This is a genomic window from Pseudoroseicyclus aestuarii (genome assembly GCF_003217255.1).
GTDB lineage: Bacteria > Pseudomonadota > Alphaproteobacteria > Rhodobacterales > Rhodobacteraceae > Pseudoroseicyclus > Pseudoroseicyclus aestuarii.
Map to the genome: position 1 here is coordinate 221,127 of NZ_QJTE01000001.1, position 112,693 is coordinate 333,819.

At 70.7% G+C, this 112,693-nt stretch carries 99 protein-coding genes and 1 riboswitch (2 of these 100 only partly in view); of the genes, 52 read left to right on the forward strand and 47 right to left on the reverse strand.

The features are described 5' to 3' along the window. Positions 1–1,023, reverse strand: the 5' portion of a protein-coding gene (locus DFP88_RS01080) for an ABC transporter substrate-binding protein (protein ID WP_110812599.1). 216 nt of this gene lie to the left of the window's left edge; only the first 1,023 of its 1,239 coding nucleotides appear in the window; its start codon is at positions 1,021–1,023; its stop codon lies beyond the left edge, outside the window. Between the two features lie 252 nt (positions 1,024–1,275). On the opposite strand from DFP88_RS01080, the gene hisD reads away from it, so the two are divergent. The 11 genes from hisD (at position 1,276) to DFP88_RS01135 (ending at position 12,705) form a co-directional block, all read left to right on the forward strand. Then, a complete protein-coding gene (gene hisD, locus DFP88_RS01085) occupies positions 1,276–2,610 on the forward strand; it encodes a histidinol dehydrogenase (RefSeq protein ID WP_110812600.1) in 1,335 nt (444 codons plus the stop codon). Beyond that, the gene (locus tag DFP88_RS01090; protein WP_110812601.1) at positions 2,607–3,368 is read left to right on the forward strand and encodes an SDR family NAD(P)-dependent oxidoreductase; all 762 of its coding nucleotides are present in this window, start codon (positions 2,607–2,609) and stop codon (positions 3,366–3,368) included. The genes hisD and DFP88_RS01090 overlap by 4 nt, the downstream gene beginning before the upstream one ends. A 52-nt stretch (positions 3,369–3,420) precedes the next feature. Beyond that, on the forward strand, positions 3,421–4,386 hold the full coding sequence (locus DFP88_RS01095; protein ID WP_181418558.1) for a cupin domain-containing protein: 966 nt from the start codon (positions 3,421–3,423) through the stop codon (positions 4,384–4,386). A 58-nt stretch (positions 4,387–4,444) separates the two neighbouring features. Further along, complete coding sequence (locus tag DFP88_RS01100) at positions 4,445–5,569, forward strand: cobalamin-independent methionine synthase II family protein (RefSeq protein WP_110812603.1); 1,125 nt, start codon at positions 4,445–4,447, stop codon at positions 5,567–5,569. Then, complete coding sequence (locus DFP88_RS01105; RefSeq protein WP_110812604.1) at positions 5,569–6,267, forward strand: alpha/beta fold hydrolase; 699 nt, start codon at positions 5,569–5,571, stop codon at positions 6,265–6,267. Before DFP88_RS01100 ends, DFP88_RS01105 begins: the two co-directional genes overlap by 1 nt. Further along, the gene (locus tag DFP88_RS01110; protein ID WP_110812605.1) at positions 6,267–6,959 is read left to right on the forward strand and encodes an RraA family protein; all 693 of its coding nucleotides are present in this window, start codon (positions 6,267–6,269) and stop codon (positions 6,957–6,959) included. The genes DFP88_RS01105 and DFP88_RS01110 overlap by 1 nt, the downstream gene beginning before the upstream one ends. A 116-nt stretch (positions 6,960–7,075) precedes the next feature. After that, the gene (locus DFP88_RS01115; RefSeq protein ID WP_110812606.1) at positions 7,076–8,056 is read left to right on the forward strand and encodes a cytochrome c oxidase subunit II; all 981 of its coding nucleotides are present in this window, start codon (positions 7,076–7,078) and stop codon (positions 8,054–8,056) included. Further along, positions 8,053–10,623, forward strand: a complete 2,571-nt coding sequence (locus tag DFP88_RS01120; protein WP_110812607.1) for a cbb3-type cytochrome c oxidase subunit I — start codon at positions 8,053–8,055, stop codon at positions 10,621–10,623. The genes DFP88_RS01115 and DFP88_RS01120 overlap by 4 nt, the downstream gene beginning before the upstream one ends. Before the next feature lie 14 nt (positions 10,624–10,637). After that, complete coding sequence (locus DFP88_RS01125) at positions 10,638–11,060, forward strand: hypothetical protein (protein ID WP_110812608.1); 423 nt, start codon at positions 10,638–10,640, stop codon at positions 11,058–11,060. Continuing rightward, positions 11,057–11,641: a cytochrome c oxidase assembly protein gene (locus DFP88_RS01130; RefSeq protein WP_110812609.1), complete on the forward strand. Its 585-nt coding sequence runs from the start codon at positions 11,057–11,059 to the stop codon at positions 11,639–11,641. The genes DFP88_RS01125 and DFP88_RS01130 overlap by 4 nt, the downstream gene beginning before the upstream one ends. Beyond that, positions 11,638–12,705 (forward strand): c-type cytochrome, encoded by a 1,068-nt coding sequence (locus tag DFP88_RS01135; protein ID WP_245904626.1) that lies wholly within the window; start codon positions 11,638–11,640, stop codon positions 12,703–12,705. The genes DFP88_RS01130 and DFP88_RS01135 overlap by 4 nt, the downstream gene beginning before the upstream one ends. 27 nt (positions 12,706–12,732) lie before the next feature. Here DFP88_RS01135 and DFP88_RS01140 read toward each other — a convergent pair whose 3' ends face one another. Further along, the gene (locus DFP88_RS01140; protein WP_110812610.1) at positions 12,733–15,870 is read right to left on the reverse strand and encodes an efflux RND transporter permease subunit; all 3,138 of its coding nucleotides are present in this window, start codon (positions 15,868–15,870) and stop codon (positions 12,733–12,735) included. Positions 15,871–15,872: 2 nt separating this feature from the next. Beyond that, complete coding sequence (locus tag DFP88_RS01145) at positions 15,873–17,075, reverse strand: efflux RND transporter periplasmic adaptor subunit (RefSeq protein WP_110812611.1); 1,203 nt, start codon at positions 17,073–17,075, stop codon at positions 15,873–15,875. Between the two features lie 148 nt (positions 17,076–17,223). Between DFP88_RS01145 and DFP88_RS01150 the strand changes: the two genes are divergently transcribed. From DFP88_RS01150 to DFP88_RS01160, 3 genes are read left to right on the forward strand one after another with little or no spacing between them, the layout of a single operon-like run. Continuing rightward, positions 17,224–17,871, forward strand: a complete 648-nt coding sequence (locus tag DFP88_RS01150) for a TetR/AcrR family transcriptional regulator (protein ID WP_181418531.1) — start codon at positions 17,224–17,226, stop codon at positions 17,869–17,871. 60 nt (positions 17,872–17,931) lie between these two features. After that, complete coding sequence (locus DFP88_RS01155) at positions 17,932–18,753, forward strand: DMT family transporter (RefSeq protein ID WP_110812612.1); 822 nt, start codon at positions 17,932–17,934, stop codon at positions 18,751–18,753. A 42-nt stretch (positions 18,754–18,795) separates the two neighbouring features. Beyond that, positions 18,796–19,905 (forward strand): zinc-binding metallopeptidase family protein, encoded by a 1,110-nt coding sequence (locus tag DFP88_RS01160; RefSeq protein WP_110812613.1) that lies wholly within the window; start codon positions 18,796–18,798, stop codon positions 19,903–19,905. Here the strand turns inward: DFP88_RS01160 and DFP88_RS01165 are convergent. Then, positions 19,875–20,336: an NUDIX domain-containing protein gene (locus DFP88_RS01165; RefSeq protein ID WP_110812614.1), complete on the reverse strand. Its 462-nt coding sequence runs from the start codon at positions 20,334–20,336 to the stop codon at positions 19,875–19,877. The genes DFP88_RS01160 and DFP88_RS01165 overlap by 31 nt on opposite strands. A gap of 86 nt (positions 20,337–20,422) precedes the next feature. Between DFP88_RS01165 and DFP88_RS01170 the strand changes: the two genes are divergently transcribed. Next, the gene (locus DFP88_RS01170) at positions 20,423–21,277 is read left to right on the forward strand and encodes an alpha/beta hydrolase (RefSeq protein ID WP_181418532.1); all 855 of its coding nucleotides are present in this window, start codon (positions 20,423–20,425) and stop codon (positions 21,275–21,277) included. Here DFP88_RS01170 and DFP88_RS01175 read toward each other — a convergent pair. From DFP88_RS01175 to xdhA, 11 genes are all read right to left on the reverse strand, one after another. Further along, positions 21,274–22,341, reverse strand: a complete 1,068-nt coding sequence (locus tag DFP88_RS01175) for a 5-(carboxyamino)imidazole ribonucleotide synthase (protein WP_110812615.1) — start codon at positions 22,339–22,341, stop codon at positions 21,274–21,276. The genes DFP88_RS01170 and DFP88_RS01175 overlap by 4 nt on opposite strands. Beyond that, positions 22,334–22,819 carry a 5-(carboxyamino)imidazole ribonucleotide mutase gene (gene purE / locus DFP88_RS01180; RefSeq protein ID WP_110812616.1) on the reverse strand — a complete coding sequence of 162 codons (486 nt, stop codon included), beginning with the start codon at positions 22,817–22,819 and terminating at the stop codon, positions 22,334–22,336. Before purE ends, DFP88_RS01175 begins: the two co-directional genes overlap by 8 nt. A 67-nt stretch (positions 22,820–22,886) precedes the next feature. Then, positions 22,887–23,690 carry a glycoside hydrolase family 25 protein gene (locus DFP88_RS01185; RefSeq protein ID WP_110812617.1) on the reverse strand — a complete coding sequence of 268 codons (804 nt, stop codon included), beginning with the start codon at positions 23,688–23,690 and terminating at the stop codon, positions 22,887–22,889. A 90-nt stretch (positions 23,691–23,780) separates the two neighbouring features. Further along, positions 23,781–24,725: an aldo/keto reductase gene (locus DFP88_RS01190; RefSeq protein ID WP_110812618.1), complete on the reverse strand. Its 945-nt coding sequence runs from the start codon at positions 24,723–24,725 to the stop codon at positions 23,781–23,783. Between the two features lie 73 nt (positions 24,726–24,798). Beyond that, entirely contained in the window at positions 24,799–25,884 is a 1,086-nt protein-coding gene (locus DFP88_RS01195) for a BMP family ABC transporter substrate-binding protein (RefSeq protein WP_110812619.1), read from the reverse strand. A 31-nt stretch (positions 25,885–25,915) separates the two neighbouring features. Further along, positions 25,916–26,824, reverse strand: coding sequence for an ABC transporter permease (locus tag DFP88_RS01200; protein WP_110812620.1), 909 nt, complete (start codon positions 26,822–26,824; stop codon positions 25,916–25,918). Further along, entirely contained in the window at positions 26,821–27,900 is a 1,080-nt protein-coding gene (locus DFP88_RS01205) for an ABC transporter permease (protein WP_110812621.1), read from the reverse strand. Before DFP88_RS01205 ends, DFP88_RS01200 begins: the two co-directional genes overlap by 4 nt. After that, positions 27,897–29,411: an ABC transporter ATP-binding protein gene (locus DFP88_RS01210; protein ID WP_110812622.1), complete on the reverse strand. Its 1,515-nt coding sequence runs from the start codon at positions 29,409–29,411 to the stop codon at positions 27,897–27,899. Before DFP88_RS01210 ends, DFP88_RS01205 begins: the two co-directional genes overlap by 4 nt. Then, positions 29,408–30,283 carry a xanthine dehydrogenase accessory protein XdhC gene (gene xdhC, locus DFP88_RS01215; protein ID WP_110812623.1) on the reverse strand — a complete coding sequence of 292 codons (876 nt, stop codon included), beginning with the start codon at positions 30,281–30,283 and terminating at the stop codon, positions 29,408–29,410. Before xdhC ends, DFP88_RS01210 begins: the two co-directional genes overlap by 4 nt. An 8-nt stretch (positions 30,284–30,291) precedes the next feature. Then, positions 30,292–32,700: a xanthine dehydrogenase molybdopterin binding subunit gene (gene xdhB / locus DFP88_RS01220; RefSeq protein ID WP_110812624.1), complete on the reverse strand. Its 2,409-nt coding sequence runs from the start codon at positions 32,698–32,700 to the stop codon at positions 30,292–30,294. Next, positions 32,697–34,181 (reverse strand): xanthine dehydrogenase small subunit, encoded by a 1,485-nt coding sequence (gene xdhA, locus DFP88_RS01225; protein WP_110812625.1) that lies wholly within the window; start codon positions 34,179–34,181, stop codon positions 32,697–32,699. The genes xdhB and xdhA overlap by 4 nt, the downstream gene beginning before the upstream one ends. Positions 34,182–34,365: 184 nt before the next feature. Between xdhA and DFP88_RS01230 the strand changes: the two genes are divergently transcribed. From DFP88_RS01230 to DFP88_RS01245, 4 genes are all read left to right on the forward strand, one after another. Next, positions 34,366–34,545 (forward strand): hypothetical protein, encoded by a 180-nt coding sequence (locus tag DFP88_RS01230; protein ID WP_110812626.1) that lies wholly within the window; start codon positions 34,366–34,368, stop codon positions 34,543–34,545. Positions 34,546–34,615: 70 nt separating this feature from the next. Continuing rightward, positions 34,616–38,140 (forward strand): DNA polymerase III subunit alpha, encoded by a 3,525-nt coding sequence (gene dnaE / locus DFP88_RS01235; RefSeq protein WP_110812627.1) that lies wholly within the window; start codon positions 34,616–34,618, stop codon positions 38,138–38,140. Positions 38,141–38,246: 106 nt separating this feature from the next. After that, a complete protein-coding gene (locus DFP88_RS01240; RefSeq protein WP_110812628.1) occupies positions 38,247–38,933 on the forward strand; it encodes a hypothetical protein in 687 nt (228 codons plus the stop codon). Positions 38,934–39,106: 173 nt separating this feature from the next. Further along, positions 39,107–39,562, forward strand: a complete 456-nt coding sequence (locus tag DFP88_RS01245) for a MarR family winged helix-turn-helix transcriptional regulator (RefSeq protein WP_110812629.1) — start codon at positions 39,107–39,109, stop codon at positions 39,560–39,562. 3 nt (positions 39,563–39,565) lie between these two features. On the opposite strand, the gene DFP88_RS01250 is transcribed toward DFP88_RS01245, so the two are convergent. Continuing rightward, the gene (locus tag DFP88_RS01250; RefSeq protein WP_110812630.1) at positions 39,566–39,766 is read right to left on the reverse strand and encodes a SlyX family protein; all 201 of its coding nucleotides are present in this window, start codon (positions 39,764–39,766) and stop codon (positions 39,566–39,568) included. Between the two features lie 153 nt (positions 39,767–39,919). On the opposite strand from DFP88_RS01250, the gene hisS reads away from it, so the two are divergent. From hisS to DFP88_RS01270, 4 genes are all read left to right on the forward strand, one after another. After that, positions 39,920–41,407 carry a histidine--tRNA ligase gene (gene hisS, locus DFP88_RS01255; protein ID WP_110812631.1) on the forward strand — a complete coding sequence of 496 codons (1,488 nt, stop codon included), beginning with the start codon at positions 39,920–39,922 and terminating at the stop codon, positions 41,405–41,407. Then, positions 41,404–42,510: an ATP phosphoribosyltransferase regulatory subunit gene (locus DFP88_RS01260; protein WP_110812632.1), complete on the forward strand. Its 1,107-nt coding sequence runs from the start codon at positions 41,404–41,406 to the stop codon at positions 42,508–42,510. The genes hisS and DFP88_RS01260 overlap by 4 nt, the downstream gene beginning before the upstream one ends. Further along, complete coding sequence (gene hisG, locus DFP88_RS01265) at positions 42,507–43,199, forward strand: ATP phosphoribosyltransferase (RefSeq protein ID WP_110812633.1); 693 nt, start codon at positions 42,507–42,509, stop codon at positions 43,197–43,199. The genes DFP88_RS01260 and hisG overlap by 4 nt, the downstream gene beginning before the upstream one ends. A gap of 134 nt (positions 43,200–43,333) precedes the next feature. Next, positions 43,334–43,702 (forward strand): hypothetical protein, encoded by a 369-nt coding sequence (locus tag DFP88_RS01270; RefSeq protein WP_110812634.1) that lies wholly within the window; start codon positions 43,334–43,336, stop codon positions 43,700–43,702. Positions 43,703–43,788: 86 nt separating this feature from the next. On the opposite strand, the gene DFP88_RS01275 is transcribed toward DFP88_RS01270, so the two are convergent. From DFP88_RS01275 to DFP88_RS01290, 4 genes are all read right to left on the reverse strand, one after another. Continuing rightward, on the reverse strand, positions 43,789–44,211 hold the full coding sequence (locus DFP88_RS01275) for a DUF1489 family protein (RefSeq protein WP_425450797.1): 423 nt from the start codon (positions 44,209–44,211) through the stop codon (positions 43,789–43,791). A gap of 104 nt (positions 44,212–44,315) precedes the next feature. Beyond that, entirely contained in the window at positions 44,316–47,465 is a 3,150-nt protein-coding gene (locus tag DFP88_RS01280; protein ID WP_110812636.1) for an efflux RND transporter permease subunit, read from the reverse strand. A gap of 4 nt (positions 47,466–47,469) precedes the next feature. Beyond that, entirely contained in the window at positions 47,470–48,750 is a 1,281-nt protein-coding gene (locus DFP88_RS01285) for an efflux RND transporter periplasmic adaptor subunit (RefSeq protein ID WP_110812637.1), read from the reverse strand. Then, complete coding sequence (locus DFP88_RS01290) at positions 48,747–49,223, reverse strand: GbsR/MarR family transcriptional regulator (RefSeq protein WP_110812638.1); 477 nt, start codon at positions 49,221–49,223, stop codon at positions 48,747–48,749. Before DFP88_RS01290 ends, DFP88_RS01285 begins: the two co-directional genes overlap by 4 nt. 171 nt (positions 49,224–49,394) lie before the next feature. Here DFP88_RS01290 and DFP88_RS01295 point away from each other — a divergent pair, with 171 nt between their 5' ends. The 6 genes from DFP88_RS01295 (at position 49,395) to DFP88_RS01320 (ending at position 54,252) form a co-directional block, all read left to right on the forward strand. After that, positions 49,395–50,348 (forward strand): DUF808 domain-containing protein, encoded by a 954-nt coding sequence (locus DFP88_RS01295; RefSeq protein WP_110812639.1) that lies wholly within the window; start codon positions 49,395–49,397, stop codon positions 50,346–50,348. A 147-nt stretch (positions 50,349–50,495) separates the two neighbouring features. After that, positions 50,496–51,374 (forward strand): STAS domain-containing protein, encoded by an 879-nt coding sequence (locus tag DFP88_RS01300; protein WP_110812640.1) that lies wholly within the window; start codon positions 50,496–50,498, stop codon positions 51,372–51,374. Further along, entirely contained in the window at positions 51,367–51,729 is a 363-nt protein-coding gene (locus DFP88_RS01305) for an STAS domain-containing protein (RefSeq protein ID WP_220032269.1), read from the forward strand. The genes DFP88_RS01300 and DFP88_RS01305 overlap by 8 nt, the downstream gene beginning before the upstream one ends. Further along, entirely contained in the window at positions 51,726–52,130 is a 405-nt protein-coding gene (locus DFP88_RS01310; RefSeq protein ID WP_110812642.1) for an ATP-binding protein, read from the forward strand. Before DFP88_RS01305 ends, DFP88_RS01310 begins: the two co-directional genes overlap by 4 nt. After that, positions 52,127–53,140: an ATP-binding SpoIIE family protein phosphatase gene (locus DFP88_RS01315; RefSeq protein WP_110812643.1), complete on the forward strand. Its 1,014-nt coding sequence runs from the start codon at positions 52,127–52,129 to the stop codon at positions 53,138–53,140. The genes DFP88_RS01310 and DFP88_RS01315 overlap by 4 nt, the downstream gene beginning before the upstream one ends. Next, the gene (locus tag DFP88_RS01320) at positions 53,137–54,252 is read left to right on the forward strand and encodes a sensor histidine kinase (protein WP_110812644.1); all 1,116 of its coding nucleotides are present in this window, start codon (positions 53,137–53,139) and stop codon (positions 54,250–54,252) included. The genes DFP88_RS01315 and DFP88_RS01320 overlap by 4 nt, the downstream gene beginning before the upstream one ends. Before the next feature lie 7 nt (positions 54,253–54,259). Here DFP88_RS01320 and DFP88_RS01325 read toward each other — a convergent pair whose 3' ends face one another. Then, positions 54,260–54,682 carry a GlcG/HbpS family heme-binding protein gene (locus tag DFP88_RS01325; protein WP_110812645.1) on the reverse strand — a complete coding sequence of 141 codons (423 nt, stop codon included), beginning with the start codon at positions 54,680–54,682 and terminating at the stop codon, positions 54,260–54,262. A 289-nt stretch (positions 54,683–54,971) separates the two neighbouring features. On the opposite strand from DFP88_RS01325, the gene DFP88_RS01330 reads away from it, so the two are divergent. Genes DFP88_RS01330 through DFP88_RS01340 form a run of 3 tightly spaced genes read left to right on the forward strand, consistent with a single transcriptional unit; the run spans position 54,972 to position 58,403 of the window. After that, entirely contained in the window at positions 54,972–55,928 is a 957-nt protein-coding gene (locus DFP88_RS01330) for a TAXI family TRAP transporter solute-binding subunit (protein WP_220032270.1), read from the forward strand. Beyond that, positions 55,925–56,374 (forward strand): DUF1850 domain-containing protein, encoded by a 450-nt coding sequence (locus tag DFP88_RS01335; protein WP_110812646.1) that lies wholly within the window; start codon positions 55,925–55,927, stop codon positions 56,372–56,374. The genes DFP88_RS01330 and DFP88_RS01335 overlap by 4 nt, the downstream gene beginning before the upstream one ends. Positions 56,375–56,381: 7 nt before the next feature. Further along, complete coding sequence (locus tag DFP88_RS01340; protein WP_110812647.1) at positions 56,382–58,403, forward strand: TRAP transporter permease; 2,022 nt, start codon at positions 56,382–56,384, stop codon at positions 58,401–58,403. On the opposite strand, the gene DFP88_RS01345 is transcribed toward DFP88_RS01340, so the two are convergent. Then, positions 58,400–59,419 (reverse strand): LLM class flavin-dependent oxidoreductase, encoded by a 1,020-nt coding sequence (locus DFP88_RS01345; RefSeq protein ID WP_110812648.1) that lies wholly within the window; start codon positions 59,417–59,419, stop codon positions 58,400–58,402. The genes DFP88_RS01340 and DFP88_RS01345 overlap by 4 nt on opposite strands. A gap of 114 nt (positions 59,420–59,533) precedes the next feature. Between DFP88_RS01345 and DFP88_RS01350 the strand changes: the two genes are divergently transcribed. Then, on the forward strand, positions 59,534–60,772 hold the full coding sequence (locus tag DFP88_RS01350; RefSeq protein ID WP_110812649.1) for an NAD(P)/FAD-dependent oxidoreductase: 1,239 nt from the start codon (positions 59,534–59,536) through the stop codon (positions 60,770–60,772). Positions 60,773–60,783: 11 nt separating this feature from the next. Here the strand turns inward: DFP88_RS01350 and DFP88_RS01355 are convergent, their stop codons facing one another. Genes DFP88_RS01355 through DFP88_RS01365 form a run of 3 tightly spaced genes read right to left on the reverse strand, consistent with a single transcriptional unit; the run spans position 60,784 to position 63,733 of the window. Continuing rightward, positions 60,784–61,893: an anhydro-N-acetylmuramic acid kinase gene (locus DFP88_RS01355; RefSeq protein ID WP_110812650.1), complete on the reverse strand. Its 1,110-nt coding sequence runs from the start codon at positions 61,891–61,893 to the stop codon at positions 60,784–60,786. A gap of 41 nt (positions 61,894–61,934) precedes the next feature. Further along, entirely contained in the window at positions 61,935–62,828 is an 894-nt protein-coding gene (locus DFP88_RS01360) for an N-acetylmuramic acid 6-phosphate etherase (protein ID WP_110812651.1), read from the reverse strand. Then, the gene (locus DFP88_RS01365) at positions 62,825–63,733 is read right to left on the reverse strand and encodes an N-acetylglucosamine kinase (protein WP_110813271.1); all 909 of its coding nucleotides are present in this window, start codon (positions 63,731–63,733) and stop codon (positions 62,825–62,827) included. Before DFP88_RS01365 ends, DFP88_RS01360 begins: the two co-directional genes overlap by 4 nt. A gap of 180 nt (positions 63,734–63,913) precedes the next feature. Between DFP88_RS01365 and DFP88_RS01370 the strand changes: the two genes are divergently transcribed. Then, entirely contained in the window at positions 63,914–64,501 is a 588-nt protein-coding gene (locus DFP88_RS01370; RefSeq protein WP_110812652.1) for a hypothetical protein, read from the forward strand. A gap of 9 nt (positions 64,502–64,510) precedes the next feature. On the opposite strand, the gene DFP88_RS01375 is transcribed toward DFP88_RS01370, so the two are convergent. Next, the gene (locus tag DFP88_RS01375) at positions 64,511–65,632 is read right to left on the reverse strand and encodes an aminotransferase (RefSeq protein ID WP_110812653.1); all 1,122 of its coding nucleotides are present in this window, start codon (positions 65,630–65,632) and stop codon (positions 64,511–64,513) included. A 135-nt stretch (positions 65,633–65,767) separates the two neighbouring features. On the opposite strand from DFP88_RS01375, the gene betI reads away from it, so the two are divergent. The 4 genes from betI (at position 65,768) to betA (ending at position 71,146) form a co-directional block, all read left to right on the forward strand. After that, on the forward strand, positions 65,768–66,367 hold the full coding sequence (betI, locus tag DFP88_RS01380; protein ID WP_110812654.1) for a choline-binding transcriptional repressor BetI: 600 nt from the start codon (positions 65,768–65,770) through the stop codon (positions 66,365–66,367). Further along, positions 66,364–67,914: a choline-sulfatase gene (gene betC / locus DFP88_RS01385; RefSeq protein ID WP_110812655.1), complete on the forward strand. Its 1,551-nt coding sequence runs from the start codon at positions 66,364–66,366 to the stop codon at positions 67,912–67,914. Before betI ends, betC begins: the two co-directional genes overlap by 4 nt. Before the next feature lie 11 nt (positions 67,915–67,925). Continuing rightward, positions 67,926–69,383, forward strand: a complete 1,458-nt coding sequence (gene betB, locus DFP88_RS01390; protein WP_110813272.1) for a betaine-aldehyde dehydrogenase — start codon at positions 67,926–67,928, stop codon at positions 69,381–69,383. Positions 69,384–69,493: 110 nt separating this feature from the next. After that, a complete protein-coding gene (betA, locus tag DFP88_RS01395; protein ID WP_110812656.1) occupies positions 69,494–71,146 on the forward strand; it encodes a choline dehydrogenase in 1,653 nt (550 codons plus the stop codon). A gap of 18 nt (positions 71,147–71,164) precedes the next feature. Here the strand turns inward: betA and DFP88_RS01400 are convergent, their stop codons facing one another. Next, a complete protein-coding gene (locus DFP88_RS01400; RefSeq protein WP_110812657.1) occupies positions 71,165–73,453 on the reverse strand; it encodes an NADP-dependent malic enzyme in 2,289 nt (762 codons plus the stop codon). Positions 73,454–73,615: 162 nt separating this feature from the next. Here DFP88_RS01400 and DFP88_RS01405 point away from each other — a divergent pair, with 162 nt between their 5' ends. From DFP88_RS01405 to DFP88_RS01415, 3 genes are all read left to right on the forward strand, one after another. Then, a complete protein-coding gene (locus DFP88_RS01405) occupies positions 73,616–74,035 on the forward strand; it encodes a cytidine deaminase (RefSeq protein WP_110812658.1) in 420 nt (139 codons plus the stop codon). A gap of 98 nt (positions 74,036–74,133) precedes the next feature. Next, on the forward strand, positions 74,134–75,450 hold the full coding sequence (locus tag DFP88_RS01410; protein WP_110813273.1) for a thymidine phosphorylase: 1,317 nt from the start codon (positions 74,134–74,136) through the stop codon (positions 75,448–75,450). Beyond that, on the forward strand, positions 75,447–76,658 hold the full coding sequence (locus DFP88_RS01415; protein ID WP_110812659.1) for a phosphopentomutase: 1,212 nt from the start codon (positions 75,447–75,449) through the stop codon (positions 76,656–76,658). The genes DFP88_RS01410 and DFP88_RS01415 overlap by 4 nt, the downstream gene beginning before the upstream one ends. Positions 76,659–76,740: 82 nt before the next feature. Here the strand turns inward: DFP88_RS01415 and DFP88_RS01420 are convergent, their stop codons facing one another. The 6 genes from DFP88_RS01420 to rpiA form a co-directional block, all read right to left on the reverse strand. Continuing rightward, on the reverse strand, positions 76,741–78,294 hold the full coding sequence (locus DFP88_RS01420; RefSeq protein WP_425450798.1) for a Do family serine endopeptidase: 1,554 nt from the start codon (positions 78,292–78,294) through the stop codon (positions 76,741–76,743). A 178-nt stretch (positions 78,295–78,472) separates the two neighbouring features. Then, positions 78,473–79,768 carry a methyl-accepting chemotaxis protein gene (locus tag DFP88_RS01425; protein WP_181418533.1) on the reverse strand — a complete coding sequence of 432 codons (1,296 nt, stop codon included), beginning with the start codon at positions 79,766–79,768 and terminating at the stop codon, positions 78,473–78,475. Between the two features lie 210 nt (positions 79,769–79,978). Beyond that, positions 79,979–81,229 carry a protease modulator HflC gene (gene hflC, locus DFP88_RS01430; protein WP_110812661.1) on the reverse strand — a complete coding sequence of 417 codons (1,251 nt, stop codon included), beginning with the start codon at positions 81,227–81,229 and terminating at the stop codon, positions 79,979–79,981. A 1-nt stretch (position 81,230) separates the two neighbouring features. Continuing rightward, positions 81,231–82,442, reverse strand: a complete 1,212-nt coding sequence (gene hflK / locus DFP88_RS01435; protein WP_110813275.1) for an FtsH protease activity modulator HflK — start codon at positions 82,440–82,442, stop codon at positions 81,231–81,233. 112 nt (positions 82,443–82,554) lie between these two features. Next, the gene (locus DFP88_RS01440; RefSeq protein ID WP_110812662.1) at positions 82,555–84,012 is read right to left on the reverse strand and encodes an FAD-dependent oxidoreductase; all 1,458 of its coding nucleotides are present in this window, start codon (positions 84,010–84,012) and stop codon (positions 82,555–82,557) included. 114 nt (positions 84,013–84,126) lie between these two features. Then, positions 84,127–84,915, reverse strand: a complete 789-nt coding sequence (gene rpiA / locus DFP88_RS01445; RefSeq protein ID WP_110812663.1) for a ribose-5-phosphate isomerase RpiA — start codon at positions 84,913–84,915, stop codon at positions 84,127–84,129. A gap of 161 nt (positions 84,916–85,076) precedes the next feature. Between rpiA and DFP88_RS01450 the strand changes: the two genes are divergently transcribed. Both DFP88_RS01450 and DFP88_RS01455 read left to right on the forward strand, forming a co-directional pair. Continuing rightward, the gene (locus tag DFP88_RS01450) at positions 85,077–85,430 is read left to right on the forward strand and encodes a YbaN family protein (RefSeq protein WP_110812664.1); all 354 of its coding nucleotides are present in this window, start codon (positions 85,077–85,079) and stop codon (positions 85,428–85,430) included. A 104-nt stretch (positions 85,431–85,534) separates the two neighbouring features. Beyond that, on the forward strand, positions 85,535–86,908 hold the full coding sequence (locus tag DFP88_RS01455) for an L-serine ammonia-lyase (protein WP_110812665.1): 1,374 nt from the start codon (positions 85,535–85,537) through the stop codon (positions 86,906–86,908). Positions 86,909–87,326: 418 nt separating this feature from the next. On the opposite strand, the gene DFP88_RS01460 is transcribed toward DFP88_RS01455, so the two are convergent. The 6 genes from DFP88_RS01460 to surE all read right to left on the reverse strand — a co-directional run bounded on the left by DFP88_RS01460 (position 87,327) and on the right by surE (position 93,490). After that, positions 87,327–88,475, reverse strand: a complete 1,149-nt coding sequence (locus DFP88_RS01460; RefSeq protein ID WP_181418534.1) for an SPOR domain-containing protein — start codon at positions 88,473–88,475, stop codon at positions 87,327–87,329. Positions 88,476–88,584: 109 nt separating this feature from the next. Continuing rightward, a complete protein-coding gene (upp, locus tag DFP88_RS01465; RefSeq protein ID WP_110812667.1) occupies positions 88,585–89,220 on the reverse strand; it encodes a uracil phosphoribosyltransferase in 636 nt (211 codons plus the stop codon). Between the two features lie 91 nt (positions 89,221–89,311). Continuing rightward, a complete protein-coding gene (locus DFP88_RS01470; protein ID WP_245904628.1) occupies positions 89,312–89,818 on the reverse strand; it encodes a peptidoglycan-binding domain-containing protein in 507 nt (168 codons plus the stop codon). Between the two features lie 897 nt (positions 89,819–90,715). Further along, positions 90,716–91,987 (reverse strand): M23 family metallopeptidase, encoded by a 1,272-nt coding sequence (locus DFP88_RS01475; RefSeq protein ID WP_245904630.1) that lies wholly within the window; start codon positions 91,985–91,987, stop codon positions 90,716–90,718. Between the two features lie 64 nt (positions 91,988–92,051). Beyond that, entirely contained in the window at positions 92,052–92,693 is a 642-nt protein-coding gene (locus DFP88_RS01480; RefSeq protein WP_110812668.1) for a protein-L-isoaspartate(D-aspartate) O-methyltransferase, read from the reverse strand. A 2-nt stretch (positions 92,694–92,695) separates the two neighbouring features. Continuing rightward, positions 92,696–93,490 carry a 5'/3'-nucleotidase SurE gene (surE, locus tag DFP88_RS01485; RefSeq protein ID WP_110812669.1) on the reverse strand — a complete coding sequence of 265 codons (795 nt, stop codon included), beginning with the start codon at positions 93,488–93,490 and terminating at the stop codon, positions 92,696–92,698. 180 nt (positions 93,491–93,670) lie between these two features. Between surE and DFP88_RS01490 the strand changes: the two genes are divergently transcribed. Genes DFP88_RS01490 through DFP88_RS01500 form a run of 3 tightly spaced genes read left to right on the forward strand, consistent with a single transcriptional unit; the run spans position 93,671 to position 97,199 of the window. Next, positions 93,671–95,224 (forward strand): sugar ABC transporter ATP-binding protein, encoded by a 1,554-nt coding sequence (locus DFP88_RS01490; RefSeq protein WP_110812670.1) that lies wholly within the window; start codon positions 93,671–93,673, stop codon positions 95,222–95,224. Further along, positions 95,221–96,222: an ABC transporter permease gene (locus DFP88_RS01495; RefSeq protein WP_110812671.1), complete on the forward strand. Its 1,002-nt coding sequence runs from the start codon at positions 95,221–95,223 to the stop codon at positions 96,220–96,222. The genes DFP88_RS01490 and DFP88_RS01495 overlap by 4 nt, the downstream gene beginning before the upstream one ends. Positions 96,223–96,251: 29 nt before the next feature. Next, the gene (locus DFP88_RS01500) at positions 96,252–97,199 is read left to right on the forward strand and encodes an ABC transporter substrate-binding protein (RefSeq protein ID WP_110812672.1); all 948 of its coding nucleotides are present in this window, start codon (positions 96,252–96,254) and stop codon (positions 97,197–97,199) included. A gap of 44 nt (positions 97,200–97,243) precedes the next feature. Here DFP88_RS01500 and DFP88_RS01505 read toward each other — a convergent pair whose 3' ends face one another. Then, positions 97,244–97,945 carry a glutathione S-transferase N-terminal domain-containing protein gene (locus DFP88_RS01505; protein WP_110812673.1) on the reverse strand — a complete coding sequence of 234 codons (702 nt, stop codon included), beginning with the start codon at positions 97,943–97,945 and terminating at the stop codon, positions 97,244–97,246. A gap of 97 nt (positions 97,946–98,042) precedes the next feature. Then, positions 98,043–98,120, forward strand: a riboswitch (SAM riboswitch). A gap of 64 nt (positions 98,121–98,184) precedes the next feature. Between DFP88_RS01505 and metZ the strand changes: the two genes are divergently transcribed. After that, positions 98,185–99,369: an O-succinylhomoserine sulfhydrylase gene (gene metZ / locus DFP88_RS01510; RefSeq protein WP_110812674.1), complete on the forward strand. Its 1,185-nt coding sequence runs from the start codon at positions 98,185–98,187 to the stop codon at positions 99,367–99,369. A gap of 147 nt (positions 99,370–99,516) precedes the next feature. Then, positions 99,517–100,608 carry a GTP cyclohydrolase FolE2 gene (folE2, locus tag DFP88_RS01515; protein WP_110812675.1) on the forward strand — a complete coding sequence of 364 codons (1,092 nt, stop codon included), beginning with the start codon at positions 99,517–99,519 and terminating at the stop codon, positions 100,606–100,608. A 66-nt stretch (positions 100,609–100,674) separates the two neighbouring features. On the opposite strand, the gene DFP88_RS01520 is transcribed toward folE2, so the two are convergent. From DFP88_RS01520 to DFP88_RS01530, 3 genes are all read right to left on the reverse strand, one after another. Continuing rightward, positions 100,675–101,535 (reverse strand): arginyltransferase, encoded by an 861-nt coding sequence (locus DFP88_RS01520; RefSeq protein ID WP_110812676.1) that lies wholly within the window; start codon positions 101,533–101,535, stop codon positions 100,675–100,677. Between the two features lie 89 nt (positions 101,536–101,624). Beyond that, a complete protein-coding gene (locus DFP88_RS01525; RefSeq protein WP_110812677.1) occupies positions 101,625–102,101 on the reverse strand; it encodes an RDD family protein in 477 nt (158 codons plus the stop codon). 72 nt (positions 102,102–102,173) lie between these two features. After that, entirely contained in the window at positions 102,174–102,740 is a 567-nt protein-coding gene (locus DFP88_RS01530) for a DUF2852 domain-containing protein (protein ID WP_110812678.1), read from the reverse strand. Positions 102,741–102,944: 204 nt separating this feature from the next. Here DFP88_RS01530 and DFP88_RS01535 point away from each other — a divergent pair, with 204 nt between their 5' ends. Continuing rightward, the gene (locus DFP88_RS01535; RefSeq protein ID WP_110812679.1) at positions 102,945–105,737 is read left to right on the forward strand and encodes a bifunctional [glutamate--ammonia ligase]-adenylyl-L-tyrosine phosphorylase/[glutamate--ammonia-ligase] adenylyltransferase; all 2,793 of its coding nucleotides are present in this window, start codon (positions 102,945–102,947) and stop codon (positions 105,735–105,737) included. On the opposite strand, the gene eda is transcribed toward DFP88_RS01535, so the two are convergent. After that, positions 105,734–106,375, reverse strand: a complete 642-nt coding sequence (gene eda, locus DFP88_RS01540) for a bifunctional 4-hydroxy-2-oxoglutarate aldolase/2-dehydro-3-deoxy-phosphogluconate aldolase (protein WP_110812680.1) — start codon at positions 106,373–106,375, stop codon at positions 105,734–105,736. The genes DFP88_RS01535 and eda overlap by 4 nt on opposite strands. 161 nt (positions 106,376–106,536) lie before the next feature. On the opposite strand from eda, the gene DFP88_RS01545 reads away from it, so the two are divergent. Next, positions 106,537–107,163 carry a hypothetical protein gene (locus tag DFP88_RS01545; RefSeq protein ID WP_110812681.1) on the forward strand — a complete coding sequence of 209 codons (627 nt, stop codon included), beginning with the start codon at positions 106,537–106,539 and terminating at the stop codon, positions 107,161–107,163. Between the two features lie 156 nt (positions 107,164–107,319). Beyond that, entirely contained in the window at positions 107,320–107,892 is a 573-nt protein-coding gene (locus tag DFP88_RS01550; RefSeq protein WP_110812682.1) for a hypothetical protein, read from the forward strand. Between the two features lie 18 nt (positions 107,893–107,910). Here DFP88_RS01550 and DFP88_RS01555 read toward each other — a convergent pair whose 3' ends face one another. Then, entirely contained in the window at positions 107,911–108,351 is a 441-nt protein-coding gene (locus tag DFP88_RS01555) for a DUF1178 family protein (protein WP_110812683.1), read from the reverse strand. 80 nt (positions 108,352–108,431) lie between these two features. Continuing rightward, complete coding sequence (locus DFP88_RS01560; protein ID WP_110812684.1) at positions 108,432–108,914, reverse strand: NUDIX hydrolase; 483 nt, start codon at positions 108,912–108,914, stop codon at positions 108,432–108,434. Positions 108,915–109,017: 103 nt separating this feature from the next. On the opposite strand from DFP88_RS01560, the gene DFP88_RS01565 reads away from it, so the two are divergent. Next, entirely contained in the window at positions 109,018–110,166 is a 1,149-nt protein-coding gene (locus tag DFP88_RS01565; RefSeq protein ID WP_245904631.1) for an acetoin utilization protein AcuC, read from the forward strand. A gap of 16 nt (positions 110,167–110,182) precedes the next feature. Here DFP88_RS01565 and pepN read toward each other — a convergent pair whose 3' ends face one another. After that, on the reverse strand, positions 110,183–112,693 hold the 3' portion of the coding sequence (gene pepN / locus DFP88_RS01570; protein ID WP_110812686.1) for an aminopeptidase N. 39 nt of this gene lie beyond the right edge of the window; only the last 2,511 of its 2,550 coding nucleotides appear in the window; its start codon lies beyond the right edge, outside the window; it ends in the stop codon at positions 110,183–110,185.

The following is a 112,693-nucleotide window of genomic DNA, read 5'->3' on the forward strand; positions in this document are numbered from 1 at the left end:
GATCATCCAGCTCGCGCCGGTGGGCTCTTCCTGCGCCAGCTCGGGCGCGATGCCGTACATCATCGCCTGGAAGCTGGCCGCCGCATCCTCGTCCGAGATGTTCTGCGCGATCGAGAAGCCGTCCCAGAACAGGGCGGCGCCGGGAATGCCCTTGTCCGCAACAGAGGGCGCGGCGATCAGCACGGTCTCGGCGGCGACCTCGGGGTAGTCGCCCTCGGTGTCGATCAGCGGCCCGGCCTGGCTGGCCCAGAGCTGGCCGATCGCGGCCTCTCCGGCGCCCCACATCTTCGATCCCTCGAGCGATCCGATGGTCAGGTAGTCGGGATCCATGAACTCGGTCATCGCCTTCATCATCTCGAGCGCGGCGATGCCCTCGGGGCTGTTCACCGCCGGCTCGGCAGAGCCGGGGGCGAAGAATTGCCCGCCCTCGGCCGAGTACATGTTGATGAATTCCTCGGCCAATTCCCAGCCGGGGGCGTAGGAGGAGACGAGCGGATATTCAATCAGCCCGGCGTCGCGGATGATCTGCGCATCCTCCAGGACCTCTTCCCAGGTCGCGGGCATCTCCTCGATCCCGGCCTCGTCGAAGATGTCTTGCCGGATGAAAAGGTGCTGGCCGTTCACCATGAAGGCCACGGCCATGATCTTCCCGTCGATGCGGATCAGCTGCTGGTCGGTCAGCTGGTCGCCATACTCGGCCACCAGATCGTCCAGCGGCCGCGCCAGCCCGGCGTTCAGCAGCGGCGGCAGGGAGTTGTTGGCGATGACCGCGACGGTATATTCCGCCGGGTTGATCGACAGCGCCGGAACCTGCAGGTTCTTGTGCTCTTCGGTCTGGTTGACCGAGACCGTGACGCCGTCTCCGGCGCAGCTGTTCACGCGCTCCATCACCAGGTCGAGCGCGTTGAAGTCATTGGCCAGCACCCGCACCGATCCATCGCCCTCGATGCCGCATTCGGCAAGGGCGGCGGCGGGAGCCAGGGCGAGAAGGGCGGCGGCGCTGATACGAGAAAGACGGGTCATCGTCTGTGATCCTTCCTGTCGGGGGTCGGTGCGGCCCTTCGGGCTTCTGACCGAAAATTTGCGACTCTGTCGGTTTGCAATCGTATGCACGCCTTAAATTTCAGAACAAGACTGTCATTTCATCTTTTCGTTTCGGCAAGCCGCCGCGGCCCCCTGCAACCCGGAAGATTTCTCTTGCAGCCCGAGGTGGCGCGGCTTTAGGCATATTGCATACGATTGCAAAATCGGGCGCGGCGAGGGGGGAGACGCGGCATGGCCATCCATCTCAAAGAGGGCAAGGCGGCGGCGGAGCGCATTTCGGACGACGCCAAGGTCCGCGATACCGTGGAACGCGCGCTTGCCCGGATCGAGGCGGAGGGCGACGCCGCGGTGCGCGCCTTCAGCCAGGATTTCGACCACTACGCGCCCGAGAGCTTTCGCCTGACCGAGGATCAGATCGCCGCGCTGATCGCCCGGCTCAGCCCGCAGGAGCTGGCCGATATCCGTTTCGCCCAGGCGCAGGTGCGCCGCTTCGCCGAGGCGCAGCGCGCCTCGATCACCGATATCGAGGTCGAGACGCTGCCCGGCGTGATCCTGGGCCACAAGACGATCCCGGTGCAGTCGGTCGGCTGCTACGTGCCGGGCGGCAAGTTCCCGATGGTCGCCTCGGCGCATATGTCGGTTCTGACCGCCAGCGTCGCCGGCGTGCCCCGCATCGTCGCCTGCACGCCCCCGTTCCGTGGGCAGCCGAACCCCGCCGTCATCGCCGCGATGCACATGGGCGGCGCGCATGAGATCTGGGTGCTGGGCGGTATTCAGGCCGTCGGCGCGATGGCGCTGGGCACCGAGACCATGGCCCCCGTCGACATGCTGGTCGGCCCCGGCAACGCCTATGTCGCCGAGGCCAAGCGCCAGCTTTATGGCCGTGTCGGCATCGACCTTTTCGCCGGACCGACCGAGACCCTGGTGATCGCCGACGAGACCGTGGATGCCGAGCTTTGCGCGACCGACCTGCTGGGACAGGCCGAGCATGGCTACAACTCGCCCGCCGTCCTGCTGACCACCTCGCGCGTCCTGGCCGAGGCCACGCTGGCCGAGGTGGCGCGCCTGCTGCAGATCCTGCCCACCGCCGAGACGGCTGGCAAAAGCTGGGAGGATTACGGCGAGGTCATCCTCTGCGAGGATCATGACGAGATGCTGAAACTTGCGAACGAGATCGCCTCCGAGCATGTGCAGGTGATGACCGACCGCGACGACTGGTACCTCGAGAAGATGACAAGCTACGGCGCCCTGTTCCTTGGCCCCCGCACCAATGTCGCCAATGGCGACAAGGTGATCGGCACCAACCACACGCTCCCGACGAAGAAGGCCGGCCGCTATACCGGCGGCCTCTGGGTCGGCAAGTTCCTCAAGACGCACAGCTACCAGCGCGTCACCACCGACGAAGCCGCCGCCGGGATCGGCGCCTATGGCAGCCGGCTCTGCATGCTCGAAGGCTTCGTCGGGCACGCCGAGCAGTGCAACCTGCGGGTCCGCCGCTACGGCGGGGCGAATGTCCCTTACGGCGAGGCCGCGCCGGTGCTGGCGGGGCAGGAGGCGTCGGAATGATCCTGCCGCGCACCCCCTCCTTCCGCCTGGGCGGGCGCCGCGCGCTCGTCACCGGCGCCTCGTCGGGCATCGGGCTCGGCTGCGCCGCGGCGCTGGCCGAGGCGGGGGCCCATGTCACCTGCGTCGCCCGCCGCGAAGGCCCGCTTGAGGAGGCCGTGCAGGCGATGCGGGCCGAGGGCTGGCAGGCCGAGGCGCGGGCGATGGACATCGCGGATCTCGAGGCGCAGGCCGGTCTCTTCGACGGGGCGCCCTTTGATGTCGTCGTGAATGCCGCCGGCACGGCGCGCCATTCCCCCGCGCTCGACACCGCGGCGCAGGATTTCGACGCGGTGATGGGGCTGAACCTGCGCGCCGCCTACTTCCTGTCGCAACAGGCCGCCCGCGCGTTGGTCGCGGCGGGGCGGGGCGGCAGCCTGATCCATATCTCCAGCCAGATGGCGCAGGTCGGCGGCATCGACCGCGCCGTTTATTGCGCCTCGAAGCACGCGCTCGAAGGCATGGTGAAGGCCATGGCGATCGAATGGGGGCCGCAGGGCATCCGCATCAACACCATCTGCCCGACCTTCGTGCGCACCCCGCTGACCGAACCGACCTTCGCCGACCCGCAAAAGCGCGCCTGGCTCGAGGGGCGGATCAAGCTGGGCCGCGCCGGAGAGGTCGAGGATATCATGGGCGCCGCCCTCTACCTCGCCTCGGATGCCGCGGCGCTGGTGACGGGCACGGCGCTGATGGTCGACGGCGGCTGGACCGCGGAATGACGGGCGCCGGGCCGGTCGCCCGCGCGCAGGAGAGGACTTGAGGGACATGAGCATGACACCCACGGAAATGGCCGGCCGCATCGTCCGCTACGGCGAATTGCAGCCCTGCCGCACCGCCTTCATCGACGCCCATACGCCGGGCTCGGACCAGAAGGAGAACTTCACCATCATCGGCGGCGGCGTCTCGGAAAGCGCCGATCAGCACGTGCACATCAACGAGGCGCATGGCTTCAACATCGGTGCCGCCGGGCAGCCGCCGAAATGCCGCAACTCGCTGCACAGCCACCGCACGGCGGAGGTCTTCTTCGTCCTCAAGGGGCGCTGGCGCTTCTTCTGGGGCCGCTGGGGCACGGCGGGCGAGGTCGTGCTGGAAGAGGGCGACATCATCAACATCCCCACCGGCATCTTCCGCGGCTTCGAGAACATCGGCACCGATTACGGGATGATCATGGCGGTGCTGGGCGGCGACGATGCCGGCGGCGGCGTGATCTGGGCGCCGCAGGTGATCGAGGACGCGCGGGACCACGGCCTCGTGCTGGGCGAGAACGGCAAGCTCTACGACAGCAAGAAGGGCCAGAGCTTGCCCGAGGGCGTCGGCCCCATGCCGCTGCTGACCGAGGCGGAGCTGACGCAGTTCCCCGAGCTTGCGGCGCTGGACGTCGTGCCGGGCCATGTCGCGCGCTACTGGGACCTCATGGCCCTCGCGCAGAAGGAGCCGGCGAAGGTCATCGGCGCCGAGGCCCGGCTCAAGGACCGCCCCGGCTTCGAGGTGGAGCTTCTGACCCGCGGCTCGATCCCCGGGGAGATGCACAGCCACGACCGCCACACCGTCCTGATGGGCATGCGCGGGCACTGGCGCTTTGCCTGGGACGGCGGCGAGACGACGCTCGCGCCCGGCGACACGCTCTCGGTCCCGCCGGGCCTCGCCCATTCCCTCGCCCCCGCGATGACCGGCGAGGCCAGCCTCTACCGCGTCAAGGCGACCGAGGATCCCGCCGGCCCGACCTGGCGCGGCTGAAAACCCCCTCCGGCGGCCCAGCCGCAGTGCCGCCGGACCCCATGACGACGGAGTGACGATGAGCAGGATACTCACCACCCATGTCGGCTCTCTCCCGCGCAGCCAGGAGGTGGTCGATTTCATCTTCTCGCGCGAGAGGGGGACGCCCTACGATCCCGCCGCCTTCGAGGCCGCGATGACCCGCGCGGTCTCCGAGACGGTGCGGCGGCAGGTCGTGGCCGGCGTCGATGTCGTTTCGGACGGCGAGACGTCGAAGATCAGCTACGCGACCTACGTGAAGGATCGCTACACCGGCTTCGAGGGCGACAGCCCGAGAAACGCGCCCGCCGACCTCAAGCTTTTCCCCGGCTTCCTCCAGCGCATCTCGGAGGCGGGCGGCACGCCGCACTATGCGCGCCCGATGTGCGTGGGCGAGGTGCGCTCCAAGGGGCAGGGCGAGCTCGAGACCGATATCGCGAACCTCAAGGCGGCGATAGCCGAGCATGGCGCGGCGCGCGGCTTCATGAACGCGGCCTCGCCGGGGGTGATCGCGCTCTTCCTGCAGAACGCGCATTACAAGACGCGCGAGGCCTATCTCGCCGCGCTCGCCGATGCGATGAAGGCGGAATACGAGACCATCGTGGCGGCGGGCCTCGACCTGCAGCTCGATTGCCCGGATCTCGCGCTGTCGCGGCACATGCTCTTCGCCGATCTGACCGATGCGGAGTTCGTGAAGATCGCCGCCTCCCATGTCGAGGCGCTGAACCACGCGCTGCAGGACATCCCCGAGGAGCGGGTGCGCATCCACATCTGCTGGGGCAACTACGAGGGGCCGCATGTCTGCGATATCGGCATGGATCAGGTCTTTGCTACGCTGATGGCCGCCAAGGCGCGCTACGTGCTGTTCGAGACCTCGAACCCCCGCCACGCCCATGAATGGGAGGTCTTCCGCGACCGCCGGGCCGAGATCCCTCAGGGCAAGGTGCTGGTGCCCGGCGTCGTCGACACCACGACGAACTTCGTCGAGCATCCGCGCCTCGTCGCGCAGCGGCTTGAGCGGTTCACGGGTCTCGTCGGGACCGGACGGGTCATGGCCGGCAGCGATTGCGGCTTCGGCACCTTTGCCGGCTTCGGCGCGGTCGATCCGGACATCGCCTATGCCAAGCTGGCCGCCATGGCCGAAGGGGCGGCGCTGGTCTCCTGATGCTGCCACTGGTCCTGCTTCCGGGGATGATGTGCGACGCGCGGCTCTTCGTGCCGCAGATCGCCGCCCTCTCGGGGGTGCGGGCGGTGCAGGTGGCCCCGCTTGGCGGGCAGGAGACGACGGCGGCGCTGGCCGCCGAGGTGCTGGCCCATGCGCCGCCGCGCTTCGCCCTTGCCGGCCTCTCGATGGGCGGCATCGTCGCGATGGAGGTACTGGCCCGGGCGCCCGGCCGCGTCGCGCGGGTCGCGCTCATGGACACCAACCCGCTGGCCGAGGCGCCGGAGATGCAGGCCCGGCGGGTCCCCCAGATGGAGCGTGTGGCGCGCGGCGGCCTTGCGCAGGTGATGCGGGACGAGATGAAGCCGAATTACCTCGCCCCCGGTCCGCGCCGGGCCGAGGTGCTTGATCTGTGCATGCAGATGGCGCTGGCACTGGGGCCCGAGGTGTTCCGCCGCCAGTCGCTGGCCTTGATGCACCGGCCCGACCGGCAGGCGGCGCTGCGCGGGCATGACGCCCCGGCGCTGGTCCTCTGCGGGCGGCACGATCGCCTCTGCCCGGTCGAGCGGCATGTCCTCATGGCGGATTTGCTGCCGCGGGCGCGGCTGGAGATCGTCGAGGGGGCAGGGCACCTGCCCACGCTCGAAGCGCCCGAAGAGACAACCGCCGCGCTGATGCGCTGGCTCGAGGAGGAGGATTGATGGACGAGACGCTTCTGGACCTGCTGCGGCAGGTCGATACCCCCACCGTCTGCAACGCCATCGAGGTGGCGCAGGGCCGGCGCGGCTTCGACGCCTTTACCCGCGGCACGGTCCTCGCCTCTGCCCCCGAAGCCGGGGCCATCGTCGGGCAGGCCCGCACCGCGCGCATCGCCGCGACCCGCCCGCCCGAGGAGCCGGCGGAGGTCATCCGCGCCCGCCGCATGGACTACTACCGCCACATGGCGGACGGCACCGGGCCGACCCTCGCCGTGGTCGAGGATGCGGACGACCGGCCCGTCGGCGCCTACTGGGGCGAGGTGAATACCACCATCCACAAGGGCTTCGGCATGGTGGGCGCCCTGACCAACGGGGTGATGCGCGATCTGGGCGACATGGCGCCCGGCTTTCCGGTTCTCGCCGGCTCCATCGGCCCCAGCCATGCCTTCGTGCATGTGCTGGAGGTGGCGCAGCCGGTCACCGTCTTCGGCCTGCGGGTCGCGCCGGAGGACTGGGTCCATGCCGACCGCCACGGCGCGCTGGTGATCCCGCCCGAGGTGATCCCGCACCTCGGCGAAGCGATCGGGCGGATGCAGGCCGCCGAGGCCATCGTGCTGGAGGCCGCCCGCGCCCCCGGCTTCGACTTCGCCGCCTTCGAGGAGGCCTGGGCCCGGTTCGAGGCCGCGCGGGTCTGAAGGCCGCAACCCCGGCAGGCCGGGCAGGGCGCGGCGAAGGGTGCGGTCACGCGCCCTTGATTTCGCCGGTGCCGCCGGGGTTTATGGGACGGAACCGATGTCTTCCGGGGGATCCCATGGCCCGCCTGACCGCCTTGCTCCTCCCCCTGCTGCTGCTGCTGGCCGGCTGCTCGGGGCGGCAGTCCGCGCTGGGGCCGGGCGGCGCCGATGCGCAGGTGCTGGCGGTGCTCTTCTTCGTGATGCTGGGCGGCGCGGTGGTGCTGTGGCTCTTCATGAACGGGCTCTTCTACTGGGCCACCCGCCGCAGCCCCTCCGCCCATTCCGAGAAGGGCTCCTTCCTGCTGATCGTGATCGGCGGCATCCTCTTTCCGACCGTGGTGCTGGCGGCGCTGCTGTCCTACGGACTGGCGATCCTGCCGGACCAGCGCGCCCCGGGCGACGGGCTGACCGTTGCCGTGCGGGGCGAGCAATGGTGGTGGCGGGTCGAATACTGGCCCGAGGGCGCCGAGGCCCCGATCCGCACCGCCAACGAGATCCGCCTGCCGGTCGGCGCGCGGACCGAGTTCCGCCTGGACAGCCACAGGGTGATCCACTCCTTCTGGGTGCCGGCGCTGGGCGGCAAGATGGACATGTTTCCCGGCCGCGAGACGCGCATGTCGCTGGAGCCGGTGCGCCCCGGCCTCTACCGCGGCCAATGCGCCGAGTTCTGCGGCGAGAGCCATGCCTGGATGGCCTTCGAGGTCGAGGCGATGGAGCCTGCCGCCTTCGACGCCTGGCTGGCGCACGAGGCCTCTGACGCCCGGCCGCCCGAGGGGGCGGAGGCGCAGCGCGGCGCGGCACTGTTTGCCGCGCAAGGCTGCGGCGCCTGCCACGCGGTGCGCGGCACCGAGGCGGTGGGGCAGGTCGGGCCGGACCTGACGCATGTCGGCAGCCGGCATTCGCTGGGCGCCGGGCGGCTGGGCATGGCGCAGGAGGATCTCATGCGCTGGATCCGCGATCCCGCCGCCTTCAAGCCCGGCGCCGAGATGCCGGCCTACGACCACCTGAGCGAGGCGCAGCTGTCGGACCTCGCCACCTACCTGCGGGGCCTGCAATGACCGACCGCCACCACAGCGATCCGGAGGTGCCGCGGCCCGAGGGGCCCTATCCGCCGACCGAGGCCATGCTGTCCGAGCCGGTGCCCGAAGCGCTTCAGGCCGAGCAGCGGCGCCAGCTTGCCGCCGCATGGGATGCCCCGAAGGGCTGGCGCTACTGGACGGCGGTCAACAACAGCGAGGTCGGCGTCTGGTACGCGCTGACCGCCTTCTTCTTCATGCTCTGCGCCGGGGTGATGGCGCTGATGATCCGGGTGCAGCTCGCGGTGCCCGAGAACGACCTGATCTCGGCCGATCTCTTCAACCAGCTTTTCACCATGCACGGCTCGGGGATGATGTTCCTCTTCGCCGTGCCGATGTTCGAGGCGATCTCGATCCTGATGCTGCCGGGGCTTCTGGGGGCGCGGGACATGCCCTTCCCGCGCCTCTCGGCCTATGGCTTCTGGTGCTTCGTGATCGGCGGGGTCTTCGTGCTGGGCGCGATCCTCTTCAACGCGGCGCCCAAGGCCGGCTGGTTCATGTACCCGCCCCTCGCGACGGAGGAAGAGGGCGTCGGCTCCGACATCTGGCTGCTGGGGCTGTCCTTCATCGAGGTCGCCTCGATCGCCGCCGCGGTCGAGCTGATCGTCGGCACGCTGAAATGCCGCCCGCCGGGGATGCGGGTGAACACCATGCCGCTCTATGCCTGGTACGTGATGGTCGTGGGCGGGATGATCCTGTTCGCTTTTCCGCCGCTGATCGCCGGGGATTTCCTCTTCGAGCTGCAGCGCAGCTTCGACTGGCCCTTCTTCGACCCCGCGCGCGGCGGCGATCCGATGCTCTGGCAGCACCTGTTCTGGATCTTCGGCCATCCGGAGGTCTACATCGTCTTCCTGCCCTCCATCGCCATCGCCGCGATGGTGGTGCCGACCGTCGCGCAGCGGCCGATCTTCGGCTATTCCTGGATCGTCCTTTCGGCGGTGGGCACCGGCTTTATCAGCTTCGGGCTCTGGGTGCACCACATGTTCACGACGGGCCTTCCGGCGCTGAGCCTGGGGTTCTTCTCGGCCGCCTCGGAGGCGGTGGTGATCCCGACCGGCATCCAGCTGTTCTGCTTCGTCGCCACGCTGATCGCGGGACGGGTGAAGATGACCCCGCCGATGCTGTGGATCGCGGGCGCGCTGGCGGTCTTTACCACGGGCGGCCTTACGGGCGTCATGGTCGCCGTCGCGCCCTTCGATTTCCAGGCGCACGACGGCTACTTCATCGTCGCGCATCTGCACTACGTGCTCTTCGGCGGGATGGTCTTCCCGGTGATCGGCGGGATCTACTACTTCTTCCCCTTCATTGCGAAGAAGCAGCTTTCGGCGCGGCTCAGCCGCTGGTCCTTCTGGCTGATCTTCTCGGGCACCAATATCTGCTACTTCCCGATGCATCTGACCGGGCTGACCGGCATGCCGCGCCGGATCTACACCTATCCCGATGGGCTGGGCTGGGGCTGGCTGAACATGATCTCGACCCTCGGCGCCTTTGCCATCGCGGCGGGGTTCCTCGTCTTTGCCTACGACCTGCTGCGGCCGAAGGGCGGGCAGGGGCAGGTGGCGCGGAACCCCTGGAACGCCGGCACGCTGGAATGGACGCATGACATCCCCGAGGCGAAATGGGGCGTCCGCTCGATCCCCTTCGTCCGCTCGCGCTATCCCCTCTGGGACGAGCCGAAGCTGGTCGAGAGGATGGACGCGGGCCGCTACTACCTGCCCGACAGCCCCGAGCAGAAGCGCGAGACGCTGATCACCAGCGTGATCGACGCCCGCCCGATCCAGGTGCAGGAGGTGACGGGCCCGACCTGGGTGACGCTCTGGGCGGCGGGCTTCACCGGCGGCGCCTTCATCTTTCCGACCTTTCACTGGTACGGGCCGGCCATGGTCTCGGCCGCCTTCGCGGTGGTGACGATCCTCTACTGGCTCTGGACCTCGACGGCGCGCCCGCCGCGGCACGAGATGCGCGAGGCCGGGCTGGGCCTGCGCCTGCCGACCTATGCCTCGGGGCCGGCGGCGGTGGGCTGGTGGGCGGTCTGGATCACCATGCTGGGCGATGCGACGGGCTTTGCCTCGGTCGTCTTCGGCTTCTTCTTCTACTGGACGGCCAGCGATTTCCCGCCCGCGGGCAGCCCGCTGGCCGCCGGCTGGCCCGCCGCCGGGGCCGCGCTCGCCTATCTCGCGAGCTGGGGCCTGACGCTGGGCGCGCGGATGCTGAACCGGGGGGAGCGTTCCGGCGCGGCCATGGCCTGCCTCGCCCTCGCGCCGCTTCTGGCGGTGCTCGGGGCCGGCGCGCTGATCCTGTCGGTGCTGCACCTCGAGCCGGCCAGCCATGTCTACCCGGCGATCCTCTGGGCGATCATGGTCTGGTGCGTGACCCATACGATCCCGGGCGTGATCATGCAGCTTTACTGCCTGGCCGGGATCCTCTTCGGCAAGCTGCGGCCCCGGCACGACGCCGACCTGTGGAACAGCACGCTGTTCTGGCACTTTCTGCTGCTGACGGCACTGGTGAGCGCGGCCGTGATCGGCCTTGCGCCCCGGCTTCTGTAGGAGGCTCCGCATCCATGACCGATGACGCCACCGATGACGCCCCCCGCCACCAGGAAGAGCAGAAGGCCTTCGCGGAGGAGGCCGACAGCCTGTTGGCGATCACCATCGCGCCGCTGATCTGGTGCGCGCATTTCCTCGTCTGTTACTGCGGCGTCGCGATCTACTGCGCCAAGTGGCAGCAGGCCTTCTCGCTGGGGGTGCTGCGCGCCGGGCTGATCGGCGCGACGGTGCTGGCGCTGGCGGGCATCGCCCTGATCGGCTGGTTCGCCTTCCGGCGCTGGGATGTGCGCACCTCGGGCGACTGGGTGCACGAGCGCGGCATCTCCGAGGACCGGCACCGCTTTCTCGGCCACGCGGCCTTCCTGCTGGCGCTGATCTCCTTCATCGCGGTCTGCTACGTCACGCTGCCGCTGATCTTCATCGGCAGCTGCGCATGACCGGGCTGCGCGCCCCCGCCGCCGCGCTGGGGCTGGCGCTTCTGGCGCTGGTCTGGACCGCGCCGCTGACCGCCTGGCTGGGGGAATTCGCGGGCTTCATGCTGCGGCACATGACCATCGTCGCGATCGCCGCGCCGCTTCTGGTGCTGGGCCTGCCGCGCCTCGCGCGCTGGCTGGCGATCCCCGCGCTCCTCGCCGCCGCGGCCGAATTCGCGCTGGTCTGGGCCTGGCACCTGCCGCAGGCGCATGGCCTCGCCTGGACCACGCCGCTGGGCCGTCTGGCCGAACAGGGAAGCTTCCTTCTGGCCGGCCTGCTGGTCTGGGCCGGCTGTCTTCGCGCCCCCAGCCCGCTGGCCGGGGCCGGGGGGCTGCTGCTGACATCGATGCACATGACGCTGCTGGGCACGCTTCTGGTGCTGGCGCCGCGCGATCTTTACGCCGCCTGGTGCGGCTACGCCCCCGACCTGACGGGACAGCAGCTAGGCGGCATTCTGATGCTGGCGATCGGCACGCCGGTCTACCTTGTCGCGGGCCTCATGCTGACCGCCCGCGCCCTGACCCCGGAGGAGGCCGCCCCATGAGCCAGCGCCTGCGCACCGTCCTTGCCACGCTGGGCACGCTGGCCGGCATCGGCCTTGTCGCCGCCGTCGCTGTGATCTTCCTCGGGGTCTTCAACACCTCCGCCCGCTGGACGGAGCCGCGGATCGTCGCGGAGGCGATCCACCAGGTCTTCGAAAGCTCGGTGCGCCGCCGCGCGCCGCCGCCGTCGGAGGTGCCGGACCTCGATCAGCCCGGGCTGGTCGAGCTTGGCGCGCGGCACTTCGACGCCGCCTGCCGCGGCTGTCATGCCGTCCCCGGAGAAGAGCGCACCGCGACGATCCGCGCGATGGAGCCGCCGCCGCCGCATATCACCGAGGCCGTGGCAGGCTGGACCCCGGCGGAGCTGCACCAGATCGTCTGGGCCGGCGTCCACTTCTCCGGCATGCCGGCCTGGCCGAGCGCGCGCGAGGACGGGATCTGGCCGGTCGTGGCCTATCTCTCGGCCGTCCAGCAGGGGCTGACGCCCGAGACGCAGGCCGGGCTGACCGCCACGCCGCAGGTCGAGGGGCCCGAGGGCGCGGGCTACTGTGCCGGCTGCCACGACGGCAGGCTTCCCCATGTGCCGCATCTGTCGATCCTGCCGGAGGCCTATCTCGCATCCGCCCTGCAGCAGTACCGCGACGGGCGGCGGCAAAGCGGGATCATGGCCCATGCGGCCAGCGCTGTGCCCGAAGACGCACTGCCCGCGCTGGCCACCTGGCTGGCCCGGCAACCCGCGCCGCAGCCCGCCGGGGATTTCGCGCTGGCGCAGGAGGGCGCGGCGCTGGCGCGCGCGGGCACCGGCGACGTGCCTGCCTGCACCGCCTGTCACGGGCCGGGGACCAGCGCCGGCGCGCGTGAGGGCGAGGATGCGGAGGAATTCCCGCCGCTCGCCGGGCAGGACCGCGCCTACCTGCAGGACCAGCTTCTTGCCTGGCGAGAGGGGGGTCGCGGCGGCGGCGCCCTCGCGCCGCTGATGCAGGCGGCGGCGCGGGACCTGACCGATGCGGATATCGCCGCGCTGGCGGATTACTACGCCGGGCTGGCGCCCGAGGCGGCGCGCTAGGCACCGCCCCGCGGCGGGGCCGGCGGGTTACTCCGCCGCCAGCCGCGTCTCTTCGGGCTGCGCCTCGGCCTTTTTCCGGCGGCCGAAGAGCCGCATCACGACCACGAAGAACAGCGGCACGAAGAGCACGCCCAGCACCGTGGCCGAAAGCGTGCCGCCCAGCACGCCCGAGCCGATGGCATTGCGCCCGCCCGCGCCCGCGCCGGTCGAAAGGACCAGCGGCAGCACGCCCAGCGAAAAGGCCATGGAGGTCATGACGATGGGCCGGAAGCGCTGCTGCGCGGCCTCTCGTGTCGCCACGAGGAGCGACTCTCCGCCCTCCAGCCTCTCGCGCGCGAACTCGACGATCAGGATCGCGTTCTTGCCGGTCAGGCCGACGACCGTCAGCAGGCCGACCTGGAAGAACACCCCGTTCTCGTAGCCGCCCAGCCAGGCCCCGACGAGGGCGCCGAAGATGCCGATCGGCATCGCCAGCATCACCGCGAAGGGGATCGTCCAGCTTTCGTACAGCGCCGCCAGCGACAGGAAGACCGCCGCGAGCGAGAGCGCGTAGAGCAGGGGGGCCTGGCTGCCCGATTCCCGCTCTTCCAGCGACAGGCCGGTGAAGGCGACCTGAAAGCCGGGGATCTGCCCCGCCAGCCGCTCGATCTCGGCCAGCGCCTCGCCCGAGGTCACGCCCTCTGCCGGGTCGCCCTGGATCTGCATCGCCGGGAAGCCATCGTAGCGATTGACCCCCTGCGCCCCCTGCTGCCAGCTTCCGGTGGCGAAGTTGGCGAAGGGCACCAGCCCGCCCGAGGCATTGCGCACCCGCCATTGTTCAAGGTCCGAGGGGGTGGAACGGCTGTCGGCCTGCCCCTGCACGTAGACCTTCTTGATCCGGCCCGCGTCGACGAAGTCGTTTACGTAGCGGCCCGCCCAGGCGATCGACAGGATATTGCTGACGTCGCTCGCCGAAAGGCCCATGGCCCCGGCCTTGCGCCAGTCGATGTCCATGTTGAACTGCGCCGCATCCTCCAGCCCGTTGGGCCGGGCCGAGGCGATCAGCGGGCTTTGTGCCAGAAGGCCCAGCATCTGGTTGCGCGCCTGCAGAAGCTCCTCATGCGTCTGCCCGCCGCGTGCCTGCAGGAAGAAGTCGAAGCCCGAGGCATTGCCAAGCTCGGGGATCGCCGGCGGCACGATGGGAAAGACCATCGCATCCTGGATCTGGCTGAAGGCGCCGAAGGCGCGGCCCGCGATGGCCTGCGCGCTTTGCGAGGGATCGGTCCGCTCCTCCCAGTCGGTCAGCCGCACGAAGGCGAGGGCCATGTTCTGCCCCTGTCCGCCGAAGCCGAAGCCGGCCACGTCGAAGACGGCGCGCACGTTCTCGGATTCGTTCTCGAGGAAATGCGTCTCGACCTGCTCGAGCACGTCCGTGGTGCGGTCCAGCGTGGCGCCGGTCGGCAGCTGGACCATGGTGAAGAGAACGCCCTGATCCTCTTCCGGCAGGAACCCGGTGGGGGTGCGCAGGAACATCCAGACCATCCCCCCCGCGAGCGAGAGGTAGAGGATGCCGACGATCACGGTGTGCCGCAGGATCCAGCCGACCGAGCGGCCGTAGCCGCCAAGGACCCGGTCGAAGCCCGCGTTGAACCAGCCGAAGGGGCCGCGCCGCTTGGCGTGGCCGTGCTTCTGCTTGAGCAGCGTCGCGCAGAGCGCCGGGGTCAGCGTCACGGCGACGATCACCGACAGCACCATGGCCGAGACGATGGTGATCGAGAACTGCTGGTAGATGACGCCTGTCGATCCGCCGAAGAAGGCCATCGGCACGAAGACCGCCGAGAGCACCATGGCGATGCCGATCAGCGCGCCGGTGATCTGCCCCATGGACTTGCGCGTCGCCTCGCGCGGCGAGAGGCCCTCTTCCTCCATCACCCGCTCGACGTTCTCGACCACCACGATGGCGTCGTCGACCAGCAGGCCGATGGCCAGCACCAGCGCCAGCATGGTCAGCGTGTTGATGGTATAGCCGAAGACCGCCAGCACCCCGAAGGTACCCAGGATCACGACCGGCACCGCCAGCGTCGGGATCAGCGTCGCGCGCAGGTTCTGCAGGAACAGAAGCATCACGAGGAAGACCAGAACGATGGCCTCGATCAGCGTGTGCACCACCTCCTCGATCGAGATCTCGACGAAGGGCGTGGTGTCGTAGGGGATCACGTAGTCCATCCCTTCGGGGAAGAACTCGGCGAATTCGGCCATCCGCTCCGTCACCGCCTCCGAGACGTTCAGCGCGTTCGCGCCGGGGGCAAGGCTGACGGCCATGCCGGCGGCGGCCTCGCCGTTGTAGCGGGATTCGAAGGCATAGCTGTCCGAACCGATCTCGACCTCGGCCACGTCGTCAAGCAGCACGAGCCCGCCGTCCACGTCCGAGCGCAGGACGATCTGCTCGAAATCCTCGGGCGTGCTCAGCAGCGACTGGGCCGTGATCGTGGCGTTCAGCATCTGCCCTTCGGGGGCGGGGCGGGTGCCGAAAGCGCCGGCCGAGATCTGCGCATTCTCGCTGCTGACGGCATTGACGACATCCGTCGGCGTCAGCTCGTATGCGGCGAGCCGCGAGGGATCGAGCCAGATGCGCATGGCATATTGCCCGCCGAAGACCTGCACGCTGCCCACGCCCTCGATCCGGCTGAGCTCGTCCACGAGGTTGCTCGAGAGGTAGTCGCCGAGGTCGGTCTGGTCGTACTCGCCGTTCTCGGCGATCAGCGAGATCACCATCAGGAAGCCGGCGGCGGATTTCTGCACCCTCACGCCCTGCCGCTGCACCGGCTCGGGCAGCAGCGGGGTGGCCTGGGCCAGCTTGTTCTGCACCTGCACCTGCGCGATGTCCGGGTCGGTCCCGGTCTCGAAGGTCAGGGTGACGCTGGCCGTCCCCGCCGAGGAGGAGGTCGAGGAGATGTAGCGCATCCCGTCGAGGCCGGTCATCTGCTGCTCGATGACCTGCGTGACGGTATTGGCCACGGTCTGCGCCGAGGCGCCGGGATAGCTGGCCGAGACGCTGACGCTGGGCGGTGCGATCTGCGGGTATTGCGCGATGGGCAGGCGCAGGATCGACAGGATGCCCACGCCCATGATCAGGATCGAGACGACCCAGGCGAAGACCGGGCGGTCGATGAAGAAGCGTGACATGTTTATTCGCCCTCTGCGCTGGCGGCTTCGGGCGCGCCGTCGGTCTCGGCCTGTTCGCCCTCGGCCTGTGCGGCCTCCTGCGGCGCGGCCCCCTCTGGCTCCTGCGGAGAGACCGGGGCGCCGGGCGCGGCGTTCTGCCCGCCGGTGACGATAAGGCGGTCACCCGCTTCGATGCCGCCCGTGACGACCCAGTCGGCGCCGCGATCCTGCCGGATCGTCAGCGCGCGTTGCTCGACGATGTTGTCCTCGCCCACGACGAGGGCGAGGGGGCTGCCGCGGCGGTCGCGCGTCACGGCCTGCTGCGGCACGAGGACGGCGTCCGGAACGGTGCCCGTCGGCATCTCGACCTGAACGTACATGCCCGGCAGCAGCAGCCCGTCGGAATTGCCGAAGGTGATGCGCAGCACGACCACGCCTGTCTGCTCGTCGACGAAGGGTTCGGCGGCGGACAGCGTGCCGGCATAGGGATAGCGGCTGCCATCGGCGAGGATCAGCGTCACCTCGGAGGGGGCATCGCCCTCCTGCGCCTGCTCCGCCGCGTCGCGGCGCCAGGCGATCAGCTCGGCCGCCGATTGCGTGACGTCGACGTCGACGGGATCGAGCTGGCGGATCGTCGTCAGGGCCGTCGCCTGTCCGGCGGTCACGAGCTCGCCCGCGCTAACCTCGGAAAAGCCGATCTCGCCCGTCAGCAGGGCGCGCACATCGGTGCGGTCGAGGTCGATCTGGGCGGTCTGAAGCTGCGCCTGCGCGACCTGAAGCTGCGCCTGCGCCGCGTCGCGGGTCGAGACGGCGGTATCCTCGGTCGACTGGCTGCTGATCCCGCGCTCCTGCAACTGCTGCACGCGCTCGGCCTCGCGCTCGGCGGCGCGAAGCTGCGCCTCGGCCTGCGCGACCGCCGCCTCGGCCGAGGCATAGGCGGCCTCGTAGCTGGCCCGGTCGATACGGTAGAGGACATCGCCCTCCTCGACATGGCTACCTTCGGTGAACAGCCGCTCGGTGATGATGCCGCTGACCTGCGGGCGCACCTCGGCCTGCGCCGAGGCGCGGACCCGGCCGGGCAGCGTCGCGGTCAGCGTGACGTCCTGCGGCTGCATGGTCTGCACCGTCACCGCGGCGGGCGGCTGCCCCTCCTGGGCAGAGGCCGCGCCGGCCAGGGCCAGGCACAGGGCGATCGCGGGTCGGATGAGGCGCAGCGCTGCGGGCATCGGGAAGCTCCTTGTGGTCACACGGCATGGAAGAGGGACTGCCGCGCCGCCGCGGGCTTTTACAAAACGCGCCGGTATTGTAAACAGTTGGTGCTGCACAATCATCGTGCGGGGGCTAGGTATGCCCCACCCGGGAGGAGGAACCGTCATGGCAGCCAAGCCGGAGGAGACGGCGCCGAAGCGGCGGGGGCGCCCCGTCGTTCTGAGCGCGGAGGAGCGGCGCGCGCTGATCCTCGATGCCGTGGGCGCGGTCTTTGCCGACGGCGGGATGGAGACGCTGACCATGACCGCCGTGGCCGAGAGGGCGGGCATGTCCAAGCGCACGCTCTACGACCTCTACACCGACCAGACGAGCCTGATCCTCGCCTTCATGGAGCGGCTGCGGAACGGCTTCTTCCGGCCCCTCGACCCCGCGGACGAGGCGCTGCCGCTGGAAGACCGGCTGCGGCAGATGCTCGAGCCGCGGCTCGACCTGCCGATCTCCGAGCTGCCGATCGAGGTGCTGCGCATCGGCGTCGCCTCCGGCGGGACCGATCCGCTTCTGGGGCGGGCCTGCCTTGAGCGGGGACCATGCGCCCTGCGCGAGATGATCCGCGCGGAGCTGGATCGCGGCGTCGCGCGGGGGGAACTGCCGCCGACGGATACCGCCCAGGCAGCCGCGCTGCTGAAGGACATGGTGCAGATCCCGGTCCTCGACCTGCTGCTCGATCCCGCGCGGCGCCCCTCGTTGGCAGAGATGCGGGCCCGCTTCGAGCTGGGCCTGACCGTCTTCCTGCGCGGCACGGACGCGCGCTAGCCGCGCCCCCACCGGGTCTGGCTCTGGCGCTGCGCCGCGCGCTGGGGCAGGGAAGGGGGCATGCGCCTTCTTCTTCTCACCGCCCTCGCGATGACGGCCTTCGCCGCGAATTCCGTCCTGACCCGCCTCGGCGTTGCGCAATACGGCACCGCGCCCGAGGCCTTTGCCGTGATCCGCGCCGCCTCGGGGGCGCTGGTGCTTTGTCTGCTGGCCTGGGCGCGCGGCGGCGGGCCGGCCTGGCGGCGGGCGGGGCTTTGGGATGCGGCGGCGCTGGCGCTTTACCTTGCGGGCTTCAGCCTCGCCTACCGCAGCCTCGACACCGGCACCGGCGCGCTGATCCTTTTCGGCGGGGTGCAGATCACCATGTTCGCCGGCGCCGTTCTGGGCGGAGAGCGGGTGCCGCTCTTGCGATGGATCGGCGCGGGCGTCGCGCTGCTGGGCCTTGCGGTGCTGCTGCGCCCCGGCGGGCAGATCGCGCCGCTGGGGGCGGGGCTGATGGCGGCCTCGGCGCTGGGCTGGGGCCTCTTCTCGCTGCGCGGGCGCGGCGTGCGCGATCCGCTGGCCGCCTCTGCCGCCGCCTTCGCGCTGGCCACGCCGATGCTGCTGCCGCTCCTCGCCCTGTCGGGGCCGGTGACGGCCGGCGGCGCGCTGACCGCCATGCTCGCCGGGGCGGTGACCTCGGGGCTGGGCTACTGGCTGTGGTACGGCCTTCTGCCGCGGCTGGGCGCGACGCGGGCCTCTGTGGCGCAGCTGTCGGTGCCCGTGCTCGCGGCGCTGGGCGGCTTGATGCTGGGCGAGGCGCTGACGGCCCGGCTGATCCTCTCTTCGGCCATCGTGATCGGCGGGCTCGCCCTGTCGCTTCTGCCGCAGCGGAACCCCTGAGGCAGCGGGGCGTTAAGCCGCGCCGTTGACCCCCGAGAGCCCATGAAACTGTTTCACTGCCCGCACTGCGGACAAACCCTCTATTTCGAGAACGAAAGCTGCCTCAATTGCAGCCGCACGGTCGGCTATTCGCCCGACCTCGGCACGATGACCAGCCTCAGGCCCGAGGGGCCGCGCTGGATCGCGGATGCCGATCCCGATCCTTCTGCCCGCTACCGCTTCTGCGCCAACTGGGAGCAGGGCGCCTGCAACTGGCTTATCCCGGCGCCCGAGACGGCGCCGGTCAAGGAAGGCGCGCTCTGCACCGCCTGCCGTCACAACCGGATGATCCCCGATCTGTCGGCGCCCGAGGCGAAGGCCCGCTGGATCCGGATCGAGACTGCCAAGCGCCGGCTGATCTACACGCTGCTGCGCCTCGGCCTGCCGCTGCCGCTTGCCGGCACGGGCCATCCAGAGCCGCTGATCTTCGATTTCCTCAGCCAGGAGGGCAGCGCCGAGCCGGTGATGACCGGCCATGCCTCGGGCGTGGTGACCATCGCCCTTGAAGAGGCCGACGATGCCGAGCGCGAGAAGCGCCGCATCGGCATGGGCGAGGACTATCGCACCCTGCTGGGCCACTTCCGCCACGAGATCGGCCATTACTACTGGGATCTGCTGGTGCGCGACGGTGGCCATCTCGAGGCCTGCCGCGCGCGTTTCGGCGACGACCGCGAGGATTACCAAGGGGCGCTGAACCGGCATTACGAGAACGGCCCGCCCGCGGACTGGGCCGAACGCCACGTCTCGCCCTATGCCAGCATGCACCCATGGGAGGATTGGGCCGAGACCTGGGCGCATTACCTGCACATCGTCGATACGCTGGAAATGGCCGGCTCGCTTGGCCTGACGATCTACAGCGCTGTCGGCGCCCCGGACGAGGCGGTGATCGCCGGCCAGGTCGATTTCGACCCCATGCGCCTGCAGGAGGTCGCGCCCCTGATGCGGGCCTGGGTGCCGGTCTCGACCGCGCTCAATGCGCTGAACCGGGCGATGGGGCAGGCGGATATCTATCCCTTCGTGCTGCCCGAACCGGCGGTCGAGAAGATCGGCTTCGTCCAGCGCCTCGTGCAGGAGGCGCGGGATCAGGGCAGCAGAGGCTCGAGCGGGTCGTAAAGCAGGGGCTCTGCTGCCCGGGCGGGCCAGGCCGCGGCCTTCAGCCCCTCGGGCTTGACCCGCAGCCCCTCCATCTGATCTCGCGTCACCCAGCGCCGGGCGCCGACGACGCCCTCCGTGTCGCGCCAGTCGCCCTCGGGGTCGCCGGCGAGCAGGCGGCAGCGAAAGAAGACCTCGACCTGATGAAAGCCCCGCTCGGGATCGTGGAACTCGTTCACCAGGCACGGCGCGTCGACGGCGATCTCCAGCCCCGTCTCTTCCTGCACCTCGCGCTGCAGGTTCTGCGGCAGAGAGTCATGCGCAAGGACGCCGCCACCGGGCGCGCACCACAGATCCGTCCGGCCTGCATAGGCATTGACCAGCAGCAGCCGGTCCTCGTGCAGCAGGACGGCGCGCACGGCGAGGCGGGGCAAGGGGGCAGGGGGCGTCATCGCGCGCAGCCTGCGTCCCGGCGCCGGTCCGCGCAAGGCCCCGCATCAGGGCTGGACATGGGCCGCGGCGCGCTATGATCGCTGTCATGCAAAGACGCAGAACGATCGCACGCACCACCGTGCTGGCCGCGGGGGCCGGCACCCTTGGGCTGTTGCTCGCCCGGCAGGCGCTGCGCCGCGCCACCCGGCCGAACCGGGGCGACTGCGTCGTGCTGCTGCACGGGCTGGGGCGCACGCGGCTGTCCTTTCTGGCGCTGGAGCGGGCGCTGCGCCGCGACGGCTACGACGTGGTCAATATCGGCTACCCCTCGACCCGCGCGCCGATAGACGCGCTGGCCGAGGCGGTGCTGCCGGTCGCGCTGGCGCGCTGCGGCGGGCGGCGGGTGCATTTCGTCACCCATTCGATGGGCGCCATCCTGCTGCGCTTCTGGCTGCAGAACCACCCCGAGGCGCTGGACGGGCGCAGGCAGCTTGGCCGGACGGTCATGCTGGCCCCGCCCAACCGCGGCTCGCAACTCGCCGAGGCGATGATGCGGCTGCGCGCCTTCGGCTGGCTGAACGGTCCGGCGGGCTACCAGCTGGGCACGGCGGCCGAGAGCGTGCCGAACCTTCTGCCGCAGCCCGACTATCCTGTCGGCATCATCGCCGGCTCGCTCTCGCTGAACCCGCTGTACTCGCGCTTCATCGTGGGGCCGGACGACGGCAAGGTTGCGGTCGAGGATACCCGGCTCGATGGGGCGGCGGATCACATCACCCTGCCGGTCAGCCACAGCTTCATGATGAATGACCCGCAGGTCATGGCGCAGGTGCGGCTGTTCCTCGAAGAGGGTTACTTCGATCACGCGAGGCCAGTGCGCTGGCCGCTGGCCTGGGCCGCGCCCCGCCCGCCGAAGGTGCCGGCGGGCCGGGTCGGGGACAGGGTCGGGGCGACGCGGCGCTAGGCCGGGCCGGTCACCCGGTTCACGTGCCCCATCTTGCGGCCGGGCCGCGCCTCGGCCTTGCCGTAAAGATGCAGCGCCGCACCCGAGGCGGCGATCCCCTCAAGCTCGGCCACGTCGTCGCCGATCAGGTTCTCCATCACCACGTCCGAATGGCGCGTCCCGTCGCCCAGCGGCCAGCCGGCGACGGCGCGGATGTGCTGCTCGAACTGGTCGATGGTGCAGCCGTTCTGCGTCCAGTGGCCGGAGTTGTGGACCCGCGGCGCGATCTCGTTCACCAGAAGGCCCTCGGGCGTGACGAAAAGCTCGACCCCCAGCACGCCGACGTAATCGAGTGCCGAGAGGATGCGCCCGGCGATCAGCACGGCATCGGCGGCCTGCCCCTCGCTGATCGCGGCGGGAACGGTGGTGCGGCGCAGGATGCCGCCCTCGTGCCGGTTCTCGCCCGGATCGAAGCAGGCCACGGGCCCCGAGGTGCCGCGCGCCCCGATCACCGAGACCTCGCGCTCGAACTCGACCAGCCCTTCGAGGATCGCGGGCGCATGGCCGATGGCCTCCAGCGCCGCCTCGATATCCTCGGGGCCGGAGATCCGCGCCTGTCCCTTGCCATCGTAGCCCAGCCGCCGCGTCTTCAGGATCGCCGGGGCGCCGATCTCCTCCAGCGCGCTGGCGAGGCTTTCGGCATCCTCGACCGGGGCATAGGGCGCGACCTTCAGCCCCAGCTCGGTGAGAAACTGCTTTTCCGTCAGCCGGTCCTGCGAGACGCTCAGCGCGCGGCGGTTCGGCCGGATCGGCGCATGGCGGGCGATCACCTCCAGCGCTTCGGCGGGGATGTTCTCGAACTCGTAGGTGACGACATCGACGGCGCGGGCAAAGGCTTCGAGCGCGGCCTCGTCCTCCCACGGCGCGCAGGTCGCCTCGCGCGCGACCTCGGCGGCGGGGCCGTCCGGGGCGGGGTCGAAGACATGGACATGCAGCCCCAGCCGGCTGGCCGCGACGGCCAGCATCCGGCCCAGCTGACCGCCGCCCAGGATGCCGATGGTGCTGTTCGCGGCCAGTTCAGTCATCTTCAGGCTCCTCCGGGATCGAGGCCGAGAGCGCGGCGCGCCACGCGGCCAGGCGCTGCGCCAGCGCGGGATCGGACAGGGCGAGGATCTGCGCCGCCATCAGCCCGGCATTGGCCGCGCCCGGCCCGCCGATGGCCATGGTGGCGACCGGGAAGCCGCGCGGCATCTGCACGATGGAATACAGCGAATCGACGCCCTGCAGGGCGCGGGTCTGCATCGGCACGCCGATCACCGGGACCAGCGTCTTGCTGGCCATCATGCCCGGCAGATGCGCCGCGCCGCCGGCGCCCGCCACGATGGCTTTCAGCCCGCGCTCGGCCGCCGTGCGCCCGTAATCCCAGAGCCTGTCCGGCGTGCGGTGGGCCGAGACGATGCGCGTCTCGTAGGGCACCTCGAGAGCGTCCAGCATCGCCGCCGCCTCCTTCAGCACCGGCCAGTCGGACTGGCTGCCCATGATGATGCCGACTTCCGCCCCCATGGCGCCCTCCTGCTGATGCAGGCGGCACTATACCGGGCAGGGCGGGCGCCGCAATCCGCCCGGGGCCTCAGATCCGCCGCGCGGCCAGCCAGCGCGCCCATTCCGCCCTGCTGCCGGCAAAGGCGTTCAGGTCGATCTCGCCGCGCGCGCCCGGCACCAGCCCGGTGGAGCTGTATTGCCAGAAGACCCAGCGCGCGTTGGCATAGCGCTCTGAGGGATCGGCGGCGACGGAGCGTAGCCAGAAGTCGTAATCCCCCAGCCGCCACAGCTCGTTCGTCTCCCAGAAATCGATGGCGGTGTAGATCACCGGGCTCTGCCCGAAGTGCCGCTCGACCATGTCGAGCCAGATCTGCACCTCGGACCGGACGGTGGCCGCGGGCGGGCGCCAGGTGCAGGTCGGCGAGAAGGGATTCCACTCCAGATCCAGCACGGGCGGCAGATCGCCGGGGATGCGCGGCACCATGCGGATGAAGTTGCGGGCCTGATCGGCCGCCGGGGCGCAGAAGTAGTAGAAGTGGTAGGCGCCGCGCGGCACCCCCGCCGCACCCGCGCCGTTCCAGTGCTCGCGGAAGGCCGCATCGACGTTGTCGGCCCCCTCGGTGGCCTTGATGAAGGCAAAGCTGACGCCGGCCTGCTGCGCCCTTCGCCAGTCCAGCGGGTCCTGATAGCGCGCGACGTCGATGCCATGGACCGGGTGGTCCGAGGGGCGGCGCCCGCTCCAGGGATGGGGGGCGGCGTCGCCGAAATCGGGCCGGGTCGAGACGACCTGGCCGGGGGCCTGCGCGCCGCCGGTGACGCCGCAGCTGGCCAATGTGCCCAACGCGGCGGCTGCGCCGCCCGCAAGCGCCGCGCGCCGTGTGAGTGTCTTCATCGCTCGGGTCCCTCGTGTCACGCCGATCCTTGCCGCCGGCTTTGCCCCAGCCTGTAACGGCTTCGTGGCGAGGGTGTGATCACAGTGACGTCAGCCCGCCTCCTCCAGCCGGTCGGTGGCCGGCGGCGGGCTCGGCACCAGCGCCGAGATGCGCGCCCGCAGCTCCGCGCTCATCTCGTAGTCCAGCGCCGCGAGCGAGGGGGCCAGCTGCCGCGTGTTGCGGGCCGAGATGATCGGCATCGGGCCGGCCGGATGCGACGCGACCCAGGCGACGGCCAGCGTCGCGGGATCGGTCCCCTCCTGCCGCGCGAGATCGGCAAGGCCGGTCGCGGCCTCGTGCATCCAGCCGGGGGCGTAGCGGCGGGCATACATGCTGTTCTCGTCCAGCCGCCCGCGCGCGGCTTCCTGCGCGGCATTGCCGGCGTATTTTCCCGTCAGCAACCCGCCGCCGAGCGGCGAATAGGGCAGCACCGCGATGTCCTGGTCGGCGGCCATGGGCAGCAGCTCCACCTCGGCCTGCCGCTTGACGAGGTTGTACATCGGCTGGATCGCGTCGATCCGCGTGCCCATGCTTTGGGCGATGGCCTGCGCCTTCATCACCTGCCAAGCGGCGAAGTTCGACAGGCCGATGTGCCGGATCAGCCCCTCGGACTGCATCTGGGCGAGGGTGTCGATGGTCTCGTCCAGCGGCGTCTCGGGGTGGTGGCGGTGGATATAAAGCAGGTCGACGCTGTCCATGTTCAGCTGCCTGCGGCAATCCTCGAACTGGGCGCGGATCTCGACGGCGCTGGCATCGCCGTGGAAGGCGACCTTGGTCGCGATATAGAGGCTGTCGCGGATCGGCGCGGCGAGGCGCCCCAGGATCTGCTCGGACCGCCCGTCGGAATAGCCGACGGCGGTGTCGAAGTGGGTGATGCCGGCCTCGCGGCAGGCGTCCAGCATCGCGCGGCTCTCGCCCTCGTCGGCACCGGAGCCGAACTGCATCGTGCCGAAGGCGAAGCGAGAGACGGGGGCAGAGGATTCGAGTGTCAGCATGGGGCGAGCGTGGCACGCCCCGCGCCCTGGGGGAAGGGGGTAGGGCCGCCCCGGGACGGGACGGCCCGGGACGTCAGTCGGGGATCGCGGCCTCGATGCCCTCGACGTAGAAGTCCATCGACAGCAGCTGCTCGTCGGTCGCGACCTCGCCCTCGGCCAGCCACTGGGTGCCGTCGGCCTTGTTGATCGGGCCGGTGAAGGGGTGGTACTCGCCCGAGGCGATGCGGTCGATCAGGTCCTGCGCCTCGTCGCGGACGTCCTGCGGGATCGCGTCGGTCATCTCGCCGATGCCGACCATGCCGCTGTCGATGCCGCCCCAGGTATCGCTCGTCTCCCAGGTGCCGTCGATCAGCGCCTGCGTCCGCTCGATGTAGTAGTCGCCCCATTCGTCGATGATCGAGGTGACGCGCGGCATCGGGGCATAATCGCTCATGTCCGAGGCCTGGCCGAAGGTATAGACGTCGCCCGCCGCCTGCGCCGCCGCCTGCGGGGCGGTGGAATCGGTGTGCTGCAGCACCACGTCGGCGCCCGCGTCGATCAGGGCCTGCGCGGCCTCGGCCTCGGCGGCCGGATCGAACCAGCTATAGGCCCAGACGATGCGCATCTCGACATCCGGGTTCACCTTCTGCGCGTGCAGGAAGGAGGAGTTGATGCCGCGGATCACCTCGGGGATCGGGTAGGACCCGATGTAGCCGATGATGTTGCTTTCCGTCAGCTCGCCCGCGATCAGCCCCTCGACCGCGCGCCCCTCGTAGAAGCGGGAGCCGTAGACCGACAGGTTGTCGGAGGTCATGTAGCCGGTCGCATGTTCGAACTTCACGTCCGGGAACTGCTGGGCGACGTTGTTGGTCGCCTCCATGAAGCCGAAGGAGGTGGCGAAGATCAGGTCGGCGCCCTGCAGCGCCAGCTGCGTGAGCACGCGCTCGGCATCGGGGCCCTCGGGGACGTTCTCGATGTAGACCGTCTCGATCTCGTCGCCGAAATGCTCCTGCAGCTGCTGGCGGCCCTGGTCGTGCTGGTAGGACCAGCCCAGATCGCCCACCGGGCCGACGTAGATGAAGCCGACCTTCGGCACGTCGTCCTGCGCCGCGGCGACAGTGGCGATCCCGGCAAGGACGGCCCCGGCCGCCGCGCTCTTCAGCATGGTCCTGCGTTGCATCGGTCTCATTCTCCTCGTGATGATCCTGCCGTCATTGTGCGGCGTGAAAGGTCTTGCCCAGCGATCCGGGCGCGCGACCGGCCCGCAGTAGCACCAGCACCAGAATGGTGGCGAGGTATGGCGACATCTGCAGGTATTCGACCGGCACGCGTACACCGGCTGCCTGCAGATTAAGCTGCAGCACGGTGATGCCGCCGAAGAGATAGGCGCCGATGACAAGGCGCCCGGGCCGCCAGCTGGCAAAGACGACGATCGCCAAAGCGATCCAGCCGGCGCCGGCGGTCATCCCTTCGGTCCATTGCGGCACCCGCGCGAGCGACAGGTAGGCCCCGCCGAGGCCCGCGCAGGCGCCGCCGAAGGCGATGGCCATCAGCCGCACCCGCACGACGTGGTAGCCCAGCGCATGGGCGGCATCGTGGTTCTCGCCTACCGCGCGCAGGATCAGCCCGGCGCGGGTCCGGGTCAGTAGCCACCAGACCGCGACCACGAGGCCGAGGCCGAGGTAGACCACCGCGTCATGGCGGAACAGCATCGGCCCCAGCACCGGGATGTCGCGCAGGAGCGGCAGGTAAAGATCCGGCACCACCGGCCCGCGCAGCCCGACGTAGCCCTGACCGATCAGCGCCGAGAGGCCGAGGCCGAAGAGGGTCAGCGCCAGCCCAGTCGCGACCTGGTTGGACAGCAGCACCTGCGTCAGCAGCCCGAAGATCATCGAGACCAGCGCCCCGCCCAGCGCGGCCCCGGCAAAGCCCAGCAGCGGCGATCCGGTCGCCACCCCCACGGCAAAGCCGCAGACGGCGCCGGTGATCATCATCCCCTCGACCCCGAGGTTCAGCACCCCCGCCCGCTCGACCACCAGCTCGCCGATGGCGGCCAGCAGGATCGGCGTGGCGACCACCATGAGCTGCGCCAGCAGGATGACGGGATCGATGCCGCTCATGCGCGCGCCTTTCCGATGCGAGGCCGATAGGCCGTGAGCACGTCGATCCCCAGAAGGAAGAACAGCAGCATGCCCTGGAAGATCTGGATCGCCGCCACCGGCAGCGCCAGCTGCATCTGCGCCAGCTCTCCGCCGATGTACGTCAGCGCCATCAGGAGGCCGGCGGCAAGGATGCCAAAGGGGTTCAGCCGGCCGAGGAAGGCGACGATGATCGCGGTGAAACCGTAGCCCGCGCCAAAGTCGATCGACAGCCGCCCCGCCGGGCCCGCGACCTCGAACATGCCGGCAAGGCCGGCCAGCGCGCCGGAAAAGCCCATGCAGACCAGCACCAGCAGTCCCGGCCGGACCCCGGCGAAGACGGCGGCCCGCGGCGCGGCGCCGGTCAGGCGGATGCGGTAGCCCAGCTGGTGGCGGGCGAAGATGACCTGTGCCGCGACAACCGCGATCAATGCCGCCACCACGCCCCAGTGCATGCCGCTGCCGGGCAGGATCTCGAGGTTGGCGGCAGAGGGATATTGCGCGAGGTTCCGGCTGCCCGGAAAGCCGCGCCCCTCGGGGTTGCGCAGCAGGCCCAGCGCCATGGCAGCCAGCAGCGCCTCGGCGACATAGACCAGCATCAGCGAGGTCAGCACCTCGTTCGCGCCGAAGCGCACCCGCAGCACCCCCGGGATCAGCCCCCAGAGCAGCCCGCCCAAGGCGCCCGCCAGCACCATGGCCGGGAACAGCAGCACGCTTTCGGCCGGGTAGGCGGCCAAGGCCACGGCGGCGGCGCAGATCGCGCCGACGATGTACTGCCCCTCGGCGCCGATGTTCCAGATGCCGGCGCGAAAGCCCAGCGACAGGCCGGTGGCGATCAGGATCAGCGGCGCCGCCTTCACCAGAAGCTGCGGGCGCGAGTAGCCGGCATAGGGCCCGAAGAGCGGATCCCAGAAGATCGTGCGGATCGCCTCGACCGGGTCCTTGCCCAGCGCGGCAAAAAGCAGCCCGCCGGCCAGCATCGTCAGCAGGACGGCGATGAAGGGGGTGGCGAGGGCCCAGCCGCGCGAGGGCTCTCGCCTGCGTTCAAGGCGGATCATCCGGCCTCCTTAAGGTCATGCGCGCCGCCCAGCATCAGGCCGATCTCCTCGAGCGTGAGGCCGCGCATCGGGCGCGGCGCCGAAAGGCGCCCTTCGTTCAGCGCGCAGAAGCGGTCCGCGATCTCCATCAGCTCGTCGAGGTCCTGGCTGATGACGACGACGGCGGCGCCCTCCTGCGCGAGGTCGATCAGCGCCTGCCGGATCACCGCGGCGGCGGCGGCATCGACGCCCCAGGTCGGCTGGTTCACGACAAGGCATTCGGGCGCCTGAAGGATCTCTCGCCCTATGACGAATTTCTGCAGGTTGCCGCCCGACAGCGCCCGCGCGGCGGTGCCGGGGCCGGGGGTGCGCACGTCGAAGCGGTCGATCACCGCGCTCGCAAAATCCCGCGCCGCGCCCCAGCGCAGGAAGCCGCGATGCACGAGGCCGCGCCGCTGCGCGCCGGTCAGCATGGCGTTTTCCGTCAGGCTCATGTCCGGCGCGGCGGCATGGCCCATGCGTTCCTCGGGCGCAGCGCAAAGGCCCAGCGCGCGGCGCGCGTTCGGCCCCATGCGCCCGATCTCGGTGCCCTTTAGCGAGACCATGTCCGGCGCCACCGTCATCTCGCCCGAAAGGGCGGCGGTCAGCTCGTCCTGGCCGTTGCCGGCAACGCCGCCGATCCCGAGGATCTCGCCCGCGTGGACCGTTACCTCGATCTCGCGCAGCGGCGTGCCGAAGGCCTGCGGGGCCGGGGCCGAGAGGCCGCGCAGCGCCAGCACCGGCGCGCCCGGCTCGCGCGCGGCGCCCGAGGGGGCGGCGAAGCTGGCGCCGACCATCTGTTCGGCCATGGCGCGCGGCTCGGTCTCACGCGGGTCGCAGGTGCCGACGACGCGGCCCTGCCGCAGGATCGTCGCCGCCTCGCAAAACGCGCGGATCTCGCCCAGCTTGTGGCTGATATAAAGGATGCTCACGCCTTCCTCGCGCAGCTGGCGCAGGGTGCGGAACAGCACCTCGACCTCCTGCGGGGTCAGGACCGAGGTCGGCTCATCCATGATCAGCAGCCGCGGCTCCTGCAGCAGGCAGCGCAGGATCTCGACCCGCTGCCGCTCTCCGGCCGACAGCCCGCCGACGGTGCGCGCGGGATCGAGCGGCAGGCCGTAGCTGCGGCTGACCTCGGCGATCCGGTCCGAGAGGGCGCGCAGGCCGGGTGGATTCTCCATCCCCAGCGCGACGTTCTCGGCCACGCTGAGCGCATCGAAAAGCGAGAAGTGCTGGAAGACCATCGCGACGCCGCGCGCCCGCGCCTCGCGCGGCTCCGCCGGGTTATAGGGCTGGCCGTCCAGCACCATGCTGCCGCTGTCGGGCTGCACGAGGCCGTAGATCGTCTTGACGAGGGTGGATTTGCCGGCGCCGTTCTCGCCCAGAAGGGCGTGGATCTCGCCGCGGCCCACGGAAAACGAGATGTCGTCGTTTGCACGGACGCCGGGATAGGCCTTGCTCAGCCCGCTCAGCGTCAACAGCGCATCCGTCATCCCGTCCGTCTCTCCTGTTTCACACCGCCGTGAGACAGTAGCGTTGCCACGACCCCGACCGCAATGGCCTGCGGGTGCCGTCCGAGAGATGGATCGCCGATCGGGCAGGCGATGCGGGCGATGGCCTCGGCCCCGTGCCCCAGCGCGGTCAGCCTTGCCCGGAATCGCGCCGCTTTGGTGGCCGACCCGATCAGCCCGCAGGAGGCGAAGCCATGCCCCAGCAGCGCGTGGCACAACTCGAGGTCGAGCGCATGGCTGCGCGTCAGGATCAGGTGATCGGCGTCCCGCGGCGCGCGCGCCACCAGCGCCTGCGGCGTGGCCGCCGGGATGGCGGTGACGCCATGGGGCAGGGGATCGGGGAAAAGCTCGGGCGCGAGATCGACCCATGTGATCGCGATATCCGGCAGCGGCGCCGTGACCTGAACGATCGCCCGTCCGACATGGCCCGCGCCCCAGACCCAGAGCGGGCGGCGGGGCGAGGCGGAGGGCTCGATGATCCAGCCGTTCTCAAGGCGCGGCGCCGCGCCCGCCGGTAGCGCCGCGGCGCGCGCGGCGAGGGCCGGGGGCACCGGGCCTTCGGCCATCAGCGGGCGCACCGGGGGCAGGGGATCGGGCAGCGCCTCGAACCGCTCCCAGACCAGCCGCACGGCGCCGCCGCAGCATTGCCCCAGCGCCGGGCCCAGCGGGATGCGCGCCTCCTGCGCCGAAGGCCAGCCCGCGAGCATCGCCTGCGCCCGCTCCACCGCCATGAGTTCGAGGGCACCGCCGCCGATGGTCCCCTCCTGACCCTCTGCCGTCACCAGCATGGCGGTCCCGGCCTCGCGCGGGGCGGAGCCCAGCGTCTCGAGTACGAGGATGCGGACGATGCCCATGCCCGCGCCTAGCCGCGCGCCCGGCGCACCGCCGCCAGCACCCGCTCGGGCGTGGCGGGGGCGTCGAGCGCCGGTTCCGCCGGGCCGCAGGCCGCGCAGGCATCCGACAGGGCCAGGAAGGCCGAGATGCCCAGCATGAAGGGCGGCTCTCCCACCGCCTTGGAGCGGTAGATGCTCGCCGCCGGGTTCGGCTGGTCCCAGAGGGCGACGCGGAAATCGCGCGGCCGGTCCGAGCAGGCGGGGATCTTGTAGGTCGAGGGGGCATGCGTCTTCAGCGCGCCGCGCTCGTCCCAGACCAGCTCCTCGGTGGTCAGCCAGCCGGCGCCCTGCACGTAGCCGCCCTCGATCTGGCCGATGTCCAGCGCCGGGTTCAGGCTGCGCCCCGCGTCATGCAGGATGTCGCAGCGCAAAATTCGGTTCTCGCCGGTCAGCGTGTCGATCGCCACCTCGGTCACCGCCGCGCCATGGGCGAAGTAGAAGAAGGGCCGGCCCTGTCCCTTGATCCGGTCCCAGCTGAGATCCGGCACCTTGTAAAAGCCGGTGGCCGAGAGGCTGACCCGCGCCTCGTAGGCAATCTGCGCCGCGCGGGCGAAGCTGATGCGATCCCCGCCCACCTCGACGTGATCCTCGGCAAAGCGCACGGCGCGCGCCTCGCATTGATGCAGGCTAGCCAGCGCCTCGGCCATGCGGCCGCGGATCGCCTCGCAGGCCGCCTTGGCCGCCATGCCGTTGAGGTCCGAGCCCGAGGAGGCTGCGGTGGCCGAGGTATTGGGCACCTTCTGCGTATCGGTGGCGGTGATCCGCACGCGGGCCGGATCGACGCCGAAGACCTCTGCCGCGACCTGGGAGACCTTGCGGAACAGGCCCTGTCCCATCTCGGTCCCCCCGTGGTTCAGGTGGATGGAGCCGTCCTGATAGACATGCACCAGGGCCCCGGCCTGGTTCAGATGCGTCAGGGTGAAGCTGATCCCGAACTTGACCGGCGAGAAGGCGATCCCGCGCTTCAGCACCGGGCTGCCCGCGTTCCACTCCGTGATCTCGGCCCGCCGGGCGGCGTAATCGCTGGTCTCCAGCAGCCGGTCGGTCATGCCGTGCAGGACGAAGTCGGTCACTTCCATGCCGTAGGGCGTCGCATTGCGCGTCGCGGGGGCCACGGGCTCTCGCGGCAGGTCCTCGCCTGACCCGCGCGAGGCGAGGTCGGAATCCTCCGGCGCCTCCTGCCAGGTCTCGCCGGGCGCGACCTCCAGATGCGGGTGGCCCTGCTCGCCTTCGGTCATCGGCGCGTAGTAGTTCCGCCGCCGCACCTCCACCGGGTCGAGGCCAAGGTGCCGCGCGATCCGGTCCAGCGCCGCCTCGATGCCCAGCACACCCTGCGGCCCGCCGAAGCCGCGGAAGGCGGTGGCCGATTGCATGTTGGTCTTCAGGCGGTGCGAGGTGATGCGCGCGCTCGGCAGCAGGTAGGCATTGTCGGCATGCAGCATCGCCCTGTCGGCGACCGCCAGCGACAGGTCCTGGCTCCAGCCGCAGCGCGCGTATTGCGTGACGTCGAGGCCCTCGATCCGCCCCTCACCGTCGAAGCCGACCTCCCAGTCGATGCGGAAGTCATGCCGCTTGCCGGTGACGATCATGTCGTCGTCCCGGTCATAGCGCATGCGGCAGCTGCGCCCCGTCAGATGCGCCGCGATGGCGCAGGAGACCGCCAGCGCATTGCCCTGGCTTTCCTTGCCGCCGAAGCCGCCGCCCAAGCGCCGCGTCTCCACACGCACGGCGGCCATCGGCAGGCCCAGCGCATCGGCGACCTTGTGCTGGATCTCGGTCGGATGCTGGGTGGAGGAGGCGACATGCATCCCGCCATCCTCCTGCGGGCTTGCGAGCGCGGCCTGCCCCTCGAGGTAGAAGTGCTCCTGTCCACCCATCTCGATCCGGCCCTGCAGCCGGTGCGGCGCGCCCATGATGGCGCCGGAGGCATCGCCCTTGGTCCAGACGCGCGGGCCATCCTCGAAGCGGCTGTCCGCCTCGAGCGCCTGCTCGATGGTCAGGATCGGCGGCTCCTCGGCGATCTCGACCCGGCCCAGCCGCGCGGCCTTGCGCGCCTCGAGGTGGCTTTCGGCCACCACAAGGAACAGCGGCTGGCCGATGAAATGCACGGCCTTGTCGGACAGCAGCGGCTCGTCATGGGCGCCGGGCGCGACATCGACCGGGCGCGGCAGGTCGGCGGCGGTCAGCACCATGACGACACCGGGTGCGGCGCGCACCGCGTCCAGGTCCATCTTCGTGATCCGGCCCCGCGCGACATGGCTCAGCCCGAAGGCGAGGTGCAGCGCGCCCGCCGGGGCGGGGATGTCATCGACGTAGCGGGCCTGCCCGCTGACATGCAGCGGCCCGCTGTCGTGCGGCAGTGCCTTGCCGACGCTCACGAGCCCAGCTCCAGCACCGAGACGGGCGCCCCGCCGGCCTGCGCGAGATAGCGTAGCAGCAGCCCCTGCGCCGCCTCCATCCGGTAGCCGGAGGAGGCGCGCATGTCCGTCAGCGGCGCAAAGTCACGCTCCAGCGCGGGCAGGGCCGCCTCCACAGTCTCGGCGTCGAAGCGCTGCCCCTCCAGCGCCGCCTCCAGCGCCGCCGCCCGCTTCGGGATGCCCGCCATGCCGCCGAAGGCGATGCGCGCGGAGCGCACGTGGCCGCCCTCGATCGCCAGGTTGAAGGCGCCGCAGACCGCCGAGATATCCGAATCGAAGCGCTTGGAGATCTTCCAGACCCGGAATCCCGGCGCCTCGGCGGGCAGCGAGACCGCCTCGACGAATTCCCCCGCTTCGCGGTCTTGCTTGCCGTAATCGATGAAGAAATCCTCCAGCGCGATCTCGCGCCGCGCCTCGCCCTGCCGCAGGTGCAGCCGCGCCCCCAGCGCGATCAGCGCCGGCGCGTTGTCCCCGATGGGCGAGGCATTGGCGAGGCTGCCGCCGATCGTCGCGGCGCTGCGCACCTGCAGGCTGCCGTAGCGGCGGATCATCTCGGCATAGCTGGGGTAGGGTCCCGCCAGCACGCCCAGCAGCCGTTCCATAGTCACGCCCGCACCGATGCGCAGCCAGCCCTCCGCTTCCTCGATCCCCTGCAGATCGGTGCAGCCGTTCAGAAAGGCGACCTGCGGCAGCTCCCGCAGCCCCTTGGTCACCCAAAGCCCGACATCCGTCGCCCCGGCGACAAGCGTGGCCTCGGGATGCGCGACGTACCACTCGGCCAGTTCCTCGGCACTGCGAGGCAGAAAGACAGCCTGCTTACCCACCCGCGCCCCGCTGCCGCCCGCCGCTTCCGGCTCGTAGGCAGGCCGCCCGGCCGGGCCTTCAGGTGCATCCACCTCTTCATGTTTCTCCAAATACTCAAATCCGCCGCCAGAGGCCCGCGACCCCTTCAGGCCCCGCAGCGCCTCGGCATCCGCCGCGACCCAGCCCGGCACCGGCGCGCCTTCCGCTGCCTCGGCGGCCCGGACGATCGGTGCATAGCCGGTGCAGCGGCACAGGTTGCCGGCCAGCACGTCGTCGTGATCCCGCCGCCCCTGCGCATGGGCCGCGGCCATCGACATCACGAAGCCCGGCGTGCAGAAGCCGCATTGGCTGCCGTGATGGGTGACCATGGCCTCCTGTACCGGGTGATCGCCGCCCAGCCCCTCGACGGTGCGCACCGCCCGCCCCTCCAACTGCGGCAGAAGCAGGATGCAGGCGTTCAGCGGGCGCGGGCCGTCCTCTCCGGTGACCATGACGGTGCAGGCACCGCAATCGCCCTCGTTGCAGCCCTCCTTGGTGCCGGTCAGGCCGCGCGTCTCGCGCAGCCAGTCCAGCAGGGTGCGGGTGGCCGGCCCCTCGGCCTCGACCGGCCGGCCGTTGAGCAGGAATGAAACGGTCATGATGCTGACCCGCCGCCTTACCGGTTGTCCTTGGGTCTCGCGCGCCCTCGATGCGGCGTAGAGGGCGGGCCCCGTTCCCGCGATCAAACGCGAGGGGGCGCCGCTTGGCAAGGGCGGGAACGCCGCGCCGGGGGAACCATCGGTCAGCACGCGACCCAACAGCATCGGCACGATCACCGATTTCGTGGCGATCCCCGGCGGCCGCCTCCTCTGCGTTCTGGTCGAGACAGAGGACCGGACCGTCGCACTGCCGTGGCAGCTGATGAAGGTCGCGGCAGGCGCGGTCTCTGCGACGCAGACGGTGGCGGTGCTCAGGGGCTCGGACCGCTTGGCCGATCTGGCCAAGACGCTGCAGGCCGGCTGACCCGCGGGGAAGCGCGCCCTGCGGCAGGTTGCCCGTTTCCCCGCCCGCCGGGCGGGATTAGACAGGGGCCATGGCCTCTCCCCGATTCATCCACCTGCGCGTCCATACCGAGCATTCGCTGCTCGAAGGGGCGATTCCCGTCAAGAAGCTGCCCGGTCTCGCCGCGGGCGCGGGCATGCCCGCCGTCGCCCTGACCGACAGCAACAACATGTTCGCCGCGCTGGAATTCTCGGAATACGCCTCCAAGGCCGGGCTTCAGCCGATCATCGGCTGCCAGGTGGACCTGCGCTACCTTGAGCCGGAGCCGGGCAAGCAGCCTGCGGCCCCCGCGCCCATCGTGCTGCTGGCGCAAAGCGAGACCGGCTACGAGAACCTGATGAAGCTGAACACCTGCCTCTATCTCGGGCAGGACCGCGACCGCCCGCAGGTGCTGCTGGACGAGCTTCAGGCCCATGCCGAGGGGCTGATCTGCCTGACCGGCGGACCGGATGGCCCCGTCGGGCGCCTCCTGCGTGCCGGTCAGGCCGCGCCGGCGGAGGCGCTGTTGCGGCGCCTCGCGGCGATCTTCCCCCAGCGCCTTTATGTCGAGCTGCAGCGCCATCCGGGCGAGGGCGGCGCGCCCGAGGCAGAGCGTCTGACCGAGCGCGGCCATGTCGAGATGGCCTACGAGATGGACCTGCCGCTGGTCGCGACCAACGACGTCTATTTCCCGAAATCCTCGATGTACGAGGCGCATGACGCGCTGATCTGCATCGCCGAGGGCGCCTATGTCGACCAGCAGGAACCCCGCCGCCGCCTGACGCCGCAGCACTACTTCAAGACCCCCGAGGAGATGGCGACCCTCTTCGCCGACCTGCCCGAGGCGCTGGAGAATACCGTCGAGATCGCCCGCCGCTGCGCCTTCAAGACCTACAAGCGCGCGCCGATCCTGCCGAAATTTGCCGATGACGAGGTCGAGGAGCTGCGCCGACAGGCCAAGGAAGGGCTGGCCGCACGCCTTGCCGTCATCCCCCATGCCGCCCCGGTAGAGGACTACGAGAAGAGGCTGGAATTCGAGCTTGGCATCATCGAGTCGATGGGCTTTCCCGGCTATTTCCTGATCGTTGCCGACTTCATCAAGTGGGGCAAGGAGCATGACATTCCGGTCGGGCCGGGCCGCGGCTCGGGCGCCGGCAGCCTCGTCGCCTATGCGCTGACGATCACCGACCTCGACCCGCTGCGCTACAGCCTCCTCTTCGAGCGGTTCCTGAACCCCGAGCGGGTCTCGATGCCGGACTTCGACATCGACTTCTGCATGGATCGCCGCGAGGAGGTGATCCAATACGTGCAGAAGAAGTACGGCCGCGAGAAGGTCGCGCAGATCATCACCTTCGGCGCGCTTCTGTCGAAGGCCGCCGTGCGCGACGTCGGCCGCGTGCTGCAGATGTCCTTCGGCCATGTCGACCGCTTGTCGAAGATGATCCCGGTCGAGGGCGTGAAGCCGGTCAGCATCGAAAAAGCTCTCGCCGACGAGCCGCGCCTGCGCGAGGAGACGAAGGAAACCGAGCAGGACCGCCGCGAGGGGCGGCGCAATCCCGCCGCGCGCCTGTTCGAATATGCCCAGCAGGTCGAGGGGCTGTACCGCAACGCCTCCACCCACGCCGCCGGCGTGGTGATCGGCGACCGGCCCATCGACGAGCTGGTGCCGCTTTACCGGGACCCGCGCTCTGACATGCCGGCGACCCAGTTCAACATGAAGTGGGTCGAGCAGGCGGGCCTCGTGAAGTTCGACTTCCTCGGCCTCAAGACGCTGACGGTGATCCAGAACGCGCTCGATCTGATCCTGAAATCGGGCCGCCCGCTGCATGTCGCCGCCGATGGCACGCAGCTTTACGAACCCGCCGCCGGCGCGGAAAATCAGATGAACCTGATCCCGCTGGACGACGAGAAGACTTACAAGCTTTACGCCCGCGCCAAGACGGTCGCCGTCTTCCAGGTGGAATCGACCGGCATGATGGACGCGCTGCGGCGCATGAAGCCGACCTGCATCGAGGATATCGTGGCCCTCGTCGCGCTCTACCGGCCCGGCCCGATGGAGAACATCCCGGTTTATTGCGAGGTGAAGAACGGCCAGCGCGAGATCGCCTCGATCCACCCGCTGATCGACCACATCCTCGAAGAGACGCAAGGGATCATCGTCTACCAGGAGCAGGTGATGCAGATCGCCCAGGTCATGGGCGGCTATTCGCTTGGCGGCGCCGACCTGCTGCGCCGGGCGATGGGCAAGAAGATCAAGGAGGCGATGGACGCCGAGCGGCCCAAGTTCGAGGCCGGCGCCGCCGAGAAGGGCGTCGACAAGAAGAAGGCCACCGAGGTCTTCGACCTGCTCGAGAAATTCGCGAACTACGGCTTCAACAAGTCGCACGCCGCCGCCTATGCCGTGGTCAGCTACCAGACCGCCTGGCTGAAGGCGAACCACCCGGTCGAGTTCATGGCCGGCGTGATGAACTGCGATATCCACCTGACCGACAAGCTGGGCGTCTATTTCCAGGAGGTCCGCAAGGGCCTTGGCCTTGGCTGGGTGCCGCCTTGCGTGAACCGGTCGCAGGCGACCTTCGACGTGCAGGACGGCAAGCTGGTCTATGCGCTGGGCGCGCTCAAGAACGTCGGCACCGACGCGATGCGGCTGGTGGTCGAGGGGCGGGGCGAGAAGCCCTTCGTCAATCTCTTCGACCTCGCGCGGCGGGTGGATCTGAAACGGATCGGCAAGCGCCCGCTCGAGATGCTGGCGCGCGCCGGGGGCTTCGACGTGCTGGACCGCAACCGGCGGCGGGTGCTGCAGGGCCTCGATCCGCTGATCGCCTATTCGGCGGCGGTGCACGAGCAGCGCGGATCGAACCAGGTCTCGCTTTTCGGCGAGGCGGGCGACGACCTGCCCGAGCCGCGCCTGCCGCGCGTCGACGACTGGCTGCCCGCCGAGCGGCTGGCCGAAGAATTCGCCGCCGTCGGCTTCTACCTCTCGGGCCATCCGCTGGATGATTACCGCAGCGCGCTCAAGCGGCAGAAGATCATGATGCTCGACGAGGTGATGGAGCGGGCGCAGAAAGGCCCCTTCGTCGCCAAGATGGCCGGCACCGTCGCCGGCCGGCAGGAGCGGAAGTCGGCGCGGGGCAACCGCTTTGCCTTCGTGCAGTTGTCCGATCCGACCGGACAGTACGAATGCATGGTCTTCTCCGACACGCTTGAGACCAGCCGCGAGCACCTCGAAAGCGGCACCCATGTCGTCGTCGGCGTCGAGGCGACGATGGAAAGCGAGCAGCTGAAACTGCTGGCCCGCTCCGTCGCGCCGATCGACAGCGTCGTCACGCAAGGAGAGGTCTCGGGCCTGCGCGTCTTCGTCGAAGAGCCCGAGGCCGCGCAGCTTGTCGCCAAGGTGCTGGGGCAGGCCAAAGCCGAGAAGACGCGCGGCGGGCGCGGGCCGATCACCCTGTGCCTGCTGTCCGAGGGGCTGCCCGGCGAGGTCGAGATCGACTGCGGCGCCGGCTGGCCCGTCAGCCCGCAGATTCGCGGCGCCCTGCGCAGCCTGCCGGGCGTGGCCATGGTCGAGGATCTCTAGCCCGGCTCGGCGCCGGGTCGCGCAGTCGCCGGCGCCGCGGGTGACTCTGCGGCGCATCCGGTCTAGATCGCTCGGCACCGCAGCAAGGATCTGCCGAGGACGCGTGATGAAATCCCTGACAGCCGGGTTCGCCGGCACTGCCCTCTGCCTCGCCCTGGCGGGCTGTGCGCAGGATCCGCTCCGCGACGTCGAGCGGCTGAGCGAGGTGCCGCTGGGCGAGGAGGGCACCGCCGCCGCTGCCATCCCCGCCGAGGACGAGCGGGGCGAGGCGCCGCTTCTGCTGAGCCGGATCTTCTCCGGCACCCTCGATGCCGGCAACGATTTCGCCCCCGCGACCGAAAGCGGTCCTGTCGCCTTCGGCGAGGCGCGGCCGGTCTGCGGGCTGGACGCGGCGCAGCTGGGCACCGCCGTGGCGCAGCAATCGGGCTACGTGCTGCACGATCCGACGCCCGGCGAGACCGGCCTGCACCGGCAGTACGTCACCGGCTTTGCCGACGGCTGCCCGCGCGAGGTCATGGCGGCGCTGGGCGTGTTCGGCGATGTCGGCACGCACGAGGTCATCCGCTACGGCGATGGCGCCACCGACGGCTGGAGCCCGGCCGATACCGCCTATGAAGAGCTCAAGGCCCGGGTCTGCCGCGTGAACAGCGGCCAGCCCTGCGGCGGGCGGATTGATCGCCTTGCGCGGGAAACCGCCTTTCTCACCCTTTATGCCGCATTCGGCGATACGGGCCAGCATGCCGAACTGCTGTTGCATGATGGCACCGTTCTCGCCGGAGGCGTAAGTCCCTGAGGGCGGCACGTATTTCGCCTTTTGTTTAAACGATGTGCCTTTTCTTGGCCTTTCGCCGGTGATTGCCGCACAGTGGGGCAGGTTCCGGGGACAGCTGGCGCTTGCGACCCGCCAGCGGTGTCTCTAACCCGCAAGATGTATCGCCCGAACAGTCCACCGATCGGAGTCGGCTCATGTTAGAGTACAAGGAAGAGGCGCATGGCGCGGCTCTTGAGGATTTCCTCTGTTTCGCCGTCTATTCGACCGAGCATGCGCTGACGCAGCTCTACCGGCCCCTTCTTAGCGGGGTCGGCCTGACCTACCCGCAATACCTCGTGATGACCCTGCTGTGGGACCACGACGCCCGCTCCGTGGGGGAGCTCGGCCGTGCGCTGCAGCTGGATACCAGCACGCTTACCCCGATGCTCAAGCGGCTGGAGACGATGGAGCTTGTGCGCCGGAGCCGCGACAGGCGCGACGAGCGCGTGGTGCGCGTCTCGCTGACGCCGGACGGCGCTGCACTGCGCGAGAAGGCGCGCGAGATCCCCTCGCGGGTGCGCACCGCGCTCGACATGACCGAGAGCGAGCTGCGCGCCCTCAACACCCAGCTGCTGACGCTGCGCGACCGGATCAGGGCCGCGACCGACTGATCCCTACCAATGCGGCGGGCGCTGGTCGGCGAGGGTGACGCTGCTCTCGTCCTCCTGCTGCTCGGCGGCGCGCTCGTAAAGCCAGCCGACGCGGCGGGTCAGGATCGCGATCTCGCGCTCCTGCCGGGCTGCGACATCCGACAGATCGTCAAGGGCGCGGGTCAGATGGGCGATGCGCTCTTCAAGGGCGAGGGTATCGGTCATGAGGTGGCCTTCCGTCGTCGATGCGCGCCCTAGATGCGCCCTCATCCCCGCGGCGGCAAGGGGCGGGCCGCCCTGCGGCGAAAGGCGGGCCGCGGTTGCCGCTGGGCGCAGCCCGCGCTAACAGCACGCGCGGCAGCGACGGAGACCCGAGACATGGCCAAGGACAAGGTGCGGCGCCCCCGGGCAGAGACGCCCAAGGGATTTCGCGACTACTTCGGCGCCGAGGTCACGGCGCGGACCGAGATGCTGCAGGCCATCGGCCGGGTCTACCGCGCCTGGGGCTTCGACGCGCTGGAAACCAGCGCCGTCGAGACGGTCGAGGCGCTGGGCAAGTTCCTTCCCGACGTGGATCGCCCGAACGAGGGCGTCTTCGCCTGGCAGGAGCACGAGGATACCGACTGGCTGGCCCTGCGCTATGACCTGACGGCGCCGCTGGCGCGCGTCTTCGCGCAGTACCGCAACGATCTGCCGACCCCCTACCGCCGCTACGCCATGGGCCCCGTCTGGCGCAACGAGAAGCCCGGTCCGGGCCGCTTCCGTCAGTTCTACCAATGCGATGCCGATACTGTCGGCGCGCCCTCGGTGGCCGCGGATGCCGAGATCTGCGCCATGCTGGCCTCTGCGCTCGAGGCCGTGGGGATCGACCGCGGCGACTACCTGATCCGCGTCAACAACCGCAAGGTCCTGAACGGCGTGATGGAGGCGGCGGGCGTGCTCGACCCCGCCGACCCCAGCCGCTTCGAGGCCGAGCGCGGCATCGTCCTGCGCGCCATCGACAAGCTCGACCGCCTGGGCGAGGCTGGCGTGCGTGCGCTGCTGGGGCAGGGGCGCGAGGATGAGAGCGGCGATTTCACCAAGGGCGCCGGGCTGGCGGAGGAGCAGGCCGAGCTTGTCATCGGCTTCACCCAGGCGCGCCGCGACACGGCAGAGGCCACGCTTGCCCGCCTGCGCGAGCTTGTCGGCACCTCTGCCACCGGCGCCGAGGGCGTCGACGAGCTTGAGACCATCGCCGGGCTGCTGGCGGCGCAGGGCCTCGGGGACCGGGCGCTGATCGACCCGTCGGTCGTGCGCGGCCTCGGCTACTACACCGGCCCCGTCTTCGAGGCAGAGCTGACGTTTCAGACGCTGGACGAAAAGGGCCGCCCGCGGCAGTTCGGCTCCGTCGCCGGGGGCGGGCGCTACGACGACCTCGTGAAGCGCTTCACCGGGCAGGCGGTGCCGGCGACCGGCATCTCGATCGGCGTCGACCGTCTTCTCGCAGCACTACAGGCGCGGCGCGCGCAGGCCGCGGCGCCCGCCGGGCCGGTGGTGGTGACGGTGATGGATCGCGAGCGGATGGCCGATTACTTCGCCATGGCCGAGGAACTGCGCGCCGCCGGCATCCGGGCCGAGGTCTATCTCGGCAATCCGAAGAACTTCGGCAACCAGATGAAATACGCCGACCGGCGCGGCAGCCCCGTCGCGGTGATCGAGGGCGGCGATGAAAAGGCGCGCGGCGTGGTGCAGATCAAGGACCTCGTGCTGGGGGCCGAGATCGCCAAGAATGCTTCGCTGGAAGAGTGGAAGGACCGCCCCTCCCAGGTCGAGGCGCCGCGCGATCAGCTGGTGGCGCAGGTCCGCGCCATGCTGGAGGGATCATGATCCCCGCCGTGCCCGCCAGCGCCCGCGCCGAGGCGGCGCGGCTTACGGCCCTGTTCCGGGCCGCGGGGGCAGAGCCGGTCGAGACGCCGATCCTGCAGCCGGCCGAGACGCTGCTCGATCTTTATGGCGAGGATATCCGCGCTCGCGCCTATGTCACCGCCGACCCGCTGCGCGGCGAGATGATGCTGCGCCCCGATTTCACCGTGCCGGTGGTGCGGATGCACATGGCCGAGGGCGGCGATCCCGCGCGCTACACCTATGCCGGCGAGGTCTTTCGCCGGCAGGAGACCGATCCCGAAAGGCCGGTGGAGTTCCTGCAGGTCGGCTTCGAGCTCTTCGGCGGGGACGATCCCGCCGCCGCCGATGCCGAGGTCTTCAGCGCCATCGCCTCTGCGCTCGAGGGGCTGGCCCTGCGGCCCTCGACCGGCGACATTGGCCTGCTGCGGGCCGCGGTCGAGGGGCTTGAGACGACGGCGCCGCGCAAGGCGGCCCTGATGCGGCACCTCTGGCGTCCGCGCCGCTTCCGCACCCTGCTGACCCGCTTCGGCGGGCAGGCCGCGCCCGATGCCGCGCGCGCCGCGCTTCTGGCCTCTGCCGATCCGCTGGGCGGCAAGGGGCCGGGCGCCGGCCCCGAGATCGGGCTTCGCAGCGCCGAGGAGATCGCCGCCCGGATCGAGGCCCTGCGCGAGGATGCCGCCGCCCCGCCGATCCCGGCGGAGCAGATCGCCCTGATCGACGCCATCCTCGATCTGTCCGAGACCGCGCCCAATGTCCTGAGCGCGCTGCGCGACATCGCCGTCGACCTGCCGGCCATCGGCCCGGCGGTGCAGGGGCTGTCCGCGCGGATGGAGGCGCTGGCGGCGCGCGGCATCGACGTCGATGCCCTGCCGTTCGAGGGCAGCTTCGGCCGCACCTCGCTGGAATACTACGACGGTTTCGTCTTCGGCTTCTCGGCGCCGGATCGCCCCGACCTGCCGCCCCTCTCCACCGGCGGGCGCTACGACGCGCTGACCCGTGTGCTGGGCGGCGGCAAGGGCGTGCGCGCGGTCGGCGGGGTGATCCGCCCCGAACTGGTGGCCCGGGTTCAGGAGGGCAGGGCATGAGCATCCGCCTCGGCGTGCCGTCCAAGGGGCGGCTGATGGACAAGACCTTCGACTGGTTCGGCGCGCGCGGCGTGACGCTGAAGAAGGCCGGGCACGACCGCGGCTATGCCGGCGCCGTCGAGGGGATCGAGGGGGTCGAGCTGGTCCTCCTCTCCGCCTCGGAGATCCCGCGCGAGCTGGCGCAGGGCCGGCTGCACCTTGGCGTCACCGGCTCCGACCTCGTGCAGGAGGGGATCGCGGGCTGGGACCTGAAGCTGCGGGTGCTGGCGCCGATGGGCTTTGGCGGCGCGGATCTGGTGATCGCGGTGCCGCAGGCCTGGGTCGATGTCGAGGGGCTCGAGGATCTCGACGCGGTCTGCGCCGATTTCCGGCGCCGTCACGGCATGCGCCTGCGCATCGCGACCAAGTATCACCGCCTCGTGCGGGAGTTCCTGCGCGAGCGGGGCGTGGCCGATTACCTGCTGGTCGACAGCCAGGGCGCGACCGAGGGCACCGTGCGCAACGAGACCGCCGAGGCCGTGGCCGACATCACCTCCACCGGCGAGACGCTGCGCGCCAATGGCCTCAAGGTGCTGCCCGACGGGCTGATCCATGCCAGCCAGGCGACCCTGTTCAAAAGCCGCGAGGCGCCCTGGATGACCGAGGATCGCGCCCTGCTGGACCGGCTGACGGCGCAGCTGGGCGTCTGATCGCAGGGGCGGGATCGCAGGCGCAACGGCCTTCGCCAGCAAAATTCGAGTCCGGGCGGAACCTTACGCTGAACCAAGCGGTTTGAAAGGCAACGACGCGCAACGTAGCGCGTCCCCTTACTAGGAGATACGTTATGAACGCCCTTCTCAAAACCGCCGCCGCCGTTTCGCTGACCTTCGGCATGGCCGGCGCCGCCTTCGCCCAAGCCGACGATGCCGACATCGAGATGGATCCCTCGGACATCGGGTCGGAAGCGGTCATCATGACCTGCGAGACCTTCCTCGACCTCGACACGCCGGACCAGCTGGCCGTCGTTGACGAGCTGCACGTGATGTCGATGCAGCCCGAGACCGGCGAAGACGCCGGCGAGAACCTCAACGACACCGCGACCGGCAACGCCGACGTGAACTCCGTCGTCGACGCCTGCTCCGGCAACGAGCCGATGCGCGTCTCGGAAGTCATGAGCACCATGACCGGCGACATGGTTCAGGACAGCCAGTAAATTCAGCGCCCATTAGGGCCCGACATGCGGCGCGCCTTCGGGCGCGCCGTTTTGCGTTGTGAGGTCGGACGTCTCGGGGATTGCCCCTAGAGCACGCCGATCTCGGCGAGCGCGCGCGAGAGGGCGGGCGGCAGCTCGTCATCCTCGGCCCGGTAGGCGCCCAGATCGCGCGGCGCATTCGCCGGCTCGAGATAGCGCCAGCCCTGGAAGGGTTTTTTCAGCGTCGGCGCGGTGCGGATCAGCCCCGGCTCGCAGACGATGGCGCAGCGGCGCACCCCGTCCGCGCCCGTGACCTCGTCGAGGCGGGCGATGGGCTGGCGGCACAGGATGCTGCCCTTGATCACCCAGTAGATCGACCCGCCGTCCAGCACCTCGGCCTCGCGCTTTGGCCACATGCGGGTGACGTGGCGCGGCAGACCGTCGGCGGTCTGCGCCGCGCGCTGCGACTGCCAGGCCTCGAGGCCGGCGACATCCTCGGTTCCCACCGACAATTTCAACAGGTTGATCATCCGCCGCACCCCCAATGCGAGGGGGCGAACCTAGCCCCGGCAGTGCCCCGACACAAGGCGGCGCCCTGCCGCAGGGCGGGGCAGGGACGCTGCCTCAGGCCGTCTCAGGCCTGGTCGGGGGCGGCATGGGCGCCGTCGTCCGGCGCCTTGGGCGTGAAGCGCTGGACGACGCGGGTGAAGCCCGCGACATAGGTCAGCGCCACCGGCACCACCACCAGCGTCAGCAGGGTGGAGCTGATCAGCCCGCCGATCACCGCATGGGCCATCGGCGCGTTCTGGCCCGATCCGCCGTGGATGTTCAGCGCCAGCGGCAGCATGCCGAAGATCATCGCCAGCGTCGTCATGACGATGGGCCGGAACCGCGTCATCCCCGCCTCGACCAGCGCGTCATACAACGTCCAGCCCGCGCGGGTGTGCTGGTTGGCATTGTCGACCAGCAGGATCGCGTTCTTCACTACGAGGCCCATCAGCATGATGAAGCCGATGACCGAGAACATATTGAGGGTGGAGCCGCCCACCAGCAGCCCCAGCATGACCCCGATCAGCGAGAGCGGCAGCGCCGCCATGATCGCCACCGGCTGCAGGAAACTGCCGAACTGCGAGGCGAGCACGAGGTAGATGAAGATCACCGCCAGCAGCAGCGCCGTCGCGGCAGAGGTGCCGGCCTCGGCCAGGTCCTCCGCCTCGCCGCCCGAGGAGATGCGGTAGCCCGGCGGCGTGTCGACGGCGGCGATCGCCGCCTGCACCGGCCCGCCCACGGCGCCCAGCGTCGTGCCGGCGGCGAGGTTGGCCGAGACCTCGACCTGCCGGGTCAGGTCGAGGCGGTTGATCTCGGCCGAGCTGGCGCCCTGGGTGATCCGCGCGACCTGGTCGAGCGTGATCATCTGCGCCCCGCCGGTGCCGCCCGTGGCATCCGCGGCTGCCGGGGCGATGGGCAGGGCGCGCAGCCGGTCGAGATCGTTGCGCACCGCCTCGGGCAGCTGCACCACGACGGTGAAGGTGCGCGCATCGGGGGCGGTCCAGTCGGTGACCTCTTCTCCGCCCAACATCGGGCTGAGGGCATTGCCGATCTGCGCCAGACTCAGGCCCAGATCGCTCGCCGCATCGCGGTCGACCTCGACGCTCAGGATCGGCTGCGTCTCGGCGAGGCTGGATTCGACGTCGAGGAGGCCGTCGATGCCGCGCATTTCCTCGGCCAGCTGCTGTGCCAGCCGCTCGAGCACGGCGATGTCGTCGCCGTAGAGGTTGACGACCACCGGCTTCGACACGCCGCCGAGGCCGCCCGCCGCGCTGACCACCGGATCGATCCCGGGGATCGAGGCCAGCGCCCGGCGCACCGGCTCCACCATCTGGACGGGGGTACGCTCGCGCTCGGTCGAGGGGGTCATGGCGGCGATGATGGTGGCGGTATTCGTGCCCGAGGCCGAGGTGCCGGAGTTCACCGTGGCATAGGTGCCCGTCACCTCGTCGAAATCGCGCAGCACGCCGTCGACCTGGGCGATCTTCATCGCGGTGTAATCCAGCGAGGATCCCGGCGGCGTTTCGATCTGCACCTGGAACTCGCCCTCGTCGGCGGCGGGGATGAACTCCACCCCCACCAGCGGCGCGAGGAAGAAGCTGCCGATGAAGGCGCCGAGCGCGATCCCCAGCGTCGCCAGCCGGTGCTTCAGCGACCAGCGCAATACCGACAGGTACCGGCGCGAGAGCCATTCGAAGCCCCGGTCGAACTGGTTCACGAGGCGCCCGACCGGCCCGCGCTTGCGGTCCGGATCGCCCGCCGGGTCGTACCAGACCGAGGACATCATCGGATCGAGCGTGAAGGCCACGAAGAGCGAGATCAGCACGGCGACCGAGACGGTGACGCCGAACTGCAGGAAGAACTGCCCGATGATTCCCTCCATGAAGGCCACGGGCAGGAAGACCGCGACGATCGACAGCGTGGTCGCCAGCACCGCGAGGCCGATCTCGTTGGTCCCGTCGAGGGCCGCCTGCCGGTGGCTCTTGCCCATGTGCAGGTGGCGCATGATGTTCTCGCGCACCACGATGGCGTCGTCGATCAGCAGCCCGACGGCGAGGCTGAGCGCCAGCAGCGTCATCAGGTTCAGCGTGAAGCCCAGCACCCAGATCAGCGTCATCGTCCCGATGATCGAGATCGGCAGTGTCAGCCCGGTGATCACCGTCGAGCGCCAGGAATTGAGGAAGAGGAAGACGATCAGCGTCGCGAGAACCGCGCCCTCGATCAGCATGTCCTGCACGTTCTCGTAGGATTCCTCGACGCTGACGGAGTTGTCGCGCACCACCTCTAGGGTCACGCCCTCGGGCAGGCCGTCCTCGTTCAGCTCGGCCACTTTCTCGCGGATGGCCTCGGCGACGGCGACGGTGTTGGAGCCTTGCGTCTTGACCACGTCGATGGCCAGCGCGCGGCGCCCGTCGAGCACGGCGAGGCTGTCGATCGAGGCTTCGCCTTCCTCGAGCGTGGCGATGTCGCCAAGCCGCACGGGCTGGCCGCCGCGGCGCGCGACGATCAGGTCGAGGAACTCGTCGCGCTGCTCGATCTGCCCGGCGACCTGCAGCGACTGCTCCTCTCGGCCCAGATCGACCGAGCCTGCGGGCAGATCCCGGTTCTCGGACGAGAGGGCGCCGACGACCTCGGTCACGCCGATGCCGAAGGCGGTCATCCGGTCGGGGTCGAGCAGGATCTCGAGCTGGCGCGGCACGCCGCCCACGACCGAGGCCCGGCCCACGCCGTCGATGACCGAGAACTGCTGCGCGATGGTATCCTCGGCCAGCTCCGTCAGGTCGCGCGGGGCCATGGTCTCGGAGCTGAGGGCGACGGAGATGATCGGCAGCTCTGCGGGATCGAAGCGCAGGACCAGCGGGTCGTCTGCCCCGTCGGGCAGGGTCGGCCGGACGCTGGCCATGTTGTCGCGCACGTCCTGCACGGCGACGGCGGTGTCGACGTCCATGTCGAACTGCATGACGACCAGCGCCTGGCCCGACTGCGCCGTCGACTGGATGGAATCGATCCCGCTGATCGTGTTCACCGAATCCTCGATCGGCTCGATCACGTCCGCTTCCACCGCCTCGGGCGCGGCGCCGGGGTAGGAGACGACGACCGCGACGACCGGAAACTCGATATCGGGATATTGCTCGATCGGCAGCTTGGTGAAGGCGTAGCCGCCGATCACCATCAGCGCGACCATGATCATGGTTGCGAAGACGGGCTGGTTCACGCTGATCCGGGTCAGGAACACGGTGCTATTCCTCCAGCTGCACGCGGGCGCCCGCGGCAAGATCGTCGAGCGGCGCCGAGACGACGATGTCGCCGGGGGCCAGGCCTTCGGTGACCCGGGTCAGATCGCCGGACCAGCCGGCGCCGGTCTCGACCGGGGCGCGGGCCAGCACGCCGTCCTCGACCCGCAGGACGTAGGTCCCCTCGGCGTCCTCGCGCAGGGCGGCCTCGGGCAGGGCGAGCGCATCCGCCTCGGTCGCGGTCACGACCTCGCCGGTGGCGAACATGCCGCCGCGCAGGCGCCCCTCGGCATTGTCGATCTCGATGTAGACGGTGATGGTGCGGCTGCCGGAGGAGGCGACGGGGTTGATGCGCTGCACTGTGCCCTCGATCGCGCCCGCCTCCATGCCGTCGATGTTCAGCCGTACGCTCTGGCCCGCCTCCAGCCGGGCGGCGGAGGCGACGGGGGCATTGCCCTCCATCTCGACGCTGGAGAGGTCGACAACGGTCATCAGCGGCGTGCCGGTCTGCACGAACTGCCCCGGGTCTACCGTGCGGGACGAGACCATGCCGTCGAAAGGCGCGCGCAGGGTCGCGTTGCGCAGCCGCAGTTCGGCCGAGCGGACCTGGTCCTGCTGGGCGCTGAGGCTCGATTGCAGCTGCTGGACGGAGCTGCGCGCCTCGTCGAGGGTCGAGGTCGTCGCCACCCCGCGGTCGCTGAGCTGCTGCGCCCGTTCCAGCTGTGTCTGCGCGAGGCCAAGCTGCACCTCGGTCGCCGAGGCATTGCTGCGCGCGAGGTCGAGGTCGATGCCAAGCGATTCCGTGTCGACCTGCACGAGGATGTCGCCGCGGCTGACACTGTCGCCGGGCTGCACCGCGACTGTTTCGACGGTGCCCGAAATCTCTGACGACAGCTCGGCCGAGCGGGTCGGCTCAAGCGTGCCGGTCACGCGCACGGTGCGGGTCAGCAGCATCGGCTCCAGCTGCAGGACCTCGGGGCCGGCAAGGCGGTAGACCGTCTCCTCGGGCGCGGGCTCTGCCGGCGCGGCCTCTTCCACGGGCGCCGCGGCGCCCCGCTGCATCTGCCAGTAGGCGGCGCCGCCGGCGGCGGCCAGCAGCACCAGCGCCAGCACGATCCATGGCCAGCGCCGCCTGATCGGCGGCAGGCCGGCGCGCTCGCGCAGCAGCCGCTCGGTCTCGCGCCGGCTCATCGCCCATTGCGGCTTGCCATTGGCATCGACGAGGGCAGGGTCCTCGCGCGGCGCGTCCTCGTGCGTATCGGCCCGGTTCTTCGACATGTCGTTCATTCCGCGTCCGCCTTCGGCTCAAGTTGCTGGGCGGCGAAGCCGAGGCCCTCGTCCAGCGCTGCGTAGAAGTCTGCGTATTCCGCCAGCCGCCCGCGCGTCGCGTCGTCCTGCGGCGACAGGCGGTTCAGGGTGCCGGTTATCTCGGTCTCGATGTCGCGCAGGTGCTGCTGGGACTGGCGCAGCAGCTTCACGAAGGCATCGGGCGCCAGCTCGAAGTAATCCTGCCGGTCGCCGGGGCGGCTGACCCGGCGCAGCAGGCCCTTGTCCTCGAGGTGGCGGGTGCTGGCGCTCACGCTGGCGCGGCTGATCTGCAGCCGGTCCGAGAGCGTGCTGAAGGAGACCGTCTCGCCGTCGAAGACCATCATCGCGAAAAGCCGCCCGGCGCTGCGCGGCAGGCCCTTGTCCGCCGTCAGGGCGCCCAGCCTCTCGATGAAGGTGCTGCGCAGCATCGCGCGATCGGTCTCGTGTTTCATTGCGGGCGCCTCCTGATGCTGCCGCTATGGATCGGTCCGTTCGACATGTCCAGACTGTTCAGGATATTCTGACATCAATGAACATTTTCCTCGCAGCATTGTAACTGCTGCCGCTGCTGCTGTACCCAAGGCCGGAGGCGACACCCGATCCGACCCTGCAGAGGCACCATCATGAGTTACGGCCTTCTCGCCATTCTGGATGACATCGCCGCTTTGGCGAAGATGGCCGCCACCTCCATCGACGATGTCGTGGCGCAGGCGGCGCGCTCGGGCACCCATTCGCTGGGGCTGATCATCGACGATGCCGCCGTCACCCCGCGCTTCATCGCCGGCGTCAGCCCCGCGCGCGAGCTGCCGGCGATCTGGAAGATCGCCCGCTGGTCGCTGATCAACAAGCTGCTGATCCTGACCCCCGCCGTGCTGCTGCTGAGCGCGGTGATCCCATGGATCATCACGCCGATCCTGACCCTCGGCGGGCTCTACCTCGCCTTCGAAGGGGCGGAGAAGGTGCTCGAATGGATGGGCCTCGGCCATCACGAGGCCAAGGACACCGAGGCGCTCGCCACCGCCACCCCGCAGGAGATCGAGGCCAAGACCGTCAGCGGCGCCGTGCGCACCGATTTCATCCTCTCGACCGAGATCATGGTGCTCACCTTCTCCTCCGTGGCCGACCAGTCGCTGGCTACGCAAATCGGCGTCATGCTGACCATCGGCGTCGTTTTCACGCTGGGCGTCTACGGCGCCGTCGCGCTGATCGTGCGCGCGGACGATATCGGCATCGCGCTGGCCAAGCGGCACAAGGGCGCCTTCCTCGGGCGGCTGGGCCGGCACCTCGTGGTCGCGGTGGCACCCTTCCTGACGCTTCTGGGCATCGTCGGCACGCTGGCCATGCTCTGGGTCGGGGGCAGCCTGCTGATCCACGGGCTGGCCTACTTCCATCTCGAGGGGCCGGAGCACTGGCTGCACCACGCGCAGGAAGCGGCGCTGCACGCGGTGCCGGGCTGGCTGGGCGGCGCGGCTGCATGGATCACGGGCGCGGCGCTGCAGGGCCTGCTCGCGCTGGCCGTCGGCGGCGTGATCGCGATGGCGGTGACCGGGATTTCCTCGCTGCGCGGGACGCACTGACCGCGGCGGGCGGCGCCCGCATCGCCCGGCCGGGGCAAAAGCCCGGCGCCTGGGCAACTCTCTGCCATGGCCCGCTTGGTACGGGCTGCGACCTTCTAGAGCAGGAAATTTGCTGCTAAAGGGGCGACAAATAGGGAAGACTGACCGATGAAGAACGCGCTCCAGACCGTTCTCGCCCTGCTGGGCGAGGATTACGACAGCATCCTGCAGGCCTGGCTCGAAACCCAGAAGGCCGAGGGCGTGCGCCGTCCCGACCTGTTCTCGGACCGCGAGAGCCGGCGCCAGCTGGGCGACATCCTGCGCGGGCTGGGCGAGGGGATCTCGCGCTCCGACCTGAGCGAGGGCATCGCCCTCGACGCCGACAGCTGGACCGACCTGCGCGCCACCCTCGACGAGGTCACGCAGGAGCGGGTGGAGCGCGGCGTCTCCCCCTCCGAGATGGCGACCTTCATCCTCGCGATGAAGCAGCCGGTCTTCGCCCGCCTGCGCGAACGCCTCGCGGCCGATCCGACCCGCCTGATCGAAGAGATCACCCAGTTCAGCCGCGTGGTCGATGCGCTCGCCATGCACACGAACGAGCATTTCATCGAGGCCCGCGACCAGGTGATTGAGCGCCAGCGCGCCGAGATGATGGAGCTGTCGACCCCCGTCGTGCAGCTCTGGGACCGGGTGCTGACCATCCCGCTGATCGGCACGCTCGATTCGATGCGCGCCCAGGAGGTGATGGAGAACCTGCTGAACGCCATCGTCGAGCATTCCGCCGAGGTGGTGATCGTTGACATCACCGGCGTGCGCGTCGTCGACACGCAGGTCGCCCAGCATCTTCTGCGCACCGCCGCCGCCGTCCGGCTGATGGGCGCCGAGGCGATCATCTCGGGCATCAGCCCGAAGATCGCCCAGACAATGGTCGAGCTTGGCGTCGACGTGGGCGAGGTCACGACCCGGCCGACGATCCGCGCCGCGCTGGCGCATGCCTTCCGCCGCGTCGGCTTCTCGATCGAGAAGGTGGAGAACGCGCGTGGCTGATACAGCCTCGGTCTACCTTGTCGAGCATGTGCTGCTGGTCGCGATCCCGGACAACATCACCGACACCGAGATCATGAGCCTGCAGGAAGAGCTCTCGACCCGCATCGTCTCTGACGGTGCGCGGGGCGTGGTGATCGATATCGCGGCGCTCGAGATCGTCGACACCTTCGTCGGGCGGGTGCTGGCGCAGCTGTCCTCGATGGCGCGGCTGCTGGCGGCCGAGACCTTCGTCGTCGGCATGCGGCCCGCCGTCGCGATGACGCTGGTCGAGCTGGGGATGGACCTGCACGGCAGCCGCACCGCCCTGACGCTGAGCCACGCCCTGCGCGCGCTGCGGAGCGAAGGTCTGGCGTGACCGGCGCGGCTGCCGCCCCGCGCCGCATCGAGCTGAAGGCGGAGCGTGACATAGCCGCGGCCCGCAGCGCCGTGTCGCGGGCCTGCGACGAGTTGCAGGCCAGCGCCCTGCGCAAGGTCCGCTTCGTCACCGCCGTCAGCGAGATCGCCCGCAACGCGCTGGAGCACGGCGGCGGCGGCACGCTGGAGATCAGCGCAAGCCGCGCGCCGCGCCGGATCGCCGTGCTGTGTCATGACAACGGCCCCGGGATCCTCGATATCGACCAGGCGATGCGCGACGGCTTCACCACCGCCGGCAGCATGGGCAAGGGGCTTGGCGGCGCGCGCCGCCTTGTCGACAGGTTCGAAATCCGCAACCGTCCGGAGGGCGGTGTCGAGGTCAGAATGAGTTCGCAGGTATGAAACAGGCGGTAGAGGTCACCGAGCAAAGCGGCATCGCCGAGGCGCGGCGCCATGCCCGCGCGCTGGCCGAACGGGCCGATCTGCCCGAGCTGCGCTGCGACGAGATCGCCATCGTCGCCTCCGAGGCCGCGACCAACCTCTTGCGCCACGGCGGCGGCGGTACCCTGCTGCTGCAGGTGGTGCCGGGGCAGCAGGGGGCCTGGCTGTGCCTCGCCGCCATCGACAAGGGGCCGGGCATCCCCGACCTCGACGCGGTGCTGCACGACGGCGTCTCGACCGCCGGATCCTCGGGCAACGGGCTGGGCGCGATGAAGCGGCTGTCCGACCGCTTTGCCCTGCGGTCCGTGCCGGGCGAGGGTACGGTGGTGCTGTGCGAATTCGGCCGCGGGCCGCGCCGCATCGCCGGCGTCGAGGTCGCGGCCTTCAAGATGAACTACCCCGGAGAGACGGCCTGCGGCGATGCCTGGAGCCTGCGCAACCGCGACGGCCTGCTGGAGCTGCTGGCCGTCGACGGACTGGGCCATGGCCCCAAGGCCGAGATCGCCGCGCAGGAGGCCGTCGAGGCCTTTGCCCGCAGCGGGCGGGGCGATCCCGGCAGCATCCTGTCGGCCCTCTCCGAGGGGCTGATCGGCACCCGCGGATCGGTCGCCGGCCTCGCCCAGGTCGAGGCCGCCGAGGGGCTGGTGCGCTATGCCGGCATCGGCAATATCTCGGCCCTCGTCGCCGGGCCTGGGGGCGATCTGCATCGCCTCGTGGGCCGCGACGGGCGGATCGGCGGGCGCAGCCGCGGCCCGGCCAGCGACAGCCGCCGCCTGCTGCCCGGCGAGACCGTCATCCTGCACAGCGACGGTCTGTCCACCCTGCACGAAAGCGAGGGGCTGCGCGCCCTCCTGCGCGAGCCGCCGGGCCTCGTCGCCGCCAGCCTGATGCGCGATCACAACCGCGGACGCGACGATGCCTGCATCCTCGTGGCCCGCGTGACCCCGACCGAGACCGGAGTGGCCGCATGAGGCTGTCGAGCCTGCGCATCGAGGACGAGCGCGACATCCTGCGCCTGCGCCAGGTCGGAGAGACCGTGGTGGCGGGCGCCGGGCTGACCGGCTTTGCCGCGACCCGCGTGGTGACCGCGCTGCTGGAGCTGGGGCGCAACCTGATCGACCATGCCTCTGGCGGGCGGCTTGCGCTGTTGCTGAGCGAGGTGGGCCAGCAGGTCTACCTTGTCGCCGATGCCGTGGACCAAGGGCCCGGCATGGAGGCCGAGGGCGGGCCGGGCGGGCTTGGCCTCGGGCTGCGCGGGGTCAAGCGGATGGCAGACCTCTTCGATCTGCAATCGGGCGCCGAGGGGACGCGGGTGCGCGCCAGCTTCCTCGTGCCCGTCCAGCCGCGCGAGCACGAGGAGCGGGTGCGCAGCCTGCTGGCCGAGGTCGAGCAGCTGCAGCAGGGCGATCCGGCCGAGCTTCTGGCCCGCCAGAACCGCGAGCTGATGGAGGCGCTGCAGCAGCGCGACCTGCTGATGGCCGAGGTGCATCACCGGACCAAGAACAACCTCAGCCTCGTGCTGGGCCTCATGCGGCTGGGCCGCGCGGCCTCCTCAAGCGACGAGACGAAGGACGTGCTGCGCGATCTGGAAGGGCGGGTCTCGGCCATCGCCAAGGTCCACGACCAGCTGCAAAACGCCGCTGCCTCGGATCAGGTGGAGCTGACGGCCCTGCTGCGCGACGTCGCGCGGCAATCGGCCAGCGCCTTCGGATCGCGCAATCTGGCGGTGACGGTCGATGTCGAGGGCGCGCCGATCCATGTCTCGAGCAGCCCGGCGGTCGATCTGGCGCTGGTGGTCGGAGAGCTGATCACCAATGCCTGCAAATACGCCTTCCCGGGCCGCAGCTGCGGCCATGTCGCCATCACGGTCGAGCCGCTGCAGGACGAGCTGAAGCTGCGGATCGCCGATGACGGCGTCGGCCTTGCCGAGGGGCAGGAGCGGCCCGAACGCTCGGGCTCGCTTGGCTGGCAGATGGTGCGCAGCATGGTGCAGAAGCACTCTGGCAGCCTGCGCACCCATGGGGAGGGTGGGCTGACGGTCGAGCTGACGCTGGACCGCCACCTTCTGGGCGCGCGGGACTGAGGCGCGCCTAGAGCTGCGCGAGGAAGGCGTCGAGGCCGGCCTGTGCCACTTCGCGGTCCTGCGCCGGGGTGCCGGACGAGACGCCGATGCCGCCCACGACCTCGCCGCCCGCGGCCACGGGAAGACCGCCGCCGACCACCATCAGCCGCCCGCCGATGGCGCTGGCGATGCCGTAAGCCGGGGCGCCGGGCTGGCTGATCTCGCCGTATTCATGCGTCGCCTTCTTGGCGGCGCTGGCGGTGTAGCTTTTGTCGATGGCGATGGTGATCGAGGTCACCTTGCCGCCGTCCATCCGCCGGAAGGCGACGAGGTTGCCGCCCTCGTCGGTCACGGCGATGCACATCGGCACGCCGATCTCGCGCGCCTTGGCGGCGGCGCCGTCGATCAGGATCTGCGCGTCGTTTTCATCGAGCCGTTTCAGCGTCAGCATCGGTCTTCTCCTGTGGTCGTAGGTGCCACTCTCTTACGCGGATGCCACCCGAGGGAACAGAGGCAGGCGGTCTGGGCCGGTGAAACGGCGAGCGAGGCTCTGGCCGCGGAGTTCATGCGACGCGTGAGGAAGGCGTCATAAGCACCTGCTATTAAAAATAAATAGAGGGCTTTGTGACCTGCGCCCCACCGCATCCCCCCTGCGCGGCCATTGACAGGGCACCCGCCCTGCGGCGTCATGGCGGAACGGGTGCCTCCGCGTCAGCGGGCCCCGCAACGGGAGGAATGACATGATGAGAACGAGCATCGCGCTGCTGGCGGCGCTGGGCCTGGGCTCGGCCGCGACGGCGCAGGACCTGTCGATCGCCACCGGCGGCACCGGCGGCACCTACTACCCCTACGGCGGCGCGCTGGCCGAACTGATCGGCGCCCATGTCGATGGCGCCAGCGCCGTGGCCGAGGTGACCGGCGCCTCGGTCGAGAACATGGCCCTGATCGCGCAGGAGCAGTCGGACATCGCCTTCGTGCTGGCCGATACCGCCTATGGCGCGGTCAACGGCACCATCGATCCCTTCACGGATCGCGCGGTGGACGGGCAGGCGCTTGCCTCGATCTACCCCAACGCCGTGCATATCGTGACCCTCGCGGGTAGCGGCATCGAGAGCCTTCAGGACCTCGTCGGCAAGCGCGTCTCGGTCGGGGCGCCGGGGTCGGGGACCGAGGTCAATGCCGAGCAGCTGCTCAGCGCGAACGGCATCACCTACGACGACATCGACGAGCAGCGCCTGAACTTCAACGAAACCGCCGATGCGCTGCGCGACGGCGATATCGACGCCGGCATCTGGAGCGTCGGGCCGCCGACCTCCTCGATCCTGAACCTCGCCGCGACGACCGACATCGCCTTCGTGCCGCTGACCGAAGAAGAGGTCGCCGCCGCGCAGGAGGTGCAGCCGGTCTTCGCCGCCTACGAGCTGCGCGCCGGCACCTACGACGGCGTGGACGAGGGCGTGGCCACCATCGCCATCCCCAACGTGCTGGTGGTCAATGCCGCGATGGACGAGGAACTGGCCTACCAGATCACCTCGGCGATCTTCGAGCATACGGACGAGCTGATCGCCGTGCATCCGGCGGCCGAGGATACGACCGTGGACTTCTCGGTCAATTCGACCCCGATCCCCTTCCACCCCGGCGCGATCCGCTACTACGACGAGGTCGGGGCAGAGGTTTCGGACGCGCAGCGCCCGTGATCCCGGGGCGGCTTCTCGCCGCGATCCTGACGGTCCTCCCGGCGGCCTCGCCCGCCGGGGTGCTGGCGGTCGAGCGGGCGGGCGCGCCCCTTCTGTCGCTGGAGGTGGCCGAGGGGCAGGGCTGGTGCCTGCGCTGGCACCATTCCGTCACCGGCGGGCCGGTGGCGGATTGCTTTCAGGCGCGGGGCGGGCGGATGATCCTGCACCGCTCCTACCTGCACGATTACGCCGCCGGGCTGGGCGAGGTGCCGGGCCGCGGCCATGTCCGTCCGGCCCCCGAGGGGGGCTACTGGATCGAGGATATCGACGAGGCGATCCCCGACAATGCCCTGCCGCTGCGCGTCGGCCGCCCCTCGACCGGGCACCGGCTGGTGCTGGGCGGGGTGACCCATGACCTCAGCGCCATGGCCGCCGGAGAGCGCGTGGTGCTGCACCTGATCCCGTGAGGCCGAGATGAGCGATCCGACACGCCGCGCCGAGGCGCTGGCCGATCCCGCCGCAGGGCAGGCCGAGGGGGCGGGGCAGGCGCGCTGGATCGGCGCCGCGATCGCCGTGGTGGCCGTCGCCCTGTCGCTTTTCCAGCTTTATGGCGCGGGGATCCAGCCGCTGGGGCTGTTCTACCAGCGCTCCATCCACCTCGCCTTCATCATGGTGCTCTGCTTTCTGATGTTCCCGGCCTTCGGGCGCCCGCGCGGGCCGCTCGCCTGGGTGATCGACGCAGTCTGCCTGACCGCCGCCGTCGCCAGCGGCGCCTACCTGTGCTGGAACCTCGACGCGATCTTCTCTCGCGCGGGCTTCTGGACGCAGACCGACGTGGTCATGGGCATCGTGACCACGCTCGCCGTGCTCGAAGCCTCGCGCCGGGCCATCGGGCTGCCGATGACGCTGATCGGCGTGGCGGCGATCCTCTACGGCCTTGCCGGATCGCGCGGCGAACTCGTCTGGCTGGGCGAATGGATGCCCGGCATCCTGAGCCACCGGGGCAATTCGCTCGACCGGCTGACCGGCCAGCTCTACCTCGGGCAAGAGGGGATCTACGGCCTGCCGCTGGGGGTGGCGGCGACCTATATCTTCGTCTTCGTGCTTTTCGGCGCCTTTCTGGAGGTGACGGGCGCGGGCAAGTTCTTCATCGATCTGGCCTATGCCGCCACGGGCCGCAAACCCGGCGGGCCGGCCAAGGCGGCTGTGCTGGCCAGCGCTGGCATGGGCTCGATCAGCGGATCGGCCATCGCCAACGTGGTCACGACCGGCGCCTTCACCATCCCGCTGATGAAGCGCCTCGGCTACCGCCCGGCGCAGGCCGGCGGGATCGAGGCCGCGGCCTCGACCGGCGGGCAGATCACCCCGCCGCTGATGGGCGCGGGCGCCTTCCTGATCGCGGAATACACGCGGCTGCCCTACATCGAAATCGTCAAGGTCTCGATCTTCCCGGCGATCCTCTACCTCGGGACGGTCTACCTTTTCGTGCATATCGTCGCGATGAAGCAGGGCATGAAGGGCATGCCCCAGGCCGAGCTGCCCCGGGTGCGCGAGACGCTGGCCTCGGGCTGGCACTTCATCCTGCCGCTCTTCATCCTGATCTTCCTTCTGGTGCAGAACCTCTCGCCGATGCGCGTCGGCTTCTGGGCGATCATCTCGGTCGTCGCGGTCGCGGCGCTGCGCGGGGCGGCGGATCTGCTGGTTCTCGCCCCACGCCGGGGCGAGGCCTTGAGCGGAGCGCGCATTGCTGCGGCCCTGCGGCAGGGGCTGACGCTCCTTTGGCAGGCGCTTGAGCTGGGGGCGCGCAACGCTGTCGCCGTCAGCATGGCCTGCGCCGTGGCGGGCATCATCGTCGGCGTCGTCGGGCTGACCGGGCTGGGGCTGAAGTTCAGCGCGATGATGATCGCCTTCTCGGGCGGCAACATGGTGCTGGCGCTGATCCTCGTGCTGATCGCCAGCCTGATCCTGGGGATGGGGCTGCCGGTTACGGCCAGTTACATCGTGCTGATCGTCCTCGTCGGCCCCGCGCTGAGCCAGGAGTTCGGCATCCCGCTGCTGATCGCGCATCTGGTGGTGTTCTGGTATTCGCAGGACAGCAACGTCACGCCGCCGATCGCGCTGGCGGGTTTCGCCGGGGCCGCGATCGCCGGATCGAAGCCGCTGGAGACCAGCATGCAGGCCTGGAAGTTCGCCAAGGGCCTCTACCTGATCCCGGTCTTCATGGTCTACAACCCCGAGATCATCCTCGGCGGGCCCGTCCTCTACGTGATCTTCACCGGCATCATCGCCGCCCTCGCGCTCGCGGCCTTCGCCGCGGCGCTCGAGGGCTGGCTCTTCGGGCCGATGGGCTGGGTGATGCGGGCAGCGATCCTGCCCGCCACCGTCGCTGTCTTTCACCCCCTGCTCTGGGTAGAGACCGCCGGCGCGCTGGCGCTGGCGGCGATCCTTGGCCTGAACTGGTGGCAGGCGCGCGCCGCAGGGGCGGCGCCGGCCTAGCGCCAGCCGAGGCCGGGCGCGACGTGGCGCATCAGGCTTTCCAGCAGATGCGCGTTGTAATCGACGCCCAGCTGGTTCGGCACGGTGACCAGCAGCGTGTCGGCCTCGGCAATGGCCTCGTCGCCCTTCAGCTGCTCGATCAGGGCATCCGGCTCTCCGGCATAGCCGCGCCCGAAGACGGAGCGCGTCTCGTCGATCCAGCCGAACTGGTCGCTGTCCGACCCGGCGCGCCCGACGATCGAGCGGTCCTGGTCGGTGACCAGCGGGAAGATGCTGCGGCTGACCGAGACGCGCGGGTTGCGCGCATGGCCGGCCTCGGCCCAGGCCTCGCGGTAGGCGCGGATCTGCTTGGCCTGCTGGATGTGGAAGGGCTCGCCCGTCTCGTCGTCCTTGAGCGTGCTGCTTTGCAAGTTCATCCCCATCTGCGCCGCCCAGCGGGCGGTGGCATCCGACCCGGCGCCCCACCAGATGCGATCCCGCAGCCCCTCGGACTGCGGCTCGAGGCGCAGCAGGCCCGGCGGGTTGGGGAACATCGGGCGCGGGTTCGGCTGGGCGAAGCCCTCGCCCTCCAGCATCTTCAGGAAGACGCCGGCATGGCGGCGGGCCATGTCCGCGGGCGTCTCGCCTTCGCCCGGCTGGTAGCCGAAGTGCCGCCAGCCGTCGATCACCTGCTCGGGTGAGCCGCGCGAGAGGCCAAGCTGCAGCCGCCCGCCCGAGATCAGGTCGGCGCTGCCCGCGTCCTCGACCATGTAGAGCGGGTTCTCGTAGCGCATGTCGATGACGCCGGTGCCGATCTCGATCTTGCTGGTCTTCGCGCCGACGGCGGCCAGCAGCGGAAAGGGAGAGGCCAGCTGCCGGGCATAGTGGTGCACGCGGTAATAGGCGCCGTCCACGCCCAGCTCCTCGGCGCGCTCGGCCAGCTCGATCGATTGCAGCAGCACGTCCGCGGCAGAGCGGGTCTGCGAATGCGGCGAGGGAGTCCAATGTCCGAAGGACAGGAAACCGATGTTTTTCATGGCGTGGCCTTTCCTGGCGTCCTGATCCGCAGATAAGGGCGCGGGGCGCGGATTGACACGCAACCGGCGCACCGGGACTGTGCGCCAGTCGCAAGAGCCCGGAAGCCCACCCCCATGACTGATTGCATCGTCCTCGGCGCCGGCATGGTCGGCGTCAGCACCGCGCTGGCCTTGCAGGCGCGGGGCTGGTCGGTGGCGCTGGTCGACCGCCGCGCCCCGGGGCAGGAGACGAGCCACGGCAATGCCGGGATCATCCAGACCGAGGCGGCAGAGCCCTATGCCATGCCGCTGGCCCTGCGCAGCCTCGCCCGCATCGCGCTGGGGCGCGACAACGACGTCGCCTACAGCCTGCGCGGCCTGCTGGGCATGGCGCCGGCGCTGGCCCGCTATGCCCGCGCCTCGCGCGCCTCGGGCCGTGCGGCGCGCGGCGCGGTCTACAGCGCGCTGACGGCGCGGGCGGCGCAGGACCACGCGCCGCTGATCGAGGCTGCGGGCGCAGAGGCGCTGATCGCGCAACAGGGCTATCTCGAGGTTTACCGCTATCCCAAGGCCTTCGCCGCCGGTCAGGCCGAGGCAGAGCGTCTCGGCGCCGCGTATGGCGTCCCGTCGCGCCCGCTGGACGGTGCGGCCCTGGCCGCGCGGGAGCCGGCGTTGCGGATCCCGATGGCCGGGGCGCTCCATTGGACCGGTCCCTGGACCTGCAGCGATCCCGGCGGCCTCGTCGCCGCCTATGCGCGGCTGTTCGAGGCGCGGGGCGGGCAGCTTCTGACGGGCGATGCCGCCAGCCTGACGCGCGCCGGCAGTGGCTGGCAGGTCACCACGCCCGAGGGCCGGATCGAGGCGCCGCGCGGCGTGGTCGCCCTCGGCCCCTGGTCGCCGCTGCTGCTGCGCGGCTTCGGCCTGCGGGTGCCGATGATCCTCAAGCGCGGCTATCACGGCCATTTCGCCGCCCCGGTGATGCCGCGCCTGCCGCTGGTCATGGCGGATCACGGCCTTGTCCTCTCGCCGATGCGCGCCGGCCTGCGGTTGGCCACCGGCGCCGCGCTGGTCGGGCACGCCGAGGCCTCGGCCCCCCTTCAGCTGCACCGCGGGGCGAAGGCCGTTGCCGATGCGATCGACCTCGGCCCAAGGGTGCAAGAGGCGCAGTGGCATGGTACCCGGCCCTGCCTGCCGGACATGCTGCCGGTGCTGGGCGAGGCGCCGGGCCAGCCGGGCCTCTGGCTGCATTTCGGCCATGGGCACCAGGGCTTCACCCTCGGCCCCACCACCGCCGCGTTGCTGGCCGAGGCGATGGCAGGCGGAAAAGGGGTGCCCGAGGCGCTGTCGCCCGGCAGGCCCGGACTGCTGGCTTAGGCCCCGTTTTCTTAAGGTCTGGCGATGCGCCCGCCGGTCAGCGGATGCGGCGCGCCGGTGGTGGTGGGAAAGCTGATCGGCAGGCCGCGCTGGACCCGCACGGCGAGGAGGGCGAAACACTCCGCCTCGACCGCATCGCCGCGCCAGCCGACGGCCTCGGCAGGCAGGGCCTCCACCCCGGCAAAGCGCTCCAGCATCGCCATCAGCGCCGGGTTGCGGCGCCCGCCGCCCGAGACGATCAGCCGATCCGGCCGGACAGGCAGCATGTCCAGCCCGCGCCCGACGCAGGCGGCGGTAAAGGCGGTCAGCGTGGCCGCGCCATCCGCATCGCTCAGGCCCTCGGCAAGGCCGGGGCCGAAATCGAAGCGGTCGAGCGACTTTGGGTAGGGCCGCGCGAGGTAGGGATGCTCCAGCGCCTGCGCCAGCCGCGCTTCGTCGACCCGGCCCGCCAGCGCCAGCGCGCCGTCGCGGTCCATCTCGCCCAGCACCCGCGCGCGGATGAAATCGTTGATCGGCGCATTCGCCGGGCCGCAGTCGAAGGCGGCGAGGCTGCCGTCCGGCGCCCGCGCCGTCAGGTTCGCCACCCCGCCGAGGTTCAGCACCGCCGTGCCCGCCGCATCCCCGAGCCGACCCAGCAGCGCGGCGTGGTAGATCGGCGCCAGCGGCGCGCCCTGACCGCCCGCCGCCACGTCGGCGCTGCGGAAATCATAGGCCACCGGCAGGCCCAGATGCCGCGCCATCAGCGCCCCGTCGCCCAGCTGCCGCGTGGCACCGGGGCGTCCCGGCACGGGGCCGCGGTGCAGCACACTCTGCCCGTGAAAGCCGACGATCCCGGCGCCCGGTGCATGGTCCTGCAGCACCCGCGCCACAGCCTCGGCCTGGGCGAGGGTCAGGCGTTCCTCCGCCTCGGCGAAGATCGCGGGCTCGGGACCGACGAAGGCCCAATCGCGCGCCTCGGCCAACGTGCGCTGCAGCAGCGCGAGCAGGCCGGGCGGGGTGGGCACCAGCGCATAGGGGCCGAACTCGGCCACGCTCTCTCCATCCGTGCGGATCAGCGCCACGTCGATGTTCCCGTCGAGCACGGTGCCCGTCATCAGTCCCACGGCCCAGATCGGCTCCATCACGCGTCTCCTTCGCTGCTCATACCGTCCGGGCCTGCGCCCTAACCCGCCGAAAGGGGCGCGGCGAGGGCGCGGTGCAGGCGCCCGCCCGAGGCTGCCAGCCGCGCCTCGGCGGCGTCGCGGTCGAGGCCCAGCTCGAGCATGACGAGGGCGGTCTTGATCGATCCGCCCGCCTCGAGGGCGGCCTGCGCCTCGGCCTCGGGGACATCGGCGAGATCGGCGATCATCCGGCGGGCGCGGGCGGCGAGCTTTTCATTGGTCGGCGCCATCTCGACCATGCGGCCGCGGTGGACATAGCCCATGGCGGTGAAAATACCGGTCGAGAGCACGGTCAGCACCGCCTTCTGCGCGGTGCCGGCCTTCATCCGGGTCGAGCCGGCGAGGACCTCCGCCCCCGTGGCGACGAGGATCGGGATCTCGGCGATCTCGCCCAGCGGGCCGCCCTCGTTGCAGAAGATCGCCAGGGTCAGCGCGCCCTCGGCACGGGCATGGCGCAGGCCTTCGGCGACGAAGGGGGTGCGGCCAGAGGCGGCGAGGCCGATCACAACATCCGCCTCGCCCAGCCCCGCGGCCTTCAGTGCGGCGATGGCCGCGGCGCCGTCGTCCTCGGCCCCCTCGACAGCGCCCGTCACGGCGGCGGGGCCGCCGGCCATCAGCGCCAGCGCCCTCTCCGCCGGCCAGCCGAAGGTGGGCGGCAATTCCGCCGCGTCGAGCGTGGCGAGCCGGCCCGAGGTTCCGGCGCCGAGGTAGATCAGCCGCCCCCCGCGCGCGAGCCGCTTTGCCCCATGCTCGACGGCGCGGGCGATGGCGGGGGCCGCGGGCAGCAGCGAAGCGGTCGCGGCCATCTGCCCCTCGATCATCGCGGCGACGAGGTCGGCTGTGGGCCATGTCTCGATCCCGGCATAGCGCGGGGCGGCGGTTTCGGTCGTGCTCATGCGTGCTGGCCTTTCAAAAGATCCCGCGCCAGACCGGCGGCGCGGGCCGGGGCGTCGAGGCTGGGGGTGTCGATCTGCGTGCCGGGCAGGCCCGCCGCGAAGGCCGCGCCAATCGCCGGGTGCAGCGCGGCGGCGCCGCCGGTCAGCGCCACGGGGCCGGGCCCGCAGGCGCGGATCGTCGCGCGGGCAAGGCGCGCAAGCTCCTGCCCGGCGCGGGTCAGCAGGGCGAGGGCGGCGGCATCGCCCGCCTCGGCCGCCGCCGCGATATCGCGGGCCAGTAGGCCGATGGCGCCGCGATCCTGCCCGTAGACGAAGCGGTAGACGGCATCCCGGTCCAGCCCGCCGAGGCGCGCCGCGATTGCCTTGGCCAGCGGGCCGGGCGCCTCTGCTTCCTCCGCCGCGCGCAGCACGAGGTCGAGCGCGCGCAGCGCGATCCACCCGCCCGAGCCCGCGTCGTCGAGCAGCAGGCCGCGCCCGCCGACCACCACCGGGCCCTCCGGCCCCATGCCGATCCCGACCGAGCCGGTGCCCGAGATCACGAGATGGCCCGCCCCGCCGCGCGGGAAGGCGGCGTGCCATGCCAGCACCGCGTCGCTGGCATGCCACAGCCGCGCGGGCGGCAGGCCGAAGGCGCGGGTCAGCGCCGGCTCGATGCCCGGATGCGGGGGCAGGCCCGCGCCGGTGATGCCGAAACCGGCGGCGCAAGGGGGGGCGGGCAGGGCCTTTGCGATGCGGGCGAGGGCGGCCTCTAGCGCGGCCAGCGCCGCGGGCGTCTCGATCCGGCCGCTGGCGCCGGGGGTGGTGCCCCGCGCCAGCACCTGGTCGCGCGCATCCAGAAGGCACCAGCGCGAGGCCGTGCCGCCGATATCGACGCCGAGGGTCGGGGCCAGCGCATCCGGTGTCATGGCGGTGATGAACAACCCCGGCCACGCGATGTAAAGCGGCTTGATGCCGGTGGCGGCGGGGCAGGCGCCTGCACGGGAACAGCGCCGCTGCGGGCGGGTTCTTCCCTGAGCTTGCCGCGCGGCGTTGTTCCGCGCGCGGGCGCGTGCCGCCCCGCCGCGGCGCATGACACGGAGTTTGCGATGCACATCATTCCCGCCGATCCCGAGCGGCAGATCGAGCTGCCCGACCTTGGCCTCAGGCCCTGCCCGGTCAGCGTCGACGGCGCCGGCCTTGGCCTGACGCGCCTCGTGGCGCTGCGCCTCTTCCGCCTCGCCGATGGCGAGACGGCGCGCGGCGATGGCGCGGTGACGCTGCGGGTGATCTCGGGCGAGGCCGAGGGGCCTGAGGGGCCGCTTGGCCCCGGGGATGCCGCCCGCAGCGTGACGGGCGACTGGCAGCTGACCGCGCGCGGCGAGGCGATGATCGCCTGCGCCGTGGGCGATGGGGCCGCGCCGCAGATCGACTGGGCGCAGGTGGAGGAGGCGACGGATATCCGCCCCCGGAGCGAGGCGCTGGTATATCTGCCCGATTGCGGCGGGCAGGCGGTGCTGCCGCAGGACGTCGATGCGCCCTCGCTTCTTGCGCCGATGTCGGACGACGACCCGGACCGCCCGCACCTGCATCCCGAAGGCAGCCTGCAGCGCCACGATACCATCGCCCTCGAGGCCGGAGAGGCGATCACGCTGCAGCTGGCGGAGCCGGGGCGGGTGCTGGTCGTCACCGCCTGAACCGGCGCGCTAGCCCTGCCGGGCGATGAAGGCCGAGAGCTTTTCCAGCCCCTCGCGCAGGACAGTCGTGGCGCAGGCGTAGCCTATGCGCAGATGTCCCTCGGCGCCCATCGCGGCGCCGGGGGTCAAAAGCACGCCGGTCTCCTCAAGCAGCGCGAGGCAGAAGGCCTCGGAGCCCATCGTTCCGTCGTAGCGCAGGAGTGCGGTGGTGCCGCCGCCGGGGCGGGTGAAGGTGATCCGCGGCTCGTCCTTCGCCCACTCCTCGAGGATCCTGAGGTTCGTGCGGGTGATCGCCCGGCTTCGCGCGAGGATGCGGTCTGCCCCCTCGAGCGCGATGGCGGCGAGGTGGTCGTCGATCATGCCGACGGAGATCGTCGTGTAGTCACGGTGGTGCGAAACGGCCTCAAGCACCGCGTCCGGCGCCGCGATCCACCCCAGCCGCAGCCCGGCGAGGGAAAAGGCCTTGGACATGCCGCTTGTCGAGATGCCCTTTTCATAGAGATCCGCGACGCTGGCGGTCATGCCGGGCTCGGCCTGGTCCGTGCTCCGATAGACCTCGTCCGCCAGCAGCCACGCGCCGGCCTCGCGTGCGAGGGAGATCACCTCCTGCAGCAGCGCCTCGTCCATCAGCGCGCCGGTGGGATTGTTCGGATTGGTCAGCGCGATCAGCCGGGTCTCGGGGCGCATCAGGGCCCGCAGGCGGTCGATGTCGGGCAGGTAGCCGTCCTCGGGGCGCAGCTCCAGCTGCGAGACCTCGGCGCCGAGGCTTTCGGGGATCGAGACATGCTGCTGGTAGGTCGGCACCAGGGAGACCACGTGGTCGCCCCGGCTCACGAGCGCCTGATAGACCAGCGCATTGGCCCCGATCGTGCCATGGGTGACGAGGATGCTCTCCGCCGCGCGCCCGTCGTAGAGCGCGGCGATGGCGCGGCGCAGACGCTCCGACCCCGTAATCTCGCCATAGGTCAGCTTCAGCGAGAGCAGCGCCTCGAGCGCGGTCTCGTTCTGCCCGCACAGGCGCAGCAGCTCTGCCACCGTCAGGCTGTCGACGCAGGTCTCCGCAAGGTTGTAGCGGCAGCGCGTCTCATGCGCGTTCATCCAGATCTCGACGCCGAACGGCTCGATATGCATGGCGGTCCCTCCCTTGTCCCGGGGCAGGGTGGGCCGGCCCGCGCGCGGCGTCCAGCCCCGGCGCGGGATCGGGTTATTGATTGACGCGTCAATTACCCTGTGGTTCCTTGTCCCCTCGCAAGGAACGGGACCTCGATGCCGAAGCTGGGAATGGAGCCGATCCGGCGCGCCGCGCTGGTGCGTGCGACGATCGACGAGATCGGCGCCAAGGGATCGCTGTCGGTCACCGTGGCGCAGATCGCGCGGCGGGCCGGGGTCTCCAGCGCGCTGGCGCATCACTACTTCGGCGCGAAGGACCGGATCTTTCTGGCCGCGATGCGCCACCTGCTGACGGTCTACGGCGCCGAGGTGCGCGGTGCGCTCGCCATGGCGCGCGGGCCGCGGGCGCGGAGCGAGGCGCTGATCCGCGCCAGCTTCGCGCAGTCGAACTTCCGCCCCGAGGCGGTCGCGGCCTGGCTGAACTTCTATTCGCTGGCCCGCACCGACCCCGAGGCGGCGCGGCTGCTGCGGGTCTATCACCGGCGGCTGCAGTCGAACCTGCGGCACGAGCTTGCGCCCTTGGTCGGCCCGCGCGCCCGCGACGCGGCGGAACGGATCGCCGGGTTGATCGACGGCCTCTACCTGCGGCAGGGGCTGGCCAGCGGAGACGGCGCGACACAGCGGCGCGCCGATCCGGATGCCGCCGAGGCGGTGCGGCTGGTGCTGACCGCCCTGGACATGGAGATTGCACGATGACGACGAACGACACGCGACCCGGCGACAAACCGGGGCCGAACATCCTGATCCTGATGGCTGACCAGCTGAACGGCACCCTCTTCGAGGACGGGCCGGCGGACTGGCTGCATGCGCCGAACCTGCGCAAGCTGGCGCAGCGCAGCACGCGCTTTGTCAATGCCTATACCGGCAGCCCGCTCTGCGCGCCGGGCCGGGCGGCCTTCATGTCGGGCCAGCTTCCGGGGCGGACGGGCGTCTACGACAACGCGGCCGAGTTCCGATCCTCGGTCACGACCTATGCGCACCACCTGCGCCGCGCCGGCTGGCAGACGATCCTCTCGGGCAAGATGCACTTCGTCGGCCCCGACCAGCTGCACGGGCTGGAACACCGGCTGACGACAGACATCTACCCGGCCGATTTCGGCTGGACCCCCGACTGGCGCAAGCCGGGCGAGCGGATCGACTGGTGGTACCACAACCTCGGCTCGGTCACCGGGGCGGGGGTCGCCGAGATCTCGAACCAGCTGGAATACGACGACGAGGTCGCGCACGAGGCCAAGGCCAAGCTTTACGACCTCGCGCGCGGGCACGACGCGCGGCCCTGGTGCATGACCGTCAGCTTCACCCATCCGCACGACCCTTACGTCGCGCGGCGCAAGCACTGGGATCTGTACAACGACTGCGAGCACCTCGAGCCCGAGGGGGAGGCGATCCCCTACGATCAGGCCGATCCGCATTCGCAGCGCCTTCTCGATGCCGCCGATGCCGAGAACTTCGACATCCAGACCCGCGACGTGCGCCGGGCGCGGCAGGGGTATTTCGCCAATATCTCCTACATCGACGAGAAGGTCGGAGAGATCCTGCAGGTGCTGGAAGATACCCGGCAGGAGGCGATCATCATCTTCCTCTCGGATCACGGCGACATGCTGGGCGAGCGGGGTCTCTGGTTCAAGATGAGCTTCTACGAGGGCTCTGCCCGCGTGCCGCTGATGATCGCCGCGCCGGGGATGGAGCCGGGGCGCGTCGAGACGCCGGTCTCGACCATGGATCTGGTGCCGACCTTGGCCGACCTCGCCGGTCTCGATCTTGCCGAGGTGCAGCCATGGACCGATGGCACCAGCCTCGCGCCGCTGGGCCGGGGCGAGGCGCGGAGCGAGCCGGTCGCGGTAGAATACGCCGCCGAGGGTTCCATCGCGCCGATGGGCTGTCTGGTGGCAGAGCATGAGGGCAAGCGGTGGAAATACACCTGCTGCCCGGTCGATCCCGAGCAGCTTTTCGACCTGACCAGCGACCCGCGCGAGCGGAACGATCTGGCCGGGGACGCGGCGCAGTCGCAGGTGCTGGAGCACTTCCGTGCCATGGCGGCGGAGCGTTGGGATTTCGCCCGCTACGACGCCGAGGTGCGGCAGAGCCAGGCGCAGCGCTGGGTCGTCTACGAGGCCTTGCGGCAGGGCGGCTACTACCCCTGGGATTACCAGCCGCTCAAGCAGGCGTCCGACCGCTACATGCGAAACCACATGGATCTCAACGTGCTGGAGGAAGCGCAGCGCTTCCCCCGCGGCGAATGACGGAGGCCCCGATGACCTATGCCACGCAGCCCGAGGGCAGCCACTACATCGCCGGCAGCTATGCCGAGGATACCGCCGGCACGGACCTGCCGGTGATCTTCCCCGGTGACGGCAGCACCATCGCCACCCTGCACGAGGCGACGCCGGACATCGTCGATCGCGCGCTGGCGGCGGCCAAGGCGGCGCAGCCCGCCTGGGCCGCGCTGCGCGGGGTGGAGCGGGGGCGCATCCTGCTGCGCGCCGCCCAGATCATCCGCGAGCGCAACCGCGATCTGTCGATCCTCGAGACGATGGACACCGGCAAGCCGCTGCAGGAGACGCTGGTCGCCGACGCCGCCTCTGCCGCCGAGGCGCTGGAGTATTTCGGCGGCCTCGCCGGCGCGATCACCGGCGAGCATATCCCGGTGGGCGAGGATTTCGTCTATACCCGGCGCGAGGCGCTGGGCGTGACCGTCGGCATCGGCGCCTGGAACTATCCCACGCAGATCGCCGCCTGGAAGGCCGCGCCCTCGCTCGCCTGCGGCAATACCATGGTCTTCAAGCCCAGCGAGACGACGCCACTCTGCGCGCTGAAGCTGGCCGAGATCCTGACCGAGGCGGGCGCCCCGCCGGGCGTCTTCAACGTGGTGCAGGGTGCCGGCACGGTCGGCGCGCAGCTGATCGAGGACGGCCGCGTGGCCAAGGTCTCTCTCACCGGGTCGGTGCCGACGGGCAAGAAGGTCTATGCCGCCGCCGCGCAGCACATCAAGTCGGTGACGATGGAGCTGGGGGGCAAGTCGCCGCTGATCGTCTTCGACGATGCCGATCTTGACGACGCCGTCTCTGGCGCGATCAACGGTAACTTCTATTCCACCGGGCAGATCTGCTCGAACGGGACGCGGGTCTTCGTGCAGTCCGGCATCAAGGAGCGGTTCCTCGAGCGGCTGGCGGAGCGGATGAAGGGCATCCGCATTGGAGACGTGCTGGACGAGGCGACCAATATCGGCCCCATGGTCAGCGCCCGCCAGCGCGAGATCGTGCAGGGCTTCCTCGCCAAGGGGCAGGAGGAAGGCGCGCGGCTGGTCACAGGTGGCGGCGTGCCCGAGGGCGCGGGCTTCTGGATCGAGCCGGCCGTCTTCGCCGATGTCACCGACGAGATGACCATCGCCCGCGAGGAGATCTTCGGGCCCGTCATGTCGGTGCTGGACTTCGAGACCGAGGTCGAGGTGCTGGAGCGGGCGAATGGCACGGACTACGGCCTCTCGGCAGGCGTATTCACGCGCGATCTCGCCCGCGGGCACCGCATGGCCGCCGCGCTTCAGGCCGGGACCTGCTGGATCAACACCTACAACCTGACCCCGGTCGAGGCGCCCTTCGGCGGCGTCAAGATGTCGGGCGTGGGCCGCGAGAACGGCTGGGCCGCGATCGAGCACTGGTCCGCCCCGAAAAGCGTCTACGTCGCCACCGGCCCCTGCGAGGCGCCGTTTTAAAGCAAAAATGCGCGCTGCCGCGCATGCGATTTCGCAGGCGGCAGCGCGACGTGAAATTTCGGGGCGCGGGGCCGGCGGCACCGCGCGCCAAGCCGTGAAAGGGCAGGGCGATGGAAGCCGATTATGTCATCGTGGGCGCGGGCAGCGCGGGCTGCGCCATGGCCTACCGCCTGAGCGAGGCGGGAAAATCCGTCATCGTGATCGAACACGGCGGCTCGGACGCCGGGCCCTTCATCCAGATGCCGGCAGCACTGAGCTACCCGATGAACATGGCGCGCTACGACTGGGGTTTGAAGTCCGAGCCGGAGCCGCATCTGGGCGGGCGCGTGCTGGCGACGCCGCGCGGCAAGGTGATCGGCGGCTCGTCGTCGATCAACGGGATGGTCTACGTGCGCGGCCATGCGCGCGACTTCGACCACTGGGCCGAAAGCGGCGCGGCGGGCTGGGGCTATGCCGACGTGCTGCCCTACTTCAAGCGGATGGAAACCTGGCACGGCGGAGAGCCGGATCAGGGCTGGCGCGGCCATGACGGGCCGGTGCACATCACCCGCGGGCCGCGCACCAACCCGCTGACCCGCGCCTTCGTCGAGGCCGGGCATCAGGCGGGCTACCCGCTGACCGAGGATTACAACGGCCGCCAGCAAGAGGGCTTCGGCCCGATGGAGGCGACGATCTGGCGCGGCCGCCGCTGGTCCGCCGCCAAGGCCTACCTGCGCCCGGCGCTTAGGCGCGACAACTGCACGCTGGTGAACGGCCTCGCCCGCCGCGTGGTGATCGAAGAAGGGCGCGCCCGCGGCGTGGAGCTGACGCGGCGCGGCCGGACCGAGGTGATCCGCGCAAGGGCCGAGGTGATCCTCGCCGCCTCGTCGCTCAATTCGCCGAAGCTGCTGATGCTTTCGGGGATCGGGCCGGCGGCGCATCTGGCCGAGCACGGGATCGAGGTGCTGGCAGACCGCCCCGGCGTCGGGGCGAACCTGCAGGACCACCTCGAGATGTATATCCAGATGAAGGCGACCAAGCCGGTCTCGCTTTTCCGCTACTGGAACCTCTGGGGCAAGGGCCTGCTGGGTGCGCAGTGGCTGCTGACGAGCAAGGGCCTCGCCGCCTCGAACCAGTTCGAGAGCGCGGGCTTCATCCGCAGCCGCGCGGGCGTCGAGTACCCGGACATCCAGTATCACTTCATGCCGCTCGCGGTGCGCTACGACGGGCAGGCGGCGGCCGGCGGGCACGGCTTCCAGGCACATGTCGGGCCGATGCGCTCGGCCTCGCGCGGGTCTGTGACGCTGCGCAGCAGCGATCCCGCCGACGCGCCCGTCATCCGCTTCAACTACATGAGCACCGAGCAGGACTGGGAGGATTTCCGTGCCTGCATCCGCCTGACGCGCGAGATCTTCGCCCAAGACGCCTTCGCCCCCTTCCGGGGCGAGGAGATCCTGCCGGGCGCGGCGGCGCAGAGCGACGAGGCGCTGGACGCGCAGATCCGCGAGCATGTCGAAAGCGCCTATCACCCCTGCGGCACCTGCCGCATGGGTGCGCGTGACGATGCCCATGCCGTCGTCGATCCCGAATGCCGGGTGATCGGGGTCGAGGGGCTGCGGCTTGCCGACAGCTCCATCTTCCCGCGCATCACCAACGGCAACCTCAACGGGCCCTCGATGATGACGGGCGAGAAGGCCGCCGATCATATCCTCGGCCGGGCGCCGCTGGCGGCCGAGAACGCAGAGCCCTGGATCCATCCCGACTGGCGGGAGGCGCAGCGCTAGGCCGCGCCTCCCCCGCGCTCAGCCGTAGTGCGTGACCGGGGTGCCGGCGATGGCGGCCATGTTGAGCAGCCCCCGCGCGGTGATCGAGGGGGTGACGATATGCGCCCGGTTCGACATGCCCATGAGGATCGGCCCGACCTCGAGGCCGTCGCCCTTCATCTTGAGGATGTTGCGCACGCCCGAGGCCGCGTCGGTATTGGCGAAGACGAGGCAGTTCGCCGCCCCCGTCATCCGCGATTGCGGCAGGATCCGCTCGCGCAGCTCGGGGTCGAGCGCGGCATCGACATGCATCTCGCCCTCGTAGGTGAAATCGCGCGGCTCCGCGTCGAGGATCTCGAGCGCAGCGCGCATCCGGCGGCCGGAGCCGCTGTCGAGGTTGCCGAACTGCGAATGCGAGCAGAGCGCGATCTTCGGCTCGAGCCCGAAGCGGCGGACGTGGCGGGCGCAGCCCTTGACCGTCTCGGCGATCTGCTCGGGCGTCGGCTCGGTGTTGATCTGCGTGTCTGCGACGAAGAGCGGCCCGTCCTCGAGGATCATCAGGCTCAGCGCGCCGGCGGTCTGGCGCCCGTTCGAGCCCAGGACCTGGGTGACGTACTTCAGGTGCCAGAGGTACTGGCCGAAGGTGCCGCAGAGCATGCTGTCGGCCTCGTCGCGCTGGACCATGACCGCGGCGATGGCGGTCGTGTTGGTGCGCATGATGGCACGGGCCTGATCGGGGCTGACGCCGCGGCGGGCCATGATCTCGTGGTAGGTGCCCCAGTAGTCGCGGTAGCGCGGGTCGTTCTCGGGGTTCACCAGCTCGAAATCGCGGCCCGGGCGGATCGTCAGGCCGAAGCGCTCGCAGCGGCTTTCCACGACGTCGGGACGGCCGATCAGGATCGGCGTGTCGGTCGTCTCCTCCATCATCGCCTGGGCGGTGCGCAGAACGCGCTCATCCTCGCCCTCGGCGAAGGCGATGCGGCGGACGGAGCTGCGCGCGGCGTCGAAGACCGGGCGCATCAGCAGCGAGGAGCGGAAGACCGACTGGTCGAGCTGCTGCTTGTAGGCGGCGCTGTCGGTCAGCGGGCGCAGCGCGACGCCAGTGCGGGTGGCGGCCTCGGCCACGGCCGAGGCGACGACGCCCATCAGCCGCGGATCGAAGGGCTTGGGGATCAGGTAGTCGGGGCCGAAGGTCATCTGCTCGCCATGGTAGGCGGCGGCGGCCTCGGCGCTGGTGGTGGCGCGGGCGAGGGCGGCGATGCCCTCGATGCAGGCGATCTTCATCTCGTCGTTGATCGTCGTCGCGCCGACATCGAGCGCGCCGCGGAAGATGAAGGGGTAGCACAGGACATTGTTGACCTGGTTCGGGAAGTCCGACCGGCCCGTGGCGATGATCGCGCCGGGTGCGACGGCGCGGGCGAGATCGGGCATGATCTCGGGGTGGGGGTTGGCGAGGGCGAAGATGATCGGCCGCTCGGCCATGCGCGCGACCATGTCCTGCGTCAGGACGCCCGGGCCCGACAGCCCGAGGAAGAGGTCCGCGCCCTCGATCCCCTCGGCCAGGGTGCCGCTGCCGCCGGGCTGCGCATAGGCGGCCTTCTGCGGCGTCATGCCGGCCTCGCGCCCCTCGTGGACGAGGCCCTCGAGGTCGTAGAGGTGGATGTTCTCGCGCCGGACGCCCAGCTTCACCAGCATGTCGAGGCAGGCGATGCCGGCCGCGCCGCCGCCCGTCGAGACCACCTTGAGATCGGCCCAGTCCTTGCCCACCACGCGCAGCGCATTGGTCGCGGCGGCGCCGACGACGATGGCGGTGCCGTGCTGGTCGTCGTGGAAGACGGGGATGTTCATCCGCTCGCGGCAGAGCCGTTCGACGGTGAAGCAGTCAGGGGCCTTGATATCCTCGAGGTTGATGGCGCCGAAGGTCGGCTCCAGCGCGCAGACGATATCGGCCAGCTTCTCGGGGTCGCTCTCGTTCAGCTCGATGTCGAAGCAGTCGATATCGGCGAATTTCTTGAACAGGACCGCCTTGCCTTCCATCACCGGCTTGGAGGCGAGCGCGCCGATATTGCCCAGCCCCAGCACCGCGGTGCCGTTCGAGACGACGGCGACGAGGTTGCCGCGCGCGGTGTAGTCGCGGGCGGTATCGGGATCCTTGCCGATCTCGATGCAGGCCTCTGCGACGCCGGGAGAGTAGGCGCGCGCGAGGTCGCGGCCATTGGCCAGCGGCTTGGTCGCCCGGATCTCGAGCTTGCCGGGTCTCGGCAGGCGGTGGTAATCCAGTGCGGCCTGGCGCAGCCCAGCCTGATGCTCGTCCGGCGCGTCTGTCATGCTGTCCCCCGTTGAAGAATGGTGCAGCGTTAAACCATCCGCGCGGCAGGGGGAAAGGGCTAAGGCGCCCGGCGGGCGTTCTGCCGCTGCCGCAGCGACCCGGCTTGCGCTTTGCCCGCCGGGGGCGTCACACTCGGGCTCGTCAGAGCCGGGAGGATGCAGATGGCGGACGAGATGGAGCAGGCGCTGGTCGAGGCCGCGCGGGCCGTGCGCGAGAATGCCTATGTGCCCTATTCGCAGTTCAAGGTGGGCGCGGCGATCCGCACCCCCTCGGGCGCGGTGCACCTAGGCGTGAACGTGGAGAACGTCGCCTATCCCGAGGGCACCTGCGCCGAGGCCGGGGCGATCGCCGCCATGGTCGCCGCCGGCGAGGGGCGGATCGAGGCCGTCGCCGTGATCGCCGACAGCCCGCAGCCGGTCAGCCCCTGCGGCGGCTGCCGGCAGAAGCTGGCTGAGTTCGGCGAGGGGTCGGTGCCGGTGGTGCTGGCCACGACCGACGGCACGCTGCAGCGGACCACGCTGGCCGAGCTGCTGCCCGGCGTCTTCAGCCAGGCGCATATGGAGCGGGCGGGCCGCGGCTGAGCGCCCCCGGCAGGCCGGGCGCGGGGGCGCTGCCCCCGTCCGCGCGGGGCGCGGACTCCCCCGGGATACTTGCAAAGAGAAGAAAGGGAGGAGCCGTGCTGGATGCGAGCAGCCTGATCGCCGGTCTGCGCCGGGGCGAGGCACCGGCGCCAGAGGCGCTGGCCGATTTCGCGGCGGGCCTGGCCGAGGGGACCGTCAGCGACGCGCAGGCCGGCGCCTTCGCCATGGCGGTCTGCCTGAGGGGGCTGGGGCCGGAGGGACGCGTCGCGCTGACCGAAGGAATGCGCGATTCGGGGCGGGTGCTGTCCTGGGACCTGCCGGGGCCGGTGCTGGACAAGCATTCGACCGGCGGGGTCGGCGACTGCGTCTCGCTGATCCTTGCGCCGGCACTGGCGGCGGTGGGCGCCTATGTGCCGATGATCTCGGGGCGCGGGCTGGGCCATACCGGCGGCACCCTCGACAAGCTGGAGGCGATTGCGGGCTACGAGACGCAGGTCGACGAGGCGCGGCTGCGGGCGGTGACCCGCGAGGTCGGCTGCGCCATCACCGGCGCCGGGCCGGGCATCGCCCCGGCGGACAAGCGGCTTTACGCGATCCGCGACGTGACGGGGACGGTCGAGAGCCTCGATCTGATCACCGCCTCGATCCTGTCGAAGAAGCTGGCCGCCGGGCTGGAGGGGCTGGTGCTGGACGTCAAATGCGGCGCCGGGGCCTTCATGAAGACGCCCGAGGCCGCGGTGGAATTGGGCCGGGCGCTGGTGGAGACCGCCAATGGCGCGGGCTGCCGCACGGCTGCGGTCGTCACCGCGATGGATCAACCACTCGCCCCGGCGCTGGGCAATGCCGTCGAGACCGGCGTTGCGATGCGCCTGCTGTCGGGGGAGCGCGAGGCCGCGCCGCGGCTGCATGACCTGACCGTCTTTCTGGGCGGGCGGCTGCTGGCGCTGGCCGGCAGCGCCGAGGGCGAGGGCGAGGAGGCGATCGCCCGGGCCATCGCCTCGGGCGCGGCGATGGAGCGCTTTGCCCGCATGGTGCATGCGCTGGGCGGCCCGCCCGACATGGAAGACGACTGGCGCACGCATCTGGCCCCCGCGCCGGTGCAGCGGGTGGTCACGGCGCAGGCCGCGGGGCGGCTGGCCGTCATCGACGGCGAGGCGCTGGGCCGCGCCGTCGTCGCGCTTGGCGGCGGGCGGCGGCGCGAGAGCGACCGCATCGACCCGCGCGTCGGGCTGACGGATATGGCCGCGCTGGGCGCCGCTCTGTCGCCCGGAGACCGGCTTTGCACCGTGCATGCCGCCAGCGAGGGCGCCGCCGAGGCGGCAGAGGCCGCGGTGCGCGCCGCCCTCACCTTTGGCGAGGGGCCGGAGCCCAACCCGCTCGTCCTGCACCGCATCGATCCCAGGGAGGCGCCATGACCCGCGCATTCGTCATCGTCCTCGATTCGGTCGGCATCGGCGGCGCGCCCGATGCGGATCGCTTCTTCAACGGGAGCACGCCCGATACCGGCGCCAATACCCTGGGCCACATCGCGCAGGCCTGCGCGGCGGGGCGGGCCGAAACGGGGCGCAGCGGGCCGCTGCGCCTGCCGGTGCTGGACGGGCTGGGGCTGGGCCGCGCCGTGGCGCTGGCCTCAGGCCTCGAGGCGCCGGGCCTTGGCGCCGAACCGACCGGCGCCTGGGGCGCGGCGACCGAGCATTCGGCCGGCAAGGACACCCCCACCGGGCATTGGGAGCTGGCCGGCGTGCCGGTGCCCTGGGACTGGCACGTCTTTCCCAAGGCCGACCCCTGTTTCCCGCCAGAGATCACGCGCGCGCTTTGCGAGGCGGCAGGCACCGAGGGTATCCTCGGCAATCGCTATGCCTCGGGCACGCTGATCATCGAGGAGGAGGCCGCCGCCCATATGCGCAGCGGCTGGCCGATCTGCTACACCTCGGTCGATTCGGTGCTGCAGATCGCCGCCCATGAAGAGCGTTTCGGGCTGGAGCGGCTATACGCGATGTGCCGCGCCGTCGCGCCGATGCTGCATGAGATGAAGGTGGGGCGGGTGATCGCGCGGCCCTTCGTCGGCGACGAGGCCTCGGGCTTTACCCGGACGCAGAACCGCAAGGATTTCGCCATCGAGCCGCCGGCGCCGACGCTGCTGGACGCGGTGCAGGGCGCCGGGCGGCAGGTCCACGCGGTGGGCAAGATCGGCGACATCTTCTCGATGCGCGGGGTCGATACGCTGGCCAAGGGGGACGACGCGGCGCTGATGGATGCGCTCGACCGGCTGGCCGGGGAGGCGGGCGAGGGGGACCTCGTCTTCGCCAACCTCGTGGAATTCGACAGCCTCTGGGGGCATCGGCGCGATCCCTCGGGCTATGCCCGGGCGCTGGAATGGGTCGATGGGCGCATCGGTGCGCTGATCGGGCGGCTGCGGGAGGGGGACCTGCTGCTGATCACCGCCGATCACGGCAACGATCCGACCTTTGCCGGCACCGACCACACCCGCGAAAGGGTGCCGGTGCTGGCGCATGGGCTGGGGGTGCGAGAGCTGGGGATCTGCGACTTCGTCGATGTCGCCGCCACGGTCACCGACTTCCTTGGCGTGCCCGCGGCGGGACAGGGGCACAGCCTGATCTGACGCGGCGGCCTTCGGGGGCTGCGATTGAAAAGGCCCGCCGCATCGAGTGCGGCGGGCCTGTTTCGTCGGGCTACGCGCTGGATCAGTTGTCGTCGTCGCCGAGCACGAGGGCAACGAAGCGCGGCTCACCGCCGCGGCGCACCAGCATCAGCAGCGACCGGCGCCCGGCATCGCGCGCCTCGGAGACGCGGTCCTGCAGGTCGCTCAGGGAGGTGACAGGCTGCTGCCCGGCCTCGGTGATGATGTCGCCGGGGGCGAGGCCCTTTTCGGCGGCATCGGAAGCCGGGTCGATCTGCGTCACCACGAGACCCTCGGTCCCCTCGTCGAGGCCGAACTCCTCGGCGGTGCTGGGCGTGATCTCGCTGAGCGAGAGGCCGAGGATATCGGCGTTCTCGGCCTCCCCCTCGCCCTGGGCGGAGGCGGGCATCAGCTCTTCCACGGTCTCGCGGCGGCCGAGCGTGACGGGCAGGGTGCGGGTGTCGCCGTTGCGCAGGACGGTCACCTCCACCGCCTCGCCGATCGGGGCGCCGCCGACGAGCCGCACGAGGTCGCGATCGTCCTCGACCTCCTGGCCGTCGAAGCTGAGAATGACGTCCCCGGCCTCGATCCCGGCCTCCTGCGCCGGGCCTTCGGGCACCGCGGTGATCAACGCGCCGCGGGCGGCATCAAGGCCGGCGATGGCGCCGACCATGTCGGGCGTGATCGCCTGGATATGCACGCCGAGCCAGCCGCGCCGCGTCTCGCCGAACTCCTGCAGCTGGTCGACGACACTGCTGACGACGGAGGATGACATCGCGAAGCCGATGCCGATGCTGCCGCCGTTGGGCGAGAGGATCGCGGTGTTCACGCCGATCACCTCACCCTCCATGTTGAAGAGCGGCCCGCCGGAGTTGCCGCGGTTGATGGCGGCGTCGGTCTGGATGTAGTCGTCGTAGGCGCCCTGCAGGGCACGGCCCCGGGCCGAGATGATGCCGGCGCTGATCGAGAAGCCCTGGCCCAGCGGGTTGCCCATGGCCATGACCCAGTCGCCGACGCTGGCGCCGCTGCCGTCGCTGTCGCCGAACTGGACGAAGGGCAGATCGGTGCCGTCGACCTTGAGAAGGGCGATGTCGGATTCGGGATCGGTGCCGATCACCTCGGCCGGCAGGCTGCCGCCGGTGTAGAATTCGACCTCGATCTCGTCGGCGCCCTCGATCACGTGGTTGTTGGTGACGACGTAGCCATCGGCCGAGACGACGAAGCCCGAGCCGAGCGCGGAGGAGCGGCGCGGCTGATCCTCACGGTCGTTGAAGTCGCGGAAGAACTCTTCGAAGGGGGATCCTTCGGGAAAGGCGCCGGAGGGGCCGCTGCGGCCGGCGACCATGGTGGTCGTGGTGATGTTCACCACTGCGGGGCTGACCTCTTCGGCGAGGTCGGCAAAGCTCATCGGGCGGACGGAAGGATCGCTGGCCGCGCCGTCGGCATTCAGCGGCTGGCCGCTCTGCTCCTGCGGGACCTCGCCGGTCCGATCGGTCTGGGCCATCGCGTCCTGCGCGGCGAGCGGCATGACCTGGGCCAGCGTCAGAACGGCGCCGAGAGCCAGAGCCGACGCAGCTCGCAGCGGGGCGGGCGAGGCGATGGTGGGTGCATTGCGCATTGAGACAGACTCCTGCGTTGTCGTCGTCAAGCCGGAGCTGTCGCGTCCGGAACAGCGGAGACCTTCCTCCTAGAGCCGCTCGGCTGCAACTCAAAGCCGCATCGCACCGCGTCAAACGGACGTGAGAAGTCGTGTCAGGGCCGGGGGCTGCCGCGGCCCCCCGGGCCCTGCCGCCGGCTCAGGAGGCGCGCGCCGCACTGGCCCCCGCGCCGCGGGCGGCCGGCACCCCGCCGGAGCCGATGCGGAAGAGGGAGACCTGCTCGCTCAGGGTGGCGGCATCCTGGGCCAGGACGCGGACCGACGCGCCGGACTGATCGACGGCGCCGGCGTTCTGCTCGGTCACGCGGCGCAGCTGCGCGACACCGCCGCCGATCTCGGCCAGGGCGGCGGTCTGGTTCTCGGTCCCGCGCGTTATCTCGGTCACGTGGTCGTGGATGCCGGCCACCCCGGCGACGATCTTCTGCAACTCGCCCCCGGCCTGCTCGACCAGGGCGACCCCTTCGGCGACGTGCTTCGAGCTTTGGGAGATCAGGTCCTTGATGTCGCTCGCCGCCTCGGAGGAGCGCTGCGCCAGCAGCCGCACCTCGGAGGCGACGACGGCGAAGCCGAGGCCTGCGTTGCCCGCCCGCGCGGCCTCGACCCCCGCGTTCAGCGCCAGAAGGTTGGTCTGGAAGGCGATGTCGTTGATGGTCGAGATGATCTGCGAGATGCGGGTCGAGGATCCCTCGATCTTCGACATGGCGGCGATGGCCGATTCGACCACTGCCTTGCCCCCCTCCGCGGTGCCGCGTGCCGCATCGGCGGAGCGTTCGACCGCCCTGGCCCCATCGGCCGAGGACCGCACGGTCTGCGTCAGCTTGTCGAGGCCCGCGGCCGCCTCCTGCACCGTGTCGGCCTGCTGCCGCGTCCGGCCCGAGAGGTCGGAGGAGGTGCGGTCCATCTCTGCCGCGGTCTGGAGGAGGCTCTCGACCGCCCGGCTGACCGAGGCGACCATGCCTGACAGCTGCTCGGCGGCCGTGTTGTAGGCCTGCGTCAGCAGGTCGACATCCTCGAGGCCGCAGGGCGCGATCCGGTGCACCAGGTTGCCCTCGCTCAGGTGCCGCAGCGCCCGCGAGATCGACAGGATCCCGGTCTTGCGGCGGGTGATGTCGGAGGCGACCTTGATCACCTTCACCACCTTTCCGGAATCGTCCATGAAGGGGGCATAGGTCGCGTGGATCCAGACGGTGGTCCCGTCCTTCGCAATGCGCGCGTATTCATCGGTGAAGCTTTCGCCATCGGCGAGTCGGCGCCAGAAGGCGGCATAGCCTTCCGTCTTCACATGCTCGGGGTCGACGAAGATCGAATGGTGCCGTCCCACGATCTCGGGCCGTGTGTACCCGAAGGCCTTGAGGAAGATGTTGTTCGCCGCAAGGATCTCGCCCTCCGGCGTGAACTGGATGACGGCCTGCGTCCGCTCGATGACGGATTGCATGATCTCCGCGTCAGAGATCGTCCTGTTCTTCGAAGAGGCCTTGCCCGAGCCGTACCACATCCAGACCATCCCGACGCTGATGCACTTTGACGGTCGGTATAGGGGCGAAGTCCTAACCGGGTGTTTACGCAGGTCAGCGCCGTCGTGGATGCAAAAAGGGCCGGCGTTTCCGCCGGCCCCTTGTGTCTTGTGCGCCAGTAGCGGACCGGATCAGGGCTGCGCCTCGTCCTCGGGCGCCTGCGTGGTTGCATCCTCTGCGTCGTCCGGCTGGCTCACCGCGCCGTCCACGGCCTCGTCCGCGGCGCCCTCGGCCGGCGGGGTGCTGCCGTCGGGGGTGCGGATGTCCATCGGCGCATCGTTCGGCACCGGCGTCGGATCGGTCGCCCCGGCGGGCAGCTGCACCTCGAGGTCCTGCGCGCTGCCGTCATCGCCCGCGGCATCCTCGGCGGCGTCCTCTTCCACGGCCTCGGGCGTCTCGGGGCCCCCGGCCTCGACCTCGACCGGCTCGACCTCGGCCTGCGCGGCCGCGGCCTCTTCCGCGACCTCGGGCGGCAGGTCGATCGGCCCGCTCGGCAGGGCGTTCTCCGGCGCGTTCTGCGAGTAGAGGTAGTCGAAGAAGGCGTTGTCCGGCGTCATCACCATGGTCGAGTTGTTGCCCTGCAGCGCAAGGCGGTAGGCCTGAAGGCTGCGGTAGAAGTCGAAGAACTCCGGATCGGCGCCATAGGCCTCGGCGAAGATCGCGTTGGCGCGGGCATCGGCCTCGCCTCGGGTCACGTTCCGCTCCCGCTGCGCCTCGGAAAGCGTCTCGGTCACGGTCCGGTCGGCGAGGGCGCGGACGCGCTGCGCCGCCTCTTCACCGCGGGCCCGCTCGTCCTCGGCCTCGCGCTGACGCTCGGCCCGCATCCGCTCGAAGGTCGCCTCGAGGTTCTGGCTGGGCAGGTTGGTCTGCTTGAGGCGGACGTCGATCACGTCGAGGCCCAGATCGGCGGCCTGGCTCTGGGCCTGGTCCCTGATGCGGTTCATCAGGAGGCGCCGGTCGGAGGACAGGATGACGTCCGAGGTGACCTGATCGGCACCCAGCACTTCGCGGATCTGCGAGTTCAGGATGCTTTCAAGCCGCGCCTCGGCCTGCCGCTCGCCGCCGGTGCCGACGGCCTGCCGGAAGCGGACCACATCGGCGATGCGGTAGCGGGCGAAGGCATCGACCACCAGCCGGCGGTCGTCGGCCGGCGTGACCTCGAAGGTCTCGGTGTCGAGCGACAGGATCCGGTCGTCGTAGGTCACGACCTGCTGGATCAGCGGGATCTTGAAGCCGATGCCCGGATCCTCGCGCACCTGCCGGATCTGGCCGAATTGCAGGACCAGCGCCTTCTGCCGCTCGTCGACCACGAAGACCGACGAGAGGATGCCGATCAGGGCGATGACGATGACGGGAACGATGTACAAAATGGATCGGCGCATCTTAGTTGCCTCCCCCTGTCTGAGTGCTGGCGGCGGCGCCGCCGGAGCCCGAGCGCGCCAGATCGTTCAGCGGCAGGAAGGGCACTATGCCGGTTCCGCCGTTCTGACCGCCCGAGGCGATGGCGGAATCGAGCACGATCTTGTCGATGCCGCCCAGCACGTCCTCCATCGTCTCGAGGTAGATGCGGCGACGCGTGACCTCGGGTGCGAGCTGGTATTCCTCCTGCACGGAGGAGAAGCGGCTCGCCTCACCCAGCGCGTCGTTGACGGTCTGCGCCCGGTAGGCCTCGGCCCCCTCGACGATCTGCGCGGCTTCACCGCGGGCCTCGGCGAGGACACGGTTGGCATAGGCATCGGCAAGGCGCTGCACGCGATCGCGCTCCTGCTCGGCGGCCTGCACGTCGCGGAAGGCGTCGATCACCTCGGCCGGCGGATCGGCTGCCTCGAGGTTGACCCGCAGGATGTTAATCCCGCTGCCATAATCGTTGAGCGTTTCCTGGATCTGCTCCTGCGCGGTATCGGCGATCAGGCCGCGGTCGCGGTTGAGGATCGGCGCCAGATTCGAGGCGGCGATGATCTCGCGCATCACCGATTCCGCGACCGCCTGAACGGTGGTCTCGGGATCGCGGATGTTGAAGATGTACTGCGCCGGATCGCTGATGTTCCAGACCACCTGAAAGCCGATGTCGACGATGTTCGCGTCGGTGGTCAGCATCAGCCCGTCGGTGCCCTGACGGTTGCCGGTATTGCCGATGCTCTCGGTCCGCTCGGAGGTCACGTCGATGACCTGATGCGTCACCAGCGGCCAGGGGGCGAAGTTCAGGCCCGACTCGCCGGTCGAGGAATACTCGCCCAGGAACAATTCGACCGACTGCTCTTCGGGGCGGACGGTGTAGAACGACAGGAAGGCCCAGAGCACGAGGAGGACGATCAACCCGCCGATGGCGATGATCCGGAACTCCGGCCCCGACGAGCCGCCGTTGCCGCCGCCGCCGCCATTGGTGCTGCGCCCGCCCATGAGCACGCGAAGCTGCTCGCGCCCGCGGTTCATCAGATCGTCGATCTGCTGCGACTCACCGGGGCGGCGCGGCGGCTGCTGCGGACGGCGCCCGCCGTCGTATCCGCCGTTGCCTCCGCTGTCGCCGCCGGTGCCGTTACTGCCCCCTGTGCCGCGGCCACCGCCGCCCCAGGGCCCTTGGGAATTGCCTGCCATCAGCTGTTCCGTCGTCCTTTCCTCTTGCGCCTCCCCCTGCACGATCAGCGGGACCTTGCCGGTTCCATCCGATGTGTGCACGGCGGGCGCATGTTCAAGCGCGATCCGGCCCTCAGGCGCGGCGCACCGGCTCTCGCATGGTCACGATTTCTTCGGCCATCGTCGGGTGCACCGCCACGGTGCGGTCGAAGTCCTCTTTCGTGGCGCCCATCTTCACCGCGATCCCGGCCAGCTGGATCATCTCGCCGGCGCCGTCTGCAACGATGTGGCAGCCCAGCACGCGCCGCGTCTCCTGGCTGACGATCAGCTTCATCAGCACGCGGTCCTCGCGCCCGGCGAAGGCATGCTGCATCGGGCGGAAGCTGGCGGAATAGACCTCGATCGGCTCCTGCTCGCGGGCCTCTTCCTCGGTCAGGCCGACGGTGCCGAACTCGGGCTGGGTGAAGACCGCCGAGGGCACGAGGTCGTGGTCCACCGGGGTCGGGTTGCCCTTGAAGACCGTCTCGACGAAGGCCATCCCCTCGCGGATCGCGACGGGGGTCAGGTTGATCCGGTTGGTCACGTCCCCGATCGCGTAGATCGAGGGGACCGCCGTCTGGCTGTAGTCGTCCACCGGCATCTCGCCGAAGCGCCCGGTCTCGAGCGAGACCGCCTCAAGGCCGAGGCCTGCGGTGTTCGGGCGCCGCCCGGTGGCGAAGAGCACGGCGTCGAAGCTGCGCTCCTCCCCGTTGGTAGCCTTGACCCAGACCGGGCCGCCCGCGCGTTCCTCGGGCAGGGCGGCGTCATGCTCGGCGGCCTCGGTGCCCTCGGCCTCGCTCATCCCCGCCCGGGTGGCGGGATCGGCGGCGGCGGCGCTGGCGGGGCGCATCTCGACGATGTCGGTGCCGCAGAAGAGGTTCACGCCGCGCGCCTTCATCGCATCCGCGATCATCCCGCGCGCCTCTTCGTCGAAGCCGCGCAGGATCTGCGCGCCGCGGTAATACTGCGTCACCTCGACGCCGAGGCCGTTCAGGATGCAGGCGAATTCGCAGGCGATATAGCCGCCGCCGACGATCAGCAGGCTTTTCGGCAGCGTCTCAAGATTGAAGATATCGTCCGAGACCATGCCCAGATGCGCATTGGTGATCTCGGGGCGGACCGGATGGCCGCCCGTGGCCACGAGGATATGCCGCGCGGTCACCACGGTGCCGTCGTCCAGCCGCACGCTGTGGGCGTCCTGCAGCACGGCGCGGCTGTCGTGCACGGTGACGCCGGCGGTATCGAGCATCCGGCGGTAGATCGCCTCGAGACGGTCAAGCTCCTGGTGCAGGTTGCCGCGGAAGCTGGGCCAGTCGAAGCGCCCGCGCTCCAGCTGCCAGCCGTAGCGCTGCGCATCGTCGACCATGCCGGCGTATTCGCTGGCGAAGACCATCAGCTTCTTCGGCACGCAGCCGCGGATCACGCAGGTGCCGCCCATGCGGCTTTCCTCGGCCAGCGCGACGGAGGCGCCGGTCGCGGCCGCCATGCGCGCGGCGCGCACGCCGCCGGAGCCGCCGCCGATGACGAAGAGGTCGTGGTCGAAGTCAGCCATTGCGGTCTCCCGTCTCGCGGTACACGTGTGCTGCCGCAGCATAGACCACATGACGGCGCCGCTGGCCAGAAGACGCCCTGTCGCAGTCTTGTTATCGGGCGCGGGGCCCGCGCGCTAATCCGAGATGTCGGTGAAGATGTTGTCCTCGGTGACGAACTCGTAGCGTGTCTCCTCTAAGGTGCCGCGCGTCTCGTCATGCAGGGTGACGCGGCCATCGGCATAGCCGGTCACGACCACGTCGCAGATATCGACGAAGAGCCCGTTCTCGACCACGCCCGCGATCTGGTTCAGCATCAGGCCAAGGCGGCGCGGATCGCCGATCCGCTTGAGGTGCAGGTCGAGGATGTGGTTCCCCTCGTCGGTGACGAAGGGCGCCTCGCCCTCCATGCGCAGCGTCACCTCGCGGCCCATGACGTCGAGGCCGATCAGCGCCTCCTCGATCAGCGCGCAGGTGGTCTGCCAGCCGAAGGGGATCACCTCGACCGGGAGCGGGCAGGCACCCAGCGTCTCGACCTTCTTGGAGGCATCGGCGATCACGATCATCCGCTCGGAGGCGGTGGCGACGATCTTCTCGCGCAGCAGGGCGCCGCCGGCGCCCTTGATCAGGTCGAGCCGGGCGTCGTGCTCGTCGGCGCCGTCGATCGTCAGGTCGAGCCAGCGCGCCTCCTCGAGTGTCGTGATCTCGAGGCCGAGCTCCCGCGCCAGATCGGCGGTCCGCTCCGAGGTCGGCACGCCGCGAAAGCGCAGCCCCTCGGTCTGCGCCCGCTCGCCCAGGCAGCGCACCAGCCAGGCGGCGGTGGAGCCTGTGCCGAGACCGACGGTCATCCCGTCCTCGACATAGGCGCTGGCCCGCTTCGCGGCGACGAACTTGGCCTTGTCGACCGGCGGCAGATCAGTGGGCATGGAGCCTCCCCTTGGCAGCGCGCCGCGACTCTAGCGGCCCCCGCGCACGGGGGCGAGAGGCAATCGTGCCGGGGCCGCCGCGCCCACTGGACATTGCGGCAGGAAAGCCCAACTAGGACAGGTCGGCAGGGCCGCCGGCGCGGGCCGGCGCAGGGGATGCGATGACCAGAGTGCTTTTTCTGTCGGCGGGTTGCCTGATGATGGCCTTCGCCATCGCCGGGATCATCCTGCCGCTGGTCCCCGGCACGCCCTTCCTGATCGCCGCGGCCTTCTGCTTTTCGCGCGGCAGCCCGCGCGCGCGTCACTGGCTGCTGAACCACGCCCATCTCGGCCCGCCGATCCGCGACTGGGAAGAGCGGGGCGCGATCTCGCGCTCGGGCAAATGGGCCTCTTGCCTGGCGATGGGCGCCTCGATCGCGCTGGCGCTCTGGATGGGCCTCGCGCTGCCCCTGGTGCTGGGACAGGCGCTGTGTCTCGCGCTGGTCGGCGCCTATATCCTCAGCCGCCCGAGCTGATCCGCCGGCGCGCTTGCGGGCCGCGATGCGTCGCAAAAGGACTGCCCGCGCGGCGCCACGGCTGCGAGGCTGGACCTGACGCCTTTTGAGGAGAAGAGAGCCCCATGTTCCTGTCGGTCTTCGAGATGTTCAAGATCGGGATCGGCCCGTCCTCTTCGCATACCATCGGTCCGATGGTCGCGGCGGGCCGCTTCCTTGAGCATCTGCGCGGGCTGCCCTTCGCCGTCTCCGAGGTGCGGGTGACGCTGCATGGCTCGCTCGCCTTCACCGGCGTCGGCCATGCCACCGACCGCGCCGTGCTGCTGGGCCTGTCGGGGATCGAGGCCGAGAGCTACGATCCCGACCGCGCCGAGGCGGCGCTCGCGCGCCTGCGCGAGACGCGCCGGCTCGAGCCCGAGGGGCTGGCGCCGCTGCGCTTCGATCCCGAGGGGGACCTTGTCTTCGACTACGGGCCAGCGCTGCCGGGGCATGCCAACGGGTTGATCTTCCGCGGGCTCGATCGCGACGGCGACGTGATCACCGAAGTGACCTACTACTCCGTCGGCGGCGGTTTCGTCGTGACCGAGGAGGAGCTGGGGCAGGGCGATGCGACGGCCGGCGGCCCCGCCGTGCCCTATCCCTTCGCCAGCGCGGCGCAGATGCTGGAGATGGCCGAGGCGTCTGGTCTGAGCATCGCCGCGATGAAGCGCGAGAACGAGCTGCGCCTGCGCGGGCCTGCTGCGCTGGAGGAGGGCCTTGGTCGCATCTGGCAGGTCATGGGCGCCTGCATCGACCGCGGGCTTGCCAGCGAGGGCGAGCTTCCGGGCGGGCTGCGGGTGCGCCGCCGCGCCGCCGGGATCCGTCGCGCGCTGGAGGCAGAGCGCGGGCGCAACCTGATGGCGCCGCACCTCGTGACGGACTGGATCACCGCCTATGCCATGGCGGTGAACGAGGAGAACGCCGCCGGCGGTCAGGTCGTGACCGCGCCCACCAACGGCGCGGCTGGCGTTGTGCCCGCGGTGATCCGCTACTGGCTGGACCATGTGCCGGGCGCAAGCACCGCGCGCGTGCCGGAGTTCCTGCTGACGGCGGCGGCGGTGGGCGGGATCATCAAGCACAATGCCTCGATCTCGGGCGCGGAATGCGGCTGCCAGGCCGAGGTCGGCTCGGCCGCGGCGATGGCGGCGGCGGGCTTGGCCGCTGTGCTGGGCGGCGATGCGCGCCAGGTCGAGAACGCCGCCGAGATCGCGCTGGAGCATCACCTCGGGATGACCTGCGATCCGGTGAAGGGGCTCGTGCAGGTCCCCTGCATCGAGCGCAACGGCATGGGCGCGGTCAAGGCGGTGGCCGCCGCGAGCCTCGCGCTGCGCGGCGACGGGGCGCATCTGGTGCCGCTGGACGCGGCGATCGAGACGATGCGCCAGACCGGCCGCGACATGAGCGAGAAGTACAAGGAAACGGCGCTTGGCGGCCTCGCGGTGAACGTGCCGAACTGCTGAAGGGGGGAGCCGTCCTTCGGGGGCATCGAGCCCCCTCGGCCGGCCAGCCGCGCCTTTGCGCCGCGGCTGCGCCCGGGGCCGGGCCGGGGGATGAGGGGCTGCCGCGGGGTCGGCGCGGCCCGGTCAACCGGAGGGAGGGCCTTGCGCAGGGTAGCTGGCCTCAAGGCGCGGGCGGGCAGGCATGAGGTTCTAGCGGGGGGCGCCCCGTCGGAGATGGGCCCGGTGCCGTCCCCGATCTTGCCTCGCATTGCGCGTCCTCGCCACCTGCCTGCTCTGTCCGACAACGAGGCGGGTGCTGCCCGCTCGGCCGGGTGAACAGGGGGGCAGGGCGGAAAGCTCGCCCACACCTGCGCCTCGCCACCCGCGGCGTCGATCCGGGGCTTCGCCCGGCGTCTGCGTACCGAAGACCAGCCCGGCCTTAGCGGATGAAGGCGTCCCCGTAGCCGGCGGCGCGGGCGGCGGAAAGCGCGCGGTGCAGCGCCTCGGCCTGCGTGAATGGGCCGGCCAGCACGACGTCGTAGCGCGTCCCGAGCCGTCCCATGGTGACCGGCAGCCCCATGTCGCGCAGCCGGGCGGCGGCGTGGCTGGCATTGGCAGGCACGCCATAGGTGCCGATCTGCACGTAGCGCCCTGCCTGCTGCGGCTCCTGCGGCCTCGTCTCCGCGGCGGCGGCGCGGGCGGGGCCCTCGATGCCGCGCGCGGGGTTCACCCGCCCGTCGTCCCAGGCCGCGCGGTAGCCCCGCGGTGGCGCCTGCGGGGCTGGCCCGGCGGGCGAGGGGCCGCAATCGATGACCCGGCCGCTGCGGCTGCCGACATAGCCCGGCTGCGGCCCGTTGCGGCCGGTGCAGAAGGCCTCGAGCGTCAGGGCAGGCGCCGCCTCTGGGTTCTGGGACGCCTCGGGGCCACAGTCGATGACTTGGCCGCTGCGGCTGCCGACATAGCCCGGCTGCGGCCCGCTGCGACCGGTGCAGAAGGCCTCGCGGGTGAGGGGCGCGCGCGGGCCCGGCGCGGGGGCTGCGGCGCGGGGCTGCGGCGGCGGGCTGACCCGCGCGGTGCGCCCGGCCTCGGGGCTGGCGGTGCGCGGCGCCGCGGCGCGAGCGGGGGGCGGCGCCGCTGGCCCGGCCTCGGCCGTGACGCGGGGCTCGGGCGAAGGGTTGAGGGCCGGCGCGGGCGCGGCCTCCTGGACGGGGTCCGAGGGGCCTCCCTCTGCGGGATCAGCTGCGGCCGCCTGTCTGTCAGGGGGCGGGGCGCCCTGCGCGTCAGGCGCGGTCATGGGCTCCGCCGCCTCTACCGGCGCCTCGATCGGGGTGGGCTGGAAGCCACAGAGCGGGTCGCGATCGCGGCTCATGCGCGGGACCCAGTCGGTGGCGCCGTCGATCCCGGCGCGGACATAGGCGCAGCCGCGGCTGTCGATGAACTGCGTGCCGCTGTAGCTTTCGGGCGGTATTTCTGCCGGACCGGAGGCCTGTGCCCGGGCCACGGGTGCCGCGCCCAGGGACAGCAGGAGGCAGAGCGAAGCGCCGCTCAGGACGCGCCCGGCTGTCGGGGCGGAGGGGTCACGATGCAAGGGGATCCTCCCGATCTCGGTGCTGCGGCATCCGGCGGGCGCGGCGCCTGACCCCGCTGGAAGGGTCAGGATGCCGCGCCCGCCGGGGGCTGTAAAGCAAGCGATAGTTCTACTTTGTCCCGAACATCCTGTCGCCGGCATCGCCGAGGCCGGGCCGGATGTAGCCATGCTCGTCCAGCCGCTCGTCCAAGGCGGCGGTGACGATCGGCACGTCGGGATGGGCCTGCCGCATCCGCTCGACCCCCTCGGGCGCGGCGAGAAGGCACATGAAGCGCAGGTCGGTCGCGCCGGCATCTTTCAGGAGCTGCACCGCCGCGGCCGAGGAGTTGCCGGTGGCCAGCATTGGGTCGACGACGATGGTGGTGCGGCTCTCCAGCGCCTTGGGGACCTTGAAGTAGTATTGCACCGGCTGCAGCGTCTCGGGGTCGCGGTAGAGGCCGACGAAGCCGACGCGGGCGGCGGGGATCAGCTCGAGAATCCCGTCGAGAAGGCCGTTGCCGGCCCGCAGGATCGAGATCAGCGCCAGCTTCTTGCCCTCGATCACCGGGGCCTCCATCGGGTCGAGCGGCGTCTGGATCGAGAGGCTGCCCATCGGCAGGCTGCGCGTGACCTCGTAGGCCAGAAGATGGCTGATCTCGCGCAGGAGCTGGCGGAAACTGGCGGTCGATGTCTCCTGCTGGCGCATCAGCGTCAGCTTGTGCTGCACCAGGGGATGATCGACGATGGTGAGATGCGGATCGCTCATGCGGCCTCCGGTGGGAATGATGGACTGGCCCCTCGTGCCACGAAGCGGCGGGGCAAGGCCAGACGCAAGCGGGCCGGGCCGGGCGGGGCCCTCAGCGGGCGTTCATCCGCGCCAGCTCCTCGGGCGAGACCGCGACGAGGCCGAGCGCCCGCGCCGCCTCCAGCGACAAGAGCGCCGAATCGAGGCCGCGGAGGCGCTGGTAGCTGCGCACCGCCGCCAGCGTCGCCGGATCGAGCGCGCCGGTGACGGGCCCCGGATGATGCCCGCGGGTGACGAGCGCGCGCTGCAGCGCCTCCGTCAGGGCGGGGGTATAGGCCGGCGGGCAGAGCACCTCGAAGCGCACCGCCTGCCGCTCTCGCAGGATGCGTTGGCGCCTGTCGTTGCGCCAGACCGCCCGCCCGCCCGAGGCCCGCTCGGGCGCCTGCTGCGAGACCGTCTCGATCACCGCGGGCGTGGTGTCGCGCCCGAAGCAGCGCCCGCCCTCGCCAGCCTCGACCGCGGCCACCATGAAGGCGGGCAGGGTCGTGGCGGGGGGGCGCGCGCAGCCGCCGAGGGCCACGGCGAGCAGGAGCAGGAGGAGGGCGCGGCAGGCTGGCACGGGCGGGGCCTTGGCTGGGACGGGTGCGGGGGAGCCTAGGCCCTCGCGCGGTCTACATCCAGAGCGGGTTTATTTATCGCCCAGCGGTTGTTCTGGCGGCAGTGGCGGAGCCTCCGGCGGGGATATTTTGAAAGAGAAGAAAGAGGGGGGGCGTCGGGCCCCGGCGGCGCAGGTTGGGCCCGTTGCGGCCGGTGGTAGTGAGCGGTGGGGGGGCGGGCGGTCGGGCCCCGGTGCCTGGCGCGAGGATGCCAGCGGGCGCGCGGGGCATGACGGGCGGCTGCCGGTCCGCTACCGGGGCGCCGCGGCATCGAGAGGCAGGGCGGTGATGGACATGACGGTTCTGGCACGCGGGGAGCTGGCTCTGCGCATTGCGGAGGGCGCGACGATGAGGGGGAGTTTTGCGGCCAGAGATCGCACCGCTAGGTCGAAAAGTATTGCTTTCAGAGCGATCCGGTCCTCCTGGGAATCCTTGCCGGGGAGATGAGCGCCATTCGTCTGGCTGGGGCGAGATTATCGCCGGGCGCGGGAAGGGCGGGATCCCCCTCGTCGTGGCAGTGAGCCTCGAGACGGGCCTGCCGGCGGCTGTCCTGCGCAAGGAGGCCAAGACCTAGGGCACCTGTTGCGCCATCGAGGGGCAGGACGTCGCCGGCAATTTGGTCGTCTTCGCTTGGGACATTATCAGCAGAGGCGGCGAGGTGGCCTCCGCGCAGGGCAAGGCTCTGGCGGAAGGGGGCAGGTCTTGGCGGTGGTCTGCGCGATCTGGCGCGCGGAGGGCGCGGGGCGGATCGAAGGCGTGCCGTCGCTAGCCGCCCAGCCGCTCTTCACGCGGGCCGACCTGGCGCCGTGAGGCTTGATGAGGCGGGCCGGCGTCGATCTCTATCGGCGGGCCCGCCCCCCTCAGATCGGCAGGAACTCTGCCGGGTCCTGGCTGTCCATGCCGCGCCGCACCTCGAAGTGCAGCAGCGCGGGATCGCCGGGCGCGACCTTGCCGATGGTCTGGCCGCGGCTGACGCTGGCGCCGCGGGTCACCGTCAGATCGCCGACATGGGTGTAGACGGTCAGCAGATCGCCCTCGTGCCGGATCACGACGATCTGCACCCCGTCCGTATCGGTGGTGATCGCCGCCACGGTGCCGGCATCGGCAGCCTTGACCGCACTGCCGGCGGCGGCGCCGATGTCGATGCCGTCGTTCCGGCCGCGGCTGTACTCGCGGATGATGCTGCCCGAGGCGGGCATCGCCAGCGTGCTGGCGCGGGCCGGGGCGGTGCTTTCGCCGATGTCGGGGGCCGGAGTCGCGGGCGCGGGCTCCGCCGCGGGCGCGGCGGCCGGGGCCTCGTCCTCGGGAAGGGGGGCCGAGGCGCTGGGCGGCGTCGGCGTCGGGCTGCCCTCGCCCGGCTCGGTCACCGGCATCTCCTGCACGGGCTGCGGCGCGGGGGAGGCCGATTGCGGCAGAAGCAGGTACTGCCCCTCGCGGATCGCGAGATCGGGGCCGAGGCCGTTCCATTCGGCGATGGTGCGCACCGGCACGCCGTACTGGCGGGCGATCGCATAGACCGTCTCGCCGCGCTGCACCTGGTGGCGCAGCGGCTCCGGCCCCGGCGCGCTTGCGGCGCTGGAGGAGGCGCTGCTGGTGCTGCCGGGGGTGACCGGCGCGGGCGTGGGCGCGGGGGCCGGGGCGGCGGCCTGCGGCTGCACCGGCGTCGGCCCGGCGCGGTCGATCGCGGCGCTGGCGAGGCTGGTGACGTCGATCCGCGATCCGGCGGCCGAGGGCAGGGGCTGCGTCGGGGCGGCGGCCTGCGGCGCTGCGGGCTCCGTCACGCGGGTCGGCAGGGCGAGGATCTCGCCCTCGCGCAGCGGGCTGTCGGGCTCAATCCCGTTGTAGCGGGCGAGGCCGTCGGCATCGAGGCCGAGGCGCTGGGCCACGGCGCGGGCGGTATCGCCCTCGCGCGCCGCGACGACCTGGTAATTGGGGTAGGACATCACGCCGCGCGCATCCGGCTGCGGCCGGGAGGGCAGGTCCTGCACCGCGCCCGAGGTGTCGAAGCCGTTGCCGAGGCCGCGCATGTCGACGTCGATCGGCCGACTGCACCCCGCGACAAGCGCGAAGGCGGCGGCTGAAATCAGCAGGGAGCGGGCGGGATGCGGCATCGGCTCGTCCTTGGTGGTCATTCGGGTCCTCGTTTGGCCCGGCAGGGCGGCGCAGGCAAGCCCCCTGCCGCGGCCTCGGCGGCAATCATTCCTCGCCCATGCCTTCGACCAGCGGCACGAAGCGGACCTTGCGCAACTCGCTGTAGTCGAAGCCGTCTTCCGTGCGGGTCACGCGGATCAGGCTTTGCACCGTATCGGACTGGCCCACGGGCAGGACCATGACGCCGCCAACGCGCAGCTGCGCCAGCAGGGGCGAGGGCGGATCCTCGGCTGCGGCGGTCACGAGGATGCGGTCGAAGGGCGCCTGCTCGGGCAGGCCGTGGCTGCCGTCGCCGGTGACGGCGGTGATGTTGCCGATGCCGAGCGCCTCGAAGGTGGCGCGCGCCTCGATCACCAGCCGGCGGTAGCGGTCGACGGTATAGACCCGCCGCGCCAGCTGCGACAGGATCGCTGCCTGGTAGCCCGAGCCTGTCCCCACCTCGAGCACCTTGTCGCGCGGATTGACCTCGAGCGCCTGGGTCATCAGCCCCACGACCGAAGGCTGGCTGATGGTCTGGCCGCAGGCGATGGGCAGCGGCGTGTCCTGATAGGCGCGCTCGGCGAAGAGGCCGCGCAGGAAGCTGGCGCGATCCGTCCGCTCCATCGCCGAGAGGACGCGCCCATCCGTCACCCCGCGCGAGCGCAGCGCGAAGAGGAACTGCATCTTCTCCTCGGCGCCCCAGGTCATCGTCAGTCCGCGCGCCCGAGGCTGGCGGTCAGCCCGTCCAGAAGGTCGTGGGCGGTCAGGTCGGCGCGCATCGGCGTGATCGAGACGTAGCCGTCCATGTTGTCCTGCGCATCGGTGCCGGGCCCGGTGGGCAGATCCTGCCGCCCGCCCTTGATCCAGAAAAAGCGGCGCCCGCCGGGCGAGTTCATCGGCTCGATCCCGAAGCCGCGGCTGCGGCGGAAGCCCTGACGCCCGACGCGCATGCCCTGCACCTCGTCGGCGGGGCAGGCGGGGAAGTTCACGTTGTAGAAGGGGACGTAATCGCCGTCCCCGCCCCAGGTGCCGTGATCGAGAAGGCGCCGCACGACATCGGTGCCATGGGCGCGCGCGGCCTCGAAGGGGTCCTCCAACTCGCGGTTGCCGGGGCCGTAGTACTGCGACAGCGCGATCGCGGGCAGCCCGTGCAGAGCCGCCTCCATCGCGCCGCCGATGGTGCCCGAATAGACCGCGTTCTCGGCGGAGTTGTTGCCCCGGTTCACGCCCGAGAGGACGAGGTCGGGCGCCGTCTCCATCACCTCGTGGATCGCGGCGATCACGCAATCGGCGGGGGAGCCTTCGGCGGCGAAGCGGCGGGGGCCAAACTGCGAGATCATCGTCGGGCGGGTGTAGCTGATGCAATGGCCGACGCCGGACTGTTCGAAGGCCGGGGCGACGCACCAGACCTCGCCGCCGGGGCCCGCGATATCGGTCGCGATCGCCTCGAGCACCTCGAGGCCGGGCGCGTTGATGCCGTCGTCGTTCGTGATCAGTACCCGCACAAGGGCCTCCGCCTGTTTTGCCGTGCCGCCTGCTTATGCGAGGGGCGGCGGGGCAGCAAGGCGGGGGCTGTGGGCCGGACCCGCGCCCGCCCCGCCAGAACCACCTTGAGGTGTGGCGTGATTTCGCTAGGCTACCTCTGCGGCAGGGCGCGCCGGGGAGGGCGCGCGCCGCGAGGGAGGATGAATGACGATTCTGGCCAGCGCGCGGCATCCCCGCGCGGCGGGGGGCAGGGCGTGACGGGGCGGCTCGCGCTGAGCGGCGTGGACCGCAGCTTCGGCCCGGTCGAGGTGCTGCATGACGTCTCGCTCGTGCTTCAGGCGGGCGAGGTGCATGCGCTGATCGGCGAGAACGGCGCCGGCAAGTCCACGACGATGAAGATCCTCTCGGGCTACCTCCGCCCCTCGTCCGGGCGCGTGCTGCTGGAGGGGCAGGAGGCCCGCTTCGAGGGCAGCGATGCCGCCGAGGCGCAGGGCGTCGTGCTGATCCACCAGGAATTCAACCTCGCCGAGGATCTGACGGTCGAGGAGAACGTCTTTCTGGGGCGCGAGCTGCGGCGCGGGCCGCTGCTGGACAAGCGCGCCATGCGCACCCGCACCCGGGCGCTGCTGGAGCGGCTGGAGTGCCGGGTCGATCCCGGCGCGCGGGTGCGCGATCTGGCGGGGCCGGACAAGCAGATGGTCGAGATCGCCAAGGCGCTGGGCCGCGAGGCGCGGGTGCTGATCATGGACGAGCCGACGGCCGTGCTGACCGGGCGCGAGGCCGAGGTGCTGTTTGCGCAGGTGGATCGGCTGCGGGCCGAGGGGGTCGCGATCCTCTTCACCTCGCACAAGCTGGACGAGGTGAAGCGCATCAGCGACCGTGTGACCGTGATGCGCGACGGCCGCGTCGTCGCCAGCCGCCCGACGGAGGAGATGAGCGAGGATGCCATGGCCGAGGCCATGGTGGGCCGGGCGCTCTCCGACCTTTTCCCCGCCCGCAGCGCGCCGGTGGGCGAGGGCGTGGCCCTGCGCCTGCGCGACCTGACGGTGCCGGGCCATGCGCGGGGGCTGAGTTTCGATCTGCACGAGGGCGAGGTGCTGGGCCTTGCCGGGCTGATCGGATCGGGCCGGACCGAGGCGATGGAGGGGCTGGTGGGCCTGCGCCCCCACGAAGGCACGATCGAGATCGGCGGGCACGCGGTGCGCATCGCCTCGCCGCGCGCGGCGCAGGCCCATGGCCTTGTCTACCTGACGGAGGACCGCAAGGGCCGCGGCCTCGTCCTGAACATGGGCCTGCGCGAGAACCTGACGCTGCAGGCGCTCGAGGATTTCGCGCATCCCTTCCTCGACCGCCGGGCCGAGGCAGAGGCGCTGACCCGCGCGATCCGCGACTTCGACATCCGCGCGCCCTCTCGCGACGCGAAGGCCGGCACGCTTTCGGGCGGCAACCAGCAGAAGCTGCTGCTGGCCAAGGTGCTGCTGGCCAAGCCCCGCATCGTCATCATCGACGAGCCGACGCGCGGCATCGACATCGGCACCAAGCAGCAGATCTACCGGCTGATCCACGACCTCGCGGCCGAAGGCGTGGCGGTCATCGTCATCTCCTCCGAGCTGCCCGAGGTGATCGGCCTCGCCGACCGGGTGCTGGTGATGCGGCAGGGCCGCATCGCCGGAGAGGTCGCGGGCGAGGCCAAGACAGAAGACACGATCGTCCGCCTCGCCATGGGGCTGGACGGCAAGGAGACCGCAGCATGAGCAGCGTCAGCGATACCGCCCCGAAACCGCAGCGCCGGCTGCCCGACCTGCACGTGCTGGGGCCGATCCTGGCGCTGGTGGCGCTGATCGTGATCGGGGCTGCGATGAATTCCAACTTCCTCAGCTATGCCAATATCACCAATGTCCTCGCCCGCTCGGCCTTCATCGGGATCATCGCGGTCGGCATGACCTTCGTGATCACTGCAGGCGAGCTGGACCTTTCGGTCGGGTCGATGGCGGCCTTCATCGCGGGGCTGATGATCCTCGTGATGAACGGCGCGCTGGCGGGGATGGGCGCGGGGCTGGGGGTGATCGTCCTCGGCATCGGCGCGGCCCTCGTCGCGGGGCTGGCGGCGGGCTGGATCAACGGGGTCCTGATCACCACCATGCGGATCGAGGCCTTCATCGTCACGCTGGGCACCATGGGCATCTACCGCAGCCTCGTCACATGGCTGGCCGATGGCGGCACGCTCAGCCTCGATTTCGGGCTGCGCACGGCGATGCAGCCGCTTTATTATGGTGGGATCCTCGGGATCTCCTGGCCGATCATCGTCTTTGCCGTCGTGGCGCTGCTGGGCGAGGGGGCGATGCGGATGACCCGTTTCGGCCGCTACTGCGCCGCCATCGGCTCGAACGACCAAGTGGCGCGCTACTCCTCGGTCGACGTGAACCGGGTGCGGCTGCTGACCTACGTGCTGCTGGGGCTGCTCGTGGGGGTGGCGACGGTGATGTACGTGCCCCGCCTCGGCAGCGCCTCTTCCGCCACCGGCGTCTTGTGGGAGCTTGAGGCCATCGCCGCCGTCATCATCGGGGGCACCACGCTCAAGGGCGGCTTCGGACGGGTCTGGGGCAGCGTGGTCGGCGTGCTGATCCTCGGGCTGATCGGCAATATCCTGAACCTGACGGACTGGGTCAGCCCCTACCTCAACGGGGCGATCCAGGGCGTCATCATCGTTCTCGCTGTGATCCTGCAGCGCGAAGGCAAGGCCGGCGCCTGACCGCCGGCTGCATGAGGGAGGAGACCTCGATGACAAAACTGATGAGTACCGCCGCCGCGCTGGCGCTGCTGGCCAGCCCCGCGCTGGCGCAGGAGGATGAGACGCAGGTGATCGGCGTGTCGATCCCGGCGGCGACGCATGGCTGGGCCGGCGGCATGAACTTTCACGCACAGGAAACCATCGACCGGCTGGAAGAGACCTACCCGCAGCTCGACTTCGTGCTCGCCACCGCCTCGGACCCGGCCAAGCAGGTCTCGGACATCGAGGACATGGTGGCCGCGCGCGGCATCGACGCGCTGGTGGTGCTGCCCTTCGAGAGCGAGCCCTTGACCGGCCCCGTCGCCTCCATCGCCGAGCAGGGGATCTGGATCACCGTGGTGGACCGCGGCCTCTCGGAAGAGGGGATCGAGGATCTTTATGTCGCGGGCGACAACCCCGGCTTCGGCCGCGTCTCGGGCGAGTTCGTGGCCGAGCAGCTGCCCGAGGGCGGCGATATCGTCGTGCTGCGCGGCATCCCGACCGCCATCGACAACGAGCGGGTCGAGGGCTTCGAGACCGCGATCGAGGGCAAGGGCATCAACGTCATTGGGATGGAGCACGGCAACTGGAACCGTGACGACAGCTTCACCGTGATGCAGGACTTCCTGTCGCGCCATCCGCAGATCGACGCGGTCTGGGCCTCGGACGACGACATGGCGGTGGGCGTTCTGGCCGCCATCGAGGCGGCGGGGCGCGATGACGTGCAGTTCGTTCTCGGCGGCGCCGGCATGAAGGAGATGATCGACCTCGTCCGGCAGGGCGACGAGATGATCCCGGCCGACGTGACCTATCCGCCGGCGATGATCTCGACCGCGATCGAGCTGACGGCCGTGGGCCTCGTCTCCGGCGCGCCGGTCTCGGGGGAGTTCACCATCGGCTCGGTGCTGGTCACGCAGGAGAACGCGGACCAGTACTACTACCCCGACAGCCCGTTCTAGGGCCCCTGCGGCCCGGCGCCCTGTCGGGGGCCGGGCCGCGAGCGTCAGTCGCGCTTGCCGAAGAGCGCCTGCTGCTGCTCTTTGGTATGCGGCTGGGTGGAGCGCTTGTCCTCGGCCACGGCGCGGCCCTTCTGCACGGCGGGCCGCTCTCCGACCGCCTTCAGCCAGCGCGCGAGGTTCGGCTTGTCGTCCAGCGTCTGCCGCTGGCCTTCCCAGCCCTGCGCCCAGGGCCAGATCGCCATGTCGGCGATGGAGTAGAAGTCGCCCGCGACGAATTCGCCCTTCGCCAGCTGCCGGTCGAGAACGCCGTAAAGCCGCGCGACCTCGTTGCGATAGCGGTCCTGCGCATAGGGCAGATCCTGCCCCATCTGCGGCGCGTATTTCAGGAAGTGATGCGCCTGCCCGGCCATGGGGCCGAGGCCGCCCATCTGCCACATCAGCCATTGGTCCACCGCGATCCGGTCCGCCTGTGTCGGGCCGCAGAACTGCCCGGTCTTGCGCGCGAGGTACTGCAGGATCGCGCCGCTCTCGAAGATGCTGACGGGCTGGCCGTCGGGCCCCTCGGGATCGGTGATCGCGGGCATCCGGTTGTTCGGCGCGATCTTCAGGAACTCCGGCTCGAACTGCTGGCCGGCGCCGATGTCGACGAGGTGGACCTCGTAGGGCAGGCCCATCTCCTCGAGCGCGATGGTGATCTTCCAGCCGTTCGGCGTGGGCCAGTAGTGCAGGGCGATGGGGGCGGGCATGGGGTTCTCCTGTTGCGGCGCTTGGCCCCCAGAATGAGGCTCGCGCAGCCGTGGGCAAGGGGAAGGGCGCCTTGACCGGGCGCCCCGCTGCCTCTAAGCGGGCGGATGTGGTGCTTTGTAGCCGGATTGCGGGCCACGTTAAACAAACCGCTAAAGAGGTGCCCGACGCAGTTCCCGCGCCCCGCACCCTTAAAAGGTCCGGGGCTTTTTCATTGGCCGCGAGGGGCCGGGAGGCGAGAATGACCAAGGATACAGCCGGGCGCGGCCGCCGCACCCAAGCGGTTCATGCCGGCACGCGGCGCAGTCAGTGGGGCGAAGTCAGCGAGGCGATGTTCCTCACCCAGGGCTTCGTCTACGACAGCGCCGAAGCCGCAGAGGCGCGCTTCACCTCGCTCGGCGAGGACGAGTTCATCTACGCCCGCTACGGCAACCCGACCGTGCGCATGTTCGAGGACCGCCTCGCCGCGCTGGAAGGGGCGGAGGCGGGCTTTGCCACCGCCTCCGGCATGGCGGCTGTCTCGGGCGCGCTGACGGCGATGCTGAAGGCCGGCGATCACGTCGTCTCGGCCCGCGCGCTCTTCGGGTCGTGCCTCTATGTCCTCGAGGAGGTGCTGGGCCGCTTCGGCGTCGAGGTGACCTTCGTTGACGGCACCGACCTTGCGCAATGGGAGGAGGCGATCCGCCCCGACACCCGCGCGGTCTTCTTCGAAAGCGTCTCGAACCCCGGGCTCGAGGTGGTGGACATCGAGGCCGTCTCGGCCTTGGCCCATGCGGCGGGCGCCATGGTCATCGTCGACAACGTCTTCGCCACGCCGGTCTTCTCGCGCGCCATCGAGCAGGGCGCCGATCTGGTGGTCTATTCCGCGACGAAGCATATCGACGGGCAGGGCCGCGGCCTGGGCGGCGCGATCCTCGGGCGCGAGGAGGTGATCCGCGGGCCGGTCGAGACCTACATGAAGCACACGGGCGGCTCGCTCTCGCCCTTCAACGCCTGGATGATGCTCAAGGGGCTTGAGACGCTGGACCTGCGGGTGCGCGCGCAGACCGCGACGGCGCAGCACCTGGCCGAGGCGCTGCAGGGCGGCGGGCTGGAGCGGGTGATCTACCCCGGCCTCGAGAATCACCCGCAGCACGCGCTGGCGATGCGGCAGATGGGCTGCGGCAGCACCGTTCTGGCGCTCGACACGGGCAGCCGCGAGGCGGCCTTCCGGTTCCTGAACGCGCTGGAGATCGTCGTGATCTCCAACAACCTCGGCGATGCGAAGTCGATCGCCACGCATCCCGCCTCGACCACCCATAGCCGCCTTCCCGACGCGCAGAAGGCGACGCTGGGGATCACGCCGGGGCTGATCCGGCTGTCGGTCGGCCTGGAGGATCCCGAGGATCTGCTCGGCGACCTGCAGCGCGGCCTCGCGGCGATCTGAGGCGCTGGCGGACAGGCCGGGGGGCTTTGCGCCCCCCGGACCCCCCGCAGAGTATTTTCGGAAACATGAAGGGGCGCGGCCCGCGGCGTTCACATTTGCCGCGGGAGGCGCCATACCGGGCGGCGCAAGCCGAGGGGAGACCGGGCGATGACCGATCACGCAACCGCCCTGCCTGAGCGGGCCGAGGCCGAGGCCGCGCTGGCCACGCTGCGGCACTGGGCCGCGGGGGCGAGCCCCGAGGAGGTCGCCGCGCTCGATCCGCGCATCGCGCGGCTGCTGCCGGGCGCGCCGCTGGCGAACTACCCGGCGCTGGCGCGGGCCTACCCCGAGGATTTCACCGCCGACGAGGCCTATCGCGCGGCCCTGCCGGACCTGCAGAACGGCCCGGCCAGCCTGATCCGGGGCGCGCCGCGGCCGATCCAGCATGTCGGCATCTCGAACTTCCGCCTGCCGATCCGCTTCGAGACCAAGGGCGGATCGGATCTGACGCTCGAGACCTCGGTCACCGGGACGGTCAGCCTCGATGCCGGGCGCAAGGGCATCAACATGTCGCGGATCATGCGCAGCTTCTACCGCCACGCGGAGGAGAGCTTCAGTTTCGAGGTGATCGAGCGGGCGCTGGCCGCCTATCAAAGCGATCTCGACAGCTTCGACGCGCGCATCCAGATGCGGTTTTCTTTCCCGCTGCGGATGGCCTCGCTGCGCTCCGGCCTCGCGGGGTTCCAGTACTACGATCTCGCGCTGGAGCTGGTGGAGCAGGGCGGCGCGGCCAAGCGGATCATCCATCTCGACTACGTCTATTCCTCGACCTGCCCCTGCTCGCTGGAGCTGTCGGAACACGCGCGCCAGAGCCGCGGCCAGCTGGCAACGCCGCATTCGCAGCGCTCTGTCGCGCGGCTCTCCGTGGTCTGCGCGCCGGGGCCCCGGCTATGGTTCGAGGATCTGATCGATCTCGCGCGCGGTGCCGTGCCCACCGAGACTCAGGTCATGGTCAAGCGCGAGGATGAACAGGCCTTCGCCGAGCTGAACGCCGCCAACCCGGTCTTCGTAGAGGATGCCGTGCGCCTGTTTTCCGAGCGGCTGCTGGCGGACCCGCGGATCGGCGATTTCCGTGTCCTCGCGAGCCACCAGGAAAGCCTGCACAGCCATGATGCCGTCAGCCTGCTGACCGAGGGGCCGACGTTTCATGCCGAAAGCCTCGATCCGCGGCTCTTCGCGGGTCTGCGGCATCCGGGCTAGGCGCGCCCCCTTCTTCTCTTTGAAAATATCCCCGCCGGAGGCCCCGGCCAGGAGCGGGCGCGGCGGCTAGCCCTTGCGCCCGTGCCAGCCGGGCCGCATCGGCCCGCTGACATGGCTGGTATCGGGCAGGGTGATCTTCGCGACCTGCTCGGCGATCGGATCGACGCAGAGCGGATGGGTCTCGGTGGTATGGCTCTGGGGATCGCCGATCGGCTGCCATTCGCCGCGCAGGTAGATCTCCAGGCCCGAGAACTTGGACTTGTAGTCCATCTTCGGGCTGCCGGGCACCCAGTAGCCGAGGTAGACGTAAGGCAGTCCCTGCTCCTGCGCGAGGCGGATGTGATCGAGGATGATGTAGGTGCCGAGCGAATCGCCCTGCAACGCAGGGTCGAAGAAGGAGTAGACCATCGACAGCCCGTCATCGAGGATATCGGTCAGGCAGACCGCCTTCAGCCCGCCATCGGCCGCGGCTGGATCGCTGTATTCCACCAGCCGCGAGCGGACCGGCGTCTCCTCGACCATGGCGGCGAATTCGAACATGTCCATGTCGGCCATGCCGCCGGTGGCGTGCCGGCTGTCGAGGTAGCGGCGGAAGAGGGCGTATTGCGCCTCCGTCGCCCAGGCCGAGGTCGGGCGCCGCGCGAGGTAGGCGCTACGGCGGAGGGCCCGGCGCTGCGACTTTGACGCGGTGAAGGCCTCGACGTCGATCCGCGCCGAGAGGCAGGCCGAACATTCGGCGCAGGAGGGCCGGTAGAGCACGTTCTGCGACCGGCGGAATCCCTGTTTCGACAGCGAATCGTTCAGGCGTTCGGCCTGCTCCCCCTGGAGCGCGGTGAACAGCTTTCTCTCCATCCGCCCCTCGAGGTAGGGGCAGGGCTGCGGGGCCGTCACGTAGAACTGCGGCGCGAGGGGGAGGCTGTGACGCATGCGTATCCGGGAAGATGTGTCGCAAGAGAGCCTAGCAACCCCGCCGGCCTCCGCCAAGCCCCTCTTGACGCAAGGTCCGGCAGGCCGTCTCAGGCAGAGAGCGTGCCGGGCAGCGGCCGGTTGATCGCCGCCGTCCCGAGCAGCGCATCGCTCAGCCCCTGGCCGCGCGGGCCAAGCAGCATCATCGCGGCGGAGGCGAGCTGCAGCGGAAAGATCGCGACGCTGACCTCGTAGCCCAGCGTATGGGCCATGGCCGTGCCGCTGCGCAGCGGCGCGCCATCGCCCTCGCGCAGCTCGATCCCGGCCAGCCACATGCCCGGCGTTGCGGACCACCAGGAGAGGGTCGCCCAGCGGTAGAAAAACCCGACGCACATCATCAGCAGCGGAAAGAACAGCAGCGCGATAAACAGCGTGAAGGGCAGCAGGAGGGCCGAGAGGATCGCCACCAGCGTGACGTCGACCAGCCAGGCCAGCCCGCGCTTGACCGGCACGCCGGCGTAGAACTCGGGCCGGGCCTCCGGGTCGGGCAGGCCCGAGAGAAGAGGGGCGGCGGTCTGGTCGGTCATCGTCGAATACCTGTTGTGGCCTGAAAGGTTGGGGGACGGGCGGCCTCGGGGAAGGGGCCGCCCGCCTTGGGATCAGTCGCGGCGCGCCAGCGCGCCAGCCTCATCCTCGGCGCCCTGCGTCTCGGCCTCGCGGGCCCGGCGCTCGCGCTCGTCCATGAACTGGTCGAACTCGGCCTTGTCCTTGGCTTCGCGCAGCCGCTCGAGGAAGGCCTCGAAGTCGCGCTGTTCCTGTTCCAGCCGCTTGAGCATGTCGGCCTTGTAGCTGTCGAAGGCGCCGTTGCCCGAGGGGCGCATGGCGTCGCGGAAGCTGCGGGCCTGCTCCCAGCTGGCGCTGCGGCGGCCCCCGCCGCAGAAGCGGCCGCGGGGGCCGGAGGAGGATGTGAACATGCGTTTGCTCCAGATCATGTAGGCGAGAAGGGCGAGGCCGATGGGCCAGAAGGCCACGAAGCCGACCACCATGGCGGCGATCCAGGCGCCCTTGCCGCGGGCATCGAGCCAGGCCTCGGCGCGGCCGAGCCAGCTCGGGCCGCCGGAGGGGCGGTCGAACCCTTCGGCGATATGGCGCACGCGCTCCTGCGCCTGCGTCCAGGTGCCGCGCCGGCCGTCGGCGGCGGAGAAATCGGTGTCGGAAGACGTCATCGTCTGGATCCTTTCCCTGTTGGACCGCCGGGTCCACCGGGCGGGGCTGATGTGAATACCTTTCACATGACAGCATATTGGCGGTTCCCGATCACCCTTCAAGGGTGAAGTTAATCTTTTTTACATCGGCCCCCGATCCGGGTCGGCAGCGGCCGTGCCCGCGCGGCCTTGACCCCGCAGGCGCCGCGCCGCAGCTTGCCGCGCATGTCCACGCTCGCCTCCCGCCTGACCCGATGCCCGCGCCCCTTCGCCCCAGAACGCGGCGCCGAGGCCGCCGATGCCTTGCCCGCTGCGCCGCCCGAGCTGCGCGCCCTGCTGGAGGGGGCGGCGGGTTGCAGCCCCTACCTTGCTGGTCTGATCGCCCGCGAGAGGGCGTGGCTGGCCGCCGCGGTCGACGATCCGGAGGGCGCCCTCGCGCAGGAGCTGTCCGGCCTTGCCGCGCCGTCTCTGGCAGAGCTGCCGGGCGCCCTGCGGCAGGCCAAGCGGCGCGTCGCGCTGATCGCCGCGCTGGCCGATCTCGGCGGCGCCTGGAGCCTTGAGCAGGTGACCGGCGCGCTGTCGGATCTCGCCGATGCGGCGCTGCAGGCCGGGGTCGCGGCGCTGGTGGGGGCCGAGATCGCGCGTGGCAAGCTGCCGGGTATGGACCCCGAGGATGCCGCGACCGGCGCCGGCCTCGTCGTCATGGCCATGGGCAAGCATGGCGCGCGCGAGCTGAACTATTCCTCCGACATCGACCTGATCTGCCTCTTCGACGAGACGCGCTACGACCCGCGCGAGGCGCAGGAGGCGCGCAGCGTGCTGGTGCGCGTGACCCGGCGGCTCTGCGGGCTGATGTCCGACATGACCGCCGAGGGCTATGTCTTCCGCACCGACCTGCGGCTGCGGCCCGATGCCTCTGTCACGCCTGTGTGCCTCTCGATGGCGGCGGCGGAGCAGTATTACGAAAGCGTCGGCCGCAGCTGGGAACGCGCGGCCTGGATCAAGGCGCGCCCCGTGGCGGGCGATCTGGCGGCTGGGGCGCGCTTCGTCGAGGCGCTGCGGCCCTTCGTCTGGCGCCGCCACCTCGACTTCGCGGCGATCCGCGAGACGCATGACATGCGGCTGAAGATCCGCGATCACAAGGGCTTCGGCGGGCCGCTGACGCTCGAGGGGCACAACGTCAAGCTGGGGCGCGGCGGCATCCGCGAGATCGAGTTCTACGCCCAGACACGGCAGCTGATCTCGGGCGGGCGCGATGCCTCGCTGCGGGTGCGCGCCACGGTCCCGGCGCTCGACCGGCTGGCTCATGCCGGCTGGGCCCCGCCCGAGACGGCGCAGGCGCTGGGCGGGCATTACCGCGCCCTGCGCGAGATCGAGCACCGGCTGCAGATGGCCGCCGATGCGCAGACCCACGACCTGCCCGCCACCCCCGAGGGGTGGGAGCGGCTGGCCGCGATGGTGGACCAGCCCCTGCCGGCTCTGCGCGAGGCTCTGACCGCGCGGCTCGAGGCGGTGCACGGGCTGACGGAATCCTTCTTCGCGCCCGATCGCGCCGCGCCCGCGGAAGCGCCCGATCCGGCGGGCGATTTCGGCCGCGAGATCACGGCCCGCTGGCCGTCCTACCCGGCGCTGCGCTCGGCCCGCGCGACCGAGATCTTCCACCGCCTGCGCCCCGAGATCCTCTCGCGCCTCGGCTCTGCCGCCCGCCCGGAAGAGGCGCTGGCGCAGTTCGACGCCTTCCTCTCGGGGCTGCCCGCCGGGGTGCAGCTGTTCTCGCTGTTCGAGGCGAACCCGCAGCTGACCCGGCTGCTCGTGGATATCTGCGCCTCGGCCCCGGCGCTGGCGGTCTACCTGTCGCAGAACCCGCGGGTTCTGGACGCGGTGATCGGCGGCAGTTTCTTCGCGCCCTGGCCCGAGGCCGGGGCCCTGAAGGCCGATCTGAAGGACCGTCTGGACCGCGCGGGCGATCACGAGGCCCGGCTGGACGTTGCCCGCATCTGGATGAAGGAGCTGCACTTCCGCGTCGGGGTGCACCTGCTGCAGGGGCTGATCGACGACGATGCCGCCGGGCGGCAGTATGCCGATATCGCCGAGACGGTCGTCGCCGCGCTGCTGCCCGCCGTGGCGCAGGACGTCGCCCGCCGCCATGGCCCGGCGCCGGGGCGCGGGGCCATGGTGCTGGCCATGGGCTCTCTCGGGGCGGGGCGGCTGACCCCGACCTCGGACCTCGACCTGATCGTGATCTACGACGCCGCCGGGGTCGAAACCTCGGACGGGCCGCGCCCGCTGCCGGCGGCGCGCTGGTACGCGCGGCTGACGCAGGGCCTGATCACCGCGCTGACGGCACTGACCGCCGAGGGGCGGCTTTACGAGGTCGACATGCGGCTGCGCCCCTCGGGCAAGCAGGGGCCGGTCGCGACCTCCCTCGGCGCCTTCCGCGCCTACCAGCAGCAGGAGGCCTGGGTCTGGGAGCATCTGGCCCTGACCCGCGCTCGCCCCGTCGCCGGCCCGCGCGCCCTGCGCGCCGCGGTGGAGCATGTGCGGCGCGAGGTGCTGGCCAATGGCGCCGCGCGCGAGGTGCTGGCAGAGCTGTCCTCGATGCGCCGGCGCCTGTCGGAGGCACGTCCCACGCAGGGGCCATGGGACCTGCGCGCAGGACCGGGCCGCCTTCAGGACATCGAGCTGTTTGGCCAGAGCCTCGCGCTGCGGGCCGGCGACCCCTCCCGCGGGACCCGCGCGCAGATCGCCGCAGGGGCGGCGGCGGGCCTCTTGGAGCCTGCGCAGGCCGAGGCGCTGGACCGCGCCGTGCGGCTGATGCGCCCGGCGCAGATGGCGCTGCGGCTGACCGGCGGGCCCGAGGCCGCCCCCGAGGATCTGGGCGAGGGCGCGCGCTGCGTCCTTCTGCAGCAGGCCGGCATGGCGGATCTCGCCGCGCTCGAGGCAGCGATCGCCGAGGCCGCGGCAGCGGCCGGCGCCGCGATCGAGGCGGCGCTGGAGGAGGAGGGCGCCGGGGCCTAGCGGGGCAGGGCCGCCGCCTCGGCGGCGAGGGCGGCGATGCCGTCCCAGTCGCCCGCCGCGACCAGGTCTTTCGGCGCGACCCAGCTGCCGCCGACGCAAAGCGTGTTCGGCAGTGACAGGTAGTCGCGCGCATTGCCCAGCCCGATGCCGCCCGTGGGGCAGAACCGCATCTGCGGCAGCGGCGCGGCCAGCGCCTTGAGCGCGGGGGCGCCGCCATTGGCCTCGGCCGGGAAGAACTTCGCCGTGGTATAGCCCCGCTCCAGCAGGCGCATCACGTCCGAGGCGGTCGCGGTGCCGGCGAGCAGCGGCAGGTCATTCGCCTCGGCGGCGTCGAGCAGGCGGTCCGTCGCGCCGGGCGAGACGCCGAAGCTGGCGCCGGCCTCCTTCGCGGCCTCGACGTCGCGCTCTGTCAGCAGGGTCCCGGCGCCGACGACGCCGCCCTCGACGCCTGCCATCTCGCGGATCGCCTCCAGCGCGGCGGGGGTGCGCAGCGTCACCTCCAGCGCGGGCAGACCGCCGCGGACCAGAGCCCGCGCGAGGTCGGCGGCGCTTGCCGCATCCTCGATCACCAGCACGGGGACGACGGGGGCCAGCGCGCAGACCCGCGCGGTCAGCTCGGAGGCGTGTTCGGGGGTCATGGCGGGTCCTTTCGCTATCCTGTGCCGCAGGGGTAGCGCCCCGGCGCGGCCCTGTCCATCGCAGCGCGATTCCGCAGCGCGATTCGCCTTTGACGTGTGTGGCCGGGCGGTGCAGGATCGGCCCAGCGGCGCGCCGGGGGGCGTTTCCCGCGGGAGGACAGATGATCCGATCGCTTTGCGCCGTCGGCGCGGCGCTGCTGCTCTCGGCCTGCGGCGGCGGAGGGGGCGGGGGCAGCCCCGAGGGCCCGCCCGACACCGGCCGCTCCGTGCTTGAGGACTACTCCGACATCCTCTCGCGCCCGATCACCACCGATCTGCCGATCAGCGGATCGGCGGGCTACAGCGGCGGCATCGTGACCGATTTCGCGCAAGGCGGCGCGGCGCCCGCGGGCCGGATGACCGCCGATCTGGACATCGAGGTTCAGTTCTCGCCCGCCGAGGAGCTGCCGGTCGAGGCGCGGCTTTCGCGGATCGGCGGCAGCTTCGAGGGCCAGCCGCTGGACCTGCCCGACATGCAGGCCGAAAGCCGCTTCAGCTACGTCGCGGTGGACGAGGCGCCTCTGGGCGGGAGGCGCGGCGGGCGGCTGATCACCAGCTTCAGCAACCCCGAGGCGCAGATGGGCGGGCAGACACGGCGGCTGGACCTTCAGCTTCGGGGGGACTTCCGCGGGCCGGGGGGCGCGGCGGTGGCGGGCGAGGTCACGGGCACCGTTCTGACGCCGCCCTTCACGCCCGGGCTGGCGGCGGAGCCGCATGTCGCGACGGGTCGCTTCGCGGTAGAGCGGTGAGAGGGTGCAACTGCGACAGGCGTTTGTCGCCTTCCTGCGATCACGGGGGCCGCGGAGGCTGTAGAGCAGCAGGGGCAGTGGAGCCGGGCCAATGGCCCAGCGGGGCCGTGCCCTCTGCCGGATGTATCTGTGGATGGCTCGATGCCCTGTATCCCCATGCTCCGCGCTGTCGCCTGCGCAGTGCTCGCCAGCGGCTTATGCGGCGCCCCCGGCGGCGAGGCCCGCGCGGACCCGGACGAAATCCCCAAGGCTGCGGCCGAAGCGGCAGAGCTTTCCCGCGCCCTGACCTTCGTCATGCCGAAATACCGCCGGGACACGCAGATCGAGGGCTGCACCCTGCGCTCGCAAAGAACGACGGCGCCCGGCTCTTGCCACTGGGCCGGGGCCTGGCACTGGACCTATCGGGTCGTCGATTTGCGCGCAGTCTCCGAGGTCGATCACCGTGTCAGCCGGTACGGCCCCTACATCGCCTTCGGATCCGCCTGGCAGCCTGCCGAGCGCAGCTACCGCGAGCATGTCATTTCTAGCGGCAAATATTGCGACGGCACCACCAGAGAGCCGTCGCCCTTCAGCATCTTCGGCGTCTACCTTCCGGTCGGTCCCGATCCGGAGCTGGCGCAGTCCATCGCCCGCTACATCGAGCGTCATTGCCGGTTGGACTGGTGGGACACCAATGAAAGCTTGGCCGGCGACCTGCTGCCCCCGGCCCGAGAGCCGGTCCCGGACTGACGCCTGTCCCGCGTGCCGTCAGTTCGTCTTGCGCTTGGGCAGGAAGGGCAGGGGCGCGACGGGCACGCCGTCTTCCAGCAGCTTCTTCGCGTCCTCGATCTTCGCCTCGCCGTGGATCGGGCGGCTGGGGACCTCGCCCTCGTGCATCCGGCGCGCCTCGGCGGCGAAGGAGAGGCCGACATAGTCCGACTTGGCCTCGATCTGCTTGCGCAGCGCCGCCAGCGCCGCCTCGCGCTGGTCGCGCGGCGCGCTGAGGGGCGGCACCCGCGGGCCGGCGCCGGGCTTGGCGGCAGGCTCGGGCCGGACGGCGGGCGCCATCAGCCGCTTCTCGACGCGGGAGGAGCCGCAGATCGCGCAGGACAGCAGCCCGCGCGCGCTGAGATCGTCGAAGGCCGAGGCAGAGGCGAACCAGCTGTCGAAGTCGTGGCCATCGGCGCAGCGCAGGTCGTAGCGGATCATGGGCGGTGGGGTCCGGAGGCTGAAGGGGCCATTCGCAGATAAGACCCCGCGCCGCGCTTGCCAAGCGGCGCCGGGGCGCCTCAGCCCAGCCGCCGGGTCTCGGCCAGCGGGTCGAAGCCGGTGATGATGTGCCGCAGCTCGGGCTCATCGACGCGGGCGGCGGCCTCGGCCAGCGAGAACCACTTGCGCCGGCGCTGGCGCCGCTCGTCCCAGTCCTGCAGCACCTGTGTCACCTCGATGCCGTAGACCATGGCGAGATGCGGTGTGCGGCTGCGGTCGCCGCGTTTGACGTAGGAATAGACCCCAAGGCAGCGGTCGTCGGGCGTGCCGATCAGCCCCGCCTCCTCGCGCGCCTCGGTGGCGGCGGCCTCGGCCGGGGTCTGGCGATTGATCGGCCAGCCCTTGGGCAGGATCCAGCGGCCCGAGCCGCGGCTGGTGATCAGGCAGATCTGCACCGTGCCACCCTGCAGCCGCCAGGGCAGGGCGGCGAACTGCGTCCGCGCCTTGCCCTTCTTGCGGCGCGCGATGCGAAGCGGCAGCTGCAGCGATTTGTTCAGCAACATCGACACTCGGACCCGTGATCGCAGGAGGTGTTCCGACAGTTTCATGCCCGGCCGGGGTCTGGCAAGCTGATGCACCGAAAAGACAGGACGCTCGATGACGCCGATGCCGATCCCACTGCCGCGAGGCCCAGCCCCGGCGCCGCTCTTCATCGGCTCCGAGGTCTATCGCGGCAGCAGCTACGGGGATTGGCATCCGCTCAGGGTGCCGCGCGTCTCGACGGTGATCGACCTTGCGCGGGCGCTGGGCTGGCTGCCGCGCGCGGATTATCGCACCAGCCCGCGGGCCCGCCCCGCCGCGCTGACGGCCTTCCATACGCCCGACTACGTCGCCGCGCTCGAGCGGGTCGAGGCGGCGGGCTGGGCGAGCGAGGCGGACCGGGAGCGCCACGCCCTTGGCACCGTGTCGAACCCGGTCTTTCCCGAGATGTTTCGCCGCCCGGCCACCGGGGTGGGCGGCGCCATGCTGGCCGGGGCGCTTCTGGCGCAGGGCGGCGTGGTGCATCAGCCGGGCGGGGGCACGCATCACGGCATGCCGGACCGGGCGAACGGCTTTTGCTACCTGAACGATCCGGTCTTCGCGATCCTCGCGCTCAAGGCGCATGGCGCGCGGCGCGTCGCCTATGTCGATATCGACGCGCATCCTTGCGACGGGGTCGAGGCGGCCTTTGCCCGCGACCCCGAGGTGCTGCTGATCTCGACCCACGAGGCGGGGCGCTGGCCGCGCACCGGCGCCTTGCACGACGAGGGGGTGGGGCAGGTCTTCAACCTGCCGCTGCCGAAGTTTTCCGGCGACGATGCCATGGCGCTGGCGCGGGATGCCGTGATCCTGCCGGCGGTGCAGCGCTTCGCCCCCGATGCGGTGGTGCTGCAATGCGGGGCCGACGGGCTGCGCGAGGATCCGCAGGCGCGGCTGGATTTCTCGGGGCACGCGCATCTCGGCGTGCTGGAGGGGCTGCGCCCGCTCGCCCCGCGCCTGCTGGTGCAGGGCGGCGGCGGCTACAATCCCTGGAGCGTCGGACGCCTCTGGACCGCGATCTGGGGGCGGCTCTCGGGGCAGGAGCTCCCCGACCTTCTGCCGCCCGAGGCGCAGGCGGTGCTTACCGCGCTGCGCTTTCAGGCCGGGGCGCCGTCGGTGATCCCGCCGCCCGGCCTGATCGCGAGACTGCTGGACGCGCCCCGGCCCGGTCAGATCGAGGGCGATCTGCGGGCCGGGGTGCAGCATCTGGCGGGCCGCCTGCGGGCGCAGGTCTAGGCCCGCCGGGCAGAGATCAGCCCAGCATGCGCTGGACCATCTCCGACAGGTCGCGGCTGAGGCCATCCGTGCCCGCAATCCGCTCGAGCTGGGCGCGCATCTGGCCCTGCCGCGTCTCGTCGTAGCGGCGCCAGCTGTCGAAGGCGGTCGAAAGGCGCGATGCCGTCTGCGGGTTCAGCGCATCGAGCCGGATCAGCCAATCGGCGAGCAGCGCGTAGCTCGCGCCGCCGGGCGCATGGAAGCCCGCCGCATTGCCCGAGAGGCTGCCGAAGACGGCGCGCACCCGGTTCGGGTTCTTCACGTCGAACCCCGGATGCTGCGTCAGCCGCTCGGTCAGGGGGGCGGCCTCCTCCGGCTCTGCCAGCGCGATCTGCAGGCCGAACCACTTGTCCATGACGAGGCGGTCGTGGCTCCACCTGGCCTCGAAGGCGGCGAGCTGGTCCTGCCCCTTGCCGATCGCCAGCAGCGCGCCGAGGGCGGCGATGCTTTGCGTCATGTTGTCCGCCGTCTCGAACTGCGCCCGGGCGCGGGCGCCGCCGTCGCGCAGGGTGATCAGCCCCAGCGCGGCATTGCCAAGGGCGCGGCGGCCCGCCGGCTCTGCCTGCGGCGAATACTCGCCCGGGATCTGCGCGTCCTCGTGCAGGGCCGGCAGGCTATCCTCCAGCGCCTCGGACATGGCCTCGCGCAGGGCGCGGTGACAGGCGCGGATGCGCAGCGGGTCGGGCACATGGCCCAGCCGCGCCAGGTGCGCCGCCATCTCGTCCTGCGTCGGAAGCGCCAGCACCAGCGCGCGGAAGGCCGGGTCGAGCGCGGTGTCGCGCAGCACGGCCCCGAGGCCCTGCAGCCAGCCCGCGTCAGGGGCGGCATCCTCGAGGATCATCGCCGTCAGCGTGGCACGGGCGAGGTCGCGCCCGGCCTCCCAACGGTTGAAGGGATCGGTGTCATGCGCCAGCAGGAAGGCCTTCTCGGCCCCGCTGCTCTCGCGCGTGATCTCCACCGGGGCGGAGAAGCCGCGCAGGATCGAGGGGACGGGCTTGCCGGTGAGCCCCTCGAAGGTGAAGCTCTGCTCGGCTTCCGTCATCTCGAGAAGGGTGGTCGGGACCACCTCGTCGCCATTCGCGCCCAGAAGGCCGACGGCAATCGGGATCACCTGCGGCGCCTTCTCGGTCTGGCCGGGAGTGGGGGCGGTCTCCTGCCGGAAGGTCAGGGTATAGCGCCCGTCCTCGAAGGCATCGGTGACGGTGAGATGCGGCGTGCCGGCCTGGCTGTACCAGCGGGCGAACTGCGTCAGATCGCGCCCCGTCGCATCCTCGAAGACCTTGAGCCAGTCCTCGATGGTCACGGCCTGCCCGTCGTGCCGGTCGAAATAGAGGTCGAGCGCGGCGCGGTACCCCTCGTCCCCGACAAGGCGCTTGAGCATGCCGACGATCTCGGCGCCCTTCTCGTAGACGGTGACGGTGTAGAAGTTGTTGATCTCGACGAAGCTTTCGGGCCGGACGGGGTGCGCCAGCGGGCCCTGATCCTCGCGGAACTGGCGGGCGCGCAGCAGGATCGCATCCTCGATCCGCTTCACCGGGGCCGAGCGCACGTCGGAGGTGAAGCTCTGGTCGCGGAAGACCGTCAGACCCTCTTTCAGGCACAGCTGGAACCAGTCGCGGCAGGTGATGCGGTTGCCGGTCCAGTTGTGGAAATACTCATGCGCGATCACCGCCTCGATCCGCTCGAAGTCGGTGTCGGTCGCGGTCTCGGGGCTGGCGAGGACGAGGCGGGAGTTGAAGATATTCAGCCCCTTGTTCTCCATCGCGCCCATGTTGAAATCATCGACCGCGACGATGTTGAAGACATCGAGATCGTATTCCCGCCCGTAGGCCTCTTCGTCCCAGCGCATGGACAGCTTCAGGCTTTCGAGCGCCCAGCCCGCGCGGCCTTCGTCGCCCGGACGCACCCAGATGTTCAGATCGACCGCGCGGCCCGAGCGGGTCGTGAAGTGGCCCGGCACGCTGACGAGATCGCCCGCTACCAGCGCGAAAAGGTAGGCCGGCTTCGGCCAGGGATCGTGCCATTCGGCCCAGCCGTCGCCCTGGTCCACCGGGTTGCCGTTCGACAGCAGCACCGGCATCTCGCTTTCGACGCGGACGGTGAAGACCGCCATGACGTCGGGGCGGTCGGGGTAGAAGGTGATCTTGCGGAAGCCCTGCGCCTCGCATTGCGTGCAGTACATCCCGCCCGAGCGGTAAAGCCCGTCGAGAGAGGTGTTCGCCTCGGGGTCGATCTCGACCTCGGCCTCGAAGGTGAAGGGGCCGTCGGGCACCGCGCAGGTCAGCCCCTCGGGCGTGATCTCGGGCTGCACCTCGGCGCCGTCGATCCGGGCGGAGAGGAGCGTCATCGTCTCGCCGTTCAGGAAGAAGGGGCCGGAGGGCGCATCGGGGTTCGGCCGGAAGCGGATGCGAGAGGTGACGCGCGTCGCCTTGGGCGACAGGCGGAAGGTCAGTTCGACCCCGTCGATCAGCCAGGGGAAGGGCGCGTA

Coding starts and splice junctions, on each gene's coding strand:
- hisD (WP_110812600.1), top strand. CDS start 1,276: ATGGCCATCCATCTCAAAGAGGGCAAGGCGGCGGCGGAGCGCATTTCG.
- DFP88_RS01090 (WP_110812601.1), top strand. CDS start 2,607: ATGATCCTGCCGCGCACCCCCTCCTTCCGCCTGGGCGGGCGCCGCGCG.
- DFP88_RS01095 (WP_181418558.1), top strand. CDS start 3,421: ATGACACCCACGGAAATGGCCGGCCGCATCGTCCGCTACGGCGAATTG.
- DFP88_RS01100 (WP_110812603.1), top strand. CDS start 4,445: ATGAGCAGGATACTCACCACCCATGTCGGCTCTCTCCCGCGCAGCCAG.
- DFP88_RS01105 (WP_110812604.1), top strand. CDS start 5,569: ATGCTGCCACTGGTCCTGCTTCCGGGGATGATGTGCGACGCGCGGCTC.
- DFP88_RS01110 (WP_110812605.1), top strand. CDS start 6,267: ATGGACGAGACGCTTCTGGACCTGCTGCGGCAGGTCGATACCCCCACC.
- DFP88_RS01115 (WP_110812606.1), top strand. CDS start 7,076: ATGGCCCGCCTGACCGCCTTGCTCCTCCCCCTGCTGCTGCTGCTGGCC.
- DFP88_RS01120 (WP_110812607.1), top strand. CDS start 8,053: ATGACCGACCGCCACCACAGCGATCCGGAGGTGCCGCGGCCCGAGGGG.
- DFP88_RS01125 (WP_110812608.1), top strand. CDS start 10,638: ATGACCGATGACGCCACCGATGACGCCCCCCGCCACCAGGAAGAGCAG.
- DFP88_RS01130 (WP_110812609.1), top strand. CDS start 11,057: ATGACCGGGCTGCGCGCCCCCGCCGCCGCGCTGGGGCTGGCGCTTCTG.
- DFP88_RS01135 (WP_245904626.1), top strand. CDS start 11,638: ATGAGCCAGCGCCTGCGCACCGTCCTTGCCACGCTGGGCACGCTGGCC.
- DFP88_RS01140 (WP_110812610.1), bottom strand. CDS start 15,870: ATGTCACGCTTCTTCATCGACCGCCCGGTCTTCGCCTGGGTCGTCTCG.
- DFP88_RS01145 (WP_110812611.1), bottom strand. CDS start 17,075: ATGCCCGCAGCGCTGCGCCTCATCCGACCCGCGATCGCCCTGTGCCTG.
- DFP88_RS01150 (WP_181418531.1), top strand. CDS start 17,224: ATGGCAGCCAAGCCGGAGGAGACGGCGCCGAAGCGGCGGGGGCGCCCC.
- DFP88_RS01155 (WP_110812612.1), top strand. CDS start 17,932: ATGCGCCTTCTTCTTCTCACCGCCCTCGCGATGACGGCCTTCGCCGCG.
- DFP88_RS01160 (WP_110812613.1), top strand. CDS start 18,796: ATGAAACTGTTTCACTGCCCGCACTGCGGACAAACCCTCTATTTCGAG.
- DFP88_RS01165 (WP_110812614.1), bottom strand. CDS start 20,336: ATGACGCCCCCTGCCCCCTTGCCCCGCCTCGCCGTGCGCGCCGTCCTG.
- DFP88_RS01170 (WP_181418532.1), top strand. CDS start 20,423: ATGCAAAGACGCAGAACGATCGCACGCACCACCGTGCTGGCCGCGGGG.
- DFP88_RS01175 (WP_110812615.1), bottom strand. CDS start 22,341: ATGACTGAACTGGCCGCGAACAGCACCATCGGCATCCTGGGCGGCGGT.
- purE (WP_110812616.1), bottom strand. CDS start 22,819: ATGGGGGCGGAAGTCGGCATCATCATGGGCAGCCAGTCCGACTGGCCG.
- DFP88_RS01185 (WP_110812617.1), bottom strand. CDS start 23,690: ATGAAGACACTCACACGGCGCGCGGCGCTTGCGGGCGGCGCAGCCGCC.
- DFP88_RS01190 (WP_110812618.1), bottom strand. CDS start 24,725: ATGCTGACACTCGAATCCTCTGCCCCCGTCTCTCGCTTCGCCTTCGGC.
- DFP88_RS01195 (WP_110812619.1), bottom strand. CDS start 25,884: ATGCAACGCAGGACCATGCTGAAGAGCGCGGCGGCCGGGGCCGTCCTT.
- DFP88_RS01200 (WP_110812620.1), bottom strand. CDS start 26,824: ATGAGCGGCATCGATCCCGTCATCCTGCTGGCGCAGCTCATGGTGGTC.
- DFP88_RS01205 (WP_110812621.1), bottom strand. CDS start 27,900: ATGATCCGCCTTGAACGCAGGCGAGAGCCCTCGCGCGGCTGGGCCCTC.
- DFP88_RS01210 (WP_110812622.1), bottom strand. CDS start 29,411: ATGACGGATGCGCTGTTGACGCTGAGCGGGCTGAGCAAGGCCTATCCC.
- xdhC (WP_110812623.1), bottom strand. CDS start 30,283: ATGGGCATCGTCCGCATCCTCGTACTCGAGACGCTGGGCTCCGCCCCG.
- xdhA (WP_110812625.1), bottom strand. CDS start 34,181: ATGACCGTTTCATTCCTGCTCAACGGCCGGCCGGTCGAGGCCGAGGGG.
- dnaE (WP_110812627.1), top strand. CDS start 34,616: ATGGCCTCTCCCCGATTCATCCACCTGCGCGTCCATACCGAGCATTCG.
- DFP88_RS01240 (WP_110812628.1), top strand. CDS start 38,247: ATGAAATCCCTGACAGCCGGGTTCGCCGGCACTGCCCTCTGCCTCGCC.
- DFP88_RS01245 (WP_110812629.1), top strand. CDS start 39,107: ATGTTAGAGTACAAGGAAGAGGCGCATGGCGCGGCTCTTGAGGATTTC.
- DFP88_RS01250 (WP_110812630.1), bottom strand. CDS start 39,766: ATGACCGATACCCTCGCCCTTGAAGAGCGCATCGCCCATCTGACCCGC.
- hisS (WP_110812631.1), top strand. CDS start 39,920: ATGGCCAAGGACAAGGTGCGGCGCCCCCGGGCAGAGACGCCCAAGGGA.
- DFP88_RS01260 (WP_110812632.1), top strand. CDS start 41,404: ATGATCCCCGCCGTGCCCGCCAGCGCCCGCGCCGAGGCGGCGCGGCTT.
- hisG (WP_110812633.1), top strand. CDS start 42,507: ATGAGCATCCGCCTCGGCGTGCCGTCCAAGGGGCGGCTGATGGACAAG.
- DFP88_RS01270 (WP_110812634.1), top strand. CDS start 43,334: ATGAACGCCCTTCTCAAAACCGCCGCCGCCGTTTCGCTGACCTTCGGC.
- DFP88_RS01275 (WP_425450797.1), bottom strand. CDS start 44,211: ATGATCAACCTGTTGAAATTGTCGGTGGGAACCGAGGATGTCGCCGGC.
- DFP88_RS01285 (WP_110812637.1), bottom strand. CDS start 48,750: ATGAACGACATGTCGAAGAACCGGGCCGATACGCACGAGGACGCGCCG.
- DFP88_RS01290 (WP_110812638.1), bottom strand. CDS start 49,223: ATGAAACACGAGACCGATCGCGCGATGCTGCGCAGCACCTTCATCGAG.
- DFP88_RS01295 (WP_110812639.1), top strand. CDS start 49,395: ATGAGTTACGGCCTTCTCGCCATTCTGGATGACATCGCCGCTTTGGCG.
- DFP88_RS01300 (WP_110812640.1), top strand. CDS start 50,496: ATGAAGAACGCGCTCCAGACCGTTCTCGCCCTGCTGGGCGAGGATTAC.
- DFP88_RS01315 (WP_110812643.1), top strand. CDS start 52,127: ATGAAACAGGCGGTAGAGGTCACCGAGCAAAGCGGCATCGCCGAGGCG.
- DFP88_RS01320 (WP_110812644.1), top strand. CDS start 53,137: ATGAGGCTGTCGAGCCTGCGCATCGAGGACGAGCGCGACATCCTGCGC.
- DFP88_RS01325 (WP_110812645.1), bottom strand. CDS start 54,682: ATGCTGACGCTGAAACGGCTCGATGAAAACGACGCGCAGATCCTGATC.
- DFP88_RS01330 (WP_220032270.1), top strand. CDS start 54,972: ATGATGAGAACGAGCATCGCGCTGCTGGCGGCGCTGGGCCTGGGCTCG.
- DFP88_RS01340 (WP_110812647.1), top strand. CDS start 56,382: ATGAGCGATCCGACACGCCGCGCCGAGGCGCTGGCCGATCCCGCCGCA.
- DFP88_RS01345 (WP_110812648.1), bottom strand. CDS start 59,419: ATGAAAAACATCGGTTTCCTGTCCTTCGGACATTGGACTCCCTCGCCG.
- DFP88_RS01350 (WP_110812649.1), top strand. CDS start 59,534: ATGACTGATTGCATCGTCCTCGGCGCCGGCATGGTCGGCGTCAGCACC.
- DFP88_RS01355 (WP_110812650.1), bottom strand. CDS start 61,893: ATGGAGCCGATCTGGGCCGTGGGACTGATGACGGGCACCGTGCTCGAC.
- DFP88_RS01360 (WP_110812651.1), bottom strand. CDS start 62,828: ATGAGCACGACCGAAACCGCCGCCCCGCGCTATGCCGGGATCGAGACA.
- DFP88_RS01365 (WP_110813271.1), bottom strand. CDS start 63,733: ATGACACCGGATGCGCTGGCCCCGACCCTCGGCGTCGATATCGGCGGC.
- DFP88_RS01370 (WP_110812652.1), top strand. CDS start 63,914: ATGCACATCATTCCCGCCGATCCCGAGCGGCAGATCGAGCTGCCCGAC.
- DFP88_RS01375 (WP_110812653.1), bottom strand. CDS start 65,632: ATGCATATCGAGCCGTTCGGCGTCGAGATCTGGATGAACGCGCATGAG.
- betI (WP_110812654.1), top strand. CDS start 65,768: ATGCCGAAGCTGGGAATGGAGCCGATCCGGCGCGCCGCGCTGGTGCGT.
- betC (WP_110812655.1), top strand. CDS start 66,364: ATGACGACGAACGACACGCGACCCGGCGACAAACCGGGGCCGAACATC.
- betB (WP_110813272.1), top strand. CDS start 67,926: ATGACCTATGCCACGCAGCCCGAGGGCAGCCACTACATCGCCGGCAGC.
- betA (WP_110812656.1), top strand. CDS start 69,494: ATGGAAGCCGATTATGTCATCGTGGGCGCGGGCAGCGCGGGCTGCGCC.
- DFP88_RS01400 (WP_110812657.1), bottom strand. CDS start 73,453: ATGACAGACGCGCCGGACGAGCATCAGGCTGGGCTGCGCCAGGCCGCA.
- DFP88_RS01405 (WP_110812658.1), top strand. CDS start 73,616: ATGGCGGACGAGATGGAGCAGGCGCTGGTCGAGGCCGCGCGGGCCGTG.
- DFP88_RS01415 (WP_110812659.1), top strand. CDS start 75,447: ATGACCCGCGCATTCGTCATCGTCCTCGATTCGGTCGGCATCGGCGGC.
- DFP88_RS01420 (WP_425450798.1), bottom strand. CDS start 78,294: ATGCGCAATGCACCCACCATCGCCTCGCCCGCCCCGCTGCGAGCTGCG.
- DFP88_RS01425 (WP_181418533.1), bottom strand. CDS start 79,768: ATGCAATCCGTCATCGAGCGGACGCAGGCCGTCATCCAGTTCACGCCG.
- hflC (WP_110812661.1), bottom strand. CDS start 81,229: ATGCGCCGATCCATTTTGTACATCGTTCCCGTCATCGTCATCGCCCTG.
- hflK (WP_110813275.1), bottom strand. CDS start 82,442: ATGGCAGGCAATTCCCAAGGGCCCTGGGGCGGCGGTGGCCGCGGCACA.
- DFP88_RS01440 (WP_110812662.1), bottom strand. CDS start 84,012: ATGGCTGACTTCGACCACGACCTCTTCGTCATCGGCGGCGGCTCCGGC.
- rpiA (WP_110812663.1), bottom strand. CDS start 84,915: ATGCCCACTGATCTGCCGCCGGTCGACAAGGCCAAGTTCGTCGCCGCG.
- DFP88_RS01450 (WP_110812664.1), top strand. CDS start 85,077: ATGACCAGAGTGCTTTTTCTGTCGGCGGGTTGCCTGATGATGGCCTTC.
- DFP88_RS01455 (WP_110812665.1), top strand. CDS start 85,535: ATGTTCCTGTCGGTCTTCGAGATGTTCAAGATCGGGATCGGCCCGTCC.
- upp (WP_110812667.1), bottom strand. CDS start 89,220: ATGAGCGATCCGCATCTCACCATCGTCGATCATCCCCTGGTGCAGCAC.
- DFP88_RS01475 (WP_245904630.1), bottom strand. CDS start 91,987: ATGACCACCAAGGACGAGCCGATGCCGCATCCCGCCCGCTCCCTGCTG.
- DFP88_RS01480 (WP_110812668.1), bottom strand. CDS start 92,693: ATGACCTGGGGCGCCGAGGAGAAGATGCAGTTCCTCTTCGCGCTGCGC.
- DFP88_RS01490 (WP_110812670.1), top strand. CDS start 93,671: ATGAATGACGATTCTGGCCAGCGCGCGGCATCCCCGCGCGGCGGGGGG.
- DFP88_RS01495 (WP_110812671.1), top strand. CDS start 95,221: ATGAGCAGCGTCAGCGATACCGCCCCGAAACCGCAGCGCCGGCTGCCC.
- DFP88_RS01500 (WP_110812672.1), top strand. CDS start 96,252: ATGACAAAACTGATGAGTACCGCCGCCGCGCTGGCGCTGCTGGCCAGC.
- DFP88_RS01505 (WP_110812673.1), bottom strand. CDS start 97,945: ATGCCCGCCCCCATCGCCCTGCACTACTGGCCCACGCCGAACGGCTGG.
- metZ (WP_110812674.1), top strand. CDS start 98,185: ATGACCAAGGATACAGCCGGGCGCGGCCGCCGCACCCAAGCGGTTCAT.
- folE2 (WP_110812675.1), top strand. CDS start 99,517: ATGACCGATCACGCAACCGCCCTGCCTGAGCGGGCCGAGGCCGAGGCC.
- DFP88_RS01520 (WP_110812676.1), bottom strand. CDS start 101,535: ATGCGTCACAGCCTCCCCCTCGCGCCGCAGTTCTACGTGACGGCCCCG.
- DFP88_RS01525 (WP_110812677.1), bottom strand. CDS start 102,101: ATGACCGACCAGACCGCCGCCCCTCTTCTCTCGGGCCTGCCCGACCCG.
- DFP88_RS01530 (WP_110812678.1), bottom strand. CDS start 102,740: ATGACGTCTTCCGACACCGATTTCTCCGCCGCCGACGGCCGGCGCGGC.
- DFP88_RS01535 (WP_110812679.1), top strand. CDS start 102,945: ATGTCCACGCTCGCCTCCCGCCTGACCCGATGCCCGCGCCCCTTCGCC.
- eda (WP_110812680.1), bottom strand. CDS start 106,375: ATGACCCCCGAACACGCCTCCGAGCTGACCGCGCGGGTCTGCGCGCTG.
- DFP88_RS01545 (WP_110812681.1), top strand. CDS start 106,537: ATGATCCGATCGCTTTGCGCCGTCGGCGCGGCGCTGCTGCTCTCGGCC.
- DFP88_RS01550 (WP_110812682.1), top strand. CDS start 107,320: ATGCTCCGCGCTGTCGCCTGCGCAGTGCTCGCCAGCGGCTTATGCGGC.
- DFP88_RS01555 (WP_110812683.1), bottom strand. CDS start 108,351: ATGATCCGCTACGACCTGCGCTGCGCCGATGGCCACGACTTCGACAGC.
- DFP88_RS01560 (WP_110812684.1), bottom strand. CDS start 108,914: ATGTTGCTGAACAAATCGCTGCAGCTGCCGCTTCGCATCGCGCGCCGC.
- DFP88_RS01565 (WP_245904631.1), top strand. CDS start 109,018: ATGCCGATCCCACTGCCGCGAGGCCCAGCCCCGGCGCCGCTCTTCATC.